Below are 115,343 nucleotides of genomic sequence, written 5' to 3'. Positions count from 1 at the left end.
ATCTGGTTCGAGGCCAGTGTGAGGTTGGTCAGACGGGGCATTCCCTCCAACGCCTCCGGCACTTCCGTCAGGTTGTTATGGGCAATGTCCAACCAACGAAGGGCAGGGAAACGCGTGAGAAAACCGTTACAGGTGTGTTGCGACAACCCCGCCCCGTAGAGCCTCAAGTAGGTTACGTGACTGAAATCTGCCGACAGCTGCGGCAACGACCTCACATGCATCCAGCCCAGATCCAGCTCATACCCCACACGCCGGCCGTCCACTACACCGACAGCCCGGGACTGGCGTCTCCAACACTGACGAATCCGATCGGCGGTGATGCGTTTGAGTCTTCGTCTTGCCGCCGATGCGTTGTTGTCCGCTTCGTCCGTCTCAGCGGAAGCGACCCAACGGTCCAGCTCGTTGCGCAACATACGGTATTCGGTTTCAAGGCGCCCGATCTCCGCGGCCGCTCCGTCGCCCAATTCCCGCACAAAGACCCGGGCTTCCTGAGGCGAGTAATCGGGGAACAAATTTCGCACCCGTCTTTCCGGCGACCGGCCCAGGCGCAGCCATTCCAAAGGCCCGCCCAAGGGATAGCCGTATCTGCCCGAAGCCAGGCGCATGGGCGAGACGAACGACGGCTTGACTGCCGGCATCTTCAAGACCTTCGCCAATGAAGCACGGCTCACCGGCGCCGCACCGATCGCGTCCTTCAACAGCGCGCCATGGTGGATCGAAGCACGACCCATCGCCTGGCGCTCTGCATCCGGAAGCGCATGCTGCAAGGCAGCGTAGAGGCTGCCCTCGCTGCTCAAATCGTTGCCGCTGTCGTCATGGGCTTGATAAAGATCGTCATTCTTGACGACGATTTTGACCTGCGTCGAGTCCGCCGGCCCGACGCTGTCGATCAAGTCCCCAGAGGTGAAATCTTTCCTCAGCTCGATGCGTACCGTATCGCTCCAGCCCGCCAACGTCTTGAGGGTCGCCAGTGCCAGGCGGGGTGTATCCGCCGTGGCCAGGCTCTCCTGGTATAAACCTTCGTAGGCCCGGTTCAAACGGATCGCCCGCTGAAAGTGACGCAGCTCTTCGGCGATGCGCAGCGGGATGGGTTTGGTCTGGGTGGCATCGGTGTAATCCCATCCCGCCATTTGCCGGATTTCGGCAGGGCTGGCGTGGACCATGATCTGCTCGATGGCGGCCGCCGGAACCGAAGGAAAACGGGATTTGATCAGCTTGACCCGTGGATCTTGCGACACATCGCCTTTGGCGTAGTGGTCATCGATCAGTTGTTTTTTCTCACGCACCGCTACCTTAAGCAGATTCTTGCGAAATTGCTGGATTCGGGCGTTCATGTCTGTTTTCGCAAGCGCCGGACGTGTGCCAGCCAGCAAGTCATTGCCCGTCGCATCCACGGCCTCGATCAGGTTCCTGGGAAATGAAGATGAATAAACTTCCGTATCGCTGACGACGACTTCACGGAGCGTCGATGCTTCATCCGATGGATGGGCGTACTCCCAAAGGGTCTTGCCCGAGCGGTCGATCACCTTCAGCTTCAAGTTTTTTGGCCACGGGCCGTAGCCCGTGAGCAAGTGCAGCTGGGTCATCGAATCGGCCTTTTCATAGACCTGCGGATCTTCGCTTTGCATGTGCAACAGGAAAGCGTCGACTTTGCGAGCGATGTCGAAGCGCTTGATCGTGTCGTCCAGCAATACAGGCGCCGGTTCTCCCTCGGCATGCATGCGCCGCAGCGCATCCTCGCTGGTGCCACTGGCGGTACGGATGTGCTCGAGCTCAGTGTCGCTGAAGTCCTTGACCCGATGACCGAGCCGGCGCATCAGCGTCACGCCTTCCCAACTGCGCGGCTGTTCCAGTTCATGGTTCCAGGCACCGCTGCCGTTGTGCGTCAACTCGGGCTGATAGGCATCCGGCCGGGACGGATGGCGAATGCGATAGCGCTGGGTGGCTGGGTCCTGCTGGACTTCGTAGCGGCTGTCGTTCAACGGCAGGACATCGCGACCGCTGAGACGGTGCAATCCCAGGGCATCGGGCTGCGAATTCGCGGGCAGCTCCAGATCGCTCTGGTAAGGCGTCAGGTCGGGGCGCCAGAGCCGTGTTTCGCCAGTCGGGGACGTGACGGGCTCCAATTGATCCACGGTCGCCGATGGCATGATGCGCGGGAGCACCTTGGCGCCGGCGGCCATGAACGCGGCGTTGAGCGCCAGGCTGGAAAAATGCCCCCACATTTCCTTGGTTTCCCCTTGCTCGAACGTCTCGATGCCCTCGAACGCCTCGTACAGCATCTGCAACGCCCACACCGTCATCATCACCTGACCGAGCCCGGGAACGACGAACGCCGCCATGTTGAGCACATCGATGACCGTATTTTCCCAACTTTCCAGGCGCGTCTGACGCGCCTTCTTGTCTTCATCGCCCGTAGGAACCGCCGCGACCCGTGCGTTCTGGTAAATCTTGCGGACCTGATTGACCCGTAGCGTCTCCCACAAGAAACCCTTGAGGTCGGACGCGCTCATCGGCAGCCTGGGCAGGTTCGACGTGAGTGGAAAGTCACCTTTGGCATCGGTTTGCGAAGAGGGTTTGAAGAGACGGTTGAAACGCTCGAAGAAATGCCCTTGCTCGTGCAGCGGCACAAAGCGACTGAAAAAACGACGGTAGTCGAGGTTATGCAGGCGGCGCCGCAGTTCGACCATGAACGCGTCGCTTGAGGCATATTCCTTCACCGGATGCTCAGGATCGTCCGGAATGTAGGCCACGACTCGCTCCAACCGGTTACTTTTCTCGCGTTCCGGACCGATCAGCAGGGGGCCGACAAGTTCGACCTCAAGGACCTTCAACGTGGCGAAGGTCACCGGGCGACCGTCCAGCTCGGCCGAGGGTTGCCCACCCACCACCCGCTGCAACATTCGGTAGGTGTCCTGGCGAATATCCCCCTTGGCCTGGGCAATCTCGGTGCTGATCGTCAGGCGTTGCTTGTGATGCTCGCGCAACTGTTCATCCAACCGTTCGCGGGCCTGACGGTCGTTCGGTTCCAGGACCGTCGCAAGATGTTCCCGGTACTTGCGCCCCAGGTCGAGCTGGCGGCATAGCTTGATAAAGGCTTCGGGGGCAATGGGCAGTGTGCCGGCGCGCACGGACTCGAGGGTGTGGCTCAAGGTGCCATCAGCCGACACCGGCGTGGTGGTAATGAGGTGGCAATCGTCGCAGTCGAGCTTGCGCTCTTCATCGGGCTCGAAATTCGCCAGCGCGATGTCCAGCAGCGAACCGCCTCGGTATTGGTAGGTGTCGTAGGCGTCACCGGTCAAGCGATGAAGCAGATTGGAGCCCAGGTCGGTACGCGTCTTGACCGCGAACTTGCGGGCAAAATAAACCTCCCGGACGTTAAGCGTACGCTTGAAGGTGGCCTGGATGGCCTGGCTGAGCAAGGGTTCGGCAAAGGCCCGCACGTCCTGGACCTTGCCCAGTGCGTAATCGACCTGGTTGAAAATCTTGCAGTACTGCTCGTGACTGCTTTTGAGGCTGGCTCTGGATTGGTGGGTGGTCTTTACGTACCACTCTGGAAGCTCCATGTCATGATCGCGCAGCGCTTGCTGGCGCTGCACGGAGGCGTTCATGAAGCAGGGGGAAATACGACTTCTGAGCAAATCGTCGTGCTCTCCGGTTTTCGAGGCAGGTAGTAAGGTCGCGTTTTTTACAGCGATAAGTTCTGGCATCTCGGGTCATCCTTGAGGTTGGAAAACCCGAGCCTACTCATTGCCTGCGCCATGGATGCGGTAACTATTTATCGCTTTGCCCACAAGACATGACAGGCGAACCCACTGACGCCTCGTCACCCGCTCCGGCCCCAAAGATCTGCCTTACAGGTCAGTGCTCTCCTGCGCGTCCAGCGCTTGTTCGGTCAACGCCTGGATCAGCTCCGCCTCCTTGATCCGCTGTTGCAAGCCCAGCGCCTCGGACTGGCTCACATAGTCAGCCTCCTCCAAGGTTCCGGCCGCTTTCGCCTCATCGAATTCAAGCTGCTGGGTAACCAGCGTGTCAGCCAAGGCCTCGAAGGCTGGTTGATGCTGTTGTTTCAAGAAGTCGATCCAGAACTCCCGCCCTACGATCGACTGCAGGAGGCGGGGCGAATCATCCAGCGCCAGTACTTGCTTAGCCGCGTCATCCAGCATCAGCGATGTCACGTTACCCATGTGGATAAATCGCCCGCCCTCGGGCTGGCCCGGTAGCGCTAGCCGATCCTTGAGCCCTACGCGGTAGGCCAGGCGCACCTCGACTTCTTCGATGTTGCGCAGTTGCCGGGTTCTCTGGGCGGGCGTCAGGTCCGACCGGGCAGCGATGGCGTCACGCCGTTTCTGGACATCCTGCAGCGCGATGCGCTCCACTTCGTCGAGACGAAACAAACCCTTGGCCAGCCTGAGCAACGTTGCCGCCTCTGCCTCTCCGCTCGCTGCGGCCTTGGCGTTGTGGATCATCAATCTGATTTCCAGGTAGCTGAACGACAGCGCCGCGCGATCCTCACACGCCGGGGCTCCCGCCAGCTCGAACAGTTCCCGGCGCAACTCAGTGGAGCCGCTGGCGGCTTCCAGCATTCGCCAGACCCGCAACTGAAGGTCAGCGTAGTGTTCTTCGCCCTGATAGGACGTGGCCAGGCGGTTCAACAGTTCAAACAATTCGCCAGACTGCGGTTCACTCGCCAGGCTTTGCCACAACGCACGCTTTTCTGCTAATTGCCCGTCGGGCAGGTTTTGCAGCCATTGCTGCACATTGGCCGCCGTCCCCGTGGCCGCATGACCAAACGCCCCGTGTTGACGCAACGTTATCCAATCGGGGTGCACACGCCACAGGTCCGCCCAATAATCATGCAGGCGCTGCTGGGTCGCTGCGCTCAACGGATTGCCTTGGAGAAACGTCACGCCGTTGACGCGGGCCGTGGCAAGGGCGTCGGCCGCCGTTGGGTTGACCAGCGCGTCCGGAACGTCGGCCAGCTGGTTATCGCGCAGATCAACGAACTCCAGCGGCAAGCCACGCAGGCCAGCTGGCCAAGTGTTGATTCCCGTGCCCTTGAGACCCAGGCCGCGCAGATCGGACATGCGGCTGAAATCTGGAAGTTGCCCCAAGGGATTGTTTTCGAAGTTGAGGACTTTCAGTCGGGTAAGGCCTTGCAATATCTCAATGCAACGAGGGGTCAGACTGAGGGCATTGTTGGTCAGCAGCAGCTTGGTCAAGCCATTCATGGGCCCCACGGCAGCGGGGATCGTCGTCAACCGGTTGTCAGACATGTCCAGCCAACGAAGCGAGGAAAAACCCGAGAGGAAGCTTTCGCAGGCCTGTTGCGACAGGTCCATGCCAGCCATCTTCAGCGAAGCCACGTGGCTGAAATCCGCCGACAGGTCCGGCAGGTGACCGACGGTCAGGCGCCCCAGATCGAGCTGATAGCCCGCCGGGCGACCATCCGCAGCCGTGACCAGAGGGGTCTGGCGCCTCCAGCAACGCTTTATCTGCTCAGCCATTGCGCGCTTGCGCGCAGGCGGCACCTGCTCCATGCGATCACCGGAATAAAGCCAGGTAACGGTATTGGCCCAACGGTCGAGGTCCCGATCCAGCATGTCCAACTCGACCTTGCGTCGCTTGAGCTCCGCCACGGCGCCGTCGCCCAGTGAGGCCAGCAAAACCTGGACTTGCTCGTTCGTATAGTTCGGGTACAGCTCCAGCACGCGGCTTTCCACCGAACGACCCAGCCCCAACAAGGCTCGCAGCCCGCTCAAAGGGTAAGCGAACCCGCCCGACGCCAGGCGCATCGGCGAGCGGAACGAGGGTTTGATGGTCGGCAAACCCAGGGTTCGCGCCAGCGCGTTGCGGTCCAGCGGCGTTTCACCGAGCGCCTTTTCCAGCAGGGCACCCTGGTGAATCGAAGGGCGTCCCATCGCCTCGCGCTCGGCATCCGGCAAGGCATGTTGCAGCGCGTCAAAAAGGCTGCCCCAGTGGCTCAGCTCATTGCCGTGGTCATCGAGCGCCTGGTAACGCGCCCCGTCCTTGACCACGATCTTGGTCTGCGCCGCCTCAAGCGGCCCGATGCTGTCGACCAATGCACCGGTCGCGTGATCGTCGCGCAGTTCGATACGCACCGTGTCGCTCCAGCCGGGCAAGGTCTTGAGTGTTGCCAGCACCAGGCGGGGCGTGTCCGCCGTCGCCAGCGCGGGTTGGTACAAGCCTTCATAGGCGCGGTTCAAACGCACCGCTCGCTGGCAATGGCGCAACTCCTCGGCGATGCGCAACGGGATGGGCTTGGTCTGGGTGCGATCCGCGTTATTCCAGGCGGCCATCTGCTGAAGCTCCCCACGATTGGCATGGGCGATCATCTGCTCGATGGCGCCGGTCGGCACCGACGGGAAGCGAGACTTGATCAACGCGACCCGAGGATCGGTTGGCTCTTGGCCCCTGGCGTAGTAATCGTTGAGCAGCTGGATTTTTTCCCGCTGCGCCACCTCGGCAAGGTTGATCCTGAGCTGGCGAATCCGAGCGTCCATGTTCGTTTTCGCTATCGCCGGACGGGTGCTGGCCAACAAGTCTTTCCCGGTCGCGTCCACCGCCTCGATCAGGTTTTTCAACACCGAAGGGGTACGTACTTTTTCCTCGGGAATAATCACATCGCGAACCGGAACGGCGCCTTCCGATGGTCGAACATACTGCCAGAGCGTCTTGCCCGCCCCATCTATCACCTGCAATCTCAGGCCGCTTGGCCAGGGACCATAACCGGCGAGCAAGTGCAGCTGGGTCACTGGATCGGCTTCGTCCTGTCGCTGGGAATCCTCGCTTTGCAGTTGCCCGATAAAAGTGTCGACTTGTCGCGCCAAGTCAAAACGCTTGATCGTATCGGCCAGCAGCGCGGGCATCGGCTCGCCTTCCACATGCAGGCGTCGCAACACGCCCTCGCTGATACCACTGGCGATACGGATCTGCTCCAATTCGCGGTCGCTGAAATCCTTGACCCGATGACCGAGCCGGCGCATCAGGGTTGCCCCTTGCCAGCCTTGCGGTCTTTCGAGTTCATGATTCCAGGCACCGCTGCCGTTGTGTGTCAGCTTGGGCTGGTAGGCATCCGGCCGGGAAGGATGGCGGATGCGATAGCGGTGGGTAACCGGATCCTGTTGCACCTCGTAGTAGTGTTCCTCCAACGGCAGGACCTCGCGGCCACTGACTTCGTACAGTCCCAGACTGTCCGGGACGGCGCCAGCGAGCGGTCGCAAAGGACTGCGGTACGGCGTGAGATCAGGCTTCCACAGTCGCGATTCCCCGTTGGCCCGTTCCACCGCTTCCAACTGATCCACACTGGCCGATGCCTGGATCTTCGGCAACACCTTGGCGCCTGCGGCGATGAACACGGTGTTGAGCGCGACGCTGGAAAAGTGCCCCCACATCTCCTTGGTCTCCCCCTGCTCGAACGCCTCGATCCCTTCGAACGCTTCTTCAAACATCTGCACGGCCGCCACGGTCAGCATCAGCGGCCCCAACGCGGGCACCACGAAGGCCAGTTGGTTGAGCACGTCGATCACCGTGTTCGTCCAACTCTCCAGGCGCGCCAGACGGGCAACCTTGTCTTCATCGGCGGTGGGCACCGCCACCGCTCGCGCGTCCATCTCGATCTTCTGGAGTTGTTCGCGGCGCAAGGCTTCCCACAGGGCGCCGGGGATGGGCGACGCGGCCATGCGCAAGTTGTTCAACGAGGGCTTGAGCGGATAGTCGGACTGGGCATCGGCCTGGGGAGAAGGTTGGTAGAGCTGGTCGAACTGCTTGAAAAAAGTCCCTTGCTGGCTCAGCGGTATAAAGCGACTGAAGAACCGTCGGTAGGCGATGCCATGGAGGCGTCGGCGCAGTTCGATCATGAATTCGGTACTGGACGCGTATTCCTTGAGCGGGTGCTCGGGATCGCCCGGGAGATACGCCACCATTCGCTCCAGGCGCCGGGTCTTTTCCCGGTCGGGGCCGATCAGCAGCGGGCCGACCAGTTCGGTGTCGAAGATTTTCAGCGAAGTGAATGTCACCGGCCGCCCGTCGAGCATGACCCCGTCGTGATCGCCGATCACTTGCCGCAACATCTGGTACGTGTCCTGGCTGATGTCCGCCTTGGCCCAGGCGACTTCGGCACTCAGCGCCAACGCTTGCTTGTGGTGATCACGCAGTTGCTGGTCGAGCCGCTTGCGGGCATCGTCGTCAGCGGGTCGGGCAATGGCGCGAATGTGTTGCTGGTAGCGCCGTCCGAGGTCCAGTTTGCGGCACAGCCTGGCAAAGGCGTGCGGGGCGATTGGCAACGCCCCCGCCCGGACGGCGTCCCGCGTGGGCTTAGGCGTACCACTGGCGGACAGTGACGTGGTGGTGATGACATGGCAGCCGTCGCAATCGAGCTTAAGCTCTTCGTCGGGTTCGAAGTTCGCCAGCGCGGTTTCCAACAACGAAGCGCCTCGATACTCGTAGGTATCCCAGGCCTCTCCCGTCAGACGGTGAAGCAGCGTGCTGCCCAGGTCCTTGCGGGTCTTGAGACCGTACTGGCGCGCGTAATAAACCGCCTCCACGTCCAGTGTTCGCTTGAATTCCTTCTGGATGGCCTGGGTCAGCAGCGGTTTGGCAAAGGCGCGGATGCCCTCGATGCTGCCCAAGGTGCTGTCGATCAGGTTCAAGCTGTCGCGGTAGCGCGAATGCTGTTCCTTGAGACGGGTTCGGGTTGCGTGGGAAGCCTTCGCGTACCAGGCCGGGAGTTCCAGGTCGTGGTCGCTCAACGCTTGCTGGCGCCGCATGGCGGCCCCGATGTACCAATCGGGAACCCGCTGCTTGAGCAGGTCGAAGTGGACGCCGCGACTTTCAGGTTGCGGCGTCATACCGGGCTCGGCAATAACGGGAATAGGTATTGGCATGCGGATCATCCTTGAGAGTGGAAAACCCGAGCCTACCCAGTGCATCACCGGCCAGTGCGGTAACTATCTATCGTTTTTTCTGCAAGACCCGGCGAGCACGCCTGCCGTTCTTACTCCACCCAACGGCCCAACTGCTGGCGCAGCCGGCGATTCTCGGATCGCAATTGCTGGACCTCCTCCAACAAATCCAGGGCCAGGGCGACACCGTCCCATTCCAGTTCCAATTCGTGGCGCAGCTTGGCGGCCCGGCGTGCCAGGACCAGTTCATAATCGGTGAAACGCCAATCCGTGGGTGCCGCGCCGTGAGGCTCGAGGATGCCGTGCTCGACGATTTCAATCACGTGGACATCCGCCAGCGCAGCGGCTTCACAGAATTCCATCAGGTTCAGTTCAATGATCGGGTCGTTCATGGTCTGCTTCTCCCAATGCTTCAACTGTCGAGTCTAGCCAGGATTGTGGAAAACCCGGTTTTGTGGCGAGGGAGCTTGCTCCCGCTCGGCTGCGCAGCAGTCGTAAAACCTGCCTACCGGTTTTCCCTGGCGCACCGTATCGAATGGTTTTGGGGCTGCTTCGCAGCCCAGCGGGAGCAAGCTCCCTCGCCACGGGGTTGTGTTGCCAGGCCTGTGATTACCGGTCAGAAGTTCTCCCGAGGATCGAACGCGGCTTTCTTCGCCAGCTCGGCCCATAAGGCCTTGACCGATTCGTCGCTGGCCTTGGGCATCACGGCCTTGAGCTGCACGAACAAATAGCCGCGTTCACCGGCCTTGTTGCGCAGGCCGTGGCCCTTGGCGCGCATGCGCTGGCCGTTCTGGCTGCCGGCCGGGACCTTGAGGTTGATCCTGCCGGTGAGGGTCGGCACCGCGACCTCGGTGCCCAGCGCCAACTCCCATGGCGCCAGGGGCAAGGTGATGATCAAGTCCTGGCCTTCGACGTCGAACTTGGGGTGCGGCGCGAAACGAATGGTCAGGTACAAGTCCCCATTGGCGCCACCACCGATTCCCGGCGCGCCCTGGCCCTTGAGGCGGATACGCTCGCCATCGGTCACGCCCAGCGGGATCTTCACGTTCAGGCTCTTGCTGGTGTTGCTCACGTGCTGGCCCGCCGCGTTGTATTGCGGCACCTGGAAGGTGACCTTCTTCGATTCGTTCGACAGGGTTTCTTCCAGGAAGATCGGTAATTCCATTTCCACGTCTTGCCCTCGACGGCCGGCGCTGCGACCTGACTGTCCGCCGCCGAAACCCGGCCCGCGATTACCGAAAATCGAACTGAAGAAGTCCGAGAAATCCCCGGTGTCCTGGCCCCCAAAACCGCCACGGCTCTGCCAGCCCGGTGGTCCCTGGAACGGCTGGCCGTGCTGGCCATACCGGCGCAGGTCGTCGTACTCGGCGCGCTTGTCGGCGCTTTTCAACGCTTCATAGGCTTCGGAGACGTCCTTGAACTTGGTCTCGGCGTCTTTCTCTTTACTCACGTCCGGGTGGTATTTGCGCGCCAGCTTGCGGTAGGCAGCCTTGATCGTGCTGTCGTCCGCCGTGGGCTCGACACCCAGGATCTTGTAATAGTCTTTGAAGTCCATCTAAGCATCACCATCCGTTATCGATGTCGCACCGCCACGCACAGCCTGCCCGGATAACCGGACAGCGGGTTGACCGACCTCAAGATTGGGACCGGGCGGCACGTCAGAAGTTTATCGGCAGCGGGTGGCGGTTCTTGCATCCGCCCTGTGCTACCGGCTCATGCCAGCAAGTTTGGGGGTGTGATGCCGTCTTTCAAGGCCGATGATTGCGAATTAGCAGATAACCGGCCTTCGAATCCGCGTCCCACTGGCATACACTGCGCGGCCGTTTTTTCAACTGGAACCCGAAAGACATGAAAAACGCATCCCCGGCCCGTGCCTGCGGCATCGACTTTGGCACGTCCAACTCCACCGTCGGCTGGCTGCGCCCCGGCATGGAAACGTTGATCGCGCTGGAGGACGACAAGATCACCCTGCCCTCGGTGGTCTTTTTCAATCTCGAGGAACGCCGCCCGGTGTATGGCCGCCTGGCCCTGCACGAATACCTGGAAGGCTATGAAGGCCGCTTGATGCGCTCGCTCAAGAGCCTGCTGGGCTCCAAGCTGATCAAGCACGACACCAGCGTGTTGGGCACGGCGATGCCCTTCAAGGACCTGCTGGGGCTGTTCATCGGCCAATTGAAGAAACGCGCCGAGGCCACCGCAGGACGGGAATTCGAAGAAGTGGTCCTGGGGCGCCCGGTATTTTTCGTCGATGACGATGAAATGGCCGATCAGGAAGCGGAAAACACTTTGGTAGACGTCGCCCGCGCCATCGGCTTCAAGGAGGTTTCGTTCCAGTACGAGCCTATCGCCGCGGCCTTCGACTATGAATCGACCATCGAGAAAGAAGAGCTGGTGCTGATCGTCGACATCGGCGGCGGTACTTCGGACTTTTCCCTGGTGCGCCTGTCCCCCGAGCGCCGTACCCACGACAACCGCCACGCCGACATCCTCGCCACCGGTGGCGTGCACATCGGTGGGACCGATTTCGACAAGCAACTCTCCCTGGCCGGCCTGATGCCGCTGTTCGGCTACGGCAGCCGCATGAAAAGCGGTGCCTACATGCCCACCAGCCACCACATGAACCTGGCGACCTGGCACACCATCAACGCGGTGTACTCGCAAAAGTCCACCCTGGCCCTGGGCAGCATGCGCTACGACATCGAAGACACCGGCGGCATCGACCGGCTGTTCAAGCTGATCGAACAGCGCGCCGGGCACTGGCTGGCGATGGAAGTGGAAGAAACCAAGATCGAGTTGACCCACGCCGAGCAGCGTCACGTGCCGTTGGACCGGATCGAGCCAGGCCTGAGCGTGGACCTGAGCCGGGCCTTGTTCGAGTCGGCCATCGACGGTTTGCTGGAACGGGTGCGCGGCAGCGTCACGCAACTGCTCAGCGATGCCAACGTGCGGGTCGATCAGGTCGATACGGTGTTCTTCACCGGCGGTTCCAGCGGCATCCCGGCGCTGCGCAACAGCGTCTCGGCGATGCTGCCCCAGGCGCGGCATGTGGAAGGCAATATCTTCGGCAGTATCGGCAGCGGGTTGGCGATCGAGGCGATGAAGCGGTATGGGAGCCAGGTCTGAACCAGGACCGAGGCGCCTGAATCGCGAGCAAGCTCGCTCCCACAGGGGATTGCAGTGCTCGGTTCATTGTGGGAGCGAGCTTGCTCGCGATGGGGCAGACCAGACACCCCATCTATCGGATCAAACCATCCCCACCTGCTTCAACTCACTCTTGAGATACGCATAATAAATCGGCCCCGCCACCACCCCCGGCAGGCCGAATGCGGCTTCGAACACCAGCATTGCCATGAGCAATTCCCAGGACTTGGCGCTGATCTGCCCGCCAACGATACGGGCGTTGAGAAAGTATTCGAGCTTGTGGATCACGATCAGGTAACCCAGCGCCGCCACCGCCACCCAGATCGACAACGACAGGGCAACGATAGTGATCAGGGTGTTGGACATCAGGTTGCCAATCACCGGCAGCAGCCCCAGCAGGAACGTCATCACGATCAGGGTCTTGGTCAAAGGCAGCTGGATGCCGAACAGCGGCAGCACCACCGCCAGGAAAATCCCGGTGAAGAAGGTGTTGAGCAGGGAAATCTTGATCTGGGCGAAGACGATGTTGCGAAACGCCTTGACCAGCAGGTTCAGGCGATCGAACAGCGCCGCGGCCAGGGGCTTGCGCTTGGTCAGGTCGGGAATGCGCTGCAGGGCAACGATGGCCCCCAGCACCATGCCGATCAGCAAGGTCACGAACATGTGGGCAGCGTCCTTGCCCACCAGTTGCAGGTCGCTCAGGTGCTTGCTCACCCAGTCGCCGATTGCCACTCGGAACTCGGCAGCGCTGGCCGGTAGGTAGGCGTCGATGAACGGCGGCAATTGTCCACGGGCGCGGTCGACCACCGTCATGAATTTGTCCAGGGACGCGCCTGGGTTTTCTGCTTCATGGAGCAGGAAACTGAAGGCCCCGGCGAAAATCAACGAAAGCACACTGACCACCAGCGTGCCGAGCAACGCCACTGCCAGCCAGCGGGCACGGCGGCCTTCGATCAGGCGCTGCAACTGCGGGGTGAGCATGTTGACCAGTTCGAACACCAGCAGCCCGGCCAGCAAGCTCGGCAACAGGCGCAGCGGCAGCACCAGCAACAACCCACCAAAAATGATCACCCAACTGATCACCAACAACACATGACGCTGAGAAAACGTTGGCATACAGCCTCAGGACAAAACGGCGTGAAAGGATCGGCAGTCTGCCAGCGATCCGCTGGCAGCACTAGGGATTGTGTCGGCCGACCTTCGTCGCAGTTCAGGGCTTTTTTGTAACTTTTGCGTCGGCCCCATCGCGAGCAGGCTCGCTCCCACAGTGGATCGGCGTTGGCCTGCCCATGTGGGAGCGAGCCTGCTCGCGATGGGGTCCCACAGATCCGGCACTTATTTTTTCTTCAGGCACTCACTCATGAACGCCTTGCGGGCATCGCCCTTCAGCGCCTGCTCGGTGGCGGTGGCGTTGCAGCTCTTCATGCGCTCCTGCGGGGTAGCCTTGAGGCAATTGCTCATGAACGCCTTGCGCTCGTCGCCCTTGAGCGCCTTGGCGGTGGCGTCGGCATTGCAGGTGGTCATCTTGCTCTGCTGCGCCGTCTCGGCGAAGCCCTGGGAACACAGCAGCAAACCGATCATCAACAAAGGCACACGAAGCATCTTCATGGTGTTTCTCCTGGCTGCCACACGAGGGGGTGGCGATGGGGTGGAGTGTAGACAACGCCTGTTACACCTTCATCTGTTGGATCTCCTGTGCCTGGTCTATCGCCATCGCGAGCAAGCTCGCTCCCACAATGGACCGAGCGCTGCAGATCCCCTGTGGGAGCGAGCTTGCTCCGGGCGGCGATCCGACGATGAACGGTAACGCGGTCCAACTGGCTACACCCCAGCAGCCTTCAACCGCTCGGCATGCTCGACAAACAACCGGATCGGCTCGGCCCCCTTGCCCACCAGCCCCAGCGACTGGTTGACGATGTCGAAGTGGTCCAGCGGATAGTCGTCGCCGATGACCGTGCCCAGGTGGGAGCTGTAGCGTCCGACCAAGCCGTCGCATTGCCCCGCTTCCCGGACAAAGGTGCGGGCAAATAAACGGCACGTGCGGTTGGTGCCGTCGAACAGGTTGCGCCCTTTATCGGTGATGCCCGGCTGCAAGGTGCCGGACCATGAGTAATAGCGCACGCCATTGACCTCTTCCGGCCCCTGCCCACCCCAAGTGAGCGGCAGCCCCTGTGGAAAACGTTGGTTGAACAGCGCCACGCCAGCAGTGGTCAGGGAGACGTGGGACGCGTGGAGGTCCACCGGCAGCTTCGGCCCGCGATAGCCGGTGTCCAGCAGGCTCATCAGGGCGTTGATCAGGCGTAGCACGGCACTGAGCACGCGCCCCTTGGCGCTGTCGGCCGGGTAATGGCGTTGCAGGTAGTCCGCCAGTTCGGAGCCGTGGTTGGGGCCGGCCACCGACGTGACCGACGCCACCAGGTCCGGACGCTTGGCGGCGGCATAACGGGCGGTGAGGCTGCCCTGGCTGTGGCCGATCAGGTTGACCTTCTGCGCACCGGTTTGCCGCAGGATGTCGTCGATCACTGCCAGCAACTGCTCGCCGCGCACCTCGGACGAATGCAGCGGCGAAACCTTCACCGCCACCACCACGGCCCCACCGCGGCGCAACGCCGAGACGATCCCATACCAGTACGGATACAGCACCAGACGGATGAACCCGAGCATGCCTGGGACCAGCACCAGCGGGTAACGAGTGGCGCAGCGTTGCGACATGGCGGCATCCTTGTGATCGAGAGGGGTCAGCATCGGTACTGATGATGACCAGTCTATGACACCCGGATGAATCCGTGGCGAGGGCGCTTGCTCCCGCTGGGCTGCGCGGCAGCCCCTTTCTCAAAACGTCCGCGCCAGCGCCAGCAAACGCTCCTCGGCCTCGGCACAGGACAACGCAAAACTGCGCTCGGCCGACTCTTCGCCTTCGACAGCCACAACCGTCACATCGGTGATGCCGATGAACCCCAGCACGGTGCGCAACAGCGTGTCGGCGTGGTTCATGCTCTCCAGTTGGCCGCCGGGGCCGAAACCGAAATCGCCGCGGCTGGTCACGATCAGCGCCTTCTTGCCCAGCACCAACGGCTCGTAGTGCGACACGCCGTTATCCAGACTGTGATTGAACGTCAGCCCGATGCGCACGATCTGGTCGATCCAGGCCTTCACGCCGCTGGGCACGCTGAAGTTGTGCATGGGCGCGGCGATCACCATGCGGTCATGGCCTTGCAGCTCCTCGACCAAGGCATCGCTCAGGGCCAGGTCCGCCTGCATGATCAACGGTCGATTCTGGGGCTCGGGGTAGAACGCCGCCGCGATAAAGGCTTCGTTGACCGGCGGTATCACCGTCCGTCCGACCTCGCGGCGGGTCAATTGGGATTGCGGGTTCGCGGCCTGCCACGCCGAAACAAACGCCTCGGCCAGGCGTCGGGAATGAGAGCGCTCGCCACGGGGACTGCCATGCACCACAAGAATCTTGCTCATCTGAATCTCCTTTTATGCGGCTACAATCAACACTGCTTGTGCGGCGCAGATTGAAGCCCGATGCTGCCAGCAGACAAATGAGCGTTAGTTCATCTGGATGAGTTAATTTCATCCGTAGCGTTTTTCAGGAGAATCCGGATGTTCGCCAACCTGCCGCTCAACGCCCTGCGCGCCTTCGAATCCGCCGCGCGGTTGCTCAGTTTCAAGGCGGCAGCGGCGGAGTTGTCGGTGACGCCTACAGCGATCTCCCACCAGATTCGAGCGCTGGAGAGTTGGCTGGGGCTGGTCCTGTTCGAACGCCTGCCCCGCCAGGTCCGCCTCACCGACGGCGGGCAACGCTTGTTCCACAGCTTGCACGGGGCTTTGCTGGAGGTAGCGCAGAGCGTCGATACCTTGCGACCGCAACGCAGCACCACCCACCTGACCCTGTCCACCACCGCCGCGTTTGCCGCCCTGTGGCTGGTGCCTCGCCTGGGGCGCTTTTATGCGCGCCACCCGAACATCAACGTGCGCCTGGACACCCATTGCGAGGTGATCGACCTGCACCAGGACGCCAGCGTCGACCTGGTGGTGCGCTACAGCCTCGACGCCTACCCGAACCTGTACGGCATGTGCCTGTTCGATGAAAGCTTCGGGGTCTATGGCTCGCCTGAACAGGTGGCCCTGGCGGCCCGGCAGCCACCGACGCTGATCAGCGTGCGCTGGCACAACTCCAAGCTGTACGCCCATGGTTGGGATGCCTGGTGCGCCCAGGCCGGGGAAACCTGGCTCACCCGTCAGCCGTGCATCCGCGAGTACGACGAGGAGCATTACGCCTTGCAAGCCGCGATCGCCGGGCAGGGCCTGGTGCTGGCGAGCAATATCCTCGCTTCGCAAAGCATCGCCAGCGGCTTGCTGGTGGGCTATCGCCCGGACGTCCAGGTCAGCGGCGCCGGCTATAGCGCCCTGTGCGTCCCGGGCCGCGAACGCCATCCGCCGGTGCGGGCGTTCTTCCAGTGGTTGGGGGAGGAGGCACGACTGTCCGGTTATGCGCTGAAAAATTCAGTAAAACTTTTTCAAGACCGCGTCACTCACATTTAGAGTGATCGCGCCAGCAGAGCGTGACGCCTCAACCGGATCAGCCTCCAGGAGAACGAGATGAGCGACATGCACTTATCCGATGTAACCACCCTGCGCGAACGGGCACGGCAAAACGTGCAGAACGGCGCCGTGACCGAAGGCTACGGCGCCGATCGCCAGGAGGTCATCCGCCTGCTCAACGAAGCGCTGGCCACCGAACTGGTTTGCGTGTTGCGCTACAAGCGCCACTACTTCATGGCCACCGGTCTCAAGGCCAGCGTGGCCGCCAGTGAGTTCCTCGAGCATGCGAACCAGGAAGCCGAACACGCCGACACACTCGCCGAGCGCATCGTGCAGTTGGGCGGCGAGCCGGAGTTCAACCCCGACCTGTTGACCCGCAATTCCCACGCCCAGTACATAGCGGGCAACACCCTCAAGGAAATGGTGTACGAGGACCTGGTGGCCGAACGGATCGCCATCGACAGCTACCGGGAAATCATCCAATACATTGGCGAAAAAGACCCGACCACCCGGCGCATCTTCGAAGACATCCTGGCCCAGGAAGAAGAGCATGCCGATGACATGGCCGATATCCTGGCTGATCTGTAAGGGTCTTAAGGGGCCCCATCGCGAGCAAGCTCGCTCCCACATTTTGACCGCATTCTTTCAGACAGAATGCGGTCCCCTGTGGGAGCGAGCTTGCTCGCGATAAGGCCAGTCGCCTGACCGCAACATTGAGCTACCGGGTAGGCTTGACCGTCACCGGCGCCTTGCCCGCCTTCATCTGTTCCAACAGCGGCGCGCACTGGTTCGGCTCTCCGCCGCTGGGCGCCACCAGCGCCAGCAACCCGGCCGCCGGCGCGGCGATCACGCCCAACGCCACCATCCCGGCACCGCGCAGCATCAGGGGTACGGCCTTGACCCCGGCGGCGGGCTTGGCGAACGTGCCCCGCACATACAAGGGCGAACGCAGGGAAATCAGGCGCCAACCCTTGGACTCTGGAGTGATGGTCAGGTCCAACTGTTCACTCGCCATGTTCGCCGTGCCGTCGATGTAGATGATCGCGTTCTCGGTATCGAACACGAACAGGCGCGTGGTCGCCAGGCCCGTCTTGATGTCGAAGTCGGCCGCCGCGCAGTTGATCTTTACTTCCTTGTCGCCAAAGATTTTCCCTACCACGTAGTTACCAACGTTCAGTCCCGCCAGCTCCATTAATTCCCGACTGATGGCGCCATCGTTGATGAGCATTTTCAGCGTGCCATTGGAGGTGCCCAGCAACGCCGCCACCGAATTGCCGCGCCCGGCGATGTCGGCATCGCCATTCAATTCGCCGAAGCTGGTTTTCATCGGCTCGAAACCCGGGAACAGCTGCTTGAGCTTGAACCCCCGTGCCGTCAGCTTCGCCTGGCCTTCCAGCGGCCGGGTGCGCCCGTTGAGGCGGATCTGCGCATCGAGGCGGCCACCGGCCACACCGAAACGCAGGGGCTCAAGACTCAACTGCCCGTCGTTGAGCACCAGATGGGTGTACAGGTCGGTGAACGGCAGCTGCTCGCTATGGACAATGCGTTTGCCGGTGAACTCCACATCGGCGTCCATCACGCGCCAACGCTCGGTGCGAAACTCTTCTACGGGCAAGACCTTGCCGGTCGGCTGTTTGCTGGCGCCGCCGCGAGCCTTTTGCTCGGTGTTGGAGTCAGCACCAATCAACGGCGCCAAGTCGCTGAACAGCAGTTGATTGGAGACCAGCGCGCCACTGAGTTTCGGCCGCGGCTGGCTGGCGACGTAAGCCAGGTCGCCATGGATATCGCTGTCGCCGATCTTGCCGTTGAACCCCTCATAGCGAAACAGCGCTCCACCCGGCTCATGCAGTTTGGCGATCAAGCGGCCATCGGTGGCGTAAGGCGGTGAGTCCGGCAGGGTCACGCCGGTCAGTGGGTAGAGATTGGCGAGGCTGTTGCCCGCCAGTTTCAGGCGCAAATCCAGCGCCCCGAGGTTCAGCGGGTCGATGAGGGTGCCGGCCAGCTCGACACGTGTGTCACCGATCTTCGCCTGGGCCTGGAGTGGAAAAGGTCGTGACGCATCCTTCAGTGCCAGCAAACCACCGACCTTGCCGGAGCCGGTCAGGTTTTGCCCGTGATACTGCCCGTTGACCTTGAAGGCGAACGCGTAGTCCTGTGGCGTCGCGCCTTGGCCCTGGGCTTTTTTTGCGGCTTTGTCACCGACGATATCGCTGAACGGAATGGGTTTGCCCAACGGGTCGATCAACAGGTCGAGGCGGGTCTTGAGTGTCTGGTCGTCAAGGGTGACGTGCCCCTTGTCGAAACCAATGGCACCAATGTCCACCACCCAGCTGGACGGCTCGGCGTCCGGGTCTTTCGGATCGAATTGGAAGGTCCAGTTGGCGCGCCCGTCCGCCAGGCGCTGCAGATTGGCGTTGGGCTCCGTCAAGTCGATGCGGGGAATCGCCACTCGCCGGGCCAGCAAGGCCAGGGGCGAAACGCGCAGCTCGACACGCTTGAGCGTGACCATTTGCGGCGTTTTCGACCAATCCGGGTTACCCAGGCTCAAGTCTTCGGCCACCACATGGGGCCACGGCAACCAGGCGCGCCAGCCACCTTCTTCCGGCTCACGCTGCCAGATCACCGCCAGGTTGCCGTTGATGGCGAAGGGACGATGCAATTCCTCGGAAACCTTGGCGTTGAGCGAGGGCTTGATGCGGTTCCAGTTGAAGAAAGCGATGACCAGTACCAACACCGCCAGCAAGACAACAAGGCTGGCAAAGCTCCAGGCGAGAATTTTCGAGGTGCGCGTCATGCACAAGGCTCCTGATGACAAGTCAGCATCCGCAACCGCGGCGCTGTTTTAAATACGAACCTGCACCGGTTCGTCATGAAGGGTTGGACTGGCGAAACGGCCAACAGGTGCCGATGAACGGCACAAAAAGATGCCAGGATTCTGACTGATCGGCCAACAAACTGTTACCGCCCCCGCACATTTGCGAGGCAGCGATGGGTACAAAATACCCACCACGGTGCAAAACAGCACCTCGGAAACGCCCGTTCTAGAGCCTTCGCTGCGAACAATCAATTCCGTTGATTATTACCATTGCGTTTATGAACTTTTATATCGACTTATCGAGAGTAGCATTGCCCTCGTACCCACTTTATCGCCCTCCCAAGGAGCAACGATCATGAAACGCCAATTACTGATGAGCCTGTCCCTTTCACTGCTGGCCTCTACTGCCTTCGCACTGCCAGCTTCCGAACAAGCCACGCCACAGGTCAAGGACAGCCACTCTGTCTACAGCCAGACGGTTGCCGAAGGTGGACGTGATCGCCTGGAAGAAAAAGGCCTGGCCGAAGACGGTTATGACCGTACCAAGCAGAGCGATACCGTGGCAGCTGACGGTTCCGACCGCACCCCAGGCCAAACCCTGGCAGCCGATGGTTCCGACCGCACTCCAGGCCAAACCCTGGCAGCCGATGGTTCCGACCGCACTCCAGGCCAAACCTTGGCAGCCGATGGTTCCGACCGCACTCCAGGCCAAACCCTCGCCGAAGGCGGTGGTGATCGCGTGATCGAACGCAACAGCACCGTGAGCTGAGCCCATGGTGGCCCAGAAAAAAGCCCGATTCCTGCAATCGGGCTTTTGACTTTTCAAGCCCTTCGTTTTCCCCGCCCGATCCCCCTCTACCGTTCGACGTCGGCAAAGCCGATTTGCTAGAGTGCACCGCTCCCGTGAATCAGAAGCCAGCCTTGCGATGCTGCCCCGCGCCGAACAGAAACAACAGACACGTATTGCCCTGATGGACGCAGCCCGTCATTTGATGGAGTGCGGCCGGGGATTCGGTAGCCTGAGCCTGCGGGAAGTCGCCAGGACGGCGGGCATCGTGCCCACCGGGTTCTACCGGCACTTCGAGGACATGGACCAACTGGGCCTGGCACTGGTCAGCGAAGTCGGCCAGACCTTCCGCGAAACCATCCGCCTCGTCCGCCACAACGAATTCGTCATGGGTGGCATCATCGATGCGTCGGTACGGATCTTTCTCGATGTGGTTCAAGTCAACCGATCCCAATTCCTGTTCCTGGCCCGCGAGCAATATGGCGGCTCCCTGCCGGTGCGCCAGGCCATTGCTCAATTGCGCGAAGACATCAGCTCGGACCTGGCCGCCGACCTGGCGTTGATGCCCAAGCTGCAGCACCTGGACCTGGCCGCCCTGGGCGTGATGGCCGATCTTATCGTCAAGAGCGTATTCGCCACCCTGCCGGACATCATCGACCCGCCCGCCCAAGCCCTCCCCGAACACCTCACAGCCCAGGCGAAGATGACCCAGCAACTGCGATTCATCTTCATTGGCCTCAAGCATTGGCAAGGGTTGGGCAGTACCGAATAACCCCCGAAAGTCCCCTCCTGTGGGAGCGAGCTTGCTCGCGATGGCGGCGTCTGAGCCCAGCTTACGGCAGCCGCTAGGCAATTTCCGTAGGAGCTGCCGACGGCTGCGATCTTTTGGTGCTTTTCCCCGCCAAACCCTCGGACATTTCCTTCAATACGCCGGGCTGTTCATGAACTAGGCAGTCCTTTCGAGCGCCGCTAACCTCTGTTCGTCATCGCAAAAAACGGTGACACGGACGTGCAAGTCCGGATTGGTACGCAATTGGTCATGGCTATTGACCGAGCATTTTTTTATGCTCGCGTCCGTCATGGCGATTGTGCGTGGGAGACCTTCGGGTCTGCCGGGGGTACCAGCCGGTCTTGCACACCTACGCACAGTTGCCACCTCTTCGAATGCAAGCGAAAGGATGTCGACCCCAACTCTGGTACATAGATATGTTCAAGGTCACTCCAAATCCGCCAAAAAGCGGCCACAAATCCCGCGTCCAAGCGCAGGAAGAAAAAAAGCTCGATGACGCGGCCACCCGCGCCCTCGACTACTACCTCAAGCCCAAGCCCGCCTCACCGCCCGAACCTGACAAAAACCAACTCTTCATCGTGTCCCCTCACATAGACACCGAAACCCTGCTCGCCAACGCCTCCGAAGACCTGCTCTCCATCAGCACCATCGCCGCCGACCTGGCTGACGACGTGGATGACTCACGCCGCTGCGTCGCTTTGGCAATCAGCCGGATGGCCGATGGGGTGCAGTTGTTGGTCGAGCGGGCGTTGGATCATTTGGAAACCAAGGAGATGGCGGCGCCTGGGGCCAAGGGATAGCGCGTTGTTTTGATGCAAGCTGAGCCGACGCCATCGCGAGCAGGCTCGCTCCCACAGGGTTTTGTGTCGAACCGAATCTCAAGGTTCAAAGCCCCTCCACTGTGGGAGCGAGCTTGCTCGCGATAGCGGAGTCTCAACCCCCTGATTGCTCACCTGACACACCACTTCCCGAAAAACCACCTGATGGATGCTCTGTGATGTAAGAAAGGTGCGTCTCTCCATCAAACATTCAAATCAAAAAATCGCAGCTTTCGGCAGCCGCTAGGCAATTTCTGTAGGAGCTGCGGACGGCTGCGATCTTTTGGTGCTTTTCCCCGCCAAACCCTCGGACATTTCCTTCAACACGCCGGGCTGTTCATGAACTAGGCAGCACTTTCGAGCGCCGCTAACCTCTGTTCGTCATCGCAAAAAACGGTGACACGGACGTGCAAGTCCGATCTAGGAACGCATTCGTTATGGCTATTCGCCGAGCATTTTTTTATGCTCGCCGACTGTTATGGCGGCTGCGCGTGGGAGACCTTCGGGTCTGCCGGGTTCCTGGACCGGTCTTGCACACCTACGTACAGCTGCCACCCATTTTTCGACGTGCAATCGGAGGGTGCCGGCTCCACTTCCAGGAATTTTCACTATGTTCAAAGCAACTCCGAATCCCCCGCAAAGCGGCCACAAATCTCGCGTCCAAGCGCAGGAAGAAAAAAAGCTCGATGACGCCGCCACCCGCGCCCTCGACTACTACCTCAAGCCCAAGCCCGCCTCACCGCCCGAACCCGATAAAAACCAGCTCTTCATCGTGTCCCCCCACATCGACACCGAAACCCTGCTCGCCAACGCTTCCGAAGACCTGCTCTCCATCAGCACCATCGCCGCCGACCTGGCCGACGATGTGGACGACTCACGCCGCTGCGTCGCCTTGGCGATCAGTCGCATGGCCGATGGGGTGCAGTTGCTGGTCGAGCGGGCGTTGGATCATCTGGAAACCAAGGAGATGGCGGCGCCTGGTGCCAAGGGGTAGCGCCTTGCTTTGATGCAAGCTGGGCCGACGCCATCGCGAGCAAGCTCGCTCCCACAGGGTTTTGTGTAGAGCCAAATATCAAGTTCAACACCCATCCCATTGTGGGAGCGAGCTTGCTCGTGATGGCGGTGGGTCAGTCGACAAAGATGCCAACCGAACCGACGCCTTCGCGAGCAAGCTCGCTCCCACAGGATCTTTTTCGTGCAAGCCGCAAAATGGTGCGCGACAGCCCATCGCGCACCAACATGGCACGCAATCCGCCCCATCCTGAAACGCTATCCCCAGATATTTCCTACACCCCCTTCGATTGGCAAGCCCCTTGCTCTAAACACAGCACCGTTCATTGCTGGAAGCACTCCGATGCTGGTGATTCACCGCAGAATCGACACTCAACCGCGCTGGGACGCCGAGCTGCACCTGACCTTCGACGCCCGCAGCAAAAGCCGTCTGCGCTGTTTCAGTGCCGAGGGTGAAGACGTGGGGTTGTTCCTGGAGCGAGGCCAGCCGCCGCTGTACGACGGCGAGTGCCTGCAGGCCGAAGATGGGCGCATCGTGCGCGTCTGCGCCCGCGCCGAACAATTGCTGCATGTCACCTGCGCCAATGCCTTCGAACTGACTCGCGCCGCCTACCACCTAGGCAACCGCCACGTGGCCCTGCAAGTGGGCGATGGCTGGTTGCGCCTGCTGGACGATTACGTGCTCAAGGCGATGCTCGAACAACTGGGCGCCCGCGCCGAAGCCATCGAAGCCCCGTTCCAGCCGGAACACGGCGCCTATGGCGGCGGCCATCATCACTCCCGGCACGGCGACGAAGACTTCAACTACGCGCCGCGCCTGCATCAATTTGGCGTGCGCACATGAACCCGGCCTGGGCGCTGCTGCGTCTGGCCAGCCCGCAGTTGCCGATTGGCGGGTACAGCTACTCCCAGGGTCTGGAAATGGCGGTGGACAACGGCCAGGTGAAAAACCCCGACGACGCACGGCGCTGGATCGGCGATCAATTGCTGCTGAACCTGGCACGCTTCGAAGCGCCCCTGCTGCTGGCGCACTGCACCGCAGCCGCCGCGGACGATTGGGACACGCTGCGGCAGCGCTGTGAAGAGCACCGCGCCAGCCGGGAAACCCGCGAGCTGTACCAGGAAAGCCGGCAGATGGGCTACTCGTTGCAGCAATTGCTCGCCGGCCTGCCGGAACTCGACCGTGCCGCCCGGGACTTTCTCGAACAGCTCAGCCTTGGTCAGCGCAGCGAGCCGCACCTGGCGCTGGGCTGGGCCCTGGCCGCCCGCGCCTGGCAGATCGCCCCCCAGGATGCCCTCGCCGCCTGGCTGTGGAGTTGGCTGGAAAACCAACTGGCGGTGCTGATGAAAACCCTGCCCCTGGGCCAGCAAGCGGCCCAGCGCCTGACCAGCGAACTGCTGCCGCTGTTGCAACAGGCCCAGCACGACGCCTCGAACATCGACCCCGACCATTACGGCAGCGCCGCGTTTGGCCTGTCCCTGGCGTGCATGGCCCATGAGCGCCAGTACAGCCGTCTGTTCCGTTCCTAGGAGACACACATGAACACACAACCTCTGCGCGTCGGTATCGGCGGCCCGGTGGGCTCCGGCAAGACCGCCCTGACCCTGGCCCTGTGCCTGGCTCTACGTGAACGCTACAACCTGGCGGTGGTCACCAACGACATCTACACCCGCGAAGACGCCGACTTCCTGGTGCGCAACGAAGCCCTGGCGCCGGAGCGGATCATCGGGGTGGAAACCGGCGGCTGCCCGCACACGGCGATTCGCGAAGATGCCTCGATCAACCTCGAGGCGGTGGACCAGTTGAACCGGCGCTTTCCGGGCCTGGACCTGATTCTGGTGGAGTCGGGCGGCGACAACCTGTCGGCGACCTTCAGCCCGGAACTGTCGGACTTGACGATCTATGTGATCGACGTTTCCGCCGGGGACAAGCTGCCGCGCAAGGGCGGGCCGGGCATTTGCAAATCGGACCTGCTGGTGATCAACAAGATCGACCTCGCGCCGCTGGTGGGCGCGTCCCTGGAAATGATGGACAGCGACACCCGGCGGATGCGCAACGGCAAGCCCTTCGTGTTCAGCAACCAGAAGACCGGCCAGGGCCTGGACGACATCATCGCCTTCATCGAGCGCCAGGGCCTGCTGAGCGCCGCCTGATTTTCCGACTGACCACAAGGAAGCTTATCCATGACCTTCAAACGCCTCTTCGGTGCCCTTGCCCTGCTGCTCACCCCGGCCCTGGCCTTCGCCCACCCCGGCCACGGCGACAATGGCCTGATCGCCGGCCTCGGCCACCCCATCGGCGGGCTCGACCATTTGCTGGCGATGCTGGCGGTCGGCTTGTGGGCTGCGCAACAACAAGGCGCCGCACGCTGGGCGCTGCCCTGCACCTTCGTCGGTACGATGCTGCTGGGCGGCCTGCTGGGCTTTGAAGGCCTGAACCTGCCGGCGCTGGAAAGCGGGATCGCCGCCTCGGTGTTGGCCCTGGGCCTGGCGGTGGCACTGGCGGTACGTCCACCGTTGAGCCTGGCGGTTGGCGCGACGGCCTCGTTTGCACTGTTCCACGGTGTGGCCCATGGCTTGGAACTGCCGGACATGTCGAGCCCGTGGGCCTATGCGGTGGGCTTCGTCGCAGCCACGGCGGCGCTGCATGGCGCCGGGTTTGCACTGGTGCGGGTGCTGCCACGCGCGGCGACGCCATTGGTTCGGTTGGCTGGAGCAGCTTCGGCGGGGGCTGGGGTGTGGTTGTTGGCCGGTTGATTCTTTAGCGCCTGCCAGGCCGTCATCGCGAGCAAGCTCGCTCCCACAGTTTGATCGGGTACACCAGCCCTTGTGGGTGATAGTCTGCTTCCACACTTTGATCGGTACACCGCCCCCTTGTGGGAGCTTGCTCCCACAATTTGATCGGTATACACCGTACCCTGTGGGAGCGAGCTTGCTCGCGATGACGGACTTACAGGCGCCATCTCTCTGGAGTCGGCCACTCTGCTACCATGTCGCGCAATCGCCCCCAAGCCGTGACGACGTCCGCCCATGCCTGATGCTTCCCGCCCCGCTCCCCCGCCTGAATTGACCGCCCTGTTCGCAACAGTGCGGCAGCATTTTCACGACGTGATCGTGCCGATGTGGCAAGGCCCGGGCTGGAATGCCGAACTGGCGCTGCCCTATGAATCCCTGGATGCCGGACATGCACCTTTGCCACCCCAGCGCTACCGGGCCATGGCCTGTGCGCGACAACTGTATGTGTTTGCGAGCCTGATTGGCGAAGTGCCCCAGGCCGAGGAACGGGCCAGCGCACTGTTCCGCTCGCTCCAGCGTCATTTCCACGATGCCGAGCACGGCGGCTGGTTCTACAGCATCGACCCGCAAGGCGCGCCGCTGGATACCGGCAAGGACCTCTATACCCACGCGTTTATCCTGTTCGCCTGCGCCCATTACTGGGGCAAGGTCCGCGAACCGCTGGTGGAATCGGTGCTCAACGCGAGCCTGGAAGTCATCGTCCGGCGCTTTGCCAGCGTCGACGGTCTCTACGAAGCCAGCCTCAAGCGCGATTGGTCGACGACGGGTTCCGGCCCTTTGCAAAACCCGTTGATGCACCTGGCCGAAGCGTTCCTCGCCACCCTCTCGGTCCGCGAAGATGCCAACGTCCGCCAGGCGTTGCTGGGCTTGTGCGACGGGATGGCCAAGCACTTCATCGATCCGCAGCAGTGGGTCATGATGGAAAAACCGCTCAAGGCTGTGGATAACTGGTTCGAGCCGGGCCACCAGTTCGAATGGTATTACTTGCTGGCCTCTTCCCCGCTGTTGCGCAACGGCAAGTTGCACACCGCCCTGGAGCGCAGCTTCGGCCATACCGAACAACGCGGCGTCGATCCGGATTCCGGCGCGGTGTGCGCGATGCTGGCATTGGACACACAAGCAGGCCCACGGGATGCCACCCAACGCATCTGGGCCCAGGCGGAATACCTGCGGGCGCTGACCTTGCGCCCGGACAATCAGGGGGCCTTGCTACATCAACTACAGGCGTTGCGGCAGCATTTTCTTCATCCCCAAGGCTGGAACGAATGCCTCGACGCCGACGGCATTGTCAGCCGCCGGGACATGCCGTCCACCACGCCGTATCACCTGCTGACCTGCTATCGCGGGCTGGCCGATTATCTGGCTTGACCCCCCACTGTGGCGAGGGAGCTTGCTCCCGCTGGGCCGCGCAGCGGCCCCAAAAAGCTTACGACTGCTTCGCAGCCGAGCGGGAGCAAGCTCCCTCGCCACAAGGGCTCAACATTTCCAGCTCAAGTACGTCAGCGGTCAGGCCTTGTTACGCTCAATCGCAAACCCAGCCCAGGTCTGGCTCACCGGCATCAGCTCCAGGCTGTTGATGTTGATGTGCGCCGGCGTGTTGAGCACCCAGAAAATCGTGTCGGCGATGTCTTGTGGCTGGATCGGCTCGGCGCCGGCATAGGTCGCGTTGTAGCGCTCCTGGTCGCCACCGAAGCGCACCAGGGAGAATTCGCTTTCGCACAGGCCCGGCTCGATGTTGCTCACCCGCACGCCCGTGCCTTGCAGGTCGCAACGCAGGTTCAGGGAGAACTGTTTGACGAACGCCTTGCTCGCGCCATACACATGGCTGCCCGGATACGGGTAATTGCCGGCAATGGAACCCAGGTTGACGATCCCGGCGCCACGGCCATGGGCGATCAGGCGCGGCAACAGCAGGCGGGTGCTGTAGATCAGCCCTTTGACATTGGTGTCGACCATGGTGTCCCAGTCATCGAGGTCGCACTTGGGCGCCGGGTCGACGCCCAAGGCCAGGCCGGCGTTGTTGATCAGCCCGCGCAACGTGGCGAAGGACAACGGCAGGTTGGCGATGGCCTCTTCCATGGCCTTGCGATCGCGCACGTCCAGGACCAGGCCGTGGACTTCGGTCTGCTTCGACAGCTCGGCACAAAGGGCATTGAGGCGTTCTTCACGACGACCGGTCAGCACCAGTTTCCAACCGGCCTCGGCAAAACGTCGGGCACAGGCTTCACCAAAACCGGATGTCGCGCCGGTGATAAACAGGGTGTCAGACATCGTGTTCTCCTTGTTGGAACTTCAAAAGCCGTTGAATGGAATCGGCCCACAGCATGCCCGGCCTGATACGTCGGGGGCAAGGTTTGCACACGCGCTTTTGGCCCACAGCTGCTCATAAAACAACCAATCCTCGCCAGGCCTTGCCCAGCAAGGCCCGCAGCCGGTTGCCCGCACCTTATCCACAGGCACGTCCACAGTAATCGGGGGCAAGTGCAACCCCCACAGGCCGCTGTGCATAAGGCTTTGCGGGGTATTTGGAAAATTTTTTCGCTTGACCCTGCAACTCAGGTTGTGCAACGCAAGTTATCTGCTATAAGCCAGCGCGGAAGAGGCGATGGCTCCAAGCCAGTAACCACGGCCCTCAGCGCGGTCTTTCCAGAGTTTAATCACAGACTTATCCACAGGATTGCTCATAGACTTCGGGGCCCATTCCAGTGCTCAGAAAACTGTTGACAACAGCCGCTCCCGCTTGACCGAAAGCGCCTGATCAAAAAATGATCACAGCTCTGCAAGCCACGTAATCAAAGGCTTTCAGCCAGCTACTCCCACGTTACCCACAGCCAGTTCCACAGCAAACGGGGACAAGTCAAAACCGTGACAAAACAACTGTTTGCGGCGACTTTATGTCGCGGTTTCGCAGGGGCTCAGGATTGTTGTCCACAATTCTGAAAACGGCATACATCCCCCTGTGGGAGCGAGCTTGCTCGCGATGGCGACGTGTCAGATACATGGATGTCGACTGATCCACCGCTTTCGCGAGCAAGCTCGCTCCCACAGGGGGATTGTGGTGTTTTGTAGAGATAAAAAAACCGGCGATTCACTCGCCGGTTTTTTTATTGCTTCAACTGTCTCAATGCCCGCCCAGGTATGCGTTGCGCACCTCTTCGTTGGCGAGCAGTTCCTTGCCCGTGCCGGTCAGGCGGATTTCACCATTGACCATCACATAGGCCCGGTCCGACAGCCTGAGGGCGTGGTTGGCGTTCTGTTCCACCAGGAAAATAGTCATCCCGGTGGAGGCCAGTTCACGCAGGGTGGCGAAGATCTGTTTCACCACGATCGGCGCCAACCCCAGGCTCGGCTCATCGAGCAGCAACAACTTCGGCCGGCTCATCAATGCCCGGGCGATGGCGAGCATTTGCTGCTCGCCGCCGGACATGGTCATGGCCCGCTGGTTGCGGCGCTCCTTGAGCCGCGGGAACAGCTCGAACATGCGTTGCATGTCTTCGCTGGCGTATTTGTCACCGATGGGAATGGTGCCCATCAGCAGGTTTTCCTCGACCGTCATGTCGGGGAAAACCCGCCGCCCTTCTGGCGACTGGGCGATGCCGTTGGAGGCGATGTAGTGGGAGGACTTGTGGGTGATGTCCACACCCTGGTAGATGATCTGCCCGCCCGCCGCGCGGGGTTGGCCAAAGATCGACATCAACAGCGTGGACTTGCCGGCACCGTTGGAGCCGATCAGGCTCACGGTCTCGCCTTCGCCAATGTGCATCGAGACTTTCTTCAGGGCCTGGATCGGCCCGTAGAACACGTCCAACTCCTTGAGTTCGAGGATAGGTCCACTCATACCAGTTCCTCTTCATCGGCACCCAGGTAGGCCGCGATCACCTTCGGATCGTTGCGAATCGCCTCGGGACCACCCTCGGCGATCACGTTGCCGTGGTCCAGCACCACGATGTGGTCGGAAATGCTCATTACCATGCCCATGTCGTGTTCGATCAGCACCACGGTCAGATCATGCTCGTCGCGCAGCAGCCGGATCATCGCGCTCAGCGCTTCGGTTTCCTGAGGGTTGAGGCCGGCGGCCGGTTCATCGAGGCAGATGATCTGCGGGCGCGTGCACATCGCCCGGGCGATTTCCAGGCGCCGTTGCTGGCCGTAGGAAAGCTCCCCGGCCAGGCGGTTGGCGCAATCCACCAGGTCGACCACCTCCAGCCAATAGAACGCATGGTCCAGGGCGTCGCTTTCAGCCTTGCGGTAGCCCTTGGTGTTGAGGATGCCCGCCACCAGGCTGCGGTTGACCCACATGTGCTGGGCCACCAGCAGGTTTTCCAGCACCGACATTTCCTTGAACAGGCGAATGTTCTGGAAGGTCCGCGCCAGGCCAGCGCGGTTCACCAGGTGGGTGCCGCCGAACATCTTGTAGTACAGCCGGCTGGCGAAGGATTTCGGCGAGACGAAGTCGGTCGGGCGAAACGCTTCGCCCAACAACTTGATGACGTTGGTCTGCTCACCGCGCACGTTGAGTTCAATCTTGCCGCCTGAAGCCTTGTAGAAACCGGTCAGGCAGTTGAACACCGTGGTCTTGCCCGCACCGTTGGGTCCGATCAGCGCGAAGATCGAGTTGCGCTTGACCTGCAGGCTGACATCGCTGAGGGCCTTGATGCCACCGAACTGCATCATCAGGTTTTCAACTTTGAGTACGACTTCGCTCATGGCGCTACCCCCTTGCGCGGCGTCACACCGGTACGGCTGATACGGATCAAGCCGCGCGGGCGCCAGATCATCATCAACACCATCAGTACGCCGAACAGCAGCACCCGGTATTCAGAGAAACTGCGCAAAAGCTCCGGCGCCACGGTGAGCACGAAGGCGGCAATCACCACGCCGACCGTCGACCCCATGCCACCCAGCACCACGATCGCCAGGATCAACGCCGACTCGAAGAAGGTGAACGACGACGGGTTGACGAAGCCCTGGTAACTGGCGAAGAACACCCCGGCCAGGCCAGCCGTGGACGCGCCGATGGTGAAGGCCGAGAGCTTGACCAGCACATGGTTCAGGCCCATGGAGCGGCAGGCGATCTCATCCTCGCGCAGGGCTTCCCAGGCACGTCCGACCGGCATGCGGGTCAGGCGATGCTTGATGTAGAGCACCAGCAATACCGTGATGAACAGCACGATGTAGATGAACAGGAATTTGATGTTGGGGTTGTAGTCGAGGCCGAAGAACTCATGGAACGGCACCCCGCCATCTTTCGCTCGTCGGCCGAACTCCAGGCCGAAAAAGGTTGGCGACGGCACGGGCATGCCATTCGGCCCGCCAGTGAACGACAGCCAGTTGTTCAGCACCAACCGGATGATCTCACCGAACCCCAGGGTCACGATGGCCAGGTAGTCACCGTGCATTCGTAACACCGGGAATCCCAATATGCACCCCGCCATCGCCGCCGCGATGGCCGCCAGCGGCAATACGCTCCAGAAACCCAGCCCCAGGTATTGGTAGCCCAGCGCCAGGCCATAGGCACCGATGGCATAGAACGCCACGTAACCCAGGTCGAGCAGCCCCGCCAGGCCGACCACGATGTTCAGGCCCAGGCCCAGCAACACGTAGATCAGGCCGAGAATGACCACGGTGAGCACGTATTTGTTGGCGAAGAACGGAAACACGATGGCAATCACGATCAGCGCCGGGATGATCCAACGCAGGCGCGACTTGTAGTCCGGCGGCAGCACATGCACGCCGGAGCCGGTGCTTTCGAAGCCCTGGAGAATCTTCAGTCCCTTGGGAGTTTGCAGGAACAGGCTCAAGGCAAAACGGCCGATCATCACGATCGCCACCAACCAGCCGACCCGGGCCGGTTGCAGGTTGAAGCTGTAGCCGTCGAGCACCACGCCGACAATCGGCCCGAACACAATCAGCGAGATCAGGCCGGCCAGGATCGCGTCGATGACGCTCTGTTTGATATCAAGCGGTTTATTGGCAGCAGACATACTTATACCTTCGCCACGAGTGGGCGACCCAGCAGGCCTTGGGGACGGAAGATCAGGATCAGCACCAGCAGCGAGAAACTGAACACGTCTTTGTAGTCAGAGTTGATCAGACCGGAGAACAGCGACTCGGAAATGCCGAGGATGATCCCGCCGAGCATCGCCCCAGGCAGGGAGCCAATGCCGCCGAGTACCGCTGCGGTGAACGCCTTGATGCCGATGATGAAGCCGGCATAGAAGTCGAACGTGCCGTAGTTCATGGTGATCAGCACGCCGGCCAGGGCCGCCATGGCTGCACCGATGATGAACACGTAGGAAATCACCCGGTCGGTGTTGATCCCCAGGATCGAGGCCATCTTGCGGTCTTGCTGGGTGGCGCGGCACATGCGCCCGAGCTTGGTGTATTTGATGATGTAGGTCAGCGCGGCCATCCCGGCGAACGCAGCGACCAGGATGAAAATCTTGGTGTAGGTGAGCTGGACGAAACCGCTGCCGATGTCGACGCGCATGGCGCCTTCGAGCAGCGTCGGGATCCCTTGTTGACGGGCGCCCTGGCTGATTTGTGCATAGTTCTGCAAGATCAGCGAGATGCCGATGGCACTGATCAGCGGTGCCAGCCGGGTGGAGTTGCGCAGGGGTTTGTAGGCGACGCGTTCGATGACCCAGCCGTATACGCCGGTGACCACGACCGTGAACACGAGGGTGCCAAGGATCATTAGCGGAAAGGATTCAATACCGAAGTAAGCCAGCAGAGCCAGACTGATTGCCGCGAGGTAAGCGGAAATCATGTAAACCTCGCCATGGGCGAAGTTGATCATGCCGATGATGCCATAGACCATTGTGTAGCCGATGGCGATCAGACCATAGACCGACCCGAGGGTCAGGCCATTGATCAGTTGCTGCAGGAAAATACCATCCATAACGCAATCTCACGCAGTGAGACAGCACATCCCGGGGACGCGACGACGGGTTCGAAGCCCAGCGCCAAAGGATGTGCGGCTCGTAGAAAAAAACAGACGGGCCTTTGGCTAATGCCAATCAGGACAGGGTGAACACAGTCTCCGTGGCGAGGGAGCTTGCTCCCGCTGGACTGCGCAGCAGTCCCCTTTTTGGGGCCGCTACGCGCCCCAGCGGGAGCAAGCTCCCTCGCCACAGGCTAGTCATCCCTTCAAATTACTTCTGTTTTTCCAACTGGTGGTATTTGCCGTCCTTGTCCCACTGGTAGACCACGTAGTCGGAGACTTTCAAGTCGCCCTTGGTGTCCCACTCCTTCTTGCCCATCACGGTCTGGACAGGGTTGGCCTTGAGCCACTTGGCCGCATCCTCGCCTTTGTTGGACTTGGCGCCGTTGAAGCCGGCGGCCAGGGCCTGGACCGAAGCGTAGGCGTACAGGGTGTAGCCTTCAGGCTCGGTGCCATTCTTGCGGAACTCCTCGACCACGACCTTGCTGTCTGGCAGCAGGCGCGGGTCGGCGCCGAAGGTCATGTACACGCCATCGACGTATTGCGCGCCGCCAGCGGTGGTGACCAGTTCGTCGGTAACGATGCCGTCATCGGACATGAACTTCACATCCTTGAGGCCTTGCTCACGCAACTGGCGAACCAGCGGGCCGGCTTCTGGGTGCAGGCCACCGAAGTAGACCACGTCGGCGCCAGCCCCACGGATCTTGGTGACCACGGCGCTGAAGTCTTTCTCGCCACGGGTCAGGCCTTCGTACAGCACCGGGGTCACGCCGCGCTTGATCAGTTGTGCCTTGGTGGCATCCGCCAGGCCTTGGCCGTAGGTGTCCTTGTCGTGCAGGACGACGACTTTCTTGCCCTTGAGCACGTCGACGATGTAGTCGCCGGCCACGATGCCCTGCTGGTCGTCACGACCGCACATGCGGAACATCGCGCTGAGGCCACGCTCGGTCACGGCCGGGTTGGTCGAGCCGGGGGTGATGGCGATGATGCCGGCTTCGTCGTAGACCTCGGAGGCCGGGATGGTGTTGGACGAGCAGAAGTGCCCGACCACGCCGATCACCTTGTCCTGGTCAACCAGGCGGTTGGCCACGGCCACGGCCTGCTTGGGCTCGCAAGCATCGTCACCGGCAACCAGTACGATCTTCTCGCCGTTGACGCCACCCGCTTTGTTGATGACATCGGCCGCTGCCTGCGCACCCTTCATGTACTGCTCGCCAAATGCGGCGTTGGCGCCAGTCATCGGCCCCGCCACACCAAATTTCACATCAGCTTGAGCAAACGCAGAAACACCCAATGCAGCTGCCACTGCGAGGGCCAGGAAACCTTTCTTGTAAAACGTCTGGGACATGAGGTGGTGCTCCAAGGTTTTTTTTAGTTGGCACTGCGACTTCATTTCACTGAAAAGCTCAGAGCAAGGGCCGTGCCATCGGTTTTTTATTCTGAAAAAAGTCGCTGCTTTATTGTTATTTCGACTGTTTCGAGCCCTTTTTCATAGGGCGTGCAACCGTCTAAACCGCACGAGGTGCAACCTTTTATTTAAATGGGTGAAACCCTCCGTGAGCCATCATTGCAACCATCACACGAAACGGCGTGCAACCACTGTGTAACAACCCACGTCACCGAACTGCACACTGTCGGTGCGCAACTGCTACAAGCCGCACCATAACAGGCTAGACGCTACGCCAGAAAACGCGGCTCCCAGCAACAATTTTCAACACTCAAATGACGATCCGCAGGCACTGGCCCGCGTGATACAGCGAAAAACCGGCCTCATACAGGCAGCTGCGCAACCCCACCCCGGCCAATGGCTGCATGGGCGCGAACGGGATCGGCAGGGCCTGGGCGTTACCGTGGCAGAGGTAATCGGCGAACGCCTTGCCGACCACCGTACCGGTGGTCACGCCCCGGCCGTTGTAACCGGTCACGGCCACCAGCCCGGGGGCCGGCTCGAACAGGCGCATCAGATGATCGGGGGTGAAGGCGATGCAACCGGTCCAGGTGCACTCCCACTCCACCGGCTTGAGGTAAGGAAAATAGTGTTGCTGCACCCGGTCGGCCCAGGCCTTGAGGAACCAGGTCGGCTTGCGGTTGCCGTTGCCCAGGCTGCCCAGCAGCAAGCGGCCGTCCTTGTCCCGGCGGATGCTGCTCAGCACCTGGCGGGTATCCCACGAACCCTGGCCGCCCGGCAGGATGCGGTGGGCGGCCTCGTCGGTCAGCGGGACCGAGGCGACCTGATAGTAATAGCCAGGGAAAAAGTTGCGCCGCAGTTCGGTCCATTCGCCCTCGGTGTAGGCGTTGGAGGCAATCACCACCTGCTCGGCCAGTACCGAACCCTGGGCGGTTTGCACCGACCAGCGCTGGCCTTGGCGTTCCAGATGGGTCACCGGGGAATGGTCGAACAGCTGGCCGCCCAGGTCCGTGGCGGCCTTGGCCAACCCGCTGGTGTAGGCCATCGGGTTGAGCGTGCCGGCGCGGCGGTCGAGTAATGCCGCGGCGATTTTCGAGGTGCCGGTCGCCTCCGCGCAGGCCTGGCCGATGAGCAATTCCACCGGGGCGCCGCGGCGTTTCCATTGTGCTTCGCGACTGCGCAGGTCGGCCTCGCCCCGGGCGTTATGGGCCATGTGCAGGGTGCCTTCGCGACGCAACTGGCAATCGATGCTGTATTTATCGATGAGACTGAACACCAAGGCTGGCGCAGCCCCCAGCATGCGGTTGAGCTGGCTGCCCACCGCCTCGCCGAACCCGGCCTCGATGTCATCCGGCGGGATCCACAGCCCGGCGTTCACCAGGCCGACGTTGCGCCCCGACCCGCCCTGCCCGGCCCGATGGGCTTCCAGCACAGCCACGCGCTTGCCTTGTTCGAGCAAGTGCACCGCCGCCGACAGCCCGGTGAAGCCTGCGCCGATCACACAGACATCCACCGTGATTTCACCGGTGAGCGCCGTATTTTCAGGCCTTTGCGGCGTCAGTTTTTCCCACAGACATTCTTCGCGTAACGGCATTGCCAGACTCCGGAAATGAAACCTAACCATCACACTATTCAGTGTGGGAGCGAGCTTGCTCGCGATGGCGGCGACACATTCAATGGCTATGTGACTGACAGACCGCTATCGCGAGCAAGCTCGCTCCCACAGGGGGTTCCCACAGGAACTTTTGTCGACTCAACCTCAGTCGAAGGTAATCCCCTGCGCCAACGGCAACTCCAGCGAGTAATTCACGGTGTTGGTCTGGCGGCGCATGTAGCCGCGCCAGGCGTCGGAACCGGATTCGCGACCGCCGCCGGTTTCTTTTTCGCCGCCGAACGCGCCGCCGATTTCCGCGCCGCTCGGGCCGATGTTGACGTTGGCGATGCCACAGTCGCTGCCCACGGCCGACATGAACTGCTCGGCTTCACGCACGTCGGTGGTGAAGATGCAGGACGACAGGCCCTGGGGCACGGCATTGTTCAAGTGCAGGGCCTCGGCAAAGTCCTTGTAGCCGACCACGTACAGGATCGGCGCGAAGGTTTCATGGCGCACTACATCACTCTGCTCGGGCATCTCGACGATGGCCGGCGAGACGTAATAGGCATTCGGGAATTGGTCTTCAAGCTGGCGCTTGCCACCAAACACGCGACCGCCTTCGCTCAAGGCCTGCTCCAGCGCGTCCTGCATGCCCTCGAAGCTGTGCTTGTCGATCAGCGGTCCGACCAGGTTGCCTTCCAGCGGATGGCCAATGCGCACTTTCGAATAGGCGGCCTTGAGGCGGGTGACGATCTCTTCCTTCACCGACTCATGGGCAATCAGGCGACGCAGGGTGGTGCAACGCTGGCCGGCGGTGCCGACGGCGCTGAACAGGATGGCGCGCACGGCCATGTCCAGGTCGGCGCTCGGCGCCAGGATCATGGCGTTGTTGCCGCCCAGCTCCAGGATGCTGCGGGCGAAACGCGCGGCGACTTTCGGCGCCACTTCACGGCCCATGCGAGTGCTGCCGGTGGCGCTGATCAAGGCCACGCGCGGGTCATCCACCAAGGCTTCACCGGCATCGCGGCCACCGATGATCACCTGGCTCAGGTACGGTGGCGCGTCGCTGAAGTTCTTCAGCACGCGCTCGAACAGCGCCTGGCACGCCAGGGCGGTGAGCGGAGTCTTTTCCGAGGGTTTCCAGATCACCGAGTTGCCGCAGACCAGGGCCAGCGTGGTGTTCCAGGCCCAGACCGCGACGGGGAAGTTGAAGGCACTGATCACCCCGACCACGCCCAGCGGATGCCAGGATTCACGCATGTGGTGGCCCGGGCGTTCGGAGGCGATGGTCAAACCGTACAACTGGCGGGACAGGCCGACGGCGAAGTCGCAGATATCGATCATCTCTTGCACTTCACCCAGGCCTTCCTGGGTGATTTTGCCGGCTTCCCAGGACACCAGTTCGCCGAGATCGGCCTTGTATTCACGCAACAGATCGCCGAATTGACGCACCAGCTCGCCGCGACGCGGGGCCGGCACCTTGCGCCACAGGTCGAAGGCATGCTCGGCACGGCTGACCTGCTGCTCGACCTCAGCGGCGCCTTCCCAGTTCACGGCACCGATACGACTGCCATCGATAGGCGAATGCACCGGCTGTGCGCCGCCCTGGTACAAGGCCGGATTGACGCCCAGACGATCAAGCAATGCAGCAACCATGGGTAACTCCTCTAAACGAGCGATAAAAGATTGGCAGGCGGGCAATTACCCTCTGCTCAGGCCTCTAGTTTTAGCTGGCTCGAGTCTTGCCAACAAACGACCATTAAGCGAGATATCATTCCGTTTATTCATGCTGCCCCTGACTCGATTTATAGAGCAACAAGAAAAAGGCCCTCGTCATGCTCAATAAGCGCTATTTACCATCGATCACCGCCCTCCAGTGCTTCGAAGCCGTGACCCGCCACCTGAGCTTTACCCGTGCCGCCGAAGAGCTTCACCTGACCCAGAGTGCCGTCAGCAAACAGGTCGCCCAGCTCGAGGAATTGTTGCAGCACCTGCTGTTCCGGCGCGTGCGCCGTCGCTTGCAACTGACACCGGCCGGGGATTTGTATCTGGGGGAAGTACGAAAAATCCTCACCCAGGTGGAGATGTCTACCCATTACCTGCGGTCCTACGGTGGCGACACCGAAGTCCTGCGTGTTTCCACACCCCCGACCTTTGGGGCTCGCTGGCTGGTCCCGCGCCTGAAAGGCTGGCGCCTGCGTCATCCGAAAATTCATCTGGACCTGTGCAGCGAGCAGGAAGCCGACGACTTGCAGCAGGGGCGCAGCGACCTGGCGTTCTACTTCGGCCAGGGTTCACGTCCCGGCACCGAGTCCCTGAGACTGTTCGACGAGGAACTGGTGCCAGTCTGCGCGCCCGGCAGCCTACCCGGCCAGCCCTTCACCGACCCGACCCAATTGGCCGAGTTGGTGCTGCTGCAAAACGCCTCGCGACCCCAGGCCTGGCACGACTGGTTCGACAGCCAGGGCTACCACACCGAACACAGCTACCACGGCCCGCGTTTCGAAACCTTCTACATGTGCATTCGCGCCGCCCAGGTCGGCTGTGGCGTCGCCCTGCTGCCACGGTTCCTGGTGGAAGAAGAACTGGCCGACGGCAAGCTGGTCATCCCCTGGCCCCACGCGATGCCCAGCACCAGCGCCTATTACCTGGCCTATCCGGAGCATTCGGCGGAAGTACCCAAGGTGCGGCTTTTCGTGGAGTGGATGCTGGAGCAGATCGCCAGCCCGGAGGTACCGCAATAACGGCACCCCACACAAACCCCGTGGCGAGGGAGCTTGCTCCCGCTCGGGTGCGAAGCACCCGCAAAAAAAGAGGAGCGCTTCGCACTCCAGCGGGAGCAAGCTCCCTCGCCACAGTAAGCGCGCTCCCGCAAAGGCCTGTGGACTGTTAAAAAATCGCTGGCAAAACCCACCAGGGTTATGCGCCACTAGCCCCTTCACTACAAACTGCCGAACTTCGCTGCCCACGGCTGCGGCCTGTCTGGAGAACCCTATGAGCGAGAGCGTATTTGCCGATCGTATCGTGCAGAACCTGCTCGACACCGACTTCTACAAACTGACGATGATGCAGGCGGTGCTGCACAACTACCCCAACGTCGAAGTCGAGTGGGAGTTCCGTTGCCGCAACAGCGAAGACCTGCGTCCGTACCTGGCGGAGATCCGCTTCCAGATCGAGCGCCTGGCGGAGTTGAACCTGAGCGCCGACCAGCTCGGTTTCCTGGAGCGCATCAGTTTCCTCAAGCCGGATTTCCTGCGGTTCCTGGGGCTGTTTCGCTTCAACCTGCGCTACGTGCACACCGGCATCGACAACGGCGAGCTGTTCATCCGCCTGCGCGGACCGTGGCTGCATGTGATCCTGTTCGAAGTGCCGCTGTTGGCCATCGTCAGCGAAGTGCGCAATCGCTATCGCTACCGTGAAGTCGTCCTGGAACAGACCCGCGAGCAGCTGTACCGCAAGTTCGACTGGTTGAGCGCCAACGCCAGTGCCGACGAGCTGTCCGAGCTGCAAGTCGCGGACTTCGGCACCCGTCGTCGGTTTTCCTTCCGCGTTCAGGAAGAAGTGGTCAACGTCCTCAAGCACGATTTCCCCGGGCGTTTCGTCGGCACCAGTAACGTCCACCTGTCCCGGGAGCTGGACATGAAACCCCTCGGCACCATGGCCCACGAGTGGATCATGGCCCATCAGCAACTGGGCCCGCGGTTGATCGACAGCCAGATCGCCGCCCTCGATTGCTGGGTGCGTGAATACCGAGGCCTGCTGGGTATCGCACTCACCGATTGCATCACCATGGACGCCTTCCTCAAGGATTTCGATCTGTTCTTCGCCAAGCTGTTCGACGGCTTGCGCCATGACTCGGGCGACCCGGTGATCTGGGCTGAAAAAGCCATTGCCCACTACCACAAGCTCGGCATCGACCCGATGAGCAAGACCCTGGTGTTCTCCGATAGCCTGACATTGCCCAAATGCCTGGAGATTTTTCGGGCGTTGCGTGGTCGCATTAATGTCAGCTTCGGTATCGGCACCCACCTGACTTGCGACATCCCGGGTGTCGAGCCCATGAGCATCGTGCTTAAAATGATCAGCTGTGCCGGGCAACCCGTGGCCAAGATTTCCGATGAGCCCGGCAAGACCCACTGCAAGGACCCGAATTTCGTCGCCTACATGCGACACGTTTTCCAAGTACCTGCCGCCCTTTCAGACGCATCAAGCAAGGAGTGAATTCATGCAAGCCGTACAGCGTGAGATTGCTGAACAGCTCAAGGTCCAGCCACCGTTCGCCAATGACGCCGCCCTCAAGGCCGAAATCGCCCGGCGAGTGAGCTTTATCCAGGATTGCCTGGTCAATTCCGGGCTCAAGTCCCTCGTGCTGGGCATCAGCGGGGGCGTCGACTCGCTGACCGCCGGGCTGCTGGCCCAACGCGCCATGCGCGAACTGCGGGAGAAAACCGGCAACGCGGCCTACAAGTTCATCGCCGTGCGCCTGCCGTACGAAACCCAGTTCGACGAACATGAAGCCCAGGCCTGCGTGGACTTCATCGACCCGGACGAGCGCCATACCGTCAATATCGGCCCGGCGGTCAAGGCCTTGGCCGAGCAAGTCGCGGCGTTCGAGGGCAAGGCGGCGGTGTCGCGGGATTTCGTGCTAGGCAATACCAAGGCGCGGATGCGCATGGTGGCGCAGTACACTATCGCCGGCGCTGAGCAGGGCCTGGTGATCGGTACTGACCATGCGGCTGAAGCGGTCATGGGTTTCTTCACCAAGTTCGGTGACGGTGCCTGCGACCTGGCACCGTTGAGCGGCCTGGTGAAAAACCAGGTCCGGGCCATCGCCCGGGATTTTGGCGCGCCGGAATCGCTGGTGGAAAAAGTCCCCACCGCCGACCTTGAAGACCTGTCACCCGGCAAGCCGGATGAAGCCTCCCACGGCGTGACCTACGCCGAGATCGATGCGTTCCTGCACGGCCAACCGGTTCGCGAAGAGGCAGCCAAAATCATTTGCGACACCTATCGCAAGACCGAGCACAAGCGCGTGATGCCGTACGCCCCGTAATCACCGCCAGGGGGAAGAGTTCCCCTTGTGGGAGCGAGCCTGCTCGCGATTGCGGTGGGTCAGCTTGCATGGATGTTGAATGCGCTGACGCCATCGCGAGCAAGCTCGGCTCCCACAGGGGGGCTTCATCGAATACAAAAGTTGTGTCGGATCAAGCTCAAAATGTGGGAGCGAGCCTGCTCGCGATTGCGGTGGGTCAGCTTGCATGGATGTTGAATGCGCTGACGCCATCGCGAGCAAGCTCGGCTCCCACAGGATAGGCGGTGGTTACTTCAGGGTAACGGTGCCTTTCATCATCGAGATGTGGCCAGGGAACGAGCAGAAAAAGCCGTACTTCTCCGAAGCGCTGAGTTTCGACACGTCGAAGGTCACCGAGTCGGTTTCCTTGGCCCCAATGAGTTTGGTGTGGGCGATGACACGAACATCACCGTCCTTGAGGTAGTTCTTGTCGATACCGGCGCTCAGACCATCAGTGGCAATCGGCTGCATGTCAGCCTCTTTGCTCAGCACCCAGTTATGGCCCATGACGTTTTTCGGCAGGCTGCCCGAGTGCGTCAGCTCAACGGTGAACGTCTTGCAGCTCTTGTCGATCTCGATGGCCTTGGTGCTGAAGGACATCTGGTCGGTCGAGTCGATGGTGGTCTTGCACTCCGCTGCCATCAGTTGGCTGCTGGCCAGTGTCAACAGGGATACTGCTACAAGTTTGGCAAACATCGTGAATCTCCAAGGCATGGTTAACAAAATTCCGTCAAAGGAAAAGACTGCCTGATTTTCCGGCAAGTTCCTATGACCTGAGTCAAAGATTGTATACAACTTAAGCCTATCAGCCTGATGGACAGAATCAACCAGCCAGAAGTATGAGACGGCCCTATGATCAGGCCCATCATCTTCTGGAGCGATCATCATGAACGTCAATAGCCTGCTGTGCAGCTTGCTCGCCGCCTACGCCTGCGGTGCCAGCGGTACCTACGAAAAGCCCCGGCGCGAGGTTTAAGTCCTTTGCGCAACACAGGCCAGGCTTTACTCTGGCGCGGTGACTGACCACGGAGTAAAGCATGTCCATCGCGTCTGTTTGTGTATTTTGCGGCGCCAGCACTGGCACCCATCACGCGTATCGTGAAGCGGCGCAGGCCCTCGGCCGCGCCTTGGCGGAACGAAAACTGACCCTGGTCTACGGCGGCGGGGCCGTCGGCCTGATGGGGATTGTCGCGGATGCGGCCCTGGCGGCCGGCGGCGAAGTCATCGGCATCATCCCGCAAAGCCTGAAGGACAAGGAGATCGGCCACAGCGGCCTGACCCGCCTGGAAGTGGTGGACGGCATGCACGCCCGCAAGGCGCGCATGGCTGAACTCAGCGATGCCTTCATCGCCCTCCCCGGCGGCCTCGGCACGCTGGAGGAGTTGTTCGAAGTCTGGACGTGGGGCCAGCTTGGCTACCACGGCAAACCGCTGGGGCTGCTGGAAGTGAACGGTTTCTACAGCAAGCTCACCGCTTTTCTCGATCATATCGTCGGCGAAGGCTTCGTCCGCGCGCCCCATCGTGACATGCTGCAAGTGAGCGAATCCCCGCAGAACCTGCTCGATGCCTTGGACGAATGGCAACCGTCCGTGCAGCCAAAGTGGGCCGAACAAAAACCCAGCTAACGGCTCGGCCCCGATACAGGGCAGAATATGCGCCGCTCAACCTCACCTTCGACCCCAGAGGATCGCCCATGGCCAAACCCAATTATTCCTTCGCCAAACGTCAGAGAGACTTGGCCAAGGAGCAGAAGAAAGAGGAAAAGCTCCAGCGCAAGAAAGCAACCGCCGATGAAGCAGCACTGAACCCCGATGCCGAGGGTGAAGTGGCGGCAGACGATGATGTCGATGCACCGAAAGATCAGGCCCCCGACGCCTGACTCCCCCAGGGCCTGATGATCCGATCCGGCCCCCCGGTTTTGTGTCCAGGACCGGCAGCCTCGCTGCCGGCCCTCACAACCTCAGCGCCTTGATAATCGACAGGCGATAACCCGCAGGCAGGTTCACCGGCAATTGGTCCGGCGCGAACAGCCCGATCTCCTTGTGCTCATGACTGATGGTCGGCACGAAACCGCCCAGCAACTGGCAGCGGTACGTGGAGATGAAGACGTGCTTGCCGGCAATGACCTCGAACAGGTACGAATCCAGCGGCTCCCCCACGCTCACTTCCACCGCCAGCTCCTCGGCGATCTCCCGTGCCAGGCATTGCGGCGCCGTTTCGCCCAGCTCGATCCGCCCGCCGGGCAGCTCCCACTCATCCCGCTCGTTGAGCATCAGCACAACCAGGCCTTCGGGGGATTGCAGCACGCCTTTGATGGACACCGGAAACATAACGGGACTCGCTGTTAATGAGTGTTTCCTGTGGCGAGGGAGCTTGCTCCCGCTGGGCCGCGTAGCGGCCCCCCAGGTATTTGAGCGGTTGCTGCGCAACCGAGCGGGAGCAAGCTCCCTCGCCACAGGTATTTCACTGGGCAATTGATTCATGACTCCAGCGGCATCACCGTCACCCGCACTTCGGGATCATGCGTACCGCCCCCCAAGATCACCCCGCGCAACGGCGATACATCGGAAAAATCCCGGCCCCAGGCCAAGGTGATGTGTTCCAGCGCCGGCTGTACGTTATTGGTCGGGTCGAAATCCACCCAACCCAATACCGGGCAATACACCGAGACCCAGGCATGGGACGCATCGGCGCCAATCAGCCGGGGCTGGCCGGGCGGTGGCTGGGTCAGCAGGTAGCCGCTGACGTAACGTGCCGCCAAGCCGCGAGAGCGCACGCAGGCCAGCATCAAGTGGGCGAAGTCCTGGCAAACGCCCCGTCGCCGCTCCAGCACCTCCACCAGCGGCGTCGCCACCTGGGTTGCCTCGGCATCGAAGGTGAATTCCTCGAAGATCTTCTCCATCAACGCTCGAACGCCCACCATCAGCGGTCGCCCGGGCACAAAGCAGCTCTCGGAAAATTCAACGAAGCTGCGCTTGAGGTGCACGTAGGGTGACTCGAAACGGTAACGGCACGCCTCCAGCAATGGCGCCGCCAATGGCCGGCCCGTGTAGGTCAGCGCATTACAAGTCGACTCCCAGGCCGGGGACAGGTTGAAATCCAGCTCGGGGCGGGCCAGCACCTCGACGCTCAGGCGCGCATTGACCAACAGCTCGTCATGGGGCCGCTCGAAGGCCAGGCGGGTCAGCGGATTGCCGAACACATCCTGTTCATCGCGCCGGGTCGTCGGTTCCGGACTGATGAGCAACTGCCGCTCAGTACAACGCTGCCAATCACAGGCCCGTGGCCACAGATGGGCAAGCTGCTGGGCCAGGGACACCGGGCTGTCGTAGTGGTAATGGGTGTCGTGGAGAATCTGGTAACAGGCGTTCATCAGACGGACACCGTGCGTTGGCTGACATCATCGACATGGGCGAAATGACGCAAGGCCAGGCGATCGGACACCTGGCCGCTGACATCGGCCACTTCCTGCAACAGGTCGGCCAGCCCATCGAGTGCGGCGCGCAGGCTGGCTTCACCGAACAACGGGTTCTCCAGGCAACGCAGGTCAAAGCGTGACAGGCGTGCGACCAGTTCCGGCAACGCGGTTTCCCGGGGCGCGGCGAAATCATCGTTCAAACGCTTGAGGGTGCGGGCCACCAGTTTCAACTGGAAAAGCACCGCGTGGGGGTTCTGTTCGTCCAGCAGCAGCAAGTCCAGCACCGGGATCAACTGGGCCACCGCCAAATAGCGCGAGCGGTAGGTGATGCTGCTGTTACCCAGTTCCAGCAACCACTCCAGCCCGGCCTGGTCGAAGACCGCATCGCTGCGCAGGAACGCCGCCAGGCTGCTGCTGAGGAACTGCAGGCGCTCCAGGCGCCGGCCGATCATCAGGAAGCGCCAGCCTTCGTCGCGGGTCATGTCGTCCAGGGCGAAGCCGGACAGCGCCGCCAGGGACATCACCAACCGATTGAGGAAGTCCAGCAACTCGCCGAAATCCGCTTCCTCGGTTTCCAGCTCCATGGCTTCGCGCTGCAACTCCACCAGCGCCTGCCAGTTCTCCCGGGACAGCTTGCCGCGCACCTGCGAGGCGGCCCACTGCAAACGCTGGAGGTTGGAACGCAGGCTGAACGACCAGTCGTCCCCCAGCAGCGCCGCCAGCAAACGCTCGGGCAGCTCACCCTCTTCGGGCAGCAGCATCAGGCTTTCGCCCAAGGCCACCGCCGATTCCAAGGCCTGCGGATCATCGCCGTCGACATAACGCGCCAGCATGATCCGCAGCAACCGCGCGCTGCCATCGCAACGCTCGCAGTAGCGGCCGAACCAGAACAGGTTTTCCACCACCCGCGAAGGCAGGTACGGATCACGTCGAACCAGGTCATGAACCCCTACGGTTCGCTGGGCCTTCCATTGTTCACCGCCGGGGGCCTGTTCACTCAGCACCCAGGTGTCCTTGCTGGCGCCGCCGCGCTGCATCGACACCACTTCGGCGTCGGCCTCGGCGGCCACCCGGGTCAGGCCACCCGGCAGGACCCGATAATCGTCTTTCCCGGACACGGCATACATGCGCATGCCGATTGCCCTCGGCTGGATCTGGCCATCGTCGGCCTGCCACACCGGCGCCTGGGACAGCTGCGCCAGTTCCTGGGCGACATAGGCATAGGGCCGTGCCTGCATGCGCGCCGCCAGTTGGGCGCGCTGCGCCTCGCTCAGGTCGCGACCGAACACCGGGCTGAAACTCTGGGAAGGAAACGCCGGCTTGATCAACAAGTGCGGCAATTTTTCCAGGGCCTGGGCCAGCACCGGCGGCTCGCCGCACCACCAGGTGGCGATGGACGGCAGCAGCAGTTCTTCGCCGAACAGGTACTGGTTGATCTTCGGCAGGAACCCCAGCAGGCCCGGCGACTCCAGCACGCCACTGCCCAGGGCATTGGCTACCAGCACCCGGCCCTGGCGCACCGCTTCGAGCAAGCCCGGCACGCCGAGGGCCGAATCGGTGCGCAGCTCCAAGGGATCGCAGAAATCGTCGTCGAGCCGACGCATGATGGCATGGACCCGGCGCAGGCCGCTGAGGGTCTTGAGATAGACCGTGGCATCGCGGACGGTCAGGTCGCCGCCTTCCACCAGCGGATAACCCAGTTGGCGCGCCAGGTAAAGATGCTCGAAATAGCTTTCGTTGAACCGCCCCGGTGTCAACAGCACCACCAGCGGCGACTCGCCGTCGCTGGGCGCCTGTCGCGCCAGGGTTTCCTGCAAGGTGCGGAAAAAACCGGACAGGTGCCGCACCTTGAGGTCGCGGTACAAGTCGGGGAAGGCGCGGGAAACGATCGTGCGATTTTCCAGCGCATACCCGGCCCCCGAAGGCGCCTGGGTCCGGTCCGCCGTGACCCACCAGCGACCATCGGGCGTGCGTGCCAGATCCACCGCATACAAGTGCAGGAAGCTGCCGTCCGGCGGCGCGATGCCCTGGCAAGGCCAGAGGAAATTGTTGTGCCCGAAGACCAACTCCGCCGGCAACAACCCTTCACTGATCAGCCGCTGCGGCCCATACAGGTCGGCCAGCACCGCATTGAGCAGTCGCGCACGCTGGGCAATCCCAGCTTGCAGATGCTTCCATTCCTGCGGGTCGATCACGTGGGGCAGCAGGTCCAGTTCCCATGGCCGGTCGGCGCCTTTCGGATCGGCGTAGACGTTGTAGGTCACGCCGTTTTCCTGGATCTGCCGGGCCAGCAGGGCCTGACGCTGCAACAGCTGGGCCGGCGTGCTGCGCTGCAGCTGGTCGAACAGCCGCCGCCAGTGCGCACGCACCGCACCGCTGTCGTCCAGCAATTCGTGATAGGTGCCCGTCGTCAGCGGGTAACGGTCAAGCAGGTCAGGCATGGAAAGCTCGGCAGACAGCAATGAAAGGTGAGACTAGCGCAAGCGCATGACGCCCGGATAGGTGTGTTTGTGTTGGATCCGACCTGGGCTTTGAGACTGCAATCAATGTGGCGAGGGAGCTTGCTCCCGCTGGGTTGCGCAGCAGCCCCAAGATTTTACGGTCGCTGCGCAACCGAGCGGGAGCAAGCTCCCTCGCCACGGGTTTATTTATTTTTTTGAGGCCCCCTGAAATCGCCTCAGATCGAGCGTGAGCGGAAACTCGTCATCCACCGCCAGGCTCGGTATCGGCAGTTTCCCCGGCGTATGGCCGAGCCGGAAGAAGCGCGCCATCCGCCGGCTCTCAGCCTCGTTGGCATTCACCGGCAAGCTGTCATAGTTGCGCCCGCCCGGATGGGCCACGTGATACTGGCAGCCGCCCACGGAACGTTGCATCCAGGTGTCGAGCACGTCGAAAACCAACGGCGCATGCACCGGGATGGTCGGTTGCAGGCAGTTGGCCGGTTGCCAGGCGCGGAACCGCACCCCGGCGACGAACTCGCCGACCCGACCGGTCGGTTGCAACGGCACCGCAACACCGTTGCAGGTCAGCAGATAGCGTTGCGGCGCCAGACCGCTGAGCTTGACCTGCAAACGCTCCAGGGACGAATCCACATAACGCACGGTACCGCCCACCGCGCCCTCTTCTCCCAGCACATGCCAAGGTTCCAGGGCTTGGCGCAACTGCAGCTCGATACCGTTGACCGCGTAATCGCCCACCTTGGGAAAACGGAACTCCAGGTGCGCGGCGAACCACTCGGCCCGCAGCGGGTAGCCGACGGCGTTCAGTTCGTGGATGACGTCGGCAAAATCCTGCTCGATAAAGTGCGGCAACAGGAAACGGTCATGCAGCTCGGTGCCCCAACGCGCCAGTTTCGCCGGCGCATACGGCTCGCGCCAGAACCGCGCCACCAGCGCCCGCAGCAGTAACTGCTGGGCCAGGCTCATGCGGGCGTGGGGCGGCATCTCGAAGGCACGCAACTCCAACAGGCCGAGACGCCCGGTGGCGCCGTCCGGTGAATAGAGCTTGTCGACGCAGAATTCGGCACGGTGGGTGTTGCCGGTCACGTCGATCAACAGGTTGCGCAGCAAGCGGTCCACCAACCACGGCGGGCATTCCTCGCCGGGCTGGGGCATTTGCGCGAAGGCGATTTCCAGTTCGTACAACGCGTCGTTGCGCGCCTCGTCCACGCGGGGCGCCTGGGACGTCGGGCCGATGAACAATCCGGAAAACAAGTAGGACAACGACGGGTGGTTATGCCAGTAACTGATCAGGCTGCGCAGCAGGTCGGGACGCCGCAGAAACGGTGAATCCGCCGGTGTCGCGCCACCCAGTACGAAATGGTTACCGCCACCGGTGCCGGTGTGCCGGCCATCGATCATGAATTTCTCGGTGGTCAGCCGGGTCTGTCGCGCTTCTTCGTACAAAAACTCAGTGCGTTCGACCAGCTCATCCCAGCTTGCCGAGGGCTGCACGTTGACCTCGATCACACCAGGGTCGGGGGTGATGCGGAAATTGCTCAGGCGCGGGTCGCTTGGCGGCTCGTAGCCCTCCAACAGCACCGGACAGTGCAGCTCCTCAGCCGTCGCCTCGATGGCACTGACCAACTCCAGGTAATCCTCGACCCGCTCCAGCGGCGGCATGAACAGATAAAGCCGACCTTCGCGGGCCTCGGCACAGAAGGCGGTGCGGGTCAGCCAGTCGGCGGATTTGTCGATCTCCGGGACACGCTCCTGCTCGGCCGCCGACTCGCCGTGACGCGCCAACTGCTCGGTGCCGGGCAGTTCGGGCAAGTCCTGGTTCGGGTCGGTGGGATGGATGAACGGGTACTCGGCCGCCGTCACCCAAGGCTGGGACGCCAGCGGCAAACGATAGCCCAGGGGCGAATCCCCCGGCACCAGACGACAGTGGTTGTCCCGCAGGTACCAGCGACCGCTTTGCCATTGATCGCCCTTGGCGGTGCGGGCCAACGGCAGGACTTGGCCGATGACCTTGTCCAGGCCCTGGCTGAAGACCTTGCGCAACCGCGCACGCTCCAAGGCATCCTCCAGGCGCGGGTCCTCGGCCGTGACGTTCGAAGGCAACGCACCTTCGCGCCAGAGGTAATAGAAATTATCTTCGTAGGCCGGGAACACGAACCGCGCAGGAATTTTTAAACGCTCGGCAACACTTGCCAGGAAGCGTCCAGCGAGTTCGCCATCGGCGCCGTAATCTTGCTGTTCGTCGGCGATCAACGCGCTGTTGTGCCAGATCGGCACCCCGTCGCGCCGCCAATAACAATTCAGCGACCAGCGCGGCAACTGCTCGCCGGGGTACCACTTGCCCTGGCCGAAATGCACCAGCCCCTTGGGCGCGTAGTGGTTGCGCATGCGCTGGAACAGCTCGGCGGAGAGCCGGCGCTTGTCCGGCCCAAGTGCCGCGGTGTTCCACTCGGCGCCGTCCGGGTCATCGATGGAGACAAAGGTCGGTTCGCCCCCCATGGTCAGGCGCACGTCGCCCTCCAGCAGGTCGGCATCGATCTGCCGCCCCAGGGCCTGGATCGCCAGCCATTGCGCATCGGTGTAAGGCTTGGTTACCCGCGGCGCTTCCCAGACCCGCTCGACGGACATTTCGTGGCTGAACTCGCACTCGCACGGTTCCACCAGGCCGCTGATCGGTGCCGCCGAGGACGGATCGGGACTACAGGCCAACGGAATGTGTCCTTCACCGGCGAACAACCCAGAGGTCGCATCCAGGCCGATCCAGCCGGCACCGGGCAGGTAGACCTCGCACCAGGCATGCAGGTCGGTGAAATCCACGTCGGTGCCGGACGGGCCATCGAGGCTCTTCACGTCAGCGGTCAACTGGATCAGGTAACCGGAGACAAACCGCGCGGCCAAGCCGAGGTTTCGCAGCAACTGGACCAACAGCCACGCCGAGTCGCGGCACGAGCCGGACGCGTGCTCAAGGGTGTGCTCCGGGGTCTGGACACCGGGCTCCATGCGGATCAGGTAGTTGATGTCTTCGCTCAGGCGCTGGTTGAGCGCCACCAGGAAATCCACCGCCGGCAATGGCGTGCGGTCAATGCCCTCCAGATAGGCCTGGAACTTCGGCGTCAATGGCAGGGTTTCCAGGTAAGGCGCCAGCTCCTTGCGTTCGTCAGCCGCGTAGGCGAACGGAATCTTCTCGGCGTAGGGCTCGAGGAAGAAGTCGAACGGATTGAACACCGCCATTTCCGCCAGCAGGTCGACTTCGATCCGCATCTCCCGGGTTTTCTCGGGAAACACCAACCGCGCCAGGTAATTGCCCTGGGGGTCCTGCTGCCAGTTGATGAAATGCTGCTCGGGCGAAACCTTCAGCGCATAGGAAAGGATCCGCGTGCGGCTGTGGGCCGCCGGGCGCAGGCGAACGATCTGCGGGCCGAGTTCGACCGCGCGGTCGTAGCGGTAATGCGTGACGTGATGCAATGCGACATGGATCGACACGACGTGCCTCCTGCGAGCCTGAGCGGTAACGAAAGCGGCGCAAGACTTATGCCATGCAGGCAGGCCGGACACTTTCTTTGTCTACTCAAGGCAGTAGAGCACTAAAAACGCGCGATGCCCGAATTCATCTGCAACGCAATGCACATAAATGCGGCGCTGGCCGTGCGAATCGACTCAACGGCGCGGGCGTGGGGCCTTGGCGGCCTGGATGATGAGTTCGCGCTGACGGCGGACTTCTACCAGTTTGCCGCGCATCTCCCGGTGGCGTCTGCTGTTGAGCAGCAGCAACGCAAGCAACGGGAACAGCAGGCTCAAACTGTAAATCAACCTATCAGGCCGATAAGCGATCGTGGGCAGGACGCCAAAAAAACACAGCCCCAAGACTCCAACCATCGGCCACATCCAAACGGGGCGCCCACGAGCAATCATGAAGTTGCAATGCACGATGACAAGCGTAAGCGCGACGCCCCCAAAAAAAGACCACTTCACGTTATCCGCCAATGAAAGATCTTGAAAATAACTTTCAAAAAAAAGGGGAACAGCAAAAACCAGAGCGAAGACCGACGCAAATATCGCGCCCATGAAGACCGGAAAATATTGGATGAGAAAAACCCGAACATTGGGCTGTCCATTCATTCTTCGATCTCCTCGTACAACCCCACTGCAATGGTCCGGACATTCCCGGAAATCGCGCTTCCAGTGAAGCCGATGGCGGCTCCCAGGGCATCCCGAATCTGTGTGACGGTGGCATGCCTGACTTGAGTGGGCGTAAAGCGCTTGGGTAGCTCGCCAGACAACTGCTTGAGTTTGAGCAGTTTGGAGGTCAGGCGAGGGTCTTGGATACTCAGCAATTCTTTGGTCAGTTTTGCTCGCTCCTGTCGGTTCAGACCCCGGAGCACCTCCCTCACACTTTTGCCCGTGGCAGCTTTATTCAACCTGACCAGTTTGAGAGTCGTCAGCGACGATGCCCCGACCCCAACCAACGCCGCAGCATCCAGCACAATCATGGTGTTCTGGTACCAGGCCTCACTGTCGAGCTGATCGTTTAGTGCCGGGTTACTGATTTCATTGCGCATGCGATAACCGCTCGCAAAACATTGCGCAGTGCTGGCCGCGGCGGCGGTATAACCCAACACAGCGATCGCGGTGCTGGCCCCTGCTGAAAATGGGATAGCTACAGAACCGCTGAGGACCACGACCCAACCGATAACGGCCCCCGCGCACGACAAGGACGTATTGATCGCTTCGCCGACCAATCGCGATTCCCGTGGATTGTCCTGGACCTGCTGAGCGAACTGAGCCGGCGCGATGTATTTCTGCGCCTCGCGCAAAATGATCCGCTTGGGCTTGATGCTGCAGATCGGCTTGAACTCACGCAGGGTCACTACATTGAACTCGGCGTCGATATACACCACGCCTGCACCGACGATACTCGGATCGGCATCAATGGAGGCAAACAGGCGTGGCAGGTTGATTTGGCTTTCAATGCGGCGGCGGGCCATCATTTGGGAGATGCTGTTGTCCATGCCGATGCCGGGTAACGGAGTGCTCATATGAATCGTCCTTGAGAATCGGAAAAAGTAAGTCTTTATCCACACACAATACTGTGGCGAGGGAGCTTGCTCCCGCTCGGCGGCGAAGCCGTCGTAAACCGGGCGGCACGGTCTAGCTGGAAACCTTGTATGGGATTGTTTGGGGCCGCTTCGCAGCCCAGCGGGAGCAAGCTCCCTCGCCACAAAGGCTATGCGGGCGCCACGATAACAAACGGCCAGCACCGCCGCTAGAAAGCAAAACGCCAGCACTCAAGGCTGGCGTTTTGCGAGGCGGCAGGGCGATCAGCGCGGCACGACGGGCTTGCGCGCTGGTTTCGGTCCCTTGCCCTTGGCGGCATCCTTGCGTTCCTTGGCGGCTTGCTGGTTGCGGGCGAATGCCGCGGCCTTGGCCTGCTCGCGCTTGTCCCATGGGTTGCCACCGTCGCTGGCCCGCGGCGGCAGGCCGGTGTGCTGGGTCAGGATCTTGGTGGTTTCCTTGCCCACCTTGTGGCTACCAGCTGGCGTCGAGTTCTTGCGACGGGCGCTCTGGTAGCTGTCGGTGGCCGGCTGGTGCAACGGAATCAACTGGTTCTTGCCCGGTCCGATCAGGTCGGCGCGGCCCATGCGGGTCAGCGCTTCGCGCAGCATCGGCCAGCCTTTCGGGTCGTGATACCGCAGGAAAGCCTTGTGCAGGCGGCGCTGCTCCTCGCTCTTGACGATGGTCACCCCGTCGCTCTTGTAGGTGACCTTGCGCAGCGGATTCTTGCCCGAGTGATACATGGCGGTGGCGGTGGCCATCGGCGACGGATAGAACGCCTGCACCTGGTCGGCCCGGAAGCCGTTGCCCTTGAGCCACAGCGCCAGGTTCATCATGTCTTCGTCGGTGGTGCCCGGGTGGGCGGCGATGAAGTACGGAATCAGGTACTGCTCTTTCCCGGCTTCCTTGGTGTACTTCTCGAACATCCGCTTGAACTTGTCATAGCTGCCGATGCCCGGCTTCATCATCTGGTTGAGCGGACCTTCCTCGGTGTGTTCCGGGGCGATCTTCAGGTAACCGCCGACGTGGTGGGTCACCAGCTCCTTGACGTATTCCGGCGACTCGACCGCCAGGTCGTAGCGCAGGCCAGAAGCGATCAGGATCTTCTTCACCCCAGGCAAGGCCCGGGCGCTGCGGTACAGCTGGATCAGCGAAGAATGGTCGGTATTGAGGTTAGGGCAGATGCCAGGGAACACACAGGACGGCTTGCGACACGCGGATTCGATTTCCGGGCTCTTGCAGGCAATGCGGTACATGTTCGCGGTCGGCCCGCCGAGGTCGGAAATCACCCCAGTGAAACCTGGAACCTTGTCGCGGATCTCTTCGATCTCGCGAATGATCGACTCTTCGGAACGGTTCTGGATGATCCGGCCTTCGTGCTCGGTGATCGAGCAGAAGGTGCAGCCACCAAAGCAACCGCGCATGATGTTCACCGAGAAACGGATCATCTCGTAGGCCGGGATCTTTTCCTTGCCGTACGCCGGATGGGGAACACGTGCGTAAGGCATGCCAAACACGTAGTCCATTTCTTCAGTGGTCATCGGAATGGGCGGCGGGTTGAACCAGACATCGACTTCGCCGTGCTTCTGCACCAGCGCACGGGCGTTGCCCGGGTTGGTTTCCAGGTGCAGCACGCGGTTGGCGTGGGCGTAGAGCACCGCGTCGCCACGGACCTTTTCCACCGATGGCAGGCGAATCACGGTCTTGTCGCGGGTCATTTTCGGGCTTGCCAGGATCTGCACGACCTTGGCTTCGCTCGGGTCTTCAACCGGACCTTTTTCCTGCTCGATGGCGCAGGCCTGAGTGTCCTGGGTGTTGACGTACGGGTTGATGATCTTGTCGATCTTGCCCGGGCGGTCGATGCGCGTGGAGTCGACTTCGTACCAGCCTTGCGGCGTGTCACGACGGATAAACGCAGTGCCGCGCACATCGGTGATGTCTTCGATCTTGTGGCCATAGGACAGGCGCTGGGCGACTTCGACAATCGCCCGCTCGGCGTTACCGTAGAGCAGGATGTCGGCGCAGGCGTCGATCAGGATCGAGTTGCGCACCCGGTCTTGCCAGTAATCGTAGTGAGCGATGCGGCGCAGGGACGCTTCGATGCCGCCGAGCACGATCGGTACATGCTTGTAGGCTTCCTTGCAGCGCTGGCTGTAGACCAGGCTCGCACGGTCCGGCCGCTTGCCCGCCAAACCACCCGGGGTGTAGGCGTCGTCGGAGCGGATTTTCTTGTCGGCGGTGTAGCGGTTGATCATCGAGTCCATGTTGCCGGCCGCGACACCGAAAAACAGGTTGGGCTCGCCAAGCTTCATGAAGTCGTCTTTGGACTGCCAGTTTGGCTGGGCAATGATCCCGACACGGAAGCCCTGGGCTTCCAGCAGACGGCCAATGATCGCCATGCCGAACGACGGGTGATCGACGTAGGCATCACCGGTCACGATGATGATGTCGCACGAATCCCAGCCGAGCTGATCCATCTCCTCCCTGCTCATGGGCAGGAACGGCGCCGGGCCGAAACATTCGGCCCAGTACTTGGGATAGTCAAATAACGGCTTGGCTGCTTGCATGTCGATGACCGGTATAAAGGATGAAAAATCGCGGGCGCGGAATATAGCACAAAATTTGATCAATTCCGACGGCTATGGTCGGAAATTAGTGGCGCACTGCAAACCCAATGTGGGAGCGAGCTTGCTCGCGAAGGGGCCAGCCCATTCAATGCATGTGCCGACAGTTACACCGCTATCGCGAGCAAGCTCGCTCCCACAGGAGAAGCACACCCTTTTGGGAAAGGGGTTAGCCTCATGAAATGCCGAACAGGTTATTCGTCATCATCAAAATTGTAGCTACCCGGCGCCAGGTTTTCGAAACGCGTGTATTTGCCGATGAACGCCAGGCGGATAAAGCCGATCGGGCCGTTCCGCTGCTTGCCGATGATGATTTCGGCGATGCCCTTGTGTTCGGTCTCGGGGTGATACACCTCGTCCCGGTAGACGAACATGATCACGTCGGCGTCCTGCTCGATCGCTCCGGATTCCCGCAAGTCGGAGTTCACCGGACGTTTGTTGGGGCGCTGTTCCAGGGAACGGTTCAACTGGGACAGGGCCACCACCGGGCAGTTGAATTCCTTGGCCAGGGCCTTGAGGGAACGGGAGATCTCGGAAATCTCGTTGGTCCGGTTGTCGCCGCTGGAACCGGGGATCTGCATCAATTGCAGGTAGTCGATCATGATCAGCGCAATGTCGCCGTGCTCACGCACCAGGCGCCGGGTCCGGGCGCGCATTTCCGACGGGCTGATACCGGCCGTATCGTCGATGAACAGCTTGCGGTCGTTGAGCAGGTTGACCGCCGAGGTGAGGCGCGGCCAGTCGTCGTCTTCCAGTTGGCCGGAACGGACCTTGGTCTGGTCGATACGCCCCAGGGACGAGAGCATACGCATGATCAGCGATTCGCCTGGCATTTCGAGGGAGTACACCAGCACCGCCTTGTCGCTGCGCAGCACGGCGTTTTCCACCAGGTTCATCGCAAAGGTGGTCTTACCCATGGACGGTCGGCCGGCGACGATGATCAGGTCGGACGGTTGCAGGCCGCTGGTCTTCTCGTCGAGGTCGGTGTAACCGGTGGACAGGCCGGTGATGGCGTTGTCGGTGTTGAACAAGGTGTCGATGCGGTCGATGGCCTTGGTCAGCAGGTCGTTGACGCTCACCGGGCCGCCGGTTTTCGGCCGGGCCTCGGCGATCTGGAAGATCTGCCGCTCGGCTTCGTCAAGGATCTCGGCGGCGGTGCGGCCTTCCGGGTTGAAGGCGCTGTCGGCGATCTCGGTGCTGATGCCGATCAACTGGCGCAAGGTCGCCCGCTCGCGCACGATCTGGGCATAAGCCTTGATGTTGGCGACCGACGGCGTGTTTTTCGCCAGTTCACCCAGGTAACCCAGGCCGCCGACCTGGGACGTCTGCCCTTCCTTGTCCAATTGCTCGGCCAGGGTCACGACGTCGATCGGCATGTTCTGATCGGCCAGACGGGCGATCGCACGGAAAATCAGGCGGTGGTCATGCCGGTAGAAATCGCCATCGGAGACTTGATCGAGCACACGTTCCCAGGCGTTGTTATCCAACATCAGGCCGCCCAGCACGGCCTGTTCGGCCTCGATGGAATGCGGAGGCACCTTCAGGGCAGCGGTTTGCAGATCGTATTGCTCGGGGGCGGTGATTTCGTTCATGGCCACGTCTGGTTATGAAAATCAGGAATTGCAGAAAGACAAAGGGCACGACCTGTAAACAGGATCGTGCCCGATGTTACCGGCAAGCACCCGAGGGTGCCAGCCGACAGGTGTTGCTTAGGCTGCTACCACGACAACGCGTACGGTGGCTTCAACTTCGGCGTGCAGGTGCACGGCTACGTCGAATTCACCTACGTTGCGGATGGTGCCGTTCGGCAGACGAACTTCGCTTTTCGCAACTTCAACGCCGGAGGCGGTCAGTGCGTCAGCGATGTCGTGAGTACCGATCGAACCGAACAGCTTGCCTTCGTCGCCAGCGGTGGCAGTGATGGTCACTTCCAGCTCGGCCAGTTGGGCAGCACGGCTTTCAGCCGATGCTTTACGGTCTGCGGCGGCTTTTTCCAGCTCAGCGCGACGCTCTTCGAACGCAGCCAGGTTGGCAGCGGTCGCAGCGGTGGCTTTGCCGAAAGGCAGCAGGTAGTTACGACCGTAGCCGGCCTTAACGTTTACTTTATCGCCCAGGTTGCCCAGGTTGGCGATTTTTTCCAGAAGGATCAGTTGCATGTGAAAATCCTCTAACTTTTAACCTTCACCGTTCGCGTTGTCGGCGTCTTTCGGCGCCATACGACCGCGAAAATCAATCAGGCTGTCGACGATGGCCAAGACCACCAGCAACGGATAGATCAGCTGCATGAACAGCAACAACGTGACGTACAACCCCACCAGCCAGAACCTGGCCAGTCGCTTTTGCGCCACCAGCCCGTGAATCAGGGCCAGGGCGGCAAAGACCAGCGGTACACTGCACAACGGCGTGAGCATCGCCATCTGCGGACCGAAGTTCGGCCCCAGAAGCATGCCCGCCAACAGCAACATCGCCAGCCCAAGCGGGAAACGGATGGCGCGAAACTCGCGACCAAAACCACCCGGGTTGTACAACAACGCCTGCCAGTAGCGCCCGATAACCAGGCTCAGCACACTGACGATTTGCAACAAGGCCGCAATCAGTCCGGTCAGGACGGGGGCGATCAGGGACGCGAAACGCGCCTGCTCTTCTACCGACATCTGCTGGTAGAGATCACCGAGCGCCTCGGGCAGGATTTTTATCAAAGCCTGCGACAGCATCTCGATCTGGGGGGCGAAAGCCACCCCGAGCACCACTGAAAACACCACGCCTATCGCTATGCTGACCAGCAGCACGCGGTTCCAGGATTCGCTAGCGCGCAACACCAACGCCAGCGCCGAAGTCCCCAGCAGTACCATGACTGCACGAGGGTCTGCGGAATACAGCCACCAGAGCAAGGCCGGCAGCAGTCCCAGAGCAAGAACGCCCAAGGCGTCCCTCAATCCGCGCCGCAGGAGTACAAGACTCCCGGCGGCAGCACCCAACCAATACAACAACGGCAATGCCGCGCATCCAGCCACTACCAGAGTGGCCTGCATACGACCGCGCATGATGAACTCAGCTAAGGCGCGCATGCATTCAATCCCTTACTACTCGTCGACTGCCTGGTCTCAGCGGCCGTGGCTGTCGGTGTAGGCCAGCAGGGCCAGGAAGCGGGCGCGCTTGATAGCGGTGGCCAGCTGACGCTGATAACGAGCTTTGGTACCGGTGATACGGCTTGGAACGATTTTGCCGGTCTCGGATACGTAGGCTTTCAGAGTGTTGAGATCTTTGTAATCGATCTCTTTCACGTCTTCAGCGGTGAAGCGGCAGAATTTACGACGACGGAAGAAACGTGCCATGTGATTGGCTCCTTAAAAGGTCCGTGGATTACTCGTCAGCGTTATCGCTGTTGTCGCTGTCGCTATCGCTGTCATCGCCATCGGCGCTGTCAGAGTGCTCAGGACGGTCGCGACGCTCACGGCGCTCACTGCGGTTTTCTTCAGCCTTGAGCATCTCGGATTGGCCAGTAACGGCTTCTTCGCGACGGATGACCAGGTTACGGATCACTGCATCGTTGTAGCGGAAGTTGTCTTCCAGCTCGGCCAGGGCCTTGCCAGTGCACTCAACGTTCAGCATCACGTAGTGAGCCTTGTGAACATTGTTGATTGCGTAGGCCAGTTGACGACGGCCCCAATCTTCCAGACGGTGGATTTTGCCGCCGTCTTCTTCGATCAGCTTGGTGTAACGCTCAACCATGCCGCCGACTTGCTCGCTTTGATCCGGGTGGACCAAAAAGATGATTTCGTAATGACGCATGAATGCTCCTTACGGGTTGTAGCCTGCCGCTCAAAAACGGTCAGACAAGGAGTGAATGACACTTATGGACTTGAGGACGCTAGACACATAAGTGCCTGCCATCACAGCAAGGGGCGCAATTGTAGAGAAGGGGCGAAGGCGGCGCAAGGCAATTGGCGATTATTTGAACAACCCTCGCGTTCCCCTTACACACAAAAAACAATGTGGGAGCGAGCTTGCTCGCGATAGCGGCGTGCCAGTCGACATTTGCGTCACTGATACACCGCCATCGCGAGCAAGCTCGCTCCCACATTAGGGGCTACCGCAAGATCAGGGCTTTTTGGCGGCAGCCTTGACGCTACGCTGGCGCAGCGCCTCGAACAGGCACACGCCGGTGGCCACCGAGACGTTGAGGCTGCTGACGCTGCCGGCCATCGGCAGCTTGACCAGATAGTCGCAATGCTCGCGGGTCAGGCGGCGCATGCCCTTGCCTTCGGCGCCCATGATCAGGATCGTCGGGCCCGTCAGGTCCTGGTCATAGATGCTGACCTCGGCCTCGCCCGCCGTACCGACGACCCACAGGCCGCGCTGCTGGAGTTTTTCCAGGGTGCGCGCCAGGTTGGTCACCGCCACCAACGGAATCACTTCCGCCGCGCCGCAAGCGACTTTACGCACCACCGGCGTCAACGTCGCCGACTTGTCCTTGGGCACGATGACCGCCAATGCTCCGGCGGCATCCGCCGAACGCAGGCAGGCGCCGAGGTTGTGGGGATCGGTCACGCCGTCCAGCACCAGCAACAGCGGCGCGCCTTCGGTACGGTCGAGCAGCTCGTCGAGCATGGCTTCGCCCCAGACCTGGCTCGGACTGACGTCCGCAACCACGCCCTGGTGAACGCCCTCGACCCACGCGTCCATTTCACGACGCTCGGCCTGACCGATGGCAACCTTGTTTTGGGTAGCCAGTTCGACCAGTGCTTGCACACGCGGCTCGCTGCGACCTTCCGCCAACCACACTTGCTTGACACGCTTGGGGTGGTGACGCAGCAGGGCTTCTACGGCGTGCACGCCGTAGATTTTTTCCAGACTCATGACTTGGCCTTAGGTTTGCGCGACCCGCCGCTTTTCGCGGGGGCCGAGCCCGCTTTTGGCGGGCCTTTACGGTGTTTGCTTGGCTTGCTCGACGACTTTTCCGCCCCGTGGGACTTTCCCCCAGACGCCGCTTTACCACCGCTTTTGGCTTCGTTGAGCAACTGCTGCTTCAACTCGCGACTCTTGCGCAGCTCGGCGTTTTTCGCCGCTGCGTCGCTGGGGCGGTAGGCTTCGGGAGCCTTGTCCTTGGCAGACGAACGGCGACCGGCCTTGGCTGGCTCAGGCTCTGCGGTTTTTGCAGGAGCACCTTTACCTCTGCCTTTGGTCGCAGGCGCGGCGGTCTCGCTGCCGCGCTTTTTACGGCCAGTCGGTGCTTCGGCCGGCTTGTCGGACATGCCGAAGTCGATCTTGCGCTCATCGAGATCGACGCGCATGACCTGCACTTCCACGGTGTCGCCCAGGCGGAAGCTGCGACCGGTGCGCTCGCCCGCCAGGCGGTGATGCACAGGATCAAAGTGGTAGTAATCACCCGGCAAGGCGGTGACGTGCACCAGGCCCTCGACATAGATATCGGTCAGTTCGACGAACAGACCAAAGCCGGTCACAGCCGTGATCACGCCAGGGAACGACTCGCCCACGCGGTCTTTCATGAACTCGCACTTGAGCCAGTTCACCACGTCGCGGGTCGCTTCGTCGGCACGGCGCTCGCTCATGGAACACTGCTCGCCCAACTGTTCCAGGGCCGCTTCGTCGTACGGATAGATCCGTGCCTTCGGAATGGTCATGGCACCGGCGCGCTTGACGTGCGGGGTGTTCTGCTTGGAATGGATCACGCTGCGGATCGCGCGGTGCGTGAGCAAGTCCGGATAACGGCGGATCGGCGAGGTGAAGTGGGTGTACGCCTCGTAATTCAGACCGAAGTGGCCCTGGTTGTCGGCGCTGTACACCGCCTGGCTCAGGGAGCGCAGCATCACGGTCTGGATCACATGGTAATCCGGACGATCCTTGATGCTGGCCAGCAGTGCCTGGTAGTCCTTCGGCGTCGGGCCGTCCTTGCCTTTGTGCAGGGACAGGCCGAGCTCGCCGAGGAAGGCCCGCAATTTTTCCAGGCGCTCCGGCGGCGGGCCGTCGTGCACGCGGTACAACGCCGGAATCTCATGCTTCTTGAGGAATTCGGCGGTGGCCACGTTGGCCGCCAGCATGCACTCTTCGATCAGCTTGTGCGCATCGTTACGGGTGGTCGGGGTGATCGCGGCGATCTTGCGCTCGGAACCGAAGACAATCCGGGTTTCCTGGGTCTCGAAATCGATCGCGCCACGCACGTGACGGGCACCCAGCAACACCTTGTACAGCGCGTACAGTTGCTTGAGGTGCGGCACCACGCCTGCGTATTCGGTACGCAGGGCCTTGGCTTCACTGGTCTTCGGCGTTTCCAGGATGGTGCTGACCTTGTTGTAGGTCAGGCGCGCCTGGGAGTGGATCACCGCCTCGTAGAACTGGTAGTCGGTCATTTCGCCGGTTTTGGAGATGGTCATCTCGCACACCATGGCCAAACGGTCGACTTTCGGGTTCAGCGAGCACAGGCCGTTGGACAGCTGCTCAGGCAGCATCGGGATCACGCGCTCAGGGAAATACACGGAGTTGCCGCGCACCTGGGCTTCGTTATCCAGGGCCGAACCGATCTTCACGTAGCTGGACACGTCGGCAATCGCGACGAACAACTTCCAGCCGCCGGAGAACAGGCGCAGCTTGCCGGGCTTGGCTTCGCAGTACACCGCATCGTCGAAGTCGCGGGCATCTTCGCCGTCGATGGTGACGAACGGCAGATGGCGCAAGTCGATGCGTTTTTCTTTATCTTTCTCTTCGACTTCCGGCTTGAGCTTGGCGGCTTCCTTGAGCACAGCGTCGGGCCAGACGTGAGGAATGTCGTAGGTGCGCAGCGCAACGTCGATTTCCATGCCCGGCGCCATGTAGTTGCCGACCACTTCAACGATATCGCCCTGGGGCTGGAAGCGCGCGGTGGGCCAGTGGGTGATTTTCACCTCGACGAACTGCCCCACCTTCGCGGCGCCATTACGGCCCGGGGTAATCAGCACTTCCTGCTGGACCTTCGGGTTATCCGGCACAACGAAACCGATGCCGCCTTCTTCGAAGTAACGGCCAACGATACTTTCATGGGCGCGGGACACCACTTCGACGATCACGCCTTCACGGCGACCGCGGCGGTCCAGGCCGGACACGCGGGCCAGGGCCCGATCGCCGTCGAACACCAGGCGCATTTGCGCCGGGCTCATGAACAGGTCGTCGCTGCCATCGTCCGGGATCAGGAAGCCGAAGCCGTCACGGTGACCGGCGATGCGGCCGAGGATCAGGTCGAGCTTGTCCACCGGCGCATAGGTGCCGCGCCGGGTGTAGATCAGTTGAGCGTCGCGCTCCATGGCGCGCAGACGGCGGCGCAGGGCTTCGAGTTGGTCCTCGGTGGTCAGACCGAACTCTTCGACCAACTGCTCGCGGCTAGCAGGCGAACCCCGATCGGCGAGATGCGCCAGGATCAGTTCACGGCTAGGAATAGGGTTTTCATATTTTTCCGCTTCACGAGCGGCCTCGGGATCGAGGGACTGCCAATCGGCCATTAGAGAGTTTTCACCTTGTCTATATGCGGGTTAGTTTGGCATAGGCTTAATGAAACGGGAAATTTCAAGCAATCGATAGCGTTTCCAGCGTCATTTGGCCAGCCCTTTGGCACCCCGGGAAGCACCGCTCGTGAAATTTAGCGGTTTTTTTCTCCGCAGGGGTTTACAGTTAAAAACACGCTCCGTATAGTGCGCGCCATCGACGACGCACACACGTTGCCGATACTGCCCAGATGGTGAAATTGGTAGACACGCCAGCTTCAGGTGCTGGTGACCGCAAGGTCGTGGAAGTTCGAGTCTTCTTCTGGGCACCAATTTCGAGCAGCAGGTCAATGACCTGCAAGCTCAACAAAAACCCGCGAAAGCGGGTTTTTGCATTTCTGCCCCTTGGATTTTCGCTTGGCAATTACTAAAACAAAAACAGGGGTTTACAGATCAAAACGCGCTCCGTATAGTGCGCGACATCAACAGCGGCAACGCTGAAGATGCTGCCCAGATGGTGAAATTGGTAGACACGCCAGCTTCAGGTGCTGGTGACCGCAAGGTCGTGGAAGTTCGAGTCTTCTTCTGGGCACCAATTCAAGTTTCAAGGTCATGGCCTTGAAACTCATAGAAACCCGCGAAAGCGGGTTTTTGCGTTTCCGCCCCCCTTTACCTCTTCCCTCCCGCCAAACACGAACCGTAGGAGCTGCCGAGTGCAACGAGGCTGCGATCTTTCCCCAGACAATTGAATCGCGAGCGAAAGTTCAAAAGATCGCAGGCTTCGCCAGCTCCTACAGACCTCATCACAGACCTGCTCGCGATGGGGCCAGCCCAGCCGCCCGATCAAGCCCTGAACTGCCCCAAACTTGCCTTCAACTGCGCCGCCAGGCTGTCCAGCACCTTACCGCTGGCGGTCGTCTCGACCACGGCCTGGGCGGCTTTTTCAGCCTGGGCATGGATCGTCTCCACCCGCCCACGCACCGCTTGCGCGCCCTGGGCCTGATGAGCCGCCGCCTGGGTCGCCAAACCGATGGCCGCATGCACCTGCTCGACGGACGCCTGCACTGACTGCTGCAACCGCGCGCTGTCACGCAGCACCAACAAACCTTCGCTGGCTTGACGCCCCGCCTGGCCAATGGCGGCCACCGCCTCGCGAGCGCCTTGCTGCAAGGCCACGATGTGCGCCTGGATATCGCCCGTCGAGCTCTGGGTCTTGCTCGCCAACGCCCGCACCTCGTCCGCCACCACCGCAAACCCGCGCCCGGTTTCCCCGGCCCGCGCCGCCTCGATGGCCGCGTTCAGGGCCAGCAAGTTGGTCTGCTCGGCGATGCCGTGGATCACCGTCAGCACCACTTCAATCTGTTCGCTCTGCTGCGCCAGCCGCTCGATCACTTTCGCCCCGGTGTCCACCTGGCCGGCGAGCGCCTCGATCAAGCCGCCCACCTTGGCCGACGTCCGCGTGTTTTCATCGGTGGCCTGGCGGATTTCCACCACTTGCTGCAGCGCCGCCTGCATTGCCTGACTTTCCGATTGAGCTTCGTCAGCCATTTGCGACAGCGCACGCAGGCTCTCGGCCACTTCATCGCGCTGCATCCCAGCCGCCGCGTCGGCGCCGGAGTTGCGCAAGGTCATCGCGCCGATTTCCACACCGGTACGCTGGGCCACATCGCCCGCCTCGCGCACGATGGGCTGCAACTTATCCACAAAGCGATTGACCGCCGAGGCCATGTCGCCGATTTCGTCCTTGCTGTTGATTTGCACACGCTTGGTCAGGTCACCCTCGCCCGCCGCCAGGTCGTTCATGGCGGCGATCAGCAGCTTCAAGCGATTGACCACTCGACGCCCCAGCACCACAGCCAGCAGCGCCAGCACGCCGAAGCCCACCAGCGCCAAGCCCAGGCCGATGCGCCAGCGCAAAGTGCCTGCGGCCTCCTGGACAGTGGAGGCGGTATTGGTTTGCATCTGCGTGGCCGTGGCCTGGGCCGACTCCAAGCGACCGCGCATGGCGGTGGCGCTGTCAGCCGCCGCGCCCTTGAGACTGTCGCCGACCAATTGGTCGCTGCTGGCGATCAAGGCCGAGAAGCGCTGGTCCAACGCCTTCAGGTCGGTTTCAACGGAAGCCGTGGAAACCCCCATCAAGACCTTGCCGATCTCTACGCCGTTGGGGTTGATCGAGGCTTCCAGGTAATACACAGACGGATCGTTCTTCGCCGCGTCCAGCACTTTGTCCAACGCCCGCTCGCCTTTGCCCTTCTCCAGCAGCGCCTTGTTGATCGGGTTTTCCCGGTTCAGGTAGCGGGTCAAGTGCTCACCATTGGCGTCGTCATAAATGACGAACAGCACGTTGGGATTGCGCTGGGCCCGACGGGCGAACTCAGAGAGGGTGGGCACGTCGTTATCCCACATGGCGCGCGGCGCAACGGACGCCAGGAGTTGCGCCATATCATTGGCGGAATCCCTCAAGTCCTTCTCCAACGTCCCACGCAACTGCGCCTGCTCGTCCTTCAGGCGAGCGGACAGCCCGGCGTTCAGTCGCTGGCGGGTATTGGCGGACAGGCTGTCCAGGCTCGACGTGACTTCGCGCCCGGCCTGCTCCAGCTCGGTGGAGAGCTTCTGGCTGTCCGCCCCCAGCCGCGCGCCAAGGTCAGCTTCCAGCGCCGTGACGGTGCTTCGGGTCAGCGCAACGGCCACCAGCACCTGCACCAAAAGGGCGATACCCAGGGTAACGAACACAGGCCGTAATAAACGGCTTTGTAACAGTGAGAGAACGGCCGACACGTGAAATCCCTCTACCAAACGCCATTAATTTGATGGCACTCGGAAAAGCGGTGCCTTAATGGAGTTGCATAGCAAGTGTCGTGCCGCCCGGCAGGCAGAAACGACAAAGGGCCCTAATGAGGACCCTTTGTGTTTTACATCAACGACTTATCAGGCAAACGGATGACGCAGAACGATGGTTTCGTTGCGGTCCGGCCCCGTCGAAATAATGTCGATCGGCGCACCGACCAACTCTTCGACGCGCTTGATGTAGTTGCGCGCGGCCACCGGCAGCTCTTCCAGGGTCTTGGCGCCCACGGTCGATTCGGTCCAGCCCGGCATCTGCTCGTACACCGGCTCCAGGCCGATGTAGCTGTCGGCATCGGTCGGGGCGTCGATGACAGCGCCGTCCTGGTTCTTGTAGCCCACGCAGATGTTGATGGTTTCCAGGCCGTCCAGCACGTCCAGCTTGGTCAGGCACAGGCCCGAGATGCTGTTGACGTCGATGGCACGACGCAGGATGACGGCATCGAACCAGCCGCAACGACGGGCACGGCCGGTGGTGGCACCGAACTCGTGGCCACGCTTGGCCAGGAAGGCACCGACGTCGTCGAACAGCTCAGTCGGGAATGGACCTGAACCGACACGCGTGGTGTAGGCCTTGGTGATGCCCAGGATGTAGTCCAGGTACATCGGGCCGAAACCCGAACCGGTGGCGATGCCGCCGGCAGTGGTGTTGGAGCTGGTGACGTACGGGTAGGTACCGTGGTCGATGTCCAGCAGCGAACCCTGGGCACCTTCGAACATGATGTCCTTGCCGGCGCGACGCAGCTCGTGCAGCTCGGCGGTGACGTCGAGCATCATCGGCTTGAGCAGCTCGGCGTATTCCATGCACTCATCCAGGGTTTTCTGGAAGTCGATGGCCGGCTCTTTGTAGTAATTGACCAGGACGAAGTTGTGGTAGTCCAGCAACTCACCCAGCTTGGCGGCGAAACGCTCACGGTGGAACAGGTCACCGATGCGCAGGCCACGACGGGCCACCTTGTCTTCGTAGGCCGGGCCGATGCCGCGACCGGTGGTGCCGATCTTCAGCTCGCCACGGGCCTTTTCACGGGCCTGGTCCAGCGCAACGTGGTAGGACAGGATCAGCGGGCAGGACGGGCTGATACGCAAGCGCTCGCGCACCGGTACGCCTTTTTCTTCCAGCTTGATGATTTCCCGCAGCAAGGCGTCGGGCGCAACCACCACACCGTTGCCGATCAGGCACTGGACACCTTCGCGCAGCACGCCCGACGGAATCAGGTGCAGGACGGTTTTTTCACCGTCGATCACCAAGGTGTGACCTGCGTTGTGGCCACCCTGGTAGCGCACTACGGCGGCAGCATGTTCGGTCAGCAGATCAACGATCTTGCCTTTGCCCTCATCACCCCACTGGGTGCCCAGGACTACGACATTCTTACCCATAACACTTGTCCTCATTCGCGCAAACTTGGTGCCGGCTTCGGCCGGCGGGAAAACTCAAGAAGCCAGCGGCAATACTTGCCAAAGCCCGTTCTGCTGAATCAATTGCCGGTCGCAGTCCGCTTCACGGGCGGCGGCCAAAGGTTGCCCTGGCAAAGCCTGGACAACGCGCTGACCCTCACTGCGCAACTGGCAGACCGCCTGCCAGAGTGCCGCATCCGTACTGTCAGGCATCCAGATACCGCCAGACGGTAGCTCGACTTCAGCACGCCCCAGGGTCACCAGGGTTTTCAAATCGGTGGAGAAACCGGTCGCCGGACGGGCACGACCGAAGTCAGCGCCGATGTCGTCATAACGGCCGCCCTGGGCGATGGACTGACCCACGCCCGGTACGAATACCGCAAACACGACACCGGTGTGGTAGTGATAACCGCGCAACTCGCCCAGGTCGAAATACAGCGGCAACTCGGGGAAGCGCACCGACAGACGCTCGGCAATCGCCAGCAAGTCGTCCAGCGCGGCCAACACCGGCGCCGGCGCATGGGCCAGGCGTTCACGGGCCGCGACCAATACTTCACGCCCGCCGCACAGGTCCACCAGCGCCCGCAGCATGCCCGACAGATCGGCCGGCAGGCCCTCGGTCAGGCTGACGACTTCGTCGATGGCCTTGCGCTGCAGGGCATCGAACAGCTGTTGTTCAACTTCGCCGGACAAACCGGCCGCACGGGCCAGGCCGCGATAGATGCCGACATGCCCCAGGTCCATGTGGACATCCGGCACGTCAGCCAGTTGCAGCATGGCCAGCATCAGGCTGATGACTTCCACGTCGCTGCTCGGGCTGGCATCGCCATACAACTCGGCGCCCAATTGGATCGGGCTGCGCGAAGAAGACAAGGCGCGCGGTTGGGCATGTAGCACGCTGCCGGCGTAGCACAGGCGGCTCGGGCCCTCGCGGCGCAGGGTGTGGGCGTCGATGCGCGCCACTTGCGGCGTGATGTCGGCACGAAAGCCCATCTGCCGGCCCGACTGCGGATCGATTACCTTGAAGGTGCGCAGGTCCAGATCCTGGCCCGCGCCGGTGAGCAGGGATTCCAGGTACTCGATATGCGGGGTGACGACGAACTCGTAACCCCAGCTCTGGAACAGATCCAACACCTGCCGACGCGCTACTTCGATACGCGCAGCTTCCGGTGGCAGTACTTCTTCGATGCCATCTGGCAGCAGCCAGCGGTCTACCGTTGCCATTACGCCATTCCCCTATGGTCCGGGCGGCCAGCTTTCGGACTGGCCTTGAGTGAAGCAGAAAATGCCTGCGCCAGGCGCGCAGCTTGGGCAAAAAACGCGCAAGAGCGACGTGACGAATGGCCCATCATCGGCCTCGCCCGGCACTTTCCTCGAAAAACCTGTCGAGTCGTTCAACCCGACGCCTGCACCTATAAACCGCAATCGAACGTGCAGACGCAAAAAAGCCGGGAATTTCCCGGCTGCCGCATCATACACACGTTTTCCCAAAGGATCACCCCGCCCGACGTTTTAGCCGCCGGGCGGAGTATCTCAGGTCAACGCCGCATCAAGGCTTGGACTTTTCCAGGTAGTGGAAGAAGTCGCTACTTGGGTCCAGGACCAGGACGTCGGACTTGTTCGCGAAGCTTTCACGGTAGGCACGCAGGCTACGGTAGAACGCGTAGAACTCCTGATCCTGACCATAAGCCTTGGCGTAGATCGAAGCGGCCTGGGCATCACCATCACCACGGACTTCTTCCGATTCACGATAGGCTTCGGCCAGCAGCACGCGTCGTTGGCGATCGGCGTCGGCACGGATGCCTTCGGCCAGCTCGTTACCTTTGGCACGGTGCTCGCGAGCTTCACGCTCACGCTCGGTGCTCATCCGCTCGAACACGCTGCGGTTCACTTCCTTCGGCAGGTCGATAGCCTTGACCCGGACATCGACCACTTCGATACCCAGCTCTTTTTCCGCCATCGCATTCAGCGAACGAGTGATATCGGCCATGAGCGCATCACGCTCGCCGGACACCACTTCATGCAACGTGCGCTTACCGAACTGGTCACGCAGGCCCGATTCCAGGCGACGGGACAGACGCTCATCGGCGATCTGCTTGAGGCCCGAGGTCGCGGTGTAGAAGCGCTCGGCATCCTTCACACGCCACTTGGCGTAGGCGTCCACCATCACGGCTTTCTTTTCCAGTGTCAGGAAGCGTTGCGTCGGCGCATCCAGCGTCATCAGGCGAGCGTCGAACTTGCGCACCTTGTTGACGTACGGCACCTTCACATGCAGCCCCGGCTGGACATCAGCCTGGACCACGCGACCGAATTGCAGCAACACCGCGCGCTCGGTCTGAGCCACGATGTAGAAGCAGTTCCAGGCAGCGATCGCCACGACGACACCGACAATAAGGGCGATCAGCGATTTATTGCTCATCAGCGACTCTCCCTGGTACGTGCTTGCTGTTGTTGCAGGTCCGCCGCCGCACGGGTGCTGGCCTCATTGCTGGCCGCCGTCGAACTGGCCGGTGGCGTACTGGTGTTTCGACCGCTCTCGACCATCTTGTCCAGCGGCAGGTACAGCAGATTGCTCTGGCCGTTCTTGTTGCCGGTCACGAGGACCTTGCTGGTGTTGCTGAAGACTTCCTGCATGGTGTCCAGGTACAGACGCTGGCGGGTCACTTCAGGGGCCTTGCGATATTCGGCCACCAGCTTGGTGAAGCGATCGGCCTCACCCTTGGCACGGGAGACCACTTCATCGCGGTAACCGTTGGCATCCTCGATGATGCGCTGGGCCTGGCCACGGGCTTCCGGCACGACGCCGTTGGCATAGGTTTCGGCCTGGTTGCGCGAACGTTGCTCGTCTTCACGGGCACGGATCACGTCATCGAAGGCTTCCTGGACCTCACGCGGTGCCGCTGCGCTCTGGACGTTGACCTGGGTGACGGTGATACCGGTGCGATAGGTATCGAGGAAACGTTGCAGACGCTCCTTGATTTCGCTCGCCATCAGCTCACGACCTTCGGTCAGCACCTGGTCCATGGCGGTGGAACCCACCACATGGCGCAAGGCACTTTCGGTCGCGTGCTGCAAGCTGATCTCCGGCTGGTCGACGTTCAGCACGAAGTCCTGCAGGTTGGTGATCTTGTATTGCACGGTCAGCGGCACTTCGACGATGTTCTCGTCTTCCGTGAGCATCTGGCCCTGCTTGGTGTACGCCCGCTCACGCGTGACGTTCTCCATGTACTTCTGGTCGATCGGCGGGAAATAGATGTTCAGGCCCGGGCCAACCGTCTCGTAGTACTTGCCGAAGCGCAGCACCACGGCTTGCTCCTGTTCGTCCACGACATAGACCGCGCTGTACAGCCAGACAGCCGCCAGCACGACGAGGCCGATGCCGAGCAGGCCGAAACCGCCGCCCTTGCCCGAGCGACCACCGCCCTCATCACCGCGTTTTTTACCACCACCGAACAAACCGTTCAGGCTTTCCTGCAGCTTTCGGAAGGCCTCGTCGAGATCCGGCGGCCCCTTGCGGTCGCCGTTGTTACGACGCTTGCCACCCCAAGGATCCTGATTATTCGAGTTGCCACCCGGCTCATTCCAAGCCATAGCGCTCTCCATCTGATAAAGCAAAGACGCACCCACGGCGCGCCGACCAATGCTACAGAATGCCTGACACCGCTTTCTCAGGCTTTTATTGCAAAGTGTGTTGCTCGATGAATTCCATCGGTTGCAGCCCTTCGCGACTGACCAGCCGGTTGAGCTCCGACCGAGGCAGGCGAACAGCCAGCAGGCAGACACCTTCTTCGTCGTGTTCTTCTTTTTGCACGGCCCCCAGCTCGAAAAACTGCGCACGAAGCCGGGCGAAACGTTGCGGCAACTTCAGGGTGCCGACAAACAGATCGTTGCCCAACAGCTCGGCCACGGCCTGCTTGAGCAGGTCCAGGCCGGTGCCATCACGGGCCGACAGCCAGACCCGTTGCGGCTTGCCATCGGCATCGCGCTGGATCTGCGGCTCCACGCCTTCGAGCAAATCGAGTTTGTTGTATACCTCGAGGATCGGCAAGTCCTGGGCTCCGATCTCGCCCAGCACCACCATCACCTGCTCGATCTGCAGCATCCGGTCCGGCTCGGCGGCATCGATCACGTGCAACAGCAGGTCGGAGTTGCTCGACTCTTCGAGCGTAGCTCGGAAAGCCTCGACCAGCTTGTGCGGCAGGTGACGGATGAAGCCCACGGTGTCGGCCAGCACGATCGGCCCGAGGTCGTCTAGGTCGAGCCGGCGCAGGGTCGGGTCGAGCGTGGCGAACAACTGGTCGGCGGCGTAGACGTCGGATTGGGTGACATTGTTGAACAGGGTCGATTTGCCGGCGTTGGTATAACCCACCAGTGAAACCGTCGGGATATCCGCGCGCTTGCGACCGCGGCGCGACTGCTCGCGCTGGCTGCGGACCTTTTCCAGCCGCCCCTTGATCTGGCGCAGGCGAACCCGCAACAGGCGTCGGTCGGTTTCCAGCTGGGTTTCACCCGGGCCGCGCAGGCCGATACCGCCTTTCTGCCGCTCAAGGTGAGTCCAGCCGCGAACCAGCCGCGTACTCATGTGCTCAAGCTGGGCCAGTTCGACCTGGAGCTTGCCTTCATGGGTTCGGGCGCGCTGGGCGAAGATATCGAGGATCAACCCCGTGCGGTCGATCACGCGACACTCGAAGACACGTTCGAGGTTACGTTCCTGACTGGGCGTGAGGATGTGATTGAAAATCACCAGATCGACCTGCTCGGCCTTGACCAGGTCGCGCAACTCCTCGACCTTGCCACTGCCGATCAGGAACTTGGCGGTTGGCCGATGACGCGGCACGTTGAAAAACGCGACGGTCTCGGCGCCGGCCGAAAGTGCCAATTCCTGAAACTCCTGCGGATCTTCGCGCGCCTCAGGGTCCTGTCCATCCAAGTGAACGAGAATGGCTCGTTCACCACCACCGTGGCGCTCAAAGAACAAAGGAGGCTCCTATCAGGCGTTACCCGGTTCAGCGTCACCGCCTTCGGATTCGGTTGCGCTAGGCAGACGAATTGGACGAACGGGCACCACTGTCGAGATCGCGTGCTTGTAGACCATCTGGCTGACGGTATTTTTCAGAAGGATGACGAACTGGTCGAAAGACTCGATCGTGCCTTGCAGTTTGATCCCGTTGACCAGATAGATGGACACCCCAACTTTCTCTTTACGTAAAGTGTTCAAGTAAGGGTCTTGTAGCGAATGCCCTTTTGACATGTGCCGCACTCCTTTAAGGATCAATAATAAAAATCGGAATCAGATGGCTTGGGCCGTCACACCCCCAAGGATAGACGGCAATTGCAAGGACTCAGCTCAATATGGAGATGGTCCCGAGGTATTTCAAGGCGCGTGGCAGATTGTCGCAATCGAGACTGTCGAGCCAATGCAGGTCAGTCCAGCTGCGCAGCCAGGTGAACTGGCGTTTCGCCAATTGGCGCGTGGCAATGATCCCACGCTCCTGCATCTCGGCTGACGTCAGCTTGCCGTCCAGGTAATCCCAGACTTGTCGATAACCTACCGCACGTATAGACGGCAACCCGGCATGCAGGTCACTTCGCTCACGCAGGGCTACGACCTCGTCTATGAACCCCTGTTCCAACATTAATGTGAATCTTTGTTCAATTCGCCGATGCAGCACTTGCCGGTTCGCCGGAGCGATGGCCAGATTCGCGACAGTATAGGGCAATTGTTGCAGTCCCGAAGCGGCTGCTTCAGTACTTTGCGCAGTTTGTCGCTGGCGCAGGGCAGTCATGCTCTGGCCACTGACCCGATAAACCTCCAAGGCTCGACTCAGTCGCTGCGGGTCATTGGGGTGAATACGCGCTGCCGATTCCGGGTCGATGACCGCCAATTGCTCGTGCAGGGCTTGCCAGCCCAGGCGCGCGGCTTCTTCTTCAATCTGCGCGCGCACCTCGGGATCGGCCGCCGGCATGTCCGCCAGCCCATCGACCAAGGCCTTGTAATACAACATCGTGCCGCCCACCAGCAGGGGGATCTTGCCCCGCGCGGTGATCTCGGCCATGGCCTGGAGCGCGTCACGACGGAAATCGGCCGCCGAATAGGCCTCGGCCGGGTCGAGGATGTCGATCAGGCGGTGGGGAAATTCGGCCAGCAGTTCCTTTGACGGCTTGGCGGTGCCGATGTCCATGCCCCGGTAGACCAAGGCCGAATCGACGCTGATCAACTCGCAGGGCAGGACCTTGGTCAACTCGATGGCCAGGTCGGTCTTGCCGGCAGCGGTCGGGCCCATCAGGAAAATCGCGGGTGGCAACGGGTTCATCAACGACCGCGCAGGAACAGTTTGTCCAGGTCGTCCAGGCCCAATTGGGTCCAGGTCGGCCGGCCATGGTTGCATTGACCACTGCGTTCGGTGTTTTCCATGTCCCGCAGCAGGCCGTTCATTTCCGGCAGGGCCAGGCGCCGGTTGGCGCGGATCGCGCCGTGGCAGGCCATGGTGCCGAGCAGTTCGTTCAGGTGCGCCTGGATCCGGTCGCTGGTGCCATATTCCATCAAGTCCGCCAACACGTCGCTGACCAGGCGATTGGCCTCGGCCTGTTTCAACAAGGCCGGGATCTGGCGGATCGCCAGGGTTTCCGGGCCCAGGCGCTGCAATTCGAAGCCCAGGCGCTGGAACCAGGCCACATGTTCTTCGGCGCAATCGGCTTCGCGCTGGCTGACGGCCAGGGATTCGGGCACCAACAGCGGCTGGCCGCTCAGGCCTTCGCTGGCCATGGCAATTTTCAGGCGCTCGTACATGATCCGCTCATGGGCGGCGTGCATGTCCACCAGGACCAGGCCCTGGGCATTTTCCGAGAGGATATAGATGCCCTTGAGTTGCGCCAGGGCGTAGCCCAGCGGCGGGATATCGCCCTGGCCATCGGGCATCGCCGCCGCGCCGGCTTCCGGCAAGGGCTTGAAGAACTCGCGATAGGCCGCCTGGGCCTCGGCTGCGGGCACAGTGGATTGTGGACGCGGGGTGTATTGATACTGATAGCCGCTGCCCGCGCCGCTGCCGGCCGTGTTGTAGCTCGGCTGAGGCTGGGGTTGCTCCAGCAATGCGTTGGCCGCCAGGCGCATTTCGCCCTGGGGCCCGAATTCGCCCGCCTCCAGCCCCGTTGGCCGGACCATGCCGGCCACTGCCGCCGGCGCCGCCAGTTGATCTTCCGGACGTACATCGCCCAAGGCGCGGTGCAAGGTGCCATAGAGGAAATCGTGGACCATGCGCCCGTCACGGAAACGCACCTCATGCTTGGTCGGGTGCACGTTGACGTCCACCACCGCCGGATCGACTTCAAAAAACAGCACGAAGGTCGGATGCCGGCCATTGAACAGCACGTCGCGATAGGCCTGGCGCACCGCGTGAGCCACCAGTTTGTCGCGCACCGCCCGGCCGTTCACGTAGAAATACTGCAAGTCCGCCTGGCTGCGGGAGAACGTTGGCAAACCGACCCAACCCCACAGGTGCAGGCCATTGCGCTCCACCTCGATGGGCAAGGCCTGTTCCAGGAAACCCGCTCCGCACACCGCGCCCACGCGCCGGGCTCGGGCGGCATCGTCGCGGGCCTCGTGCAGGCTGAGGATGGTCTTGCCGTTGTGGCGCAAATGGAACGCCACGTCAAAACGCGCCAGGGCCAGGCGCTTGATGACTTCTTGAAGGTGATCGAACTCAGTTTTCTCGGCCTTGAGAAACTTGCGCCGTGCCGGGGTGTTGAAGAACAAATCGCGCACTTCCACCGAGGTACCCACCGGATGGGCCGCGGGCTGGACGCGAGAGGCCATGTCGCGGCCTTCGGTCTCGACCTGCCAGGCCTGCTCGGCGTCGCGGGTGCGTGAGGTGAGGGTCAGGCGCGACACCGAACTGATGGACGCCAGCGCTTCACCCCGGAAACCCAGGCTCATGACCCGCTCAAGGTCTTCCAGGTCACGGATCTTGCTGGTGGCGTGACGCGCCAGGGCCAGCGGCAGGTCGTCGGAGGAAATACCCCCACCGTCATCGCGCACCCGCAGCAGCTTGACGCCACCCTGCTCGACATCCACATCGATGCGCTTGGCCCCGGAGTCGAGGCTGTTTTCCAGCAACTCCTTGATGACCGACGCCGGACGCTCGACCACTTCCCCGGCGGCGATCTGGTTCGCCAGCCGAGGGCTGAGCAGTTCGATGCGGGCGGCGCTGCCGATCACTTCGTCACTCATTGCTTGACCGCCACTTCGTTGCCCGGAATGGTCAGGGTCTGGCCAATCTTGAGCTCATCGCTCTTGAGATTGTTGGCGCTGCGCAAGGTGGCGGGCGACACCTGGTAGCGCACGGCAATCATCGCCAGGGTTTCGCCAGGGTTGACGCGGTGGTCCCGTGGCCCCTGGGCGATCTTGCCGGAGTCCCGCAGCCAGGCGATGTAGGTGCCCGGCGGTGGGTTCTGCTGGAAGAACTGCCGCACACCGCTGCTGATGGAGCGGGCCAGGGCCTGCTGGTGGCTGGAGGACGACAGCTTGGACGCTTCGTTTGAATTAGAGATGAAGCCGGTCTCCACCAGGATCGACGGGATGTCCGGCGACTTGAGCACCATGAACCCGGCCTGTTCGACGCGCTGCTTGTGCAGCGGCGTGACACGACCGATGTTGCTCAGGACTTTCTGGCCGACGTTCAGGCTGGAGGTCAACGAGGCCGTCATCGACAAATCGAGCAAGACACCGGCAAGCATCCGGTCCTTGTCGTCGAGGCTGACGTTGCCGGCACCGCCGATCAGGTCGGAACGGTTTTCGCTGTCGGCCAGCCAACGGGCGGTCTCGGACGTGGCACCACGGTCGGACAGGGCAAACACCGAGGCCCCGAACGCGGCTTTCGAAGGCGCGGCGTCGGCGTGAATGGAGACGAACAGGTCGGCGCCCTTCTTGCGGGCGATCTCGGTACGACCGCGCAAAGGAATGAAATAGTCGCCGGTGCGGGTCAGTTCGGCGCGGAAGCCTTTCATGCCGTTGACCTGGCGCTGCAATTCACGGGCGATGGCCAGCACCACGTCTTTTTCACGTTGCCCGCGCGAGCCCGAGGCCCCCGGGTCCTCGCCGCCGTGACCGGCATCGATCACCACGATGATGTCACGCTTGCCGGCCGGGGCCGGTGGCAGCTTGAGCGCAGGCTCCGTCGGGGTCACCGGCACCGCGGGCACCGTGGCAACCTTGGTCGGCGGCGGTGGCGGTGGGTCGGCATCGGCCGGGTTGTCGAACAGGTCCACCACCAGCCGGTTGCCGTACTGGGCATTGGGGGCCAGGGTGAAGCTTTTCGGGGTCACGGCTTTTTTCAGGTCGATGACCACCCGCAGGTCGGTGGGCGTACGCTGGGCCGAGCGCATCGCGGTAATCGGCGTATTGGCGGTAGCGACGTTCAATGGCGCGCCCAGGGAGGCACCGTTGATGTCGATCACCAGGCGATCCGGGGCGGTCAGGGTGAATACGCTGTGCTGCACCGGCCCCGTCAGGTCGAACACCAGCCGTGTGTTGTCCGGCGCCCGCCAGAGGCGAACGCTGTTGACCTTTGTCTCGGCCACAGCATCGACGGCCAGTGCCGTAAGCAACAGTCCTACGACAGCAACCACCGCGCGAAAGCGCATACCAAACCCCATCATCAATTAGTTTTCCAATGCCAAAGCGGCACACCACGACTCACCACGGGCGCCTTGCGGCGTCAGTTTCAGCGAACGCCCGCCGTTCTGCGCGCCAATGGTAATGGTCAGGTCGGGCTTTGGCAAAAAGCCTGCACCCTTCTGGGGCCATTCGATCAGACACAAGGCGTCATCTTCGAAATAATCGCGAATGCCAAGGAATTCCAGCTCCTCAGGATCCACCAGTCGATACAGGTCGAAATGGAAGGCGCGAATGTCGCCGATCTCATAGGGCTCGACCAGGGTGAACGTGGGGCTCTTGACCGAGCCGACGTGCCCGAGGCCACGGATGATGCCACGGGACAAGGTGGTTTTCCCCGCGCCAAGGTCGCCTTCGAGAAAAATCAGGCCGTGGCCGGCAGTGATCTGCGCGATGCGGGCGCCAAATTGTGTCATGGCTTGTTCGTCCGCCACGTACAGGGTTACTTCAGACACGGTGAATGCTCCTCCAACAACTGACGAATGGCCGGGATCAGATCGGTCGCCGCCAATCCCCGGCCCGAGCGACCGACCTTGGCACCGGCGTTGGCATGCAGCCAGACCGCCAGGCACGCGGCCTCGAAGCTTTCCATGCCCTGGGCCAGCAAGGCCCCGACCACGCCAGCCAGCACATCCCCCAGGCCGGCGGTGGCCATGGCCGGATGGCCCTGGCTGCAGACTGCCAGGCGACCATCCGGGCTGGCGACCAGGCTGCCGGCTCCCTTGAGAATCACCGTGGCGGTGTATTTCTGGCTCAAGGCATGGGCCGCCGCCGGACGATCGGCCTGCACCTGGGCGGTGGACATCTCCAGCAGCCGCGCCGCCTCGCCCGGATGCGGGGTGATCACGCAATGTTCAGGCAGACGGACATCGCCGGTGCTCAGCAGGTTCAGCGCATCGGCATCCCACACTTGCGGCAGTGGCGCATTGGCCGCCGCCGACAGCAGGCTGCGTCCCCAGGCGGCCTGGCCAAGGCCCGGTCCGACCACCACCACGCTGGCCTGCTGGAGCAAGCCCACCAATTGGTTCGCCGAATGGGTGCCCTGCACCATGACTTCCGGCAAACGCGTCAGCGCGGCGGACACATGCTCGCTGCGGGTCGCCATCGAAATCATGCCCGCCCCGCAGCGCAGCGCGCTTTCGGCGCTCATCTGGATGGCGCCACCAAAGCCCCGGTCGCCGCCGATCAACAGCACGTGACCGAACTTGCCTTTGTGGGAAGTGGCGGCGCGAGGTGTCAGATGCGGCAGATTCCGAGGTAGGAGCAGTCGGGCATTGGCCGGTGCCGCTTCAACGATATCCGGATCGGCGTGCAGGTCATTGAATACCAGCTCACCCACCCGGTCCGCCGCTTCGCCCGTGAACAACCCCAGCTTCAAGCCAATGAAGGTCACGGTCAGGTCGGCCGCCACTGCCGTACCCAACACCCGGCCGGTGTCGGCACACAATCCCGAGGGGATATCCACCGCCGCGACCGGCAGGCCGCTGACGTTGATCGTATCGATGGCCTGCACATACGGCTCACGTACATCGCCACTCAGGCCCGTGCCAAGCAACGCGTCCAGCAGCACGCCACGCAACTCGGCTTCATCCGACCACGGTTCCATCGGCACGCCCACCGCCACCGCCTCGGCGTGGGCATTGGCAGCGTCCCCCTGCAATCGCCGGGGCTCGCCCACCGTCAGCACCCGCACCGACCAGCCGGCACGCCGGGCCAGGGTCGCGACCAGGTAACCATCGCCGGCATTGTTGCCATGGCCGGCCAGCACGGTCAGCTCATGGGCGTCGGGCCAGCGTCGGACGATCGCGCGCCAGGTGGCACGGGCAGCGCGCTGCATCAATTCGAAGCCAGCAGTACCCGCGGCGATCAGTTGTGCGTCGAGGGCCCGGACCTGCGCGGCGCTGTACAGCGCGTCGGGAAAATCATCTTTAGTGTGCGGCATGCGTCTTCGGGCTCCGATGTCTGGCAGAATTATACGCATCTCAGCTCTGGTTTCTCTCGCCTCATGCCTGCCATTCCCACAGACCTCCCCGCCCTCGCCCAATCCATCAAGGAATGGGGCCGCGAGCTGGGTTTCCAGCAGGTCGGCATCAGCGGCCTGGACCTGGCCGAGCATGAGCAACACCTGCAACGCTGGCTCGAGGCCGGCTACCACGGCGAAATGGACTACATGGGCGCCCATGGCAGCAAACGCTCGCACCCCGAGGAATTGGTGCCGGGCACATTGCGCGTGGTGTCCCTGCGCATGGACTACCTGCCGGGCGACACCCAGATGGCGCAGATGCTCGGCCAACCGGAAAAAGCCTACGTCTCGCGTTATGCGTTGGGCCGCGATTACCACAAATTGATCCGTAAACGCGTGCAGCAATTGGCGGAAAAAATCCAGGCGGTCATCGGCCCCTTTGGCTATCGCGCCTTCGTCGACAGCGCACCGGTGCTGGAAAAAGCCATCGCCGAACAGGCCGGCCTGGGCTGGATCGGTAAAAACACCCTGGTATTGAACCGCAAGGCCGGCAGTTATTTCTTCCTGAGCGAGCTGTTCGTCGACTTGCCGCTGCCCATCGACCCGCCCCACGGCACCGAACACTGCGGAAAATGCACCGCGTGCCTGGACATCTGTCCGACAAATGCCTTCGTCGGGCCCTACGTGCTCGATGCCCGCCGCTGCATTTCCTACCTGACCATCGAGCTGAAAAGCGCCATTCCCGAAGAGCTGCGGCCACTGATCGGCAACCGGGTGTTCGGCTGCGACGATTGCCAGATTGTCTGCCCGTGGAACCGCTTCGCCCGTCCGTCGGGAGAAAGCGATTTCAAGCCGCGGCACAACCTGGACAATGCCGGGCTGGCCGAGTTGTTCCTGTGGGACGAAGACACATTTCTCAGCAGCACCGAAGGTTCACCGCTGCGCCGTGCCGGTTACGAGCGCTGGCTGCGCAATCTGGCGGTGGGCCTGGGCAACGCGCCGTCAACGATTCCCGTGCTGCAAGCGCTGGAGGCGCGGCGTGACTATCCGTCGGAGCTGGTGCGCGAGCATGTGGAATGGGCGTTACGCCAACATGCCTCGCGTCAGACTTCGTCGTTGTAGACGAACTTCGGCATTTCCCAGTGAAAGCGAATTGCCAGGAGCCGCAGCAGGAAACCGCCAAACAAGGTGATGAGGATCGCCTGCTCGTTCGGCAATTGCAGGAAGACACACAGCAGATAACACCACGCCGCGGCAAACGAGACGCTGGCGTAGAGTTCGCGGCGGAAGATCAGCGGAATATCGTTGCAGAAAATGTCCCGCAGAATGCCACCGAACACCCCGGTGATCACTCCGCTGACCGACGCCACCAGCATGCCATGGCCCATTTCCAGGGCCGTCATGCAACCGATCAGCGTGAACGCCACCAGGCCCACGGCGTCGAGCACCAGGAACAATGAGCGCAGATGACGCATCCAGCGCGCCAGGAACACCGTCAACATCGCCGCCGCGGTGGTCAGCACCAGGTATTCCGGATGCTTGACCCACGTAAGCGGGTAATGACCGAGCAGCACGTCGCGCACCGAGCCGCCACCCAGCGCCGTGACACAGGCGATCAGCACCACGCCAAACCAGTCCATGCCCCGCCGCCCGGCAGACAAGGCACCGGTCATGGCTTCAGCGGTGATGGCGATCAGATAAAGCATCAGCAACATGGTGGCGGTCCATACGGGAAGGCGCGCAGTCTAGCCAGTTTGGGCTGGCACCAAAAGAGGGCGCGCCCCCGTCTTCTGCCTGAACACCATGCCCCCAAGTCCAAACTGCCCTCTGTGGCGAGGGAGCTTGCTCCCGCTCGGCCGGTCCGACGCTTCGGGCGCAGCAGTCGCAAACCAGACAATCGAATCTTCCTGGAGAACTGTTGGGGCCTGCTTCGCAGGCCAGCGGGAGCAAGCTCCCTCGTCACAAAAGCAATCTCGCCAGCCGCTGGCGTGCCGGTTAGAACTTGATGAAGTGCTTGCGGTAATGCTGCAACTCGGCAATGGACTCGCGGATGTCATCCAGGGCCAGGTGGGTGCTGCCTTTCTGGAAGCTGTCACGCACTTCTGGCGCCCAGCGGGCGGCCAGTTCCTTGAGGGTGGAAACGTCCAGGTTGCGGTAGTGGAAGTAGCTTTCCAGGGACTTCATGTGGGTATAAAGGAAGCGACGATCCTGGCAGATGCTGTTGCCACAGATCGGCGACTTGCCCTTGGGCACCCACTGTTCCACGAACGCGAGGGTCTGGGCTTCGGCTTCGGCCATGCTGATCTTGCTCTCGCGCACTCGCTGGGTCAGGCCCGAGCCGCCGTGCTGGCGGGTGTTCCACTCGTCCATGCCGGCCAGGATCTCGTCGCTGTGGTGGATCGCGATCACCGGGCCCTCGGCCAGGGTGTTGAGGTCGCTGTCGGTGACGATGGTGGCCATTTCGATGATGACGTCAGTGTCAGGGTTCAGACCGGTCATTTCCAGGTCGATCCAGATCAGGTTCTGCGGGTTTTGCATAGGGAGGCTCCTCGGCGTAGCCACGCAGTTTAGCCTAGGCAGCCCCTTGGGCGTGCTAAACTCGCCGCCGTTTTACCCTATTCGCTGTATTTCTTCATACGGAACACCCATGGCCAAACGCCAACTCAATCGTCGTCAAAACTGGCGCATCGAAAAGATCCAGGGTGAGCGCGCCGCCCGCGCCGCCAAACGCGAATCCAGTGCTGTCGAAGCCCTGGAGGGTGGCGACCTGGGCCCTGAACAGACCGGCCTGGTGATCGCCCACTTCGGCGTGCAGGTCGAGGTCGAGGCCCAGGAAGGCGAACTGGCCGGCCAGGTGTTCCGCTGCCACTTGCGCGCCAACCTGCCGGCGCTGGTGACGGGCGACCAGGTGGTCTGGCGTGCCGGCAACCAGGGCATCGGCGTGATTGTCGCGCAACTGCCGCGCCACACCGAGCTGTGCCGCCCGGACAGCCGGGGCCAGCTCAAGCCCGTGGCCGCCAACGTCGACATGATCGTTATCGTGTTCGCGCCATTGCCCGAGCCCCACGCCAACCTGATCGACCGTTACCTGGTGGCCGCCGAGCACGCCGGCATCCGCCCGTTGCTGCTGCTCAACAAGTTCGACCTGATCGACGAACACAACGCCCCGGCGCTGAACGCCCTGCTGTCGGTCTACCGGGACTTGGGTTATCCGGTGCTGGAAGTCTCGGCCCACCACGGTAACGGCATGGAGCAATTGCAACAGCAGTTGGACGGACGCATCAGTGTGTTCGTCGGCCAGTCCGGCGTCGGCAAGTCTTCGCTGGTCAACAGCCTACTGCCAGAAGTCGAGACCCGCGTCGGGCCGTTGTCCGAGCTGTCCGGCCAAGGCACCCACACCACGACCACGGCGCGGCTGTTCCACTTCCCTGGTGGCGGTGAACTGATCGACTCGCCGGGTATCCGCGAATTCGGCCTGGGCCACGTCAGCCGGGCCGATGTCGAAGCCGGGTTCATCGAGTTCAACGAGCTGATCGGTACCTGCCGCTTCCGCGACTGCAAGCACGACCGCGAACCCGGCTGCGCCCTGCTCAAGGCCCTGGAAGAAGGTCGCGTGCATCAGCAACGGATGAACAGCTACCGCTCGATCATCGCCAGCCTGCCGGAAAGCAGCTACTGATTGTGGCGAGGGGATTTATCCCCGCTGGGGTGCGAAGCGCCCCCCTTCTATGTAGATGAGCAACAGGGCTGCTACGCAGCCCAACGGGGATAAATCCCCTCGCCACAAATAAATCCCCTCGCCACAAAGGCAAGCAATCCTCAAGTAAACAGTGGCCCCACAAAAAAGCCGACATCGAGGTCGGCTTTTTTTGTGGGTCACTGCGCCGGCGGCTCCGCCGGTTTCGGTACGGTGTCATCGAACAGGTTCAGCCGCTCGCGCAGCTCATGGGCCGGTATGGGTTGCTGGTCCGCCGGCAGCGCATTCGGATCGACCGCTGCACCTGGCGTAGCCTGTGGCGCTGGCACTTCACCCGGGGCACCCTCGCCCGGAACCGGATCGGGCGCCGGATCGTCGGTTTGTGAGCCCTCGATGGCTTTCTGCGCCTTCTTGGTCAACACCACGATGTCGATGCGCCGGTTGACCGGGTTGAACGGGTCCTTGCGGTCGAACAGCGCCGAAGAGGCATAACCGACCACCCGTGCCACCTGCTCGTCCGGATAGCTGCCGGCCACCAGGGCGCGACGGGCCGCGTTGGCGCGGTTGGCGGACAGTTCCCAGTTTCCGTAGTCACCCTTACCGATGTAAGGCTTGGCATCGGTATGGCCACTGATGCTGATTTTGTTCGGCACCGCCTTGATGGTGTCGGCCATGGCCAGCAGGATATCTTCGAAATAAGGTTTCAGACGTGCGCTGCCAGAATCGAACATCGGCCGGTTCTCGGCGTCCATGATCTGGATGCGCAAGCCGTTCGGGGTGATTTCGAACAGGATCTGGTCCTTGAACTTCTGCAGTTCCGGGTTCTCTTCGACCTTGTTCTGCAATTCCTGCAGCAGCAACTCCAAACGCTCGCGCTCGACCTGCTCGGCCATGCCCTCGACCTGCTCGGAATCCACCGTGACCTTGTCGGGCTGGGGCTGGGACTTGACCTCGGGATTGAGGGTCGTGTCCGGCGCCAGGGTCGGCGAGCCGCCCAGGTCGATGATGTAGGGCGTACCGCTTTCGGAAAAGCCGACCGGGTCCTTGAAGTAACCGGCGATGGCGATCTTCTGTTCCGGGGTTGCCGTGGACAGCAGCCACAGCACCAGGAAGAACGCCATCATCGCCGTGGCGAAGTCGGCGAAGGCGATTTTCCAGGCGCCCCCGTGATGCCCCCCGGCAATGCGCTTGATGCGCTTTACAATAATCGGTTGATTATTTTCCATGACCTAAGTGCTCTGCTTCACAAATACTGTTCCATTTTGACGGTGCCTGCTGCTGCCATACTGCGTTGCCGCTCCTCGCCATAGCGGGCTATGACTCGTCGCGGCGCCTTGTCTGGCAGCAACAGTCACTCGCCAAAAAAGGAACGTATTTGTAAAGCAAAGCACTAGCGACCGCGAACCGCTTGTTCCAGCTCGGCGAAGCTTGGACGGTGCGCTGGGTACAGGACCTTGCGACCGAACTCCACCGCCAGCGATGGCGGCATGCCCGAGGCCGAGGCCACCAGGGAAGCCTTGATGGCTTCGTAGACGTTGAGTTCTTCCTTGGCATCATGGGCCAGGGAATGGGCCAGCGGGCCGAAGAAGCCATAGGCGGCCAAGATACCGAAGAAGGTACCTACCAGCGCCGCACCCACGTGCAGGCCGATGGACGCCTGGTCGCCTTCGCCCAGGGAGGCCATGGTCACCACGATCCCCAATACCGCCGCGACGATACCGAAGCCCGGCATGCCGTCGGCGATGCCGTTGACCGCGTGGGACGGGTGCTCCAGGTCTTCCTTGAGGCTGTACAGCTCCATGTCGAACAGGCCTTCGAGCTCATGGGGCGCCATGTTGCCGGACGACATGATGCGCAGGTAATCGCAGATGAACGCCGTCATGCGCTCATCCTTCAGCACCGACGGATACTTGGCGAAAATCGGGCTGGCGGCGGCATCTTCGATGTCGCCTTCAATCGCCATCATGCCTTCGCGGCGGCTTTTATTGAGGATTTCGTAGATCAGCCCCAGCACCTCCAGATAGAAGGTGTGGCTGAAACGCGAGCCGAACATGCTCAAGGATTTCTTGAGCACGTGCATCGTCATATAGCCAGGGTTGGCCTGCAAGAATGCGCCGAGGGCAGCACCACCGATGATCAACACCTCGAAGGGTTGGATCAGGGCGGCGATCTTGCCGTGGGAGAGCACGTATCCGCCGAGCACGCTCGCGAACACGACAATGATGCCGATAATTTTAGCCATAGATAGAAAGTACTTACTTAAGTCGGGTTCAAGGTCATATTCGGAAGCTGAAAAATCTCTTCTTCTACTTATCGGCAAAACTGCGCCAGACTATAGGCTGTTCTGGCGAAAAGCCAATTAGCCCCGTTCCGGGCGTAGAGAATTCATACGATGATCACGTCCAGCCATGACTAACGAAACCAAGGTTCCAACGCCCCGGCCGACCACCCTCGACGGCTGGGTGAAGCTGCTCAACGGCGTGCATCTGCCGGTGCCCCAGGCCAGCCACGACCTGGTCTGCAAGGCCCTCGCCGACAGCCGTCGCTCATTGCGCGACATCGCCGACCTGATGCAGGACAGCCCCGCGCTGGCCCTGAGCGTCATCCGCGAGGCCAACCATCACACCCATGGCAGCCTCGCTGAGCCTGCGGAAAATCTCGAAGTGGCCATCAACCGCCTCGGTCTCAAGCGTACCGAGGAGTTGCTCGCCCGCCTGCCCTCATTGCCGGGGCACGAAATCCCTGTTGCCTTGCGCCAGCTGCAATTGATCAGCCAGCACGCCACGCAACAGGCCAATGGTTTTTTCGCCAGCCGCCTGGCGCGGCTGTGGCAAGACATCCACTGGGGCAGCCTGTTGTTCCTGTCGCCGCTCTGGCCGTTGGCCCTGACTCACCCACGGTTGCTCGGGGAATGGGAATTGCGAGTCGTCCATAAAGGCGAGTCCGCACGCAAGGTCGAGCGCGAACTGTTCGGCGTCCGCCTGCTGGAGATCTGCCTGGCGCTGGTGGAGACCTGGCGTTTGCCGATCTGGGTGGCGCAAGGTTATCGCCTGTTGCTCAACGAACGCCGCGAACTGGTGAAAGTCCTGCGCATCGCCCGGGACAGCGAACATCCGCTGCGCCAGCAGAATCGCCTGGACGACGACCCAACCCTGCGGCGCTGGCTCAACCAGCCGGCCAACACCGTGTTGCTGGCCAACGGCCTGGCCCTCGCGGCGCAGCAGGCCTGGGACAGCCCTCACAACACTCGCTGGCAATACCTCGCCAGTTTGTATCTGCAAATGTCGATGGATGAAATCCAGCAGCAGTTGCACCAACAAGCCGCCAACAGCGCACGTCATCACGCCATGCCGGACCTCTGGCACCCGGCCGTGGCGCTGATCTGGCCTTGGGGCAGCCGCCGTATCCACCCCGGCTTGCTGCCCGCCGCGCCGCCCAGCGCCCAGGACCTGAGCCAGTGGCGCAAGCAATGTTCCGCCATGCTGGTGGAGCCGAGCCCCTTCCTCAACGCCATGCACCTGACCACGTCGGCACGGGACGCCCTGGTGGCCTGCGGCATGCGCCGGGTGATGATCCTGATGGCCGACCGCAGCCAGACCAGCGTGCGCGTTCACCAGACCGCCGGTTTGCCCAAGGAAGCTGCGGCCACGAGCTTTACCATCAGCCAGAGCAAAATCTTGCAACGATTGCTGGCCCAGCAGGCCCAGGTTCGCCTGAACCCGGACAACAACGCGCAGTTTTCGGCGCTATTACCGCCGGGCATGCGCAGCCTGTTCCGCGGCGAGCACCTGTTGTTGCGCTCACTGACGTGCAATGGCCGGGTGATCATGCTGGTGGCGGTGGACCAGGGCGGCGGGCCGTTCTCGGACGTCACGGTGCAAGCTTTCGGCAAAACCGTGCAATGCATCGAAAGGGCCCTGCATACCTTTACCAACCGCGGCCGCTGAACTTGATACAATCCTTTCCCTTTGCGCCCCTGGAGACCTCACATGCCTGACTTCTCTGGCTTGCCGCTGGTGATCGAGCCGAGCGAACTGCTGCCGCGCCTCGACGCCCGCGAACTGATTCTGGTGGACCTGACCAGCGCCGCCCGCTACAGCACCGGGCATGTCCCTGGCGCACGCTTCGTCGACCCCAAGCGTACCCAGCTCGGCCAACCGCCAGCGCCGGGCCTGCTGCCGGCCAAAGCCGACCTCGAAGCCCTGTTCGGCGAACTCGGGCACCACCCGGATGCGGTCTACGTGGTCTATGACGATGAAGGCGGCGGCTGGGCCGGGCGGTTTATCTGGCTGCTGGACGTGATCGGCCACGGGAACTACCACTACCTCGACGGCGGCTTGGTGTCGTGGCTGGATGAAGGCCTGCCGGTGTCCATCGACGTCCCTGCGCCCGTTGCAGGTCCGATCAGCCTGACGCTGCACGACGCGCCCACCGCCACCCGTGAATACCTGCAAAGCCGTCTCGGCGCTGCCGACCTGGCCATCTGGGACGCTCGCGGCCCGCTGGAATACTCCGGCGAGAAAGTCGTCGCGGCCCGGGGCGGACACATTCCCGGCGCGGTCAATTTCGAATGGACCGCCGGCATGGACAAGGCGCGCAACCTGCGCATCCGCAAAGACATGCCGCAAATCCTCGAACGATTGGGTATCACCCCTGATAAAGAAATCATCACCCACTGCCAGACTCACCACCGCTCTGGCTTCACCTACCTGGTGGCCAAGGCGCTCGGTTATCCACGGGTCAAAGGCTATGCCGGTTCCTGGGGCGAATGGGGCAACCACCCCGACACACCCATCGAGCTTTGAAGGTTCTTAAGGACAGTTAATGAAAAACCGTTTATTCATCCTCACCCAATACCTGCTGCCCCACCACCTGCTGTCGCGGCTGGCCGGCTGCATTGCCGAGTGCCGCGTGCGCTGGTTCAAGAACGCCTTCACCACCTGGTTTGCCAAACGCTACCAAGTGGACATGTCCCAGGCCCTGGTGGAAGACCTGACGGCCTACGAGCACTTCAACGCCTTCTTTACCCGTGCCCTGAAGGACGGCGCCCGCCCGCTGGACGAAACCCCGGGCGCGATTCTCAGCCCCGCCGACGGTGCCGTCAGCCAGCTCGGCCCGATCGAACACGGCCGGGTATTCCAGGCCAAGGGCCACAGCTTCAGCGTGCTGGAACTGCTGGGCGGTGACGCGGCCAACGCAGCGCCGTTCATGGGTGGCGATTTCGCCACCATCTACCTGTCCCCCAAGGACTACCACCGCGTGCACATGCCACTGGCGGGCACCCTGCGGGAAATGGTCTACATCCCCGGGCGGATTTTCTCGGTCAACCAGACCACTGCCGAAAACGTGCCGGAGCTGTTCGCCCGTAACGAGCGCGTCGCGTGCATTTTCGACACCGAACGTGGGCCGATGGCCGTGGTACTGGTGGGCGCGATGATCGTGGCCTCCATCGAAACCGTCTGGGCCGGGCTGGTGACGCCGCCCAAGCGCGAACTGAAAACCTTCCGTTACGACGAAGCCGCACGTGCGCCGATTCATCTGGAAAAAGGTGCCGAACTGGGGCGCTTCAAGCTGGGTTCGACCGCCATCGTGCTGTTCGGTCCGGACCAGGTGAAATGGGCCGAAGACCTGGTGGCCGGTTCGCCGGTGCAGATGGGTCAAGGACTGGCACTACCCAACGCTCGATGAGATAGCCAGCGGCGCAATCAACATGAGTCGCTACCCTCGCCGACGCTGCCACACTTACGCCTTGGAGTTTTGTCCTGGCCCCTTTCACTACCCTTGGAATAGGTATGACACGTTCGGCTTTTTCCAGATTCACCTTGCTTGTCTTGATGATCGGCTTCATTGCGCACCTGACGGGACTGCTGTTCATTACCGACGGCAGCACCTACACCACGATATCCAACGCGGGTCTTTTTATACCCGCGTTGCTCTTATGTGTGCTCGATGCGCGCCTACGTCAAAACATTGTCCAAAAGCCCTACTGGCCGGTACTGCTGGTACTGGTCTTTTCGCTGCTGGTAGCGCTGCTGAATCCCGGGTCCGAAGCCTCCGCCTACGGACAATTCAAAACCGTGTTGTACGTAATGTTGTACCTGAGCGCGATTCATATACTGGCCCGAGAAGAACTGCTTGAAAAAAGCCTGACGCTTGCCTTTGTGATCGCGGGTTTATTTGCAATTGCCGGTTTGATCATCCACTTCACTCAGCAAGACCAGAACATTTTTTTCTCCGGCAAACGTTTGTACAACTTGGGCTATGGCAACTATGCCAACTTCAAGAACCCCATCATTGCGGCGCTGTATTACGGCTTTTTCGGCATTTACGGGTTCCACTTGTTAATGACCAAAACCTTCGGGCCGTGGGTCAGAACGTTGTTCATGGCCTGTGTGCTAGGCCTTTCGCTGTACCTGTTCTGCACGCTTTCAAGAGCCGTCTGGCTTGGATATGGCTTGGCAATCGCTACGAGCATTCTTCTTCACCATAGTTTGAGGTCGAGGAAATGGTTGTGCCTGGCCGGCGTAATATTCCTTGCCGTGTCGGTATGGCTATGGCCCGTCATTGTCACACAGCAAAGTCGTGGCTTCAGCCTTCGCGACGTGATCTGGACAGGCTGGTTGGACCGCATTGACGAGTTCTGGCTGTTTGGTGCCGGGGCGGGCAGTAATTTTGATATCTGCATATCCGAAGTGCGTTGCTACAACCAAGTCCATAATCTCTTCCTGCAGTATTTTTACGAATTCGGCGTGACAGGTGCAGTACTGTTGTTGGTGACCATCGCTTATGTTTTCAAGCGCGCGATCGACACGAAGACGTGGCACCATCCCGTCGGTTCGGTAGGCTTGCCCCTGCTTATCTTCGGGGTTGTAACGGCTCTATTCGACTACCACACGGTGTTCAACAGGCCTGGCGTCTATTGGATCGTTTTCTGGCTGCCTATAGGAATGATTCTGTCCCAGAGGTTCGTACCAGGCACGCCTCGCGGCAAAGAGGTCGTCGATGCTTCTTGATATCTTCCGATCAGCCAAACACTACTGGCATATCGAAATCCTCGGCGGTCTCGATAAACCGTTCAGGTGGAAACGGCTTTACCAAAAATGTCAGCGCATCAACAGGTACCGCTACCTTTTCTGGTTCCGCCTGGCATACGCCATGCACCAGCAGGACAGCAAATTCTGGAAACGGCGCGGCAAGCTGCTCAACGAACGCATCAGCCGCCAGTTCAATGTAGAGATCATGCTGGGCGCCACCGTCGGGGAAGGCCTATGGATTGCCCATCCGAATGGAATCGTCATCACCTCGCACGCCATCATTGGAAAAAATTTCAGGATCTGGCAAAACTGCACGCTGGGTATCAAGGGGCAAAGCGATACCGCAGTATTGCGCATTGGCGACGGCGTCCGGATACATGCTCATGCCTGCATCATCGCGGACCATTTGGAGCTGGGTGACAATGTGATCATTGGCGCAGGCGCCTTCGTCAACAAGAGCGTCCCGGCCAACCACCTGTACATCACCAAGAGCGTCGGTGAAATGAAGGAATACGATCCCGCTTCAATGGGCCGCCTGCAGGACTAGGTCACACCAGGGGTCGCGGTAGCATGATCTTTCGGCTACACCTGCTAGAGTTGGATACATCCTTTTCGTTTCCCGCCGGAGCCTGTCCACGGCATGAATGAGACCAGCCCTCTCCAGCTATTGCGCGTCCTGACCCCGACACAATCACGCCTGTCGTTCTGCGATGCTACGCCAAAGGACCTCAAGCGCTGGATCGCCAACCTGCCCAAGGCCAACATCGGCGAGACCGCCCGCCTGCTGTACCAGGCCCTTGGCGAACTCAACCAACTGCTCACCCCCAGCGACAATCGCCTGCAACTGCTCGAACTGCTGCGGCCCGAGGTGTACTACGTCTGCAAGCACCTGGAGCGGCACTTCCTGCAACAGGCCATCGTGCTGGACGATCGCTCGCGCAAGATCGTCAACCTGTGCCAGGCCCTGCAAACCCAACTGGCGATGGGCTACAAACAGATCGTGGCGCGTATCGCGTCCAAATACACCAAGGATCGGGCCCGCCTGCTGAGCACCGCGTTGCAACGGGCGCTGCATGCCCTCAACGGCCCGCTGCTGCGTGCCAGCCAACTTTACAGCCCTGTGCCCGAGGGACTTTGGCTCGATCTGCATCAGTTGTACCGGATCGCCTGCCAGCACCGGCTACAGCACCTGAGCGTGAGTGACGAACTGGCCAGCCAGGTTCATCAATTGAACGCCGAGCAAACCTATGTCGTCGCGCTGTTGCTGGGCGCATCACGCAGCAATCAGCTGCGCCAGAGCCAGATCGGGCGACTGACCGAAACGCTCGAATCCTGGAGCCAGTGGGTCAAGCTGGACCCTGCCACCAGCGCTACCAGCCTGTTCGCGGTCGCTCCGGAGCTGGATGTCGGGCCACGCTATCGCTCCAAGTTCCGCGCCGAACAGCAGCCGACCTTGCAGGGCTTCGATCCACAGCAACTGGTGCGGGCGATCGCCACTCATTTGGAACAGCCTGCCGATAACACCCTGCCAGTCCCTGGCGGCATGAGTGCCGATACCTTGCATCATCTGCAGGCCGCCTGGGGCGAAGCGGCTGAGCGCAGCTTCCAGCGCACCGAGGGCAATGGCACGCTGACGCTGTGCGTGGGCATGAGTGCGTTGCACTACTACCTCGGCGGTGAGCGCTCGTTCAACGAAATACTGAAAAGCCCGACTGCTCGCAAAGCCCGCTTCGAAGCCACGCCAAGCAAGACCAACGACACCTGGAGCCAGGCTTTCGACGCCGCCCCGACAGGCGAAAACGACCTGCTGCCCTACGAAGAAATCGAATACCCGGTCAACCCGAGCGATGACGACGGCAGTCACTCCGACAACCAGCATCACTTCCCCACCTACGACCTGCCGATCATCAACCACAGCCCTGGCGGCTACTGCCTAGGCTGGCCCAAGGAAGTGCCGGAACAACTGCAAGCAGGGGAAATGATCGGCATCCGCGATGCCAGCGACCAGGCCTGGAGTGTCGCCGTGGTGCGCTGGATCCGCCAGGTGCGCAACGGCGCCATGCAAATGGGTATCGAACTGGTCGCCCCCCATGCCCAGCCGTGCGGACTGCAACTGGTGCGGGACGAAAATGATCACGGCCATTATCTGCGCGGGCTGTTGCTTCCCGAGATCAGTGCGATTGACCTGCCCCCGACCATGATCGCCCCACGCCTGCCGTTTCAGGAGGGCCAGCGGGTATTGATCAACACCAATGGCCAGGAACGCCGCGCCGGCCTGGACCGACGGGTGACCAGCACGCACAGTTTCAATCAGTTTTCCTACCACCCGGAAGACTCGGCCGAAACCGGGGATGGCGGCGATCAGGAAGGGAATTTCGATTCGTTGTGGAAGTCGCTGTAGGAGCTGCCGAGCGAAGCGAGGCTGCGATCTTTCCAAGACCCATTGAGTCTCAAGCGAAGATCAAGATCAAGATCAAGATCAAAAGATCGCAGCCTTCGGCAGCTCCTACACGGGCCAGCGGGAGCGAGCTCCCTCGCCACAAAAGCATGCACTCCAAACCGGCGTGTAAGTCAGAGCTGCCCGTCCCGATCCCGGAAACCCAGCAGGTACAACACCCCATCCAGCCCCAGGGTGGAAATCGCTTGCCGGGCCGACTGCTTGACCAGCGGCTTGGCACGGAACGCCACGCCCAGGCCCGCGATCGCCAGCATCGGCAAGTCGTTGGCGCCGTCACCCACGGCGATGGTCTGCTCCAGGCGCAGGCCTTCTTTTTCAGCCAGTTCGCGCAGCAGGTCCGCCTTGCGCTGGGCATCGACGATCGGCTCGACGGCCACGCCGGTCACCTTGCCGTCCACCACTTCCAATTCGTTGGCAAACACGTAGTCGATGCCGAGCTTGGCCTGCAGTTGCTTGGCAAAGTAGGTGAAGCCGCCGGACAGGATGGCGGTCTTGTAGCCCAGGCGCTTGAGTTCGGCGAACAGGGTCTCGGCGCCTTCGGTCAGGCGCAGGGAAGCGCCGATGGAGTCGAGCACGCTGACGTCCAGGCCTTGCAGCAGGGCCAGGCGCTCCTTGAAGCTGGCGCGGAAATCCAGCTCGCCGGCCATGGCTCGCTCAGTGATGGCCGAGACCTTGTCGCCTACACCGGCCGCCTTGGCCAGTTCGTCGATGACTTCGGCTTCGATCAGCGTCGAGTCCATGTCGAACACTGCCAGGCGGCGGTTACGGCGGAACAGCGAGTCTTCCTGGAAGGCGATGTCGACGTTCAGTTCCTGGGCCACGCTGAGAAACTCGGCACGCAACGCCTGGGGGTCGGCGGGCTCGCCGCGCACCGAAAACTCGATGCAGCCCTTGCCCTTGTCGGCCGGCGTGTCCAGGGGCATGCGCCCGGACAGGCGGTCGATGTGGTCGATGTTCAGGCCATATTGGGCGGTGATCGAGCTGACACGCTGCAATTGCTCGGCGGTCACCTTGCGGGTCAACAGGGTCACGATGTGGCGCTTCTTGCCCTGGCCGGCCACCCACTGCTGGTAATCGTCCTCGGACACCGGGGTGAAGCGCACCTGCTGGTCGAGCTTGTAGGCGGTGAACAGGATGTCCTTGAGCACGGACTTGCTTTGTTCGGCGTCCGGGATTTCCACCAGGATGCCGAACGACAGCGTGTCATGGATCACCGCCTGACCGATGTCGAGAATGTTCACACCACCCTGGGCCAGAACGCCGGTAATGGCCGCAGTCAGACCCGGACGGTCGCTGCCAGTGATGTTTATCAGGACGATTTCGCGCAAGGCGCACCCCCGCAGGTGGAAAAAAACCGCATTCTACCCACATTCAGTGACCATCGGGCACCGCCAGTGCTTTGCCGGTCATGGGGCTGTCGCTATACTGCGCGTCAATTTCACGGACAAAGAGCCGAGCTCAGTGAACCGGCCCACGCCAGTCAAAACCGACAACTTCTTCCTGCTGATCTTCCGTGCACTGCGTCACCGTCGTGTGCCGATTGCATTGCGCATTGCCAGCCATAACGTAATCCTGGTCGCCCTGGCCCTGGTCATCTATGCCTGCGTGATGGGTTTGCAATTCAAGCAGGCGATGCACGAGCAGGCCGATGCCCTGGGTGAAAGCCTGACCACCCAGACCGCCACGTCCGCCACCGAGCTGCTGGTGTCCAATGACATCCTCAGCCTCAACGTGCTGCTCAACAACCTGACCAAGAACAAGCTGGTGGCCCACGCCGCCATCTACAGCGTGGACAACCGCATCCTCGCCGAGGCCGGGCAGCGGCCCAAGCCTGGCCTGCTGGGCGAGTCCGGCGGCATGTACCAGAGCAAGATCACCTTCCAGGACGTGACCGCCGGGCAACTGCGCATCAGCCTGGACATGGACCAGTTCCAGCAACCGATGACCATCAGCCTGCAAAGCATGGGCATCCTCAGCGCGATCCTGCTGGCACTGGCATTGGCCTTGAGCCTGCGCCTGGGGCGGCACATCTCCACGCCGCTGTTGCAACTGCGCGTCTGGCTGCGGGACATCGATGAACACACGCCCGCCACCCAGCGCCAGGACGAAATCGGCGACCTGGCCCGGCAACTGCACGCCAGCTTCGCGCCGGAACCTGAGCCGGTGCCGGAACCTGAAGACATTGACTACGTGGACGACGACGAGGCCGAGCCGGGTTTCGAAGTGCGTAACCTGCGCGATCCGGGCTTCGACGAAAGCCAGCCGATGCCCGCCTCCAAACCGGCGCCACGTCATGTGGTGCGCACGGTAGAAGACGAGGAAGACGATGACGCCTTCGCCGACCTGCGTGACGAATCCGTCGACGGAGCACCTCGACCGGTCGCCAGGCCTGTTGCTTCGGACCTGCCCCAGCACAGCGCCGTATTGGCCGTGCAGTTGGGCGCCCAGGATCAACTGCGCCGCCTGCCCCAGGCGCGCCTGAAGGAGTTGCTCGAGCGCTACCGCGATTGCCTCGACCAGGCCGCATCGCTCTACCAGGGCGAATTGCACACCCTGAACGACGGCAGCACGCTGATGCTGTTCCACACCGAAGACAGCGGCGACGATTACCTGACCAACGCCATTTGCTGCGGTGAGTTGCTGCGTGCCTTGGGTCACCAATTGCAGATCGAAGTCGCCGACAGCGGCATTACCCTGCAACTGCAATTGGGCCTGACTTTGGGTGATGGCTTGTTCGGCCTGAGCCAGATCGACCTGCTGCTGACCGAAACCGCCCAGGACGCCCTGGCACTGTCGCAACACAGCCGCAACCTGCTGCTGGTGGAGCGCAAGATCAACGACGACGCCCTGATCCGCCAACGCGCCCGCATCCGCCCCATCGCCAGCCCCGAAGGCGCGTGCTGCGTGGAGCGCTTGATGGAGCCTTACCCGTCGATGCTGGAGCGGCAGCTGGCGCGGATGCATGAGCGCCAGGTCTGAGCCTGATTGCCTGAAATAACGAAGCCCGCAGATGAGGATTGTCTGCGGGCTTTTTTGTGCCTGCACCGCGCCATCGCGAGCAGGCTCGCTCCCACAGGGGTCCATGCAAGCTACAGATCCGCACTGAACCCGTGGCGAGGGAGCTTGCTCCCGCTGGGCTGCGCAGCAGCCCCAAGACCATTCACACCGGGCCCCAGGCGAATGATTGCCTGCGGGCTTTTTTGTGCTTTCAATGCCGCCATCGCGAGCAAGCTCGCTCCCACACGGGATCTGTGGCTCGCAGGAACCCCTGTGGGAGCGAGCTTGCTCGCGATGAGGCCAGCACAACCACTGGAGAATTCCATCCGACAGAAACAACAAAGCCCGCATCACTGCGGGCTTTGTCTTGTATCCGGTCCAGGCATCAGAACCTGAACACTTCCATGTCCGTACGAATTGGCAAGGCCATGGGGATCTTGTCCTTTTCCTTTTCCACCGGTTTGGCCGGGGCAGGCGCAGACTTACGGGGCGCTGCTTCAGCGACAGGCGGCTGGTTGGCCAGGGGCTTGAGCGACACGGACAGCTGTTCGGCCAGGCGCTGCAGGAGCACGCCCTGGGCCTGGACCTGCGCCGCGGTGGTGCCGGCATGGACCTCTTGCAGATGTACGATGCGGTTTTCACGCACCTTGCCACGCCGGTCGATCAACCGCCATTGGGCATCGAGCACTGCCGGCTGATCCTTGCCCGAGTCCAGGCGGGTAATCGACAGCAGCACTTGTACATCCGGGGTGAAGCCCTGGGTCGCAGGGGCCAGCACCACGCGTTGGCTGTCCAGATGCCCGGCGACTTGGCGCAGCAGCAATTGATCGATGTCAGAGGACAGGCTACCGGCCCAACGGCCGTCAGTGGCGGCTTGCAGGCTGCCGTCCGGTTGACGTTGCAACAAGGTTTCACGCTGCAGGTAGTCAGCGATCAGAACCGGGCCGAGCAATACGGCCATGCCTGTGCTTTGCGCAGGCTGGGACGGGGTTCCGCTGTCCAGTTGGTACAGCGACACCGGCTGGTTCATGCTGCAGCCCGCCAGGCCAAGCAGGCCGGCGAGCCACAAAATAGGGAGGCGCAGAGCAGTCATCGTTCCGTCCAGGTGGCAGCCACAAGGCTTGCCACAGTGAAAAAATACTCGGTCATTATGAAGAACGCTCGGCCACGCCGGCGCTTGAAAGGGCCTATCATCCGTGAATATGCGCGCCGACTCCAGCGCGAAAGCAACGATCTGCGGCATTTAATCGCAGACCGGGCCCTCTAGTACGCCTAACTGAGGTTTTCGACGAGCAGCGCATCGACCCGCTGAAACCCTCTCGGAAGCTTATTGCCCCGACGACCACGTTCACCCTTGTAATGCTCAAGATCGTCTGCTTTCAACGAAAGCGTGCGCTTGCCTGCCTGCAGCACAAGCGTCGCACCCTCCGGTAACACTGCAATATCCGTGACAAACTCTTCACGACTGGCGACCCGTTCGCCGGAAATACCAATAATCTTGTTGCCCTTGCCTTTACCCAGCTGTGGCAGGTCACTGATCTTGAACACCAGCAACCGGCCTTCGGTGGTGACCGACGCCAGCCAGTTGCTCTCCCGATCGGCAACCGGACGCGGCGCAATCACCTTGGCGTTGTTCGGCAGGCTCAACAACGCCTTGCCCGCCTTGTTCTTGGCTTGCAGGTCCTCTCCCTTGACCACGAACCCGTAACCCGCGTCCGATGCGATTACGTAGAGCCCATCATCATCAGGCATCAGCACGCATTCAAAAGTTGCACCCGGTGGCGGCGTTAAACGACCGGTCAGCGGTTCGCCCTGGCCGCGAGCCGATGGCAGGGTATGGGCCGGCACCGAATAACTGCGTCCGGTGGAGTCGACAAACACGGCAAACTGGTTGGAGCGCCCGGCCGCCAAGGCCTTGAAGCCGTCCCCGGCCTTATAGGAAAGCCCCGTCGCGTCAATATCATGACCCTTGGCCGAACGCACCCAGCCTTTTTCCGACAGCACGACGGTGACTTTCTCGTTCGGCAGCAGATCGTGTTCGCTCAGCGCCTTGGCTTCGGCGCGCTCGACGATCGGCGAACGACGGTCATCGCCGTAGGTCTCGGCGTCCTTGAGCAGTTCGGTGCGCACCAGCTTCTTGAGCTTGGCTTCGCTGCCCAGCAAGGCTTGCAGCTTGGCCTGTTCCTTGAGCAACTCATCCTGCTCGGCCCGCAGCTTCATCTCTTCCAACCGCGCCAACTGCCGCAGGCGGGTGTCGAGGATGTAGTCGGCCTGGATTTCGCTCAGGGCGAAACGCTCGATCAGGCTGGCCTTGGGGTGCTCCTCGGTACGGATGATGTGGATCACTTCATCCAGGTTGAGGTAGGCGATCAGCAAGCCGTCCAACAGGTGCAGGCGGCGCTCGACCTTGTCCAGGCGAAATTGCAGGCGCCGGCGCACGGTCTTGACCCGGAACTCCAGCCACTCCACCAGCAAGGCCCGCAAGTTCTTCAGTTGCGGCTTGCCGTCCAGGCCGATGATGTTGATGTTGACCCGGTAGCTGGACTCCAAGTCGGTGCTGGCGAACAGGTGCTGCATCAGCGCGTCGTGGTCGACCCGGCTGTTGACCGGGATGATCACGATGCGGCACGGGTTTTCGTGGTCGGATTCGTCGCGCAAGTCGGCCACTTGCGGCGCTTTCGACGGTTTTGCCTGCATCATCGCGGCAATCTGTTCCAAGACCTTGGCCCCGGACACCTGATGCGGCAGCGCCGTGACAATGATGTCGCCATCTTCGATGTGGTACACGGCGCGCATGCGCACCGAACCGCGACCGGTCTCGTAGATTTTCAGCAGGTCTGCGCGCGGGGTGATGATTTCGGCTTCGGTCGGATAGTCCGGGCCCTGGATGTGCTCGCAGAGCTGCTCCACCGTGGCTTTCGGTTCGTCCAGCAGACGCACGCACGCCGTGGCCACCTCCCGCAGGTTATGGGGCGGCACGTCGGTGGCCATGCCCACGGCGATGCCGGTGGTGCCATTGAGAAGGATATTCGGCAAACGTGCTGGCAACACCAGGGGTTCGTCGAGGGTGCCGTCGAAGTTCGGCCCCCAGTCCGCGGTGCCCTGGCCCAGTTCGCTGAGCAGCACCTCGGAATAACGCGACAGCCGCGCCTCGGTGTAACGCATGGCCGCGAAGGATTTGGGATCATCCGGCGCACCCCAGTTACCCTGGCCGTCCACCAGCGTGTAGCGATAGCTAAACGGCTGGGCCATCAGCACCATGGCTTCGTAGCAGGCCGAGTCGCCGTGGGGGTGGAACTTACCGAGCACGTCACCGACGGTACGCGCCGATTTCTTGTGCTTGGAATCCGCATCCAGCCCCAGTTCACTCATGGCATAGATGATCCGCCGCTGGACCGGCTTCAAGCCGTCGCCGATGTGCGGCAAGGCGCGGTCCATGATCACGTACATGGAGTAATTGAGGTAGGCATTTTCGGTGAAGTCAGCCAGCGATCGGCGTTCTACGCCGTCTAAGCTGTCTGCAAGAATGTCGCTCATGCGGGCCTCATCAGTTCGTTGTCTGGCGCAACAGCATGGTGCCGTCGCGCTGGGTAAATTCAAGTTTGTTCAGGGCGCTCATGCCCAGCAGCACCTGCGTGCCACCCAGGCCAGGCGCCACCAGGGCACGGACATCGCGCAGCACGATGTCACCCAACTGCAGCCGGTCGATGCGCGTGCGGTAGCCCTCGCTCACACCATTGGCGGTGCTCAAGGTCACGCCGAAACCTTTTTCCAGCTTGAGGCGTTCGGCCAATTCCAACGGAATCGCCACGTCGGTGGCACCGGTATCGAGCATGAAGTCCACCGGCTGGCCGTTGATCTGGCCGCTGGCGACGAAATGCCCCTGCCGGTTGCCGACCAGCTTCACCTCGATAAAACCTTCGCCTTTTTGCGACTGCACCTGGGCATTGGGGTTGAGTTCCCGCTGCTCCCACTGGGCAAAAAACCGTGTCGCCAGAAACAGCGCCGCGCACCAGGCCAGGATCATCAGCACCCGGCCGGCGCGCTTGCCCGGTGGTTGCTGGCTCACGGCGAGGCACTCCAGCCACCGTCAGGCGCGGCGAAGCGCCAGACAATCGGCCGCTGTTCGCCATCGGCCCGCGTACCGTCGTTGTTGTCCTGGCCGATCCAGGCTCCGTCGGCGTCCACCACCAGCGCTTCGGCCAGCCCATAAGGCTGGGGATAACGACGGTTATCCTGCAACGCCTCGGCGGCGAACGACCAGCAACGTTCCACCTGGACGGTCTGCGGGTCACGCCGGCAGATCTGATAGGCGTTGCGCTCCAAGGTAAACAGCTTGCCATTGAACAATGACAGGTCGGCGAAATCCCGGGAAACCGCCTTGGCCTTGGGGAACTGCGCCGGCTGCATTTCCTGGCCCGCTTCGCTGAGCAAGACACAATTGCCGTCGCAGTCCCACACCGTTTGCTGGCGTTTGATCAGCACCAGGCCGCGACGCTCACGCTCGGCCGCCAACCACAACTGGTCGCCGGCCGGGCTGACCGCAAGGCCTTCGAACAACGCATTGAAATGCAGCAACATGCCACTGGCGCGGGCCTGGCGGATCATCGTCGGGGCAATTTTCAGCCAGGATGCGGCCCCCGTCGGCGGTATGTACAGCACGGCGGCATGGGATTCACTGACCACATAACGATTGCCGGCGCTGTCACAGCTGATGCCTTCGAAATCCAGCTCGCCACCGCGCAGGAACGACGCCGCCCAGGTTCGCGATCTCAAGCCCCAGGGCAAACCGCTGTCAGGCACCTTCGGCACCTCGATTCCAACCGCCTCGGCCTGCCAGACCGGCGCCTCGGAGGGCATGAGGCGATAGATCCGGTCATCGTCGCGATCGGACACGGTCCACATCTCGCCGCCGCACAGCGCCAGCCCGGACAGGTTGCCACCGCGCATGCCGTCGACGGCGTGCTCGGACAGCAGCTTCAATTCCGGCGCTGGCCCTGCGACCACCATCCCCGCCCACAGCCACAACGCCAGGGCGAAACCGTTGCGCATCAGGCCAGTACCTCGGCCAGGTCCCCTTTGGATTCAAGCCAGGACTTGCGGTCGCCGGCGCGTTTCTTGGCCAGCAACATGTCCATCATTTCCGAAGTCGCTTCAAAATCATCCAGGGTCAACTGCACCAGGCGGCGGGTATTTGGATCCATGGTGGTTTCGCGCAACTGCGGCGGGTTCATCTCACCCAGGCCCTTGAATCGGGTGACCTGCGGCTTGCCTCGTTTCTTCTCGGCCACCAGGCGGTCAAGGATGCCGTCGCGCTCGGCTTCGTCCAGGGCGTAGTAGATTTCCTTGCCCAGGTCGATGCGGTACAGCGGCGGCATCGCCACGTAGACGTGGCCGGCGTCCACCAGTGGGCGGAAATGCTGGACGAACAAGGCACAAAGCAGCGTGGCAATGTGCAGGCCGTCGGAGTCGGCGTCGGCGAGGATGCAGATCTTGCCGTAGCGCAGCTGGCTCATGTCCGCGGCGCCCGGATCGACGCCAATGGCCACGGCGATGTTATGCACTTCCTGGCTGGCCAGCACTTCACTGCCGTCCACTTCCCAGGTATTGAGGATCTTGCCCCGCAGCGGCAGGATTGCCTGGAACTCTTTATCCCGCGCCTGCTTGGCCGAGCCGCCGGCGGAGTCACCTTCCACCAGGAACAGCTCGGAACGCATCGGGTCCTGCCCGGCGCAATCGGCAAGCTTGCCCGGCAATGCCGGCCCCTGGGTGATGCGCTTGCGCTCGACTTTCTTGCTCGCTTTCAGACGACGACCGGCATTGTTGATCGCCAGCTCCGCCAGGGCCAGGCCGGTTTCCGGGTTGGCGTTGAGCCACAGGCTGAACGCGTCCTTGACCACGCCGGAAACAAACGCCGCCGCCTCGCGAGACGACAGGCGCTCTTTGGTCTGGCCGGAGAATTGCGGTTCCTGCATCTTCATCGACAGGACGAAGGCAATGCGCTCCCAGACGTCTTCCGGCGCCAGCTTCACGCCACGGGGCAGCAGGTTGCGGAACTCGCAGAACTCGCGCATGGCGTCGAGCAGTCCCTGGCGCAAGCCGTTGACGTGGGTACCGCCCTGGGCCGTGGGGATCAGGTTGACGTAGCTTTCCTGGACACTTTCGCCGCCTTCGGGCAGCCACAACAGCGCCCAGTCCACGGCTTCCTTGTTACCGGCCAGGCTGCCACAGAACGGCTCGTCGGGCAGGCGCTCGAAACCACTGACCGCATCCACCAGATAAGAACGCAGGCCGTCTTCGTAATGCCATTCGACTTTTTCGCCGGTGGCCTTGTCCTCGAAACTGACCAGCAGCCCCGGGCACAACACGGCCTTGGCCTTGAGCACGTGCTTGAGGCGGCTGACGGAAAACTTCGGCGAATCGAAATACTTCGGATCCGGGGCGAAATACACGCTGGTCCCGGTGTTGCGCTTGCCGACGGTGCCCACCACTTCCAGCTCGGTGGCCTTGTAGCCGTCGGCGAACGTCATCTGGTATTCATTGCCGTCACGCTTGACCCGCACCCGCACCTGGGTCGACAAGGCGTTGACCACGGAAATACCCACGCCGTGCAGACCGCCGGAGAACTGGTAGTTCTTGTTGGAAAACTTGCCGCCGGCGTGGAGTTTGGTGAGGATCAGCTCGACGCCCGACACACCTTCTTCAGGGTGAATGTCCACCGGCATGCCGCGGCCGTCATCGCTGACTTCCAGCGAGTGATCGGCGTGCAGGATGACCTGCACCGATTTCGCATGCCCGGCCAAGGCTTCGTCGACACTGTTGTCGATGACTTCCTGGGCGAGGTGGTTCGGCCGACTGGTGTCGGTGTACATGCCGGGGCGCTTGCGCACCGGGTCGAGGCCCGAGAGGACTTCGATGGCGTCTGCGTTATAAGAGCTAGCGCTGGGAGTGGCCATGGGGTCTCGTCGTCAGTGTTCAATGAAAAAGGGGCGATGGTTCACAGCGACGTGAAGTCGATCGCCTGGTACAAATCGGCGCCAATGCAGGCAAAACTCAACAATGCCGGTAACTGCTGGGCAAACCCTTGGAAACTGTGGTCGCCGCCGGCCTGGATGCGCAAGGCACAGGCGCGGTAATACTGCTGGGCGTGGCGATAATCCAGGGTTTCGTCACCGGTTTGCAACCATACTTGATACCGCTGCGGATCCCGGGGCGCCGGCACTTCCAGCTCGGCCAGGGCCGTCACGTGGTCGTGGGTCAATTCCCAGGTTTCGTCGGTGTATAAATTCTTCTGCGTCCCCAGGTACCCGTCGAACATCCGATGCGGGCTCACGGCAGGATTGACCAACAGGGCCTTGAGCCCGTGGCGCTCGGCCAAGTGAGTCGCATAGTAGCCGCCGAGCGAGCTGCCGACCAGCAGCGGCCGCCCCAGTTCTGTAATCGCCTGTTCCAGCTGACCGATGGCCTGGCGGGGGTGGTGATGCAGGGCCGGCACCTGTAGCTGGTCGCTGAGGCCAAGGCGTGCCATCACTTCGACCAGTTGGCAGGCTTTGGTCGATGCTGGGGCGCTGTTGAAGCCATGGATATAAAGGATCGAACCCGACATTGCCGACTCCCTGGGTGTTGGGCAAAGGCCGGAGTTTACAGGGAGTTCGAGGTGGTTTGGGGTGTTTTGAATGACACTCCGCTTTGTGGCGAGGGAGCTTGCTCCCGCTGGGCTACGCAGTAGCCCCAAACCTGCAATGCCCCATCTGACTGACAGAACGCGGAGCCTGGTCTAGGGCCTGCTTCGCAGGCCAGCGGGAGCAAGCTCCCTCGCCACGGGTTACGTTGTCAGCCGTAAAATCATCATTGTCTCGGCGCAACAATGTCCAACGCCCGGTTCGCCAACAACTCACTGATCTCGATCATCTGCTGGACTCCCAGGGCAAAATGCCGACGCGAGCCTTCCAGGTCGAAGGTTAGGTCGCCGAGCATGGCGTTGGCGGAGGCCAGGGTTTCGCTGAGGTTGGCTAGAAGGGTTTCGGTGTCTGCGCTCTCCGAGACAGAGAACAATGGGCCTGAAGGTTGTTTCTTCTTGGGGTCGGGCTTGGGGTCGAGATAATGATCGATGGCGCGCTTGGCGGCTTCATCGAGTTTTTGGGGATCGGTTTCGGGGGGATTGGGTGTGGCTTTGAACATGATGCAGCTCCTCTAACGTAGTGGAACCGCCATCTCCCGTTTCCAGGCGAGAGGGTGGCAGCTATGCGCGGGCTGGAAAACCGGAGTAAAGGAGCAAAACCCGGCAGACTCGAAAGTCTCCCGCGCACAGCCGCCATAACGCAAAACTGCACACGCAAAAAAGCGATGCAGTATCTCATGTGGCGCGCTGTTGCACCCTTACTTATCGGGTTTCCAGGCCCGACCGCTGAATTTGCAGCGACGGGAAAAGACTAGCGACAGCCCTTCCCACCCGGCAACCGCCAGGGCTCGTCGGAAAAATCTGCTGCAGCCCGGAGGGTTGTCCGACCATTCCCACAATCCAGGTCGGCTGTCAGGCAGCCATCGCGAGCAAGCTCGCTCCCACACAGGTTTTGGGTCGTTTATAAGATCAGTCTCCACCGCCGATCCCTGTGGGAGCCGAGCTTGCTCGCGATAGCGGTGGGTCTGCTTGCATCCAGGTTGTATGTGCCGCCGCCTTCGCGAGCAGGCTCGCTCCCACATGGGGTCAGTGTGACCTATGAATTTGCGACCACTGCCGATCCCTGTGGGAGCGGGCTTGCTCGCGAAAGCGGTGGGCCAGCTTGCATCAGTATTGGATGTTCCGCCGTCTTCGCGAGCAAGCCCGCTCCCACAATCGGCTCGGGGTATGACCGGAGAATCAGGTCGGCTGTCAGGCCGCCTCGCGAGCAAGCTTTGCTCCCACAGATCTCCCACAGTTCTGATGGGTGTACGAGCGAGAGAGCCAGGTCGGCTTTAAGGCCGCCTCGGCTTGGCTTTTGATCTTGGGCGGGCTTGCTCGCGAAAGCGGTGGGCCAGCTTGCATCAGTATTGGATGTTCCGCCGTCTTCGCGAGCAAGCCCGCTCCCACAATCGGCTCGGGGTATGACCGGAGAATCAGGTCGGCTGTCAGGCCGCCTCGCGAGCAAGCTTTGCTCCACAGATCTCCCACAGTTCTGATGGGTGTACGAGCGAGAGAGCCAGGTCGGCTTTAAGGCCGCCTCGGCTTGGCTTTTGATCTTGGGCCCCGTTAACCACGATGGCCGAACGCAGGCATTGCGCAGTGGGCATCCCGGCATGGATGCCGGGATAGCCGCGCTGGGCCATGGATGGCCCTTCGCGGCGGCCCACGGAGCAATGCCGGAGTGAGGGCATGCCGAGCCCTAGCGAGGCACCGAGTGGTGGGCAAGCCTTTTTTGCTTACTTTTTTTGGCGTTTGAAAAAAAGTGAGCCGCCGTAAGGGCGGAACCGCCAGCTGCCGTTACCGCAGAAATGGATATGTACCCGGTCAACAAGGCCGACTGTCAGGCCGCCTTCGCGAGCAGGCTCGCTCCCACAATAAACAGGATCGAACTCAGTAACCGTTGGAGCCATAGTCCGGGGTAAACGCAAATCCAACCACCCGCTCAACCCCCGTCTCCAACCGCCCATCCGGCAAAAGCCGCAACCACCGATACCCCGGCGCCTGCGAGCCCACCGCAAAATCCTCACTCCCCGGCTCAAACTGAATACAGGTCGAAGGCGAAGCCAACAAACGAACCCCCTCGCGCACCCGGTCTATCTCCTGATGCACATGCCCCCACAACACCGCCCTAACCTGGGGAAACCGATCCAACACCGCAAACAGCGCCTCCGGATTACGCAACCCGATCGGCTCCATCCACACACACCCGATCGAAACAGGGTGATGATGCAGACACACCAGATGATGCCGCTCCGGCGCCTCGCTCAAGGCATTGGCCAACAGAATCAACTGCTCCTCGGCCAAAAAACCCGGCACCGAACCTGGCACGGCCGAATCGAGCATCGTCACCCGCCAATTGCCAATGTCCACCACCGGATCGAGCAACGTACTCTTGACCGCCGCCTCAAGCATCACCTGCGGCTCATCATGGTTGCCGGGAATCCACCGCGCCGGCGCGTCGATTCGTGCAGTCAGTTGCCGAAACGCCTCATAGGATTGCAGCGTGCCGTCCTGGGACAAATCCCCGGTGGCGAGCATCAGGTCAATGTTCGGCTGCTGCTTGAGCACCAAATCAATGACTGCCCGCAAGCTGTCACGGGTATTCATGCCCAGCAACGAGGCCTCGGCCTCGGCGAACAAATGGCTGTCAGACAGTTGGACCAACAACGCCACATCGGCCGTGGTCAAGCTGGATACGCTCGGCAAATCGCTTTCTCCCAGGCGCAATCACGCCGTTGCATGAAGCGGCAATTATGCTGGGGGACGATCGAAAGGGGAAACCCGCGAACCGGAACCGGTTCACAACTACCGAACGACTTCGAACTCGTGGCCCAGCGCCAGGCAATGACTCAGCCACTCGCCCAGGAACAGGTTCAACTGGGCTTTTTCATCCGGCTGGTGCATTGACGCATTGGGGTAAGGATAGATGCCACGAAAGCGTCGTGCATGTTCGGCGCTGACGACTTCGGCCATGCGCGCGTCGTGATAGACCTGCACTTCCAGTTGCGGCACCGGCAGCCAGGGCAGGCTGTGCTCCTGACGCACCTGCAAGGTGGTGGTGTAGGGGCAGGCTTGCAGCACTTCCAGGGCCAGCACGCCGAGCATCTGGTCGCCATGAGTGACGGCGATGCGGCGTGGCAGCGGGTCGTTGCGCATGTCTGGCAACAAGCGCATCAGGCGGGCGTAGTTGGCCTCGCAGGCGGCCTGCAACCCCACCAGATCGACGCGATAGCGGTCGCGCAGCTTGTTCAGGACCATAGCCCCCTCACTTCATCGCGATTCAAGGCCAGCCATTGCAAGGCAATGATGCTGGCCGCGTTGCAGATACGTCCGTCGCGCACGGCTTGCAAGGCATCTTCGTAGGCCCAGACCTTCACCCGAATGTCCTCGGCTTCCTCCAGAAGGCCATGCAGGCCGCCTGCCCCCGTGCTGTCGCAACGCCCCAGGTACAAATGTACGAATTCATTGCTGCCGCCCGGCGATGGAAAGTATTGGGTCATCGGCCAGAGCGCAGCGAAGACAAGCCCAGCTTCCTCCTGCGCTTCACGATGAGCAACCTCTTCCGGTTGCTCATCCTTGTCGATCAGCCCGGCCACCAACTCTACCAGCCAGGGGTTGGTGGTCTTGCCAATGGCCCCCACGCGAAACTGCTCGATCAACACCACTTCATCGCGCTGCGGGTCGTAGGGCAGCACACACACCGCATCATGACGCACGAACAATTCACGGTTGATCTCACGGCTCATGCCACCGGCAAACAACTCGTGGCGCAAGACGAGGCGGTCGAGCTTATAGAAACCCTTGAAGCAGGTCTCCCGCTTGACGATGTCCACGGCGTTCGGTGTGGCGTTGGCGAAATCGGTCATGACAATCCTCGTGTGCAGTCGATCAATACGAGGTTCCAACCTCGGCTTCGCGCCATCCTAACGCGCTCGAACCCTTTGGGGCAGCCCCCTGCCAGTGATCGGGATGGACGGCTGCGCTTAAAATCACTCTAATGAGCTTAGTGGCGAACTGATTGCCTTGCTGACAGTCGAAGCGGGTAACTTTTTGCCTTTCCGTGTTTCATGAAGGACGCCCATGTCGCTTTTCAAAACTGCCTCCGTGGCCGCCATTGCCCTGACCCTGGGCGCTTGCCAAAGCCTGTTCCAACCCAACTATCGCGCGCCGCTGGAGACCACTCGCGACGCTTCGGAACAACTGCAACCAGGTTGCGCCAGTGCCGACTGCCCGTTGGTGAACATCGATACCCTGCACTTTCCGGCCGAACCCGCCCTGGACGGCATCATCGAAAAACGCCTGCTGCAAATGACCCGCACCACCCCGGACGCCCCGGCGGCACCGACGCTGGCGGCCTATCGCGAGCAGTTCCTGCGCAACGCCGCGCCAGGCAACAGCAGCTATTTGCAGGCCAAGGTACGTGAGCAACATGACGGCCTGGTGATCATCGAACTGTCCAGCTACCTGGACACCGGCGGTGCCCACGGCACGCCGGGGCGCGGTTTCATCAACTATTCGCGCCAGCAGCACAAGGTGCTGACACTGTCGGACATGCTGCTGCCGGGCCAGGAAGAAGCCTTCTGGAAAGCCGCGCAAGTGGCTCACAACAGCTGGCTGATCAGCACCAAGCTGGATCAGGAACCCGAGTTCCTGAAACAGTGGTCCTTCCAGAAAACCCCACACATCGCGCTGACCTACGGCGGGGTGATCCTCAAGTACGAAGTGAGCACCATCGCGCCGTACGCCCTGGGCCACATCGAATTGAAGATCGCCTATCCACGCCTCAATGGCATCCTCAAGCCCGAGCTGTTTCCCGGCCGTAGCTGAAGGCCCGGCCCAGCAACAGTTGCAGCAACCCTGCCAGGATCAGCGACGGCAGGGTTGCGCCGATGTCCGGATAGAAATTGGCCAGCAGGTGATAGGTGCTCACCCCACCCAACCAGGCCAACAGGGCCGGCCAGCGCAGCGCGGCTGACACCACTTGGCTGCTGCGTTTGCGCAGGATGAAGTGGTCCACCAACACCACGCCGAACAGCGGCGCGAACACCGAGCCGATCATCAACAGGAAGTTCTGGTATTGCGCCAACGGTGCAAAGCAGGCGATCAAGGTGCAGATGACACCAATCGCCAAGGCCAGGTGCTCGACCTTCAACCCCGACAGCATGCCCGTCGATACCGCCGCCGAGTGGATGTCGGCGAAGGCATTTTCCGACTCGTCCAGCAGAATCAGCAGCAGCGGAATACCCAATCCAGCACCCGCCAGGGCCAGCAGCAACGCGTTGACTTCACCGCTTGGGGCAAACGCCAGGGTGTAGGCTACGCCCAGGCTCATCAGCCAGAAATTGCCGATGAAGAAGCCCACCGCCGTACCGCCGAAGACGTTTTTGGCGCGCTTGCCGAAACGCGAGTAGTCGGCGATCAGCGGCAACCACGACAGCGGCATCGCGATGGCGATATCGAACCCCACCGCCAACGGCATCGAACCATCGCCCGCCTGGACCCACAGCGCGGCCAGGTCAGCCTTGGCGAACAGGTTCCAGGTCAACCAGATGCAAGCCGCCAGCAGCAACCAGATGCCCCACTTGCGCAGAACCTTGCGCACAAAGGTCAGCGGCCCGCTCACGGCGAGCAAAGTGGCCAGGGCGCCGAAGAACAGCGTCCACAGCAGTGGGTTCGAACCCAGGCTGCCTTCGCTGAAAGCCCGGCCACCGAGCAGGCTGGCGGCGTCACGCATGACGATGATTTCGAACGAGCCCCAGCCGATCAGCTGCAGCAGGTTCAATACCGCCGGCACGCTCGCGCCCTTGCTGCCGAGGCTGAGCTTCAGCGCGGCCATGGCCGACAGGCCAGTGTCGCTGCCGATCACCCCGACCGCCGCCAGCAGCAGGACGCCCACCAGCGTGCCGAGGAAAATCGCCAGCAACGAACCGCTCAGGCCCAGGCCCGGCGCGAGCAAGGCACCGACCTGCAAGACCATCAGGCCGATGCCGAGGGAGAACCACAGGGAAAACAGATCGCGGGCGCCGAAGACGCGTTTGTCCAGGGGCACGGCGGTGTCGGGGGAGTAGGTGCTGGGTTGGATGTTCACAGAGATATCTCAGGGCAGATTATTGTTTTGGGGCGCGGATCATCCTTGTGGCGAGGGAGCTTGCTCCCGCTCGGCTGCGAAGCAGCCGCCAAACCGGCCACCACAATTCTGATTGCCAGAACGCGGTGACTGGTTTTGGGCCCGCTTCGCAGGCCAGCGGGAGCAAGCTCCCTCGCCACAGGTGAGTGCCGCCCAGGTCAGACTTTCTTGTAAAGCTGACTACCTTCCTTCTTGAACCGCTCAGCCTGCTCCGCCAAGCCCTGGGCGACATCGACATCCACCGCTTCAATGCGCTGGTTCGCCGCGTACTCGCGCACTTCCTGGGTGATTTTCATCGAGCAGAATTTCGGCCCGCACATCGAGCAGAAATGCGCCACCTTGGCCGAGTCCTTCGGCAGGGTTTCGTCGTGATACGAGCGGGCGGTGTCCGGGTCGAGGCCGAGGTTGAACTGGTCTTCCCAACGGAACTCGAAACGCGCCTTGCTCAAGGCGTTGTCGCGGATCTGCGCGCCCGGGTGGCCCTTGGCAAGGTCGGCGGCGTGGGCGGCGATCTTGTAGGTGATGATCCCGGTCTTGACGTCGTCCTTGTTCGGCAAGCCGAGGTGTTCCTTCGGCGTGACGTAGCAAAGCATGGCGCAACCGAACCAGCCGATCATCGCCGCACCGATGCCCGAGGTGATGTGGTCGTAGCCCGGCGCGATGTCGGTGGTCAGCGGGCCGAGGGTGTAGAACGGCGCCTCGTCGCAGCACTCGAGCTGCTTGTCCATGTTCTCTTTGATCAACTGCATCGGCACATGGCCAGGGCCTTCGATCATGCATTGCACGTCGTGCTTCCAGGCGATCTTGGTCAGCTCGCCGAGGGTTTCCAGCTCGCCGAACTGCGCTTCGTCATTGGCATCGGCAATCGAGCCCGGACGCAGGCCATCGCCCAGCGAGAAGCTGACGTCGTAGGCCTTCATGATTTCGCAGATGTCTTCGAAATGGGTGTAGAGGAAGTTTTCCTTGTGGTGCGCCAGGCACCACTTGGCCATGATCGAACCACCACGGCTGACGATACCGGTGACGCGCTTGGCGGTCATCGGCACATAACGCAGCAACACGCCGGCGTGGATGGTGAAGTAGTCGACGCCCTGCTCGGCCTGCTCGATCAGCGTGTCGCGGAACAGTTCCCAGGTCAGGTCTTCGGCCACGCCGCCGACTTTTTCCAGGGCCTGGTAGATCGGCACGGTGCCGATCGGCACGGGCGAGTTACGGATGATCCACTCGCGGGTTTCATGGATGTGCTTGCCGGTGGACAGGTCCATGACCGTGTCCGAACCCCAACGGATACCCCAGGTCAGCTTCGCCACTTCTTCTTCGATGGACGAACCCAGCGCACTGTTGCCGATGTTGCCGTTGATCTTCACCAGGAAGTTACGGCCGATGATCATCGGTTCCAGTTCGGTGTGGTTGATGTTGGCCGGGATGATCGCGCGGCCCCGGGCGATTTCGTCACGCACGAATTCCGCGGTGATGACCTTCGGCACGCTGGCACCGAAGCTGTGGCCGGCGTGTTGCTGGTCAAGCAGGCCAGCGGCGCGGGCGACTTCAAGCTTCATGTTTTCGCGGATGGCGACGTATTCCATCTCGGCGGTGATGATGCCTTTGCGCGCGTAGTGCATCTGGCTGACGTTGGCACCCGGCTTGGCGCGACGCGGATTGTTCACGTGGGCGAAGCGCAGCTTGGTCAGCTCGGGGTCGGCCAGGCGCTCCTGGCCGAAGTTGGAACTCAGGCCTGCCAGGCGCTCGGTGTCGTCACGGGCTTCGATCCATGGCGAGCGCACATCGGCCAGGCCTTTGCGCACGTCGATGATCACGTTCGGGTCGGTGTACGGACCCGAGGTGTCGTAGACCACCACCGGCGCGTTGATTTCGCCGCCGAAGTCGGTGGGGGTCACGTCGAGGCTGATTTCGCGCATGGGCACGCGGATATCCGGGCGGCTGCCCTGGACGTAGATTTTTTGCGAGCGGGTAAAGGGCTGAACCGATTGTTGATCGACCTGGGCCGATTCACTGAGGTTGGTCGCGTTTTTTGATTTTATCGTCATCACGGGCTCTCCAGACACACATCCAGGCAGTGGATTTTTGTCGGAGCGAACCTGTAACGAATGGACGCGTCCCTGCACGGAAGTGCGGACGCTGTGCTTGCTGCTCGAGTGCGTTCAAGGGTCGAACGACATCCCGGACGAAGCACAAGAGGACTCGCCGGGTGACGAGAAATCTTGTTCCCTACGCAGGCGCTAACCTGATCAGGTTCAACGGGATCCGAAATTATTCGATCTCAGCCTCATAGCAAGGCACCCCGACAAGAACCCGGCCAGTCTAGACACAACCACGACAGAACGCCATCGCCCGGGCAAAAGGCGTGATGAATGGCGCATATACAGGATTGTTGCCGTGCCCAGGCGCAACTACACTCGCTACGCCGCGCGCCTGTTATGCGCATTCAATTTGAACGTAGGGATCGCCTCATGCTGCGCAAACTCTCACTGGCCCTCGCCGTGTCTTGTGCGTCCAATGGAATGGCCTGGGCCGCCGAAGCGCCTTTATCCACCCTGACCGACCTGGTCAGCGTGTACCAGGAAGCGGTGGACAACAACGCCGACCTGGCCGCCGCCCGCGCCCAGTATGGCGCCCAGAAGGAAGTGGTGCCCCAGGCCCGCGCCGGGCTGCTGCCCAACCTTTCGGCCGGCGCCGACCTGAACAACACCCGTACCGAGCTCGACCAACCGGCGATGACCGCCACCCGCAGCTCCACGGTCTACCAGGCCACGCTGTCCCAGCCGATTTTCCGCGCCGACCGCTGGTTCCAACTGCAAGCGGCCAAATCGGTCAATGAGCAGGCATCGCTGCAGCTGTCTGCCACCGAGCAGAACCTGATCCTGCAAAGTGCCGAAGCCTATTTCAATGTGCTGCGCAGCCAGGACAACCTGGCCTCGACCAAGGCCGAGGAAGCCGCGTTCAAGCGCCAGCTCGACCAGTCCAACGAACGTTTCGACGTGGGCCTGTCGGACAAGACCGACGTGCTGCAATCCCAGGCCAGCTACGATACCGCGCGGGCCAACCGGATCATTGCGCAACGCCAGGTCGAAGATGCCTTCGAAGCGCTGATCACCCTGACCAACCGCCAGTACAACTCGATCCAGGGCGTCGTCCACACCCTGCCGATCCTGCCGCCGGCGCCCAACGACGCCAAGGCCTGGGTAGACACTGCCGCCAAGCAGAACCTCAACCTGCTGGCCAGCAATTACGCCGTCGACGCCGCCGAAGACACCTTGCGCCAGCGCAAGGCCGGCCACGCGCCGACCCTCGATGCAGTCGCCCAGTACCGCAAAGGTGACAACGACGGCCTCGGCTTTACCAACCCGAGCCCCACCGGCCAGCGCTACGGTGGCGACGCGGAGCAACGCACCATCGGCCTGCAATTGAGTATTCCGATCTACAGCGGCGGGCTGACCAGCTCCCAGGTTCGCGAGTCCTATTCGCAACTCACCCAGACCGAGCAGCAACGCGAAGCCCTGCGCCGTCAGGTGGTGGAAAACACCCGCAACCTGCATCGCGCGGTGAACACCGATGTGGAACAGGTCCAGGCCCGGCGCCAATCGATCATCTCCAACCAGAGCGCGGTGGACGCCACGGAAATCGGCTACCAGGTGGGCACTCGGAATATCGTCGATGTGCTGGACGCCCAGCGCCAGCTGTACACCTCGGTGCGCGACTACAACAACGCCCGGTATGACTACATCCTGGACAACCTGCGCCTCAAGCAGGCCGCCGGGACGTTGAGTCCGGAGGACCTGCAAGCCCTGTCCCGCTACCTCAAGCCCGACTACAACCCGGACAAGGACTTCCTGCCGCCGGACTTGGCACAGGCCGCGGCACAGCAGTTGCGCTCGCGACCAGCGCAATAACCTACCGTCCTCACTGGCAACGAGGGCTTCCTGTGGTGGGGCGACCTACCTGTGGCGAGGGAGCTTGCTCCCGCTGGCCTGCGAAGCAGGCCCAAAACCAGTCACCGCGCTCTGTCAGTCAGAATCGTGATGACCGGTTAGCGGCTGCTTCGCAGCCGAGCGGGAGCAAGCTCCCTCGCCACAACAGCTCAGCCGAGCAACCGCCCTAACCCCTCCAGCAACCGCTGCAACGCGCCCTGATTGCGGCGCATCACCGCAAGCCCCGCCTCGGCCATGCGCTGGGCGTCCCGGGGCAGTTCGAACAGGCGCTGGACCGCCAGGGCCAGGCTCTCGGCATCCTCCACTTCGGCCAGCGCACCAGCGGCACGCAGTTGCGCGGCGATTTCGAGGAAGTTGAACAGGTGCGGCCCACTGAGCACCGGTTTCGCCAGGGCCGCCGGTTCGAGCAGGTTGTGCCCGCCATTGGGCACCAGGCTGCCACCGACAAACGCGCTGTCGGCCAACGCATAGAGAAACAGCAGCTCGCCCATGGTGTCGCAGAGCAACACCGAAGCCTGGGCGGTAACCGGTTGCCCACTGGAGCGCCGCACCGTGACCAGCCCCTCGCTTACACACAGTTGATGCACTGAGTCGAAGCGCTCGGGGTGACGCGGCACCAGGATCAGCAACGCATCGGGATAACTGTCGAGCAGCCGACGATGGGCGGCCAGTACCACTTCGTCCTCACCCTCATGGGTGCTGGCGGCGATCCACACCGGGCGGTCCACCGCCTGCCACTCACGGCGCAAGGCACTGGCACTTTCAAGCAGCTGCGGGTCGATGGTCAGGTCGAACTTGATCGAGCCGGTGACCTCGACAGTTTCCGCCCGAGCCCCCAATTGGCGAAAACGCTCGGCCTCGGCTTCCGTCTGTACGGCGAACAGGCTCATCTCGGCGAGCATCGGCCGGGTGAGCTTGGGAAAGCGGGCATAACCCCGCGCCGAACGCTCAGATAACCGCGCGTTGGCCAGGGCCACGGGAATGCCGCGCCGGGCGCATTGGTGAATGTGATTGGGCCACAGCTCGGTTTCCATGATCACCGCCAGGGATGGACGCACCCGGTCGAGAAAACGCTTGGCCGCACACGGCAAGTCATAAGGCAGATAGCAATGCTGGATGCGCGGCTCGTTGGCGAACAGCGCCCGGATCCGCTCCGATCCGGTGGGCGTCATGCAAGTGACAGTGATTGGCAGCTGTGGATAACGTTGCAGCAAGGCGCGGATCATCGGCGCGGCGGCAATGCTCTCGCCCACCGACACCGCGTGCACCCAGATGCCCCCCGGGACCATGACCGGCAGCCCCCAGGAGAACCGCTCGCCAATGCGCCGGGCATAAGCCGGCGCCTTGCGGGCCCGCAGCCACAGCCGAATCGCTACCAGTGGCAGCCCCAGATAAAACAACGCGCTATAGAGAGTTCTGTTCATGGCGGCGGAGTTTATCGGTTTTTCAGCCGATCGCCTGCAACTGCACGGCAAAACGTTCCGCCAGCCAACGAGCGGCCGGGCCCAGGGGTTCATCGCGGCGCCAGACCAGTTCCACCACCAGGGCCGGCGGGGTCCATTCGCTGTTGAGCTCGATCATATCTCCCAGGTACGCCGGGTATTGCACAACATGCCGTGGCAGCCACGCCCAGCCCAGGCCACTCCTCAGCCATTCGGCCAACACATAGAAACTGTCGGCCCGCCACACCTGCGGGCTGGCCTGCTCGCTACCGGGATAGACACTCGATTGGGTCGCCATCAGTAACTGGCGGTGCCGGGCCATGTCCCGGCAGCTCACATACGCATGGTTCGCCAAAGGATGGCCCCGGCTACACACCGTGACCATCTCGACGCTGCCCAGCACCCGGCGTTCCAGCGCCTCGGGGATCTGGTCGTGATAGAACAGCAAGCCGAGGTCGGCGCGCCGCTCCACCAGCTTGCGCGCCACATCGCCCTGGGCGGCGCTAGCCAGTTGCACTTCGAGGGTGGGGAATTGCTCGGCCAGGGCCGCCAGGCTGTCGATGACCGGCTGATAAGGCATGGCCTCGTCCTGGGCCAGGCGTAGCGACGCCTCCTGCCCGCGCATCAAGGCCAGGGCGCGACCATTGAGGCGCTCGCACTGGCGCAGCACTTCCCTGGCCTCCTCAAGCAGCGCCACGCCCGCATCGGTGAGTTTAGGCTGGCGACCGCTGCTGCGGTCGAACAGGCTCACCCCCAAGTCGTCCTCCAACAAGGCAATCGCGCTGCTGATGGCCGATTGCGCCTTGCGCTGGTCCCGGGCCACGGCGGAAAACGAACGTTTCTCGGCAACTTCGGCAAACAACCGCAATTGCTCCAGGTTCCACTGCACGTTCATGGCTCAACCTATCTCCAATACAGATAGGTAATGACTTTACCGCATCTGGGTGATCTCTAGAATGGGCCCCATCGAAAGATGCAACCGTCAAAGAGGAATCGCCCATGAACGCCTACTACTACCTGGCCATTGCCATCTGCGCCGAAGTGATCGCCACCGTTTCGATGAAAGCGATCAAGGGCCTGAGCACACCCCTGCCCTTGCTGCTGGTCATCGTTGGCTACGGCATTGCGTTCTGGATGCTGACGCTGGTGGTGCGCACCGTACCGGTGGGCGTGGCTTATGCAGTCTGGGCCGGGCTGGGAATCGTCATGGTCAGCGTGGCGGCGCTGTTCATCTACGGGCAGAAGCTGGACGTGCCAGCGATGCTGGGGATGGCGTTGATTGTTCTTGGGGTTGTCGTGATCCAACTCTTTTCCAAGACTGCTGGGCACTGAAAACACTGCCATTGAGTTGGAACACACCGATATTGAGCTGGAACGCACTTGTGGCGAGGGAGCTTGCTCCCGCTGGGCTGCGCAGCAGCCCCAAAAAGCTTGGGACCGCTGCGCGATCCAGCGGGAGCAAGCTCCCTCGCCACAAAAGCTTTGCTCCCATGTGGCCGACGTTGATCGCCAACAAATGCCCTGCGCAGCGAGTCTGTATACTGCGCCCTCGTCTTGAACACTGAGGTCGCTCATGCCATCCGTTATTTCCACCGACATTCTGATTGTCGGCGCAGGCGTCGCCGGCCTCTGGCTGAACGCCCGCCTGCGTCGCCAGGGGTTCTCGACTGTGCTGGTGGAAAGCGCCAGCCTCGGCGGCGGGCAGAGTGTCAAATCCCAGGGCATCATCCATGGCGGCGCCAAGTACGCGTTGCATGGCGCCCTGACCGGGGCCTCGGAAGCCATCGCCGACATGCCGCGCCGCTGGCGCGAAGCCCTGAAAGGTGAAGGCGAGCTGGACCTGTCCGGCGTACGCATGCTGTCCGACGCCCATTACCTCTGGTCCCCGGGCACCCTGGCCGGCAACCTCACCAGCTTCTTCGCCAGCAAGGCCGTGCGCGGACGAGTGGATCAGGTCAAGGGCGACCAACTGCCGCCGGCCCTGCAAGACAAGCGCTTCAAGGGCAAGGTCTATCGCCTGGCCGAACTGGTGGTCGATGTCCCCAGCCTGATCGCGCGCCTGGCGGAACTGGCCGGCGACAGCCTGTTGGCCGGGCAGCGCATCGAGCCACTGCGCGAAGCCGGTGAGCTGGTCGGGCTGAAGGTCGACGACCGCGAGATCCGTGCCCAGCGCATTATCCTCAGCGCGGGCGCGGGCACCGCCGACCTGCTCAAGGCCCTGGGCCTGGACAAACCGGCCATGCAGACCCGGCCGTTGCACATGGTCCTGGTCAAGGGACCGAGCCTCAAGCCGCTTTACGCCCATTGCCTGGGCGGCGGACCGAAGCCACGCGTCACCGTGACCACCCATCCCGCCGCCGATGGCCAATGGGTCTGGTACCTGGGGGGCGACCTTGCCGAAGGCGATGCCGTCGCCCGCGAGCCTG

93 protein-coding genes, 2 tRNA genes, 1 pseudogene and 1 riboswitch (2 of these 97 only partly in view) are annotated in these 115,343 nt (G+C 61.9%); of the genes and pseudogenes, 32 read left to right on the top strand and 64 right to left on the bottom strand.

Translation table 11 applies throughout. The features are described 5' to 3' along the window. The 4 genes from ACLH0I_RS04105 to ACLH0I_RS04090 all read right to left on the bottom strand — a co-directional run. A protein-coding gene (locus tag ACLH0I_RS04105; RefSeq protein ID WP_411386370.1) for an NEL-type E3 ubiquitin ligase domain-containing protein crosses the window boundary here: on the bottom strand, window positions 1-3,710 show its 5' portion. The gene continues 1,348 nt to the left of window position 1, outside the view; the window shows 3,710 of its 5,058 coding nt (coding positions 1-3,710); it begins with the start codon at window positions 3,708-3,710; its stop codon lies beyond the left edge, outside the window. Window positions 3,711-3,854: 144 nt separating this feature from the next. Beyond that, window positions 3,855-8,906, bottom strand: a complete 5,052-nt coding sequence (locus ACLH0I_RS04100; protein WP_411386369.1) for an NEL-type E3 ubiquitin ligase domain-containing protein — start codon at window positions 8,904-8,906, stop codon at window positions 3,855-3,857. Between the two features lie 110 nt (window positions 8,907-9,016). Continuing rightward, window positions 9,017-9,316, bottom strand: a complete 300-nt coding sequence (locus tag ACLH0I_RS04095) for a chaperone modulator CbpM (RefSeq protein ID WP_250965635.1) — start codon at window positions 9,314-9,316, stop codon at window positions 9,017-9,019. A 224-nt stretch (window positions 9,317-9,540) separates the two neighbouring features. Continuing rightward, window positions 9,541-10,479 carry a DnaJ C-terminal domain-containing protein gene (locus tag ACLH0I_RS04090; protein WP_411386368.1) on the bottom strand — a complete coding sequence of 313 codons (939 nt, stop codon included), beginning with the start codon at window positions 10,477-10,479 and terminating at the stop codon, window positions 9,541-9,543. A gap of 293 nt (window positions 10,480-10,772) precedes the next feature. On the opposite strand from ACLH0I_RS04090, the gene ACLH0I_RS04085 reads away from it, so the two are divergent. Beyond that, window positions 10,773-12,047 (top strand): Hsp70 family protein, encoded by a 1,275-nt coding sequence (locus tag ACLH0I_RS04085; RefSeq protein WP_411386367.1) that lies wholly within the window; start codon window positions 10,773-10,775, stop codon window positions 12,045-12,047. 120 nt (window positions 12,048-12,167) lie between these two features. Here the strand turns inward: ACLH0I_RS04085 and ACLH0I_RS04080 are convergent, their stop codons facing one another. The 4 genes from ACLH0I_RS04080 to ACLH0I_RS04065 form a co-directional block, all read right to left on the bottom strand. Beyond that, window positions 12,168-13,181 (bottom strand): AI-2E family transporter, encoded by a 1,014-nt coding sequence (locus tag ACLH0I_RS04080; protein ID WP_186707795.1) that lies wholly within the window; start codon window positions 13,179-13,181, stop codon window positions 12,168-12,170. 219 nt (window positions 13,182-13,400) lie between these two features. After that, window positions 13,401-13,673: a PsiF family protein gene (locus ACLH0I_RS04075; RefSeq protein ID WP_186707797.1), complete on the bottom strand. Its 273-nt coding sequence runs from the start codon at window positions 13,671-13,673 to the stop codon at window positions 13,401-13,403. A 213-nt stretch (window positions 13,674-13,886) separates the two neighbouring features. After that, a complete protein-coding gene (locus ACLH0I_RS04070) occupies window positions 13,887-14,777 on the bottom strand; it encodes an esterase/lipase family protein (RefSeq protein WP_411386366.1) in 891 nt (296 codons plus the stop codon). Window positions 14,778-14,897: 120 nt separating this feature from the next. Continuing rightward, on the bottom strand, window positions 14,898-15,536 hold the full coding sequence (locus tag ACLH0I_RS04065; protein ID WP_411386365.1) for an FMN-dependent NADH-azoreductase: 639 nt from the start codon (window positions 15,534-15,536) through the stop codon (window positions 14,898-14,900). A 138-nt stretch (window positions 15,537-15,674) separates the two neighbouring features. Here ACLH0I_RS04065 and ACLH0I_RS04060 point away from each other — a divergent pair, with 138 nt between their 5' ends. Continuing rightward, on the top strand, window positions 15,675-16,616 hold the full coding sequence (locus tag ACLH0I_RS04060) for a LysR substrate-binding domain-containing protein (RefSeq protein ID WP_411386364.1): 942 nt from the start codon (window positions 15,675-15,677) through the stop codon (window positions 16,614-16,616). A 57-nt stretch (window positions 16,617-16,673) separates the two neighbouring features. Beyond that, window positions 16,674-17,204 (top strand): bacterioferritin, encoded by a 531-nt coding sequence (locus ACLH0I_RS04055; RefSeq protein ID WP_186707806.1) that lies wholly within the window; start codon window positions 16,674-16,676, stop codon window positions 17,202-17,204. A 130-nt stretch (window positions 17,205-17,334) separates the two neighbouring features. Here the strand turns inward: ACLH0I_RS04055 and ACLH0I_RS04050 are convergent, their stop codons facing one another. Then, window positions 17,335-19,410: an AsmA family protein gene (locus ACLH0I_RS04050; protein WP_411386363.1), complete on the bottom strand. Its 2,076-nt coding sequence runs from the start codon at window positions 19,408-19,410 to the stop codon at window positions 17,335-17,337. Between the two features lie 376 nt (window positions 19,411-19,786). On the opposite strand from ACLH0I_RS04050, the gene ACLH0I_RS04045 reads away from it, so the two are divergent. The 9 genes from ACLH0I_RS04045 (at window position 19,787) to ACLH0I_RS04005 (ending at window position 27,001) form a co-directional block, all read left to right on the top strand. Next, window positions 19,787-20,200 carry a hypothetical protein gene (locus ACLH0I_RS04045; protein WP_411386362.1) on the top strand — a complete coding sequence of 138 codons (414 nt, stop codon included), beginning with the start codon at window positions 19,787-19,789 and terminating at the stop codon, window positions 20,198-20,200. Between the two features lie 157 nt (window positions 20,201-20,357). Continuing rightward, window positions 20,358-20,990: a TetR family transcriptional regulator gene (locus ACLH0I_RS04040; RefSeq protein WP_411386361.1), complete on the top strand. Its 633-nt coding sequence runs from the start codon at window positions 20,358-20,360 to the stop codon at window positions 20,988-20,990. Window positions 20,991-21,424: 434 nt separating this feature from the next. Then, the gene (locus ACLH0I_RS04035) at window positions 21,425-21,808 is read left to right on the top strand and encodes a DUF6124 family protein (protein ID WP_411386360.1); all 384 of its coding nucleotides are present in this window, start codon (window positions 21,425-21,427) and stop codon (window positions 21,806-21,808) included. Between the two features lie 628 nt (window positions 21,809-22,436). Then, window positions 22,437-22,820, top strand: coding sequence for a DUF6124 family protein (locus ACLH0I_RS04030; RefSeq protein ID WP_411386359.1), 384 nt, complete (start codon window positions 22,437-22,439; stop codon window positions 22,818-22,820). A 360-nt stretch (window positions 22,821-23,180) separates the two neighbouring features. Beyond that, the gene (ureE, locus tag ACLH0I_RS04025; protein WP_057448286.1) at window positions 23,181-23,681 is read left to right on the top strand and encodes an urease accessory protein UreE; all 501 of its coding nucleotides are present in this window, start codon (window positions 23,181-23,183) and stop codon (window positions 23,679-23,681) included. Further along, a complete protein-coding gene (locus tag ACLH0I_RS04020; protein WP_411386358.1) occupies window positions 23,678-24,367 on the top strand; it encodes an urease accessory protein UreF in 690 nt (229 codons plus the stop codon). Before ureE ends, ACLH0I_RS04020 begins: the two co-directional genes overlap by 4 nt. A gap of 9 nt (window positions 24,368-24,376) precedes the next feature. Next, window positions 24,377-24,991, top strand: a complete 615-nt coding sequence (ureG, locus tag ACLH0I_RS04015) for an urease accessory protein UreG (RefSeq protein ID WP_060739393.1) — start codon at window positions 24,377-24,379, stop codon at window positions 24,989-24,991. A 30-nt stretch (window positions 24,992-25,021) separates the two neighbouring features. Further along, entirely contained in the window at window positions 25,022-25,594 is a 573-nt protein-coding gene (locus ACLH0I_RS04010) for a HupE/UreJ family protein (protein ID WP_411386357.1), read from the top strand. Window positions 25,595-25,867: 273 nt separating this feature from the next. After that, window positions 25,868-27,001, top strand: coding sequence for an AGE family epimerase/isomerase (locus ACLH0I_RS04005; protein WP_411386356.1), 1,134 nt, complete (start codon window positions 25,868-25,870; stop codon window positions 26,999-27,001). Window positions 27,002-27,139: 138 nt separating this feature from the next. Here ACLH0I_RS04005 and ACLH0I_RS04000 read toward each other — a convergent pair whose 3' ends face one another. From ACLH0I_RS04000 to ACLH0I_RS03965, 8 genes are all read right to left on the bottom strand, one after another. Continuing rightward, complete coding sequence (locus ACLH0I_RS04000) at window positions 27,140-27,904, bottom strand: SDR family oxidoreductase (RefSeq protein WP_411386355.1); 765 nt, start codon at window positions 27,902-27,904, stop codon at window positions 27,140-27,142. Window positions 27,905-28,754: 850 nt separating this feature from the next. Continuing rightward, window positions 28,755-29,471, bottom strand: coding sequence for an ABC transporter ATP-binding protein (locus ACLH0I_RS03995; RefSeq protein ID WP_018606262.1), 717 nt, complete (start codon window positions 29,469-29,471; stop codon window positions 28,755-28,757). After that, window positions 29,468-30,340 carry an ABC transporter ATP-binding protein gene (locus ACLH0I_RS03990; protein ID WP_057448281.1) on the bottom strand — a complete coding sequence of 291 codons (873 nt, stop codon included), beginning with the start codon at window positions 30,338-30,340 and terminating at the stop codon, window positions 29,468-29,470. The genes ACLH0I_RS03995 and ACLH0I_RS03990 overlap by 4 nt, the downstream gene beginning before the upstream one ends. Further along, entirely contained in the window at window positions 30,337-31,617 is a 1,281-nt protein-coding gene (gene livM, locus ACLH0I_RS03985) for a high-affinity branched-chain amino acid ABC transporter permease LivM (protein ID WP_411386354.1), read from the bottom strand. Before livM ends, ACLH0I_RS03990 begins: the two co-directional genes overlap by 4 nt. 2 nt (window positions 31,618-31,619) lie before the next feature. Then, window positions 31,620-32,534 carry an ABC transporter permease subunit gene (locus ACLH0I_RS03980; protein WP_053117953.1) on the bottom strand — a complete coding sequence of 305 codons (915 nt, stop codon included), beginning with the start codon at window positions 32,532-32,534 and terminating at the stop codon, window positions 31,620-31,622. Between the two features lie 253 nt (window positions 32,535-32,787). After that, entirely contained in the window at window positions 32,788-33,924 is a 1,137-nt protein-coding gene (locus tag ACLH0I_RS03975; protein ID WP_186707826.1) for a branched-chain amino acid ABC transporter substrate-binding protein, read from the bottom strand. Between the two features lie 370 nt (window positions 33,925-34,294). Next, window positions 34,295-35,578: an NAD(P)/FAD-dependent oxidoreductase gene (locus tag ACLH0I_RS03970; RefSeq protein WP_411386353.1), complete on the bottom strand. Its 1,284-nt coding sequence runs from the start codon at window positions 35,576-35,578 to the stop codon at window positions 34,295-34,297. A gap of 165 nt (window positions 35,579-35,743) precedes the next feature. Continuing rightward, a complete protein-coding gene (locus tag ACLH0I_RS03965; RefSeq protein WP_186707830.1) occupies window positions 35,744-37,234 on the bottom strand; it encodes an aldehyde dehydrogenase family protein in 1,491 nt (496 codons plus the stop codon). 179 nt (window positions 37,235-37,413) lie between these two features. On the opposite strand from ACLH0I_RS03965, the gene ACLH0I_RS03960 reads away from it, so the two are divergent. From ACLH0I_RS03960 to nadE, 3 genes are all read left to right on the top strand, one after another. Further along, complete coding sequence (locus ACLH0I_RS03960; protein WP_411386352.1) at window positions 37,414-38,322, top strand: LysR family transcriptional regulator; 909 nt, start codon at window positions 37,414-37,416, stop codon at window positions 38,320-38,322. Window positions 38,323-38,572: 250 nt separating this feature from the next. Then, entirely contained in the window at window positions 38,573-39,799 is a 1,227-nt protein-coding gene (gene pncB / locus ACLH0I_RS03955; RefSeq protein WP_186707835.1) for a nicotinate phosphoribosyltransferase, read from the top strand. Between the two features lie 4 nt (window positions 39,800-39,803). Further along, window positions 39,804-40,631 carry an ammonia-dependent NAD(+) synthetase gene (gene nadE / locus ACLH0I_RS03950; RefSeq protein WP_411386351.1) on the top strand — a complete coding sequence of 276 codons (828 nt, stop codon included), beginning with the start codon at window positions 39,804-39,806 and terminating at the stop codon, window positions 40,629-40,631. Between the two features lie 267 nt (window positions 40,632-40,898). Here nadE and azu read toward each other — a convergent pair whose 3' ends face one another. Continuing rightward, window positions 40,899-41,345, bottom strand: a complete 447-nt coding sequence (gene azu / locus ACLH0I_RS03945; RefSeq protein WP_250965612.1) for an azurin — start codon at window positions 41,343-41,345, stop codon at window positions 40,899-40,901. A 341-nt stretch (window positions 41,346-41,686) separates the two neighbouring features. Between azu and ACLH0I_RS03940 the strand changes: the two genes are divergently transcribed. Together ACLH0I_RS03940 and ACLH0I_RS03935 are read left to right on the top strand one after the other, a co-directional pair. Then, window positions 41,687-42,274, top strand: coding sequence for a TIGR00730 family Rossman fold protein (locus tag ACLH0I_RS03940; protein WP_411386350.1), 588 nt, complete (start codon window positions 41,687-41,689; stop codon window positions 42,272-42,274). A gap of 68 nt (window positions 42,275-42,342) precedes the next feature. After that, window positions 42,343-42,528, top strand: coding sequence for a hypothetical protein (locus tag ACLH0I_RS03935; protein WP_186707843.1), 186 nt, complete (start codon window positions 42,343-42,345; stop codon window positions 42,526-42,528). A gap of 73 nt (window positions 42,529-42,601) precedes the next feature. Here the strand turns inward: ACLH0I_RS03935 and ACLH0I_RS03930 are convergent, their stop codons facing one another. From ACLH0I_RS03930 to rnr, 14 genes are all read right to left on the bottom strand, one after another. Beyond that, a complete protein-coding gene (locus ACLH0I_RS03930) occupies window positions 42,602-42,979 on the bottom strand; it encodes an NUDIX hydrolase (protein ID WP_186707845.1) in 378 nt (125 codons plus the stop codon). 149 nt (window positions 42,980-43,128) lie between these two features. Beyond that, window positions 43,129-44,022 carry a transglutaminase family protein gene (locus ACLH0I_RS03925; RefSeq protein WP_411386349.1) on the bottom strand — a complete coding sequence of 298 codons (894 nt, stop codon included), beginning with the start codon at window positions 44,020-44,022 and terminating at the stop codon, window positions 43,129-43,131. Next, the gene (locus tag ACLH0I_RS03920; RefSeq protein WP_411386348.1) at window positions 44,022-46,508 is read right to left on the bottom strand and encodes a circularly permuted type 2 ATP-grasp protein; all 2,487 of its coding nucleotides are present in this window, start codon (window positions 46,506-46,508) and stop codon (window positions 44,022-44,024) included. The genes ACLH0I_RS03925 and ACLH0I_RS03920 overlap by 1 nt, the downstream gene beginning before the upstream one ends. 207 nt (window positions 46,509-46,715) lie before the next feature. Then, entirely contained in the window at window positions 46,716-50,009 is a 3,294-nt protein-coding gene (locus tag ACLH0I_RS03915; RefSeq protein ID WP_411386347.1) for a DUF2126 domain-containing protein, read from the bottom strand. A 174-nt stretch (window positions 50,010-50,183) separates the two neighbouring features. Then, window positions 50,184-50,645 (bottom strand): hypothetical protein, encoded by a 462-nt coding sequence (locus tag ACLH0I_RS03910; protein WP_411386346.1) that lies wholly within the window; start codon window positions 50,643-50,645, stop codon window positions 50,184-50,186. After that, complete coding sequence (locus tag ACLH0I_RS03905; protein ID WP_250965606.1) at window positions 50,642-51,562, bottom strand: NAD synthetase; 921 nt, start codon at window positions 51,560-51,562, stop codon at window positions 50,642-50,644. The genes ACLH0I_RS03910 and ACLH0I_RS03905 overlap by 4 nt, the downstream gene beginning before the upstream one ends. Before the next feature lie 282 nt (window positions 51,563-51,844). Then, a complete protein-coding gene (locus tag ACLH0I_RS03900) occupies window positions 51,845-54,145 on the bottom strand; it encodes a YgiQ family radical SAM protein (protein ID WP_411386345.1) in 2,301 nt (766 codons plus the stop codon). A 251-nt stretch (window positions 54,146-54,396) separates the two neighbouring features. Beyond that, window positions 54,397-55,794, bottom strand: coding sequence for a replicative DNA helicase (gene dnaB, locus ACLH0I_RS03895; protein ID WP_027911801.1), 1,398 nt, complete (start codon window positions 55,792-55,794; stop codon window positions 54,397-54,399). Window positions 55,795-55,911: 117 nt separating this feature from the next. After that, window positions 55,912-56,358 (bottom strand): 50S ribosomal protein L9, encoded by a 447-nt coding sequence (rplI, locus tag ACLH0I_RS03890; protein ID WP_003186385.1) that lies wholly within the window; start codon window positions 56,356-56,358, stop codon window positions 55,912-55,914. A gap of 18 nt (window positions 56,359-56,376) precedes the next feature. After that, entirely contained in the window at window positions 56,377-57,270 is an 894-nt protein-coding gene (locus ACLH0I_RS03885) for a hypothetical protein (protein ID WP_024618455.1), read from the bottom strand. 36 nt (window positions 57,271-57,306) lie between these two features. Then, window positions 57,307-57,537: a 30S ribosomal protein S18 gene (gene rpsR / locus ACLH0I_RS03880; RefSeq protein WP_002551829.1), complete on the bottom strand. Its 231-nt coding sequence runs from the start codon at window positions 57,535-57,537 to the stop codon at window positions 57,307-57,309. 28 nt (window positions 57,538-57,565) lie between these two features. Then, window positions 57,566-57,994, bottom strand: coding sequence for a 30S ribosomal protein S6 (rpsF, locus tag ACLH0I_RS03875; protein WP_003186395.1), 429 nt, complete (start codon window positions 57,992-57,994; stop codon window positions 57,566-57,568). 309 nt (window positions 57,995-58,303) lie between these two features. After that, a complete protein-coding gene (gene rlmB, locus ACLH0I_RS03870) occupies window positions 58,304-59,062 on the bottom strand; it encodes a 23S rRNA (guanosine(2251)-2'-O)-methyltransferase RlmB (RefSeq protein WP_186730060.1) in 759 nt (252 codons plus the stop codon). After that, window positions 59,059-61,695, bottom strand: coding sequence for a ribonuclease R (gene rnr, locus ACLH0I_RS03865; protein WP_411386344.1), 2,637 nt, complete (start codon window positions 61,693-61,695; stop codon window positions 59,059-59,061). The genes rlmB and rnr overlap by 4 nt, the downstream gene beginning before the upstream one ends. Window positions 61,696-61,922: 227 nt before the next feature. Between rnr and ACLH0I_RS03860 the strand changes: the two genes are divergently transcribed. Both ACLH0I_RS03860 and ACLH0I_RS03855 read left to right on the top strand, forming a co-directional pair. Next, window positions 61,923-62,009, top strand: a tRNA-Leu gene (locus ACLH0I_RS03860). A 176-nt stretch (window positions 62,010-62,185) separates the two neighbouring features. Then, window positions 62,186-62,272: transfer RNA gene (locus tag ACLH0I_RS03855), tRNA-Leu, on the top strand. Window positions 62,273-62,520: 248 nt separating this feature from the next. Here the strand turns inward: ACLH0I_RS03855 and ACLH0I_RS03850 are convergent. From ACLH0I_RS03850 to ACLH0I_RS03790, 13 genes and pseudogenes are all read right to left on the bottom strand, one after another. Beyond that, window positions 62,521-63,225 (bottom strand): methyl-accepting chemotaxis protein, encoded by a 705-nt coding sequence (locus ACLH0I_RS03850; protein ID WP_371128541.1) that lies wholly within the window; start codon window positions 63,223-63,225, stop codon window positions 62,521-62,523. Window positions 63,226-63,426: 201 nt separating this feature from the next. Then, a pseudogene (locus tag ACLH0I_RS03845) lies at window positions 63,427-63,480 on the bottom strand (hypothetical protein); the annotation flags it as partial. 1,125 nt (window positions 63,481-64,605) lie between these two features. Continuing rightward, window positions 64,606-65,898, bottom strand: coding sequence for an adenylosuccinate synthase (locus ACLH0I_RS03840; protein ID WP_003186407.1), 1,293 nt, complete (start codon window positions 65,896-65,898; stop codon window positions 64,606-64,608). Between the two features lie 54 nt (window positions 65,899-65,952). Further along, window positions 65,953-67,140 (bottom strand): ATP phosphoribosyltransferase regulatory subunit, encoded by a 1,188-nt coding sequence (locus tag ACLH0I_RS03835; protein ID WP_250962838.1) that lies wholly within the window; start codon window positions 67,138-67,140, stop codon window positions 65,953-65,955. 325 nt (window positions 67,141-67,465) lie between these two features. Then, a complete protein-coding gene (hflC, locus tag ACLH0I_RS03830) occupies window positions 67,466-68,335 on the bottom strand; it encodes a protease modulator HflC (RefSeq protein WP_053117908.1) in 870 nt (289 codons plus the stop codon). After that, window positions 68,335-69,507: an FtsH protease activity modulator HflK gene (gene hflK / locus ACLH0I_RS03825; protein WP_186707980.1), complete on the bottom strand. Its 1,173-nt coding sequence runs from the start codon at window positions 69,505-69,507 to the stop codon at window positions 68,335-68,337. The genes hflC and hflK overlap by 1 nt, the downstream gene beginning before the upstream one ends. Before the next feature lie 85 nt (window positions 69,508-69,592). Then, window positions 69,593-70,894, bottom strand: coding sequence for a ribosome rescue GTPase HflX (gene hflX, locus ACLH0I_RS03820; RefSeq protein WP_053117904.1), 1,302 nt, complete (start codon window positions 70,892-70,894; stop codon window positions 69,593-69,595). Window positions 70,895-70,906: 12 nt separating this feature from the next. Beyond that, complete coding sequence (hfq, locus tag ACLH0I_RS03815) at window positions 70,907-71,167, bottom strand: RNA chaperone Hfq (protein ID WP_003186419.1); 261 nt, start codon at window positions 71,165-71,167, stop codon at window positions 70,907-70,909. 91 nt (window positions 71,168-71,258) lie between these two features. Beyond that, window positions 71,259-72,230 (bottom strand): tRNA (adenosine(37)-N6)-dimethylallyltransferase MiaA, encoded by a 972-nt coding sequence (gene miaA, locus ACLH0I_RS03810; protein WP_411386343.1) that lies wholly within the window; start codon window positions 72,228-72,230, stop codon window positions 71,259-71,261. Further along, entirely contained in the window at window positions 72,230-74,128 is a 1,899-nt protein-coding gene (mutL, locus tag ACLH0I_RS03805; protein WP_411387457.1) for a DNA mismatch repair endonuclease MutL, read from the bottom strand. The genes miaA and mutL overlap by 1 nt, the downstream gene beginning before the upstream one ends. Window positions 74,129-74,139: 11 nt before the next feature. Then, window positions 74,140-75,570, bottom strand: coding sequence for an N-acetylmuramoyl-L-alanine amidase (locus tag ACLH0I_RS03800; protein ID WP_186707988.1), 1,431 nt, complete (start codon window positions 75,568-75,570; stop codon window positions 74,140-74,142). 3 nt (window positions 75,571-75,573) lie between these two features. After that, entirely contained in the window at window positions 75,574-76,041 is a 468-nt protein-coding gene (tsaE, locus tag ACLH0I_RS03795; RefSeq protein WP_186707990.1) for a tRNA (adenosine(37)-N6)-threonylcarbamoyltransferase complex ATPase subunit type 1 TsaE, read from the bottom strand. Continuing rightward, complete coding sequence (locus ACLH0I_RS03790) at window positions 76,029-77,528, bottom strand: NAD(P)H-hydrate dehydratase (RefSeq protein WP_411386342.1); 1,500 nt, start codon at window positions 77,526-77,528, stop codon at window positions 76,029-76,031. The genes tsaE and ACLH0I_RS03790 overlap by 13 nt, the downstream gene beginning before the upstream one ends. 63 nt (window positions 77,529-77,591) lie before the next feature. Between ACLH0I_RS03790 and queG the strand changes: the two genes are divergently transcribed. Beyond that, the gene (gene queG / locus ACLH0I_RS03785; protein WP_411386341.1) at window positions 77,592-78,671 is read left to right on the top strand and encodes a tRNA epoxyqueuosine(34) reductase QueG; all 1,080 of its coding nucleotides are present in this window, start codon (window positions 77,592-77,594) and stop codon (window positions 78,669-78,671) included. Here queG and ACLH0I_RS03780 read toward each other — a convergent pair. Next, complete coding sequence (locus ACLH0I_RS03780) at window positions 78,653-79,264, bottom strand: trimeric intracellular cation channel family protein (RefSeq protein ID WP_030140169.1); 612 nt, start codon at window positions 79,262-79,264, stop codon at window positions 78,653-78,655. The two genes, queG and ACLH0I_RS03780, sit on opposite strands and share 19 nt — an antisense overlap. A gap of 280 nt (window positions 79,265-79,544) precedes the next feature. Then, window positions 79,545-80,087: an oligoribonuclease gene (gene orn / locus ACLH0I_RS03775; protein ID WP_411386340.1), complete on the bottom strand. Its 543-nt coding sequence runs from the start codon at window positions 80,085-80,087 to the stop codon at window positions 79,545-79,547. A 109-nt stretch (window positions 80,088-80,196) separates the two neighbouring features. Between orn and rsgA the strand changes: the two genes are divergently transcribed. After that, a complete protein-coding gene (gene rsgA / locus ACLH0I_RS03770; protein ID WP_072407102.1) occupies window positions 80,197-81,228 on the top strand; it encodes a small ribosomal subunit biogenesis GTPase RsgA in 1,032 nt (343 codons plus the stop codon). Between the two features lie 197 nt (window positions 81,229-81,425). Here rsgA and motB read toward each other — a convergent pair whose 3' ends face one another. Together motB and motA are read right to left on the bottom strand one after the other, a co-directional pair. Continuing rightward, window positions 81,426-82,472 (bottom strand): flagellar motor protein MotB, encoded by a 1,047-nt coding sequence (gene motB, locus ACLH0I_RS03765; RefSeq protein WP_411386339.1) that lies wholly within the window; start codon window positions 82,470-82,472, stop codon window positions 81,426-81,428. Window positions 82,473-82,636: 164 nt separating this feature from the next. Then, window positions 82,637-83,488 carry a flagellar motor stator protein MotA gene (gene motA / locus ACLH0I_RS03760; RefSeq protein WP_207965194.1) on the bottom strand — a complete coding sequence of 284 codons (852 nt, stop codon included), beginning with the start codon at window positions 83,486-83,488 and terminating at the stop codon, window positions 82,637-82,639. Between the two features lie 166 nt (window positions 83,489-83,654). Between motA and ACLH0I_RS03755 the strand changes: the two genes are divergently transcribed. From ACLH0I_RS03755 to ACLH0I_RS03730, 6 genes are all read left to right on the top strand, one after another. Then, a complete protein-coding gene (locus ACLH0I_RS03755) occupies window positions 83,655-85,193 on the top strand; it encodes an HDOD domain-containing protein (RefSeq protein WP_411386338.1) in 1,539 nt (512 codons plus the stop codon). 42 nt (window positions 85,194-85,235) lie between these two features. Continuing rightward, complete coding sequence (locus ACLH0I_RS03750; RefSeq protein ID WP_411386337.1) at window positions 85,236-86,051, top strand: rhodanese-like domain-containing protein; 816 nt, start codon at window positions 85,236-85,238, stop codon at window positions 86,049-86,051. Window positions 86,052-86,070: 19 nt separating this feature from the next. Further along, window positions 86,071-86,934 (top strand): archaetidylserine decarboxylase, encoded by an 864-nt coding sequence (asd, locus tag ACLH0I_RS03745; RefSeq protein ID WP_250962827.1) that lies wholly within the window; start codon window positions 86,071-86,073, stop codon window positions 86,932-86,934. A 104-nt stretch (window positions 86,935-87,038) separates the two neighbouring features. Further along, window positions 87,039-88,259 carry an O-antigen ligase family protein gene (locus ACLH0I_RS03740; RefSeq protein ID WP_250962826.1) on the top strand — a complete coding sequence of 407 codons (1,221 nt, stop codon included), beginning with the start codon at window positions 87,039-87,041 and terminating at the stop codon, window positions 88,257-88,259. Further along, window positions 88,249-88,827 carry a serine acetyltransferase gene (locus ACLH0I_RS03735; protein WP_411386336.1) on the top strand — a complete coding sequence of 193 codons (579 nt, stop codon included), beginning with the start codon at window positions 88,249-88,251 and terminating at the stop codon, window positions 88,825-88,827. The genes ACLH0I_RS03740 and ACLH0I_RS03735 overlap by 11 nt, the downstream gene beginning before the upstream one ends. Before the next feature lie 93 nt (window positions 88,828-88,920). Then, the gene (locus ACLH0I_RS03730) at window positions 88,921-90,681 is read left to right on the top strand and encodes a molecular chaperone (RefSeq protein ID WP_411386335.1); all 1,761 of its coding nucleotides are present in this window, start codon (window positions 88,921-88,923) and stop codon (window positions 90,679-90,681) included. Window positions 90,682-90,851: 170 nt separating this feature from the next. Here ACLH0I_RS03730 and serB read toward each other — a convergent pair whose 3' ends face one another. Then, a complete protein-coding gene (gene serB, locus ACLH0I_RS03725; protein WP_053117868.1) occupies window positions 90,852-92,066 on the bottom strand; it encodes a phosphoserine phosphatase SerB in 1,215 nt (404 codons plus the stop codon). 133 nt (window positions 92,067-92,199) lie between these two features. Between serB and ACLH0I_RS03720 the strand changes: the two genes are divergently transcribed. Beyond that, complete coding sequence (locus tag ACLH0I_RS03720) at window positions 92,200-93,717, top strand: AhpA/YtjB family protein (protein ID WP_250962822.1); 1,518 nt, start codon at window positions 92,200-92,202, stop codon at window positions 93,715-93,717. 403 nt (window positions 93,718-94,120) lie between these two features. Here ACLH0I_RS03720 and ACLH0I_RS03715 read toward each other — a convergent pair whose 3' ends face one another. The 10 genes from ACLH0I_RS03715 to ACLH0I_RS03670 form a co-directional block, all read right to left on the bottom strand. Next, complete coding sequence (locus ACLH0I_RS03715; RefSeq protein WP_411386334.1) at window positions 94,121-94,828, bottom strand: membrane integrity-associated transporter subunit PqiC; 708 nt, start codon at window positions 94,826-94,828, stop codon at window positions 94,121-94,123. A gap of 179 nt (window positions 94,829-95,007) precedes the next feature. Further along, window positions 95,008-97,272, bottom strand: a complete 2,265-nt coding sequence (gene parC, locus ACLH0I_RS03710) for a DNA topoisomerase IV subunit A (protein ID WP_411386333.1) — start codon at window positions 97,270-97,272, stop codon at window positions 95,008-95,010. Between the two features lie 10 nt (window positions 97,273-97,282). Next, window positions 97,283-97,804, bottom strand: a complete 522-nt coding sequence (locus ACLH0I_RS03705; protein ID WP_250962820.1) for a TIGR02281 family clan AA aspartic protease — start codon at window positions 97,802-97,804, stop codon at window positions 97,283-97,285. After that, window positions 97,801-98,787, bottom strand: a complete 987-nt coding sequence (locus ACLH0I_RS03700; RefSeq protein WP_250962819.1) for an esterase-like activity of phytase family protein — start codon at window positions 98,785-98,787, stop codon at window positions 97,801-97,803. Before ACLH0I_RS03700 ends, ACLH0I_RS03705 begins: the two co-directional genes overlap by 4 nt. After that, window positions 98,787-100,691, bottom strand: a complete 1,905-nt coding sequence (parE, locus tag ACLH0I_RS03695) for a DNA topoisomerase IV subunit B (RefSeq protein ID WP_122567328.1) — start codon at window positions 100,689-100,691, stop codon at window positions 98,787-98,789. Before parE ends, ACLH0I_RS03700 begins: the two co-directional genes overlap by 1 nt. Window positions 100,692-100,732: 41 nt before the next feature. Further along, the gene (locus ACLH0I_RS03690; protein ID WP_411386332.1) at window positions 100,733-101,341 is read right to left on the bottom strand and encodes a YqiA/YcfP family alpha/beta fold hydrolase; all 609 of its coding nucleotides are present in this window, start codon (window positions 101,339-101,341) and stop codon (window positions 100,733-100,735) included. A 242-nt stretch (window positions 101,342-101,583) separates the two neighbouring features. Continuing rightward, window positions 101,584-101,916 carry a DUF6124 family protein gene (locus tag ACLH0I_RS03685; protein ID WP_411386331.1) on the bottom strand — a complete coding sequence of 111 codons (333 nt, stop codon included), beginning with the start codon at window positions 101,914-101,916 and terminating at the stop codon, window positions 101,584-101,586. A gap of 1,372 nt (window positions 101,917-103,288) precedes the next feature. Then, window positions 103,289-104,104, bottom strand: a complete 816-nt coding sequence (gene cpdA, locus ACLH0I_RS03680; RefSeq protein WP_250962815.1) for a 3',5'-cyclic-AMP phosphodiesterase — start codon at window positions 104,102-104,104, stop codon at window positions 103,289-103,291. Between the two features lie 99 nt (window positions 104,105-104,203). Beyond that, window positions 104,204-104,656, bottom strand: a complete 453-nt coding sequence (locus tag ACLH0I_RS03675) for a DUF1249 domain-containing protein (RefSeq protein ID WP_092205313.1) — start codon at window positions 104,654-104,656, stop codon at window positions 104,204-104,206. Beyond that, window positions 104,647-105,264: an NUDIX domain-containing protein gene (locus ACLH0I_RS03670; RefSeq protein WP_250962814.1), complete on the bottom strand. Its 618-nt coding sequence runs from the start codon at window positions 105,262-105,264 to the stop codon at window positions 104,647-104,649. The genes ACLH0I_RS03675 and ACLH0I_RS03670 overlap by 10 nt, the downstream gene beginning before the upstream one ends. 214 nt (window positions 105,265-105,478) lie before the next feature. Here ACLH0I_RS03670 and ACLH0I_RS03665 point away from each other — a divergent pair, with 214 nt between their 5' ends. Next, window positions 105,479-106,225: a DUF3298 domain-containing protein gene (locus ACLH0I_RS03665; protein WP_250962813.1), complete on the top strand. Its 747-nt coding sequence runs from the start codon at window positions 105,479-105,481 to the stop codon at window positions 106,223-106,225. On the opposite strand, the gene cytX is transcribed toward ACLH0I_RS03665, so the two are convergent. Further along, on the bottom strand, window positions 106,194-107,486 hold the full coding sequence (gene cytX, locus ACLH0I_RS03660) for a putative hydroxymethylpyrimidine transporter CytX (RefSeq protein WP_411386330.1): 1,293 nt from the start codon (window positions 107,484-107,486) through the stop codon (window positions 106,194-106,196). The two genes, ACLH0I_RS03665 and cytX, sit on opposite strands and share 32 nt — an antisense overlap. 197 nt (window positions 107,487-107,683) lie before the next feature. Continuing rightward, the gene (gene thiC / locus ACLH0I_RS03655) at window positions 107,684-109,573 is read right to left on the bottom strand and encodes a phosphomethylpyrimidine synthase ThiC (RefSeq protein WP_411386329.1); all 1,890 of its coding nucleotides are present in this window, start codon (window positions 109,571-109,573) and stop codon (window positions 107,684-107,686) included. 161 nt (window positions 109,574-109,734) lie between these two features. Continuing rightward, window positions 109,735-109,840, bottom strand: a riboswitch (TPP riboswitch). 156 nt (window positions 109,841-109,996) lie between these two features. On the opposite strand from thiC, the gene ACLH0I_RS03650 reads away from it, so the two are divergent. Continuing rightward, entirely contained in the window at window positions 109,997-111,436 is a 1,440-nt protein-coding gene (locus ACLH0I_RS03650) for a TolC family outer membrane protein (RefSeq protein ID WP_411386328.1), read from the top strand. A 188-nt stretch (window positions 111,437-111,624) separates the two neighbouring features. Here the strand turns inward: ACLH0I_RS03650 and waaA are convergent, their stop codons facing one another. Then, window positions 111,625-112,899 (bottom strand): lipid IV(A) 3-deoxy-D-manno-octulosonic acid transferase, encoded by a 1,275-nt coding sequence (waaA, locus tag ACLH0I_RS03645; protein ID WP_411386327.1) that lies wholly within the window; start codon window positions 112,897-112,899, stop codon window positions 111,625-111,627. 22 nt (window positions 112,900-112,921) lie between these two features. Then, the gene (locus ACLH0I_RS03640) at window positions 112,922-113,812 is read right to left on the bottom strand and encodes a LysR family transcriptional regulator (protein WP_186708041.1); all 891 of its coding nucleotides are present in this window, start codon (window positions 113,810-113,812) and stop codon (window positions 112,922-112,924) included. A gap of 104 nt (window positions 113,813-113,916) precedes the next feature. Between ACLH0I_RS03640 and ACLH0I_RS03635 the strand changes: the two genes are divergently transcribed. Continuing rightward, complete coding sequence (locus tag ACLH0I_RS03635; RefSeq protein ID WP_411386326.1) at window positions 113,917-114,249, top strand: DMT family transporter; 333 nt, start codon at window positions 113,917-113,919, stop codon at window positions 114,247-114,249. Between the two features lie 241 nt (window positions 114,250-114,490). Next, window positions 114,491-115,343, top strand: partial view of an NAD(P)/FAD-dependent oxidoreductase gene (locus ACLH0I_RS03630; RefSeq protein ID WP_411386325.1) — the 5' portion only. 323 nt of this gene lie beyond the right edge of the window; 853 of the gene's 1,176 nt are visible here — the first part of the coding sequence; the start codon lies at window positions 114,491-114,493; the stop codon falls past the right edge of the window.

The organism is Pseudomonas sp. MPB03 (genome assembly GCF_046605385.1).
Lineage (GTDB): Bacteria > Pseudomonadota > Gammaproteobacteria > Pseudomonadales > Pseudomonadaceae > Aquipseudomonas > Aquipseudomonas zanjanensis.
The sequence above is the reverse complement of the archived record's forward strand: the minus strand, read 5'-3'. Positions and strand labels throughout refer to the sequence as shown.

Excerpts from the sequence above, each read along its gene's own strand:
- ACLH0I_RS04100 (WP_411386369.1), bottom strand. The coding sequence starts at position 8,906 with ATGCCAATACCTATTCCCGTTATTGCCGAGCCCGGTATGACGCCGCAA.
- ACLH0I_RS04095 (WP_250965635.1), bottom strand. The coding sequence starts at position 9,316 with ATGAACGACCCGATCATTGAACTGAACCTGATGGAATTCTGTGAAGCC.
- ACLH0I_RS04090 (WP_411386368.1), bottom strand. The coding sequence starts at position 10,479 with ATGGACTTCAAAGACTATTACAAGATCCTGGGTGTCGAGCCCACGGCG.
- ACLH0I_RS04085 (WP_411386367.1), top strand. The coding sequence starts at position 10,773 with ATGAAAAACGCATCCCCGGCCCGTGCCTGCGGCATCGACTTTGGCACG.
- ACLH0I_RS04080 (WP_186707795.1), bottom strand. The coding sequence starts at position 13,181 with ATGCCAACGTTTTCTCAGCGTCATGTGTTGTTGGTGATCAGTTGGGTG.
- ACLH0I_RS04075 (WP_186707797.1), bottom strand. The coding sequence starts at position 13,673 with ATGAAGATGCTTCGTGTGCCTTTGTTGATGATCGGTTTGCTGCTGTGT.
- ACLH0I_RS04070 (WP_411386366.1), bottom strand. The coding sequence starts at position 14,777 with ATGTCGCAACGCTGCGCCACTCGTTACCCGCTGGTGCTGGTCCCAGGC.
- ACLH0I_RS04065 (WP_411386365.1), bottom strand. The coding sequence starts at position 15,536 with ATGAGCAAGATTCTTGTGGTGCATGGCAGTCCCCGTGGCGAGCGCTCT.
- ACLH0I_RS04060 (WP_411386364.1), top strand. The coding sequence starts at position 15,675 with ATGTTCGCCAACCTGCCGCTCAACGCCCTGCGCGCCTTCGAATCCGCC.
- ACLH0I_RS04055 (WP_186707806.1), top strand. The coding sequence starts at position 16,674 with ATGAGCGACATGCACTTATCCGATGTAACCACCCTGCGCGAACGGGCA.
- ACLH0I_RS04050 (WP_411386363.1), bottom strand. The coding sequence starts at position 19,410 with ATGACGCGCACCTCGAAAATTCTCGCCTGGAGCTTTGCCAGCCTTGTT.
- ACLH0I_RS04045 (WP_411386362.1), top strand. The coding sequence starts at position 19,787 with ATGAAACGCCAATTACTGATGAGCCTGTCCCTTTCACTGCTGGCCTCT.
- ACLH0I_RS04040 (WP_411386361.1), top strand. The coding sequence starts at position 20,358 with ATGCTGCCCCGCGCCGAACAGAAACAACAGACACGTATTGCCCTGATG.
- ACLH0I_RS04035 (WP_411386360.1), top strand. The coding sequence starts at position 21,425 with ATGTTCAAGGTCACTCCAAATCCGCCAAAAAGCGGCCACAAATCCCGC.
- ACLH0I_RS04030 (WP_411386359.1), top strand. The coding sequence starts at position 22,437 with ATGTTCAAAGCAACTCCGAATCCCCCGCAAAGCGGCCACAAATCTCGC.
- ureE (WP_057448286.1), top strand. The coding sequence starts at position 23,181 with ATGCTGGTGATTCACCGCAGAATCGACACTCAACCGCGCTGGGACGCC.
- ACLH0I_RS04020 (WP_411386358.1), top strand. The coding sequence starts at position 23,678 with ATGAACCCGGCCTGGGCGCTGCTGCGTCTGGCCAGCCCGCAGTTGCCG.
- ureG (WP_060739393.1), top strand. The coding sequence starts at position 24,377 with ATGAACACACAACCTCTGCGCGTCGGTATCGGCGGCCCGGTGGGCTCC.
- ACLH0I_RS04010 (WP_411386357.1), top strand. The coding sequence starts at position 25,022 with ATGACCTTCAAACGCCTCTTCGGTGCCCTTGCCCTGCTGCTCACCCCG.
- ACLH0I_RS04005 (WP_411386356.1), top strand. The coding sequence starts at position 25,868 with ATGCCTGATGCTTCCCGCCCCGCTCCCCCGCCTGAATTGACCGCCCTG.
- ACLH0I_RS04000 (WP_411386355.1), bottom strand. The coding sequence starts at position 27,904 with ATGTCTGACACCCTGTTTATCACCGGCGCGACATCCGGTTTTGGTGAA.
- ACLH0I_RS03995 (WP_018606262.1), bottom strand. The coding sequence starts at position 29,471 with ATGAGTGGACCTATCCTCGAACTCAAGGAGTTGGACGTGTTCTACGGG.
- ACLH0I_RS03990 (WP_057448281.1), bottom strand. The coding sequence starts at position 30,340 with ATGAGCGAAGTCGTACTCAAAGTTGAAAACCTGATGATGCAGTTCGGT.
- livM (WP_411386354.1), bottom strand. The coding sequence starts at position 31,617 with ATGTCTGCTGCCAATAAACCGCTTGATATCAAACAGAGCGTCATCGAC.
- ACLH0I_RS03980 (WP_053117953.1), bottom strand. The coding sequence starts at position 32,534 with ATGGATGGTATTTTCCTGCAGCAACTGATCAATGGCCTGACCCTCGGG.
- ACLH0I_RS03975 (WP_186707826.1), bottom strand. The coding sequence starts at position 33,924 with ATGTCCCAGACGTTTTACAAGAAAGGTTTCCTGGCCCTCGCAGTGGCA.
- ACLH0I_RS03970 (WP_411386353.1), bottom strand. The coding sequence starts at position 35,578 with ATGCCGTTACGCGAAGAATGTCTGTGGGAAAAACTGACGCCGCAAAGG.
- ACLH0I_RS03965 (WP_186707830.1), bottom strand. The coding sequence starts at position 37,234 with ATGGTTGCTGCATTGCTTGATCGTCTGGGCGTCAATCCGGCCTTGTAC.
- ACLH0I_RS03960 (WP_411386352.1), top strand. The coding sequence starts at position 37,414 with ATGCTCAATAAGCGCTATTTACCATCGATCACCGCCCTCCAGTGCTTC.
- pncB (WP_186707835.1), top strand. The coding sequence starts at position 38,573 with ATGAGCGAGAGCGTATTTGCCGATCGTATCGTGCAGAACCTGCTCGAC.
- nadE (WP_411386351.1), top strand. The coding sequence starts at position 39,804 with ATGCAAGCCGTACAGCGTGAGATTGCTGAACAGCTCAAGGTCCAGCCA.
- azu (WP_250965612.1), bottom strand. The coding sequence starts at position 41,345 with ATGTTTGCCAAACTTGTAGCAGTATCCCTGTTGACACTGGCCAGCAGC.
- ACLH0I_RS03940 (WP_411386350.1), top strand. The coding sequence starts at position 41,687 with ATGTCCATCGCGTCTGTTTGTGTATTTTGCGGCGCCAGCACTGGCACC.
- ACLH0I_RS03935 (WP_186707843.1), top strand. The coding sequence starts at position 42,343 with ATGGCCAAACCCAATTATTCCTTCGCCAAACGTCAGAGAGACTTGGCC.
- ACLH0I_RS03930 (WP_186707845.1), bottom strand. The coding sequence starts at position 42,979 with ATGTTTCCGGTGTCCATCAAAGGCGTGCTGCAATCCCCCGAAGGCCTG.
- ACLH0I_RS03925 (WP_411386349.1), bottom strand. The coding sequence starts at position 44,022 with ATGAACGCCTGTTACCAGATTCTCCACGACACCCATTACCACTACGAC.
- ACLH0I_RS03920 (WP_411386348.1), bottom strand. The coding sequence starts at position 46,508 with ATGCCTGACCTGCTTGACCGTTACCCGCTGACGACGGGCACCTATCAC.
- ACLH0I_RS03910 (WP_411386346.1), bottom strand. The coding sequence starts at position 50,645 with ATGAATGGACAGCCCAATGTTCGGGTTTTTCTCATCCAATATTTTCCG.
- ACLH0I_RS03905 (WP_250965606.1), bottom strand. The coding sequence starts at position 51,562 with ATGAGCACTCCGTTACCCGGCATCGGCATGGACAACAGCATCTCCCAA.
- ACLH0I_RS03900 (WP_411386345.1), bottom strand. The coding sequence starts at position 54,145 with ATGCAAGCAGCCAAGCCGTTATTTGACTATCCCAAGTACTGGGCCGAA.
- dnaB (WP_027911801.1), bottom strand. The coding sequence starts at position 55,794 with ATGAACGAAATCACCGCCCCCGAGCAATACGATCTGCAAACCGCTGCC.
- rplI (WP_003186385.1), bottom strand. The coding sequence starts at position 56,358 with ATGCAACTGATCCTTCTGGAAAAAATCGCCAACCTGGGCAACCTGGGC.
- ACLH0I_RS03885 (WP_024618455.1), bottom strand. The coding sequence starts at position 57,270 with ATGCGCGCCTTAGCTGAGTTCATCATGCGCGGTCGTATGCAGGCCACT.
- rpsR (WP_002551829.1), bottom strand. The coding sequence starts at position 57,537 with ATGGCACGTTTCTTCCGTCGTCGTAAATTCTGCCGCTTCACCGCTGAA.
- rpsF (WP_003186395.1), bottom strand. The coding sequence starts at position 57,994 with ATGCGTCATTACGAAATCATCTTTTTGGTCCACCCGGATCAAAGCGAG.
- rlmB (WP_186730060.1), bottom strand. The coding sequence starts at position 59,062 with ATGAGTCTGGAAAAAATCTACGGCGTGCACGCCGTAGAAGCCCTGCTG.
- rnr (WP_411386344.1), bottom strand. The coding sequence starts at position 61,695 with ATGGCCGATTGGCAGTCCCTCGATCCCGAGGCCGCTCGTGAAGCGGAA.
- ACLH0I_RS03850 (WP_371128541.1), bottom strand. The coding sequence starts at position 63,225 with ATGGCTGACGAAGCTCAATCGGAAAGTCAGGCAATGCAGGCGGCGCTG.
- ACLH0I_RS03840 (WP_003186407.1), bottom strand. The coding sequence starts at position 65,898 with ATGGGTAAGAATGTCGTAGTCCTGGGCACCCAGTGGGGTGATGAGGGC.
- ACLH0I_RS03835 (WP_250962838.1), bottom strand. The coding sequence starts at position 67,140 with ATGGCAACGGTAGACCGCTGGCTGCTGCCAGATGGCATCGAAGAAGTA.
- hflC (WP_053117908.1), bottom strand. The coding sequence starts at position 68,335 with ATGAGCAATAAATCGCTGATCGCCCTTATTGTCGGTGTCGTCGTGGCG.
- hflK (WP_186707980.1), bottom strand. The coding sequence starts at position 69,507 with ATGGCTTGGAATGAGCCGGGTGGCAACTCGAATAATCAGGATCCTTGG.
- hfq (WP_003186419.1), bottom strand. The coding sequence starts at position 71,167 with ATGTCAAAAGGGCATTCGCTACAAGACCCTTACTTGAACACTTTACGT.
- miaA (WP_411386343.1), bottom strand. The coding sequence starts at position 72,230 with ATGAACCCGTTGCCACCCGCGATTTTCCTGATGGGCCCGACCGCTGCC.
- ACLH0I_RS03800 (WP_186707988.1), bottom strand. The coding sequence starts at position 75,570 with ATGATGGGGTTTGGTATGCGCTTTCGCGCGGTGGTTGCTGTCGTAGGA.
- ACLH0I_RS03790 (WP_411386342.1), bottom strand. The coding sequence starts at position 77,528 with ATGCCGCACACTAAAGATGATTTTCCCGACGCGCTGTACAGCGCCGCG.
- queG (WP_411386341.1), top strand. The coding sequence starts at position 77,592 with ATGCCTGCCATTCCCACAGACCTCCCCGCCCTCGCCCAATCCATCAAG.
- ACLH0I_RS03780 (WP_030140169.1), bottom strand. The coding sequence starts at position 79,264 with ATGTTGCTGATGCTTTATCTGATCGCCATCACCGCTGAAGCCATGACC.
- orn (WP_411386340.1), bottom strand. The coding sequence starts at position 80,087 with ATGCAAAACCCGCAGAACCTGATCTGGATCGACCTGGAAATGACCGGT.
- rsgA (WP_072407102.1), top strand. The coding sequence starts at position 80,197 with ATGGCCAAACGCCAACTCAATCGTCGTCAAAACTGGCGCATCGAAAAG.
- motB (WP_411386339.1), bottom strand. The coding sequence starts at position 82,472 with ATGGAAAATAATCAACCGATTATTGTAAAGCGCATCAAGCGCATTGCC.
- motA (WP_207965194.1), bottom strand. The coding sequence starts at position 83,488 with ATGGCTAAAATTATCGGCATCATTGTCGTGTTCGCGAGCGTGCTCGGC.
- ACLH0I_RS03755 (WP_411386338.1), top strand. The coding sequence starts at position 83,655 with ATGACTAACGAAACCAAGGTTCCAACGCCCCGGCCGACCACCCTCGAC.
- ACLH0I_RS03750 (WP_411386337.1), top strand. The coding sequence starts at position 85,236 with ATGCCTGACTTCTCTGGCTTGCCGCTGGTGATCGAGCCGAGCGAACTG.
- asd (WP_250962827.1), top strand. The coding sequence starts at position 86,071 with ATGAAAAACCGTTTATTCATCCTCACCCAATACCTGCTGCCCCACCAC.
- ACLH0I_RS03740 (WP_250962826.1), top strand. The coding sequence starts at position 87,039 with ATGACACGTTCGGCTTTTTCCAGATTCACCTTGCTTGTCTTGATGATC.
- ACLH0I_RS03735 (WP_411386336.1), top strand. The coding sequence starts at position 88,249 with ATGCTTCTTGATATCTTCCGATCAGCCAAACACTACTGGCATATCGAA.
- ACLH0I_RS03730 (WP_411386335.1), top strand. The coding sequence starts at position 88,921 with ATGAATGAGACCAGCCCTCTCCAGCTATTGCGCGTCCTGACCCCGACA.
- ACLH0I_RS03715 (WP_411386334.1), bottom strand. The coding sequence starts at position 94,828 with ATGACTGCTCTGCGCCTCCCTATTTTGTGGCTCGCCGGCCTGCTTGGC.
- parC (WP_411386333.1), bottom strand. The coding sequence starts at position 97,272 with ATGAGCGACATTCTTGCAGACAGCTTAGACGGCGTAGAACGCCGATCG.
- ACLH0I_RS03700 (WP_250962819.1), bottom strand. The coding sequence starts at position 98,787 with ATGCGCAACGGTTTCGCCCTGGCGTTGTGGCTGTGGGCGGGGATGGTG.
- parE (WP_122567328.1), bottom strand. The coding sequence starts at position 100,691 with ATGGCCACTCCCAGCGCTAGCTCTTATAACGCAGACGCCATCGAAGTC.
- ACLH0I_RS03690 (WP_411386332.1), bottom strand. The coding sequence starts at position 101,341 with ATGTCGGGTTCGATCCTTTATATCCATGGCTTCAACAGCGCCCCAGCA.
- ACLH0I_RS03685 (WP_411386331.1), bottom strand. The coding sequence starts at position 101,916 with ATGTTCAAAGCCACACCCAATCCCCCCGAAACCGATCCCCAAAAACTC.
- ACLH0I_RS03675 (WP_092205313.1), bottom strand. The coding sequence starts at position 104,656 with ATGGTCCTGAACAAGCTGCGCGACCGCTATCGCGTCGATCTGGTGGGG.
- ACLH0I_RS03670 (WP_250962814.1), bottom strand. The coding sequence starts at position 105,264 with ATGACCGATTTCGCCAACGCCACACCGAACGCCGTGGACATCGTCAAG.
- ACLH0I_RS03665 (WP_250962813.1), top strand. The coding sequence starts at position 105,479 with ATGTCGCTTTTCAAAACTGCCTCCGTGGCCGCCATTGCCCTGACCCTG.
- thiC (WP_411386329.1), bottom strand. The coding sequence starts at position 109,573 with ATGACGATAAAATCAAAAAACGCGACCAACCTCAGTGAATCGGCCCAG.
- ACLH0I_RS03650 (WP_411386328.1), top strand. The coding sequence starts at position 109,997 with ATGCTGCGCAAACTCTCACTGGCCCTCGCCGTGTCTTGTGCGTCCAAT.
- waaA (WP_411386327.1), bottom strand. The coding sequence starts at position 112,899 with ATGAACAGAACTCTCTATAGCGCGTTGTTTTATCTGGGGCTGCCACTG.
- ACLH0I_RS03640 (WP_186708041.1), bottom strand. The coding sequence starts at position 113,812 with ATGAACGTGCAGTGGAACCTGGAGCAATTGCGGTTGTTTGCCGAAGTT.
- ACLH0I_RS03635 (WP_411386326.1), top strand. The coding sequence starts at position 113,917 with ATGAACGCCTACTACTACCTGGCCATTGCCATCTGCGCCGAAGTGATC.